Source organism: Pseudomonas sp. FH4, from assembly GCF_000510915.2.
In the GTDB taxonomy this organism is placed as follows: Bacteria; Pseudomonadota; Gammaproteobacteria; order Pseudomonadales; family Pseudomonadaceae; genus Aquipseudomonas; species Aquipseudomonas brenneri.
Map to the genome: position 1 here is coordinate 171,466 of NZ_AOHN01000020.1, position 115,343 is coordinate 286,808.

The 115,343-nt window shown below is 62.2% G+C and carries 96 protein-coding genes and 2 pseudogenes (2 of these 98 only partly in view); 43 read left to right on the forward strand and 55 right to left on the reverse strand.

Going from position 1 to position 115,343, the window contains the following annotated elements; genetic code table 11:
- The 9 genes from H097_RS15910 to H097_RS15950 all read right to left on the reverse strand — a co-directional run.
- Nucleotides 1-225: the 5' portion of an acetyl-CoA C-acetyltransferase gene (locus H097_RS15910; RefSeq protein WP_032860919.1), read on the reverse strand. It extends 1,074 nt beyond the left edge of the window; 225 of the gene's 1,299 nt are visible here — the first part of the coding sequence; the start codon lies at nucleotides 223-225; the stop codon falls past the left edge of the window.
- Nucleotides 222-1,124: a MaoC/PaaZ C-terminal domain-containing protein gene (locus H097_RS15915; protein ID WP_032860922.1), complete on the reverse strand. Its 903-nt coding sequence runs from the start codon at nucleotides 1,122-1,124 to the stop codon at nucleotides 222-224. The genes H097_RS15910 and H097_RS15915 overlap by 4 nt, the downstream gene beginning before the upstream one ends.
- Before the next feature lie 2 nt (nucleotides 1,125-1,126).
- Entirely contained in the window at nucleotides 1,127-2,470 is a 1,344-nt protein-coding gene (locus H097_RS15920; RefSeq protein WP_032860924.1) for a 3-oxoacyl-ACP reductase, read from the reverse strand.
- Nucleotides 2,471-2,552: 82 nt separating this feature from the next.
- A complete protein-coding gene (locus H097_RS15925) occupies nucleotides 2,553-5,078 on the reverse strand; it encodes an acyl-CoA dehydrogenase (protein WP_032860925.1) in 2,526 nt (841 codons plus the stop codon).
- A gap of 292 nt (nucleotides 5,079-5,370) precedes the next feature.
- The gene (locus tag H097_RS15930; protein WP_032860926.1) at nucleotides 5,371-6,816 is read right to left on the reverse strand and encodes an outer membrane protein transport protein; all 1,446 of its coding nucleotides are present in this window, start codon (nucleotides 6,814-6,816) and stop codon (nucleotides 5,371-5,373) included.
- 114 nt (nucleotides 6,817-6,930) lie between these two features.
- Nucleotides 6,931-7,437 carry an alkane oxidation protein activator PraB gene (gene praB, locus H097_RS15935; protein ID WP_032860928.1) on the reverse strand — a complete coding sequence of 169 codons (507 nt, stop codon included), beginning with the start codon at nucleotides 7,435-7,437 and terminating at the stop codon, nucleotides 6,931-6,933.
- A 129-nt stretch (nucleotides 7,438-7,566) separates the two neighbouring features.
- Nucleotides 7,567-8,061 (reverse strand): alkane oxidation protein activator PraA, encoded by a 495-nt coding sequence (gene praA / locus H097_RS15940; protein ID WP_032860929.1) that lies wholly within the window; start codon nucleotides 8,059-8,061, stop codon nucleotides 7,567-7,569.
- A 146-nt stretch (nucleotides 8,062-8,207) separates the two neighbouring features.
- A complete protein-coding gene (locus tag H097_RS15945; protein WP_032860931.1) occupies nucleotides 8,208-9,485 on the reverse strand; it encodes an alkane 1-monooxygenase in 1,278 nt (425 codons plus the stop codon).
- Between the two features lie 326 nt (nucleotides 9,486-9,811).
- On the reverse strand, nucleotides 9,812-10,810 hold the full coding sequence (locus H097_RS15950; RefSeq protein WP_032860932.1) for an alpha/beta hydrolase: 999 nt from the start codon (nucleotides 10,808-10,810) through the stop codon (nucleotides 9,812-9,814).
- Between the two features lie 301 nt (nucleotides 10,811-11,111).
- Here H097_RS15950 and H097_RS15955 point away from each other — a divergent pair, with 301 nt between their 5' ends.
- From H097_RS15955 to H097_RS15965, 3 genes are read left to right on the forward strand one after another with little or no spacing between them, the layout of a single operon-like run.
- The gene (locus H097_RS15955) at nucleotides 11,112-12,668 is read left to right on the forward strand and encodes an NAD(P)/FAD-dependent oxidoreductase (protein ID WP_032860934.1); all 1,557 of its coding nucleotides are present in this window, start codon (nucleotides 11,112-11,114) and stop codon (nucleotides 12,666-12,668) included.
- Nucleotides 12,665-13,561, forward strand: a complete 897-nt coding sequence (locus H097_RS15960) for an SDR family NAD(P)-dependent oxidoreductase (protein WP_032860935.1) — start codon at nucleotides 12,665-12,667, stop codon at nucleotides 13,559-13,561. Before H097_RS15955 ends, H097_RS15960 begins: the two co-directional genes overlap by 4 nt.
- Entirely contained in the window at nucleotides 13,561-14,400 is an 840-nt protein-coding gene (locus H097_RS15965) for a metal-dependent hydrolase (RefSeq protein WP_032860936.1), read from the forward strand. The genes H097_RS15960 and H097_RS15965 overlap by 1 nt, the downstream gene beginning before the upstream one ends.
- A 142-nt stretch (nucleotides 14,401-14,542) precedes the next feature.
- On the opposite strand, the gene hemN is transcribed toward H097_RS15965, so the two are convergent.
- The 3 genes from hemN to H097_RS15980 form a co-directional block, all read right to left on the reverse strand.
- Nucleotides 14,543-15,928, reverse strand: coding sequence for an oxygen-independent coproporphyrinogen III oxidase (gene hemN, locus H097_RS15970; protein WP_032860938.1), 1,386 nt, complete (start codon nucleotides 15,926-15,928; stop codon nucleotides 14,543-14,545).
- Nucleotides 15,915-17,240: a coproporphyrinogen III oxidase gene (locus H097_RS15975; protein WP_032860939.1), complete on the reverse strand. Its 1,326-nt coding sequence runs from the start codon at nucleotides 17,238-17,240 to the stop codon at nucleotides 15,915-15,917. Before H097_RS15975 ends, hemN begins: the two co-directional genes overlap by 14 nt.
- A gap of 82 nt (nucleotides 17,241-17,322) precedes the next feature.
- A complete protein-coding gene (locus H097_RS15980) occupies nucleotides 17,323-17,766 on the reverse strand; it encodes a membrane protein (RefSeq protein ID WP_032860940.1) in 444 nt (147 codons plus the stop codon).
- Nucleotides 17,767-18,094: 328 nt separating this feature from the next.
- Here H097_RS15980 and H097_RS15985 point away from each other — a divergent pair, with 328 nt between their 5' ends.
- A complete protein-coding gene (locus H097_RS15985) occupies nucleotides 18,095-18,700 on the forward strand; it encodes an SCO family protein (protein ID WP_032860942.1) in 606 nt (201 codons plus the stop codon).
- Complete coding sequence (locus H097_RS15990) at nucleotides 18,700-19,170, forward strand: copper chaperone PCu(A)C (RefSeq protein ID WP_032860943.1); 471 nt, start codon at nucleotides 18,700-18,702, stop codon at nucleotides 19,168-19,170. Before H097_RS15985 ends, H097_RS15990 begins: the two co-directional genes overlap by 1 nt.
- Nucleotides 19,171-19,376: 206 nt before the next feature.
- Here the strand turns inward: H097_RS15990 and H097_RS15995 are convergent, their stop codons facing one another.
- Entirely contained in the window at nucleotides 19,377-19,841 is a 465-nt protein-coding gene (locus H097_RS15995) for a GNAT family N-acetyltransferase (RefSeq protein WP_032860944.1), read from the reverse strand.
- A 192-nt stretch (nucleotides 19,842-20,033) separates the two neighbouring features.
- On the opposite strand from H097_RS15995, the gene H097_RS16000 reads away from it, so the two are divergent.
- Nucleotides 20,034-20,366: a hypothetical protein gene (locus H097_RS16000; RefSeq protein ID WP_032860946.1), complete on the forward strand. Its 333-nt coding sequence runs from the start codon at nucleotides 20,034-20,036 to the stop codon at nucleotides 20,364-20,366.
- Here the strand turns inward: H097_RS16000 and H097_RS16005 are convergent.
- A complete protein-coding gene (locus H097_RS16005; RefSeq protein WP_032860948.1) occupies nucleotides 20,359-21,972 on the reverse strand; it encodes a hybrid sensor histidine kinase/response regulator in 1,614 nt (537 codons plus the stop codon). The genes H097_RS16000 and H097_RS16005 overlap by 8 nt on opposite strands.
- A gap of 113 nt (nucleotides 21,973-22,085) precedes the next feature.
- Between H097_RS16005 and H097_RS16010 the strand changes: the two genes are divergently transcribed.
- Both H097_RS16010 and H097_RS16015 read left to right on the forward strand, forming a co-directional pair.
- A complete protein-coding gene (locus H097_RS16010; RefSeq protein WP_032860949.1) occupies nucleotides 22,086-22,688 on the forward strand; it encodes a response regulator transcription factor in 603 nt (200 codons plus the stop codon).
- A 113-nt stretch (nucleotides 22,689-22,801) separates the two neighbouring features.
- The gene (locus H097_RS16015; protein WP_032860950.1) at nucleotides 22,802-23,293 is read left to right on the forward strand and encodes a GNAT family N-acetyltransferase; all 492 of its coding nucleotides are present in this window, start codon (nucleotides 22,802-22,804) and stop codon (nucleotides 23,291-23,293) included.
- Nucleotides 23,294-23,307: 14 nt separating this feature from the next.
- On the opposite strand, the gene H097_RS16020 is transcribed toward H097_RS16015, so the two are convergent.
- Nucleotides 23,308-24,525 carry a YgcG family protein gene (locus H097_RS16020; protein WP_032860951.1) on the reverse strand — a complete coding sequence of 406 codons (1,218 nt, stop codon included), beginning with the start codon at nucleotides 24,523-24,525 and terminating at the stop codon, nucleotides 23,308-23,310.
- 132 nt (nucleotides 24,526-24,657) lie between these two features.
- On the opposite strand from H097_RS16020, the pseudogene H097_RS28800 reads away from it, so the two are divergent.
- From H097_RS28800 to H097_RS16030, 3 genes and pseudogenes are all read left to right on the forward strand, one after another.
- Nucleotides 24,658-24,820, forward strand: a pseudogene (locus tag H097_RS28800) (alpha/beta hydrolase); the annotation flags it as partial.
- Nucleotides 24,821-25,145: 325 nt separating this feature from the next.
- The gene (locus H097_RS16025) at nucleotides 25,146-25,934 is read left to right on the forward strand and encodes a GNAT family N-acyltransferase (protein WP_032860952.1); all 789 of its coding nucleotides are present in this window, start codon (nucleotides 25,146-25,148) and stop codon (nucleotides 25,932-25,934) included.
- A 21-nt stretch (nucleotides 25,935-25,955) separates the two neighbouring features.
- Nucleotides 25,956-27,074, forward strand: coding sequence for an acyl-CoA dehydrogenase family protein (locus H097_RS16030; protein WP_032860953.1), 1,119 nt, complete (start codon nucleotides 25,956-25,958; stop codon nucleotides 27,072-27,074).
- Between the two features lie 46 nt (nucleotides 27,075-27,120).
- Here H097_RS16030 and H097_RS16035 read toward each other — a convergent pair whose 3' ends face one another.
- Nucleotides 27,121-27,504, reverse strand: a complete 384-nt coding sequence (locus H097_RS16035) for a hypothetical protein (RefSeq protein WP_032860954.1) — start codon at nucleotides 27,502-27,504, stop codon at nucleotides 27,121-27,123.
- Nucleotides 27,505-27,637: 133 nt separating this feature from the next.
- Nucleotides 27,638-29,209: a L,D-transpeptidase family protein gene (locus H097_RS16040; RefSeq protein ID WP_032860955.1), complete on the reverse strand. Its 1,572-nt coding sequence runs from the start codon at nucleotides 29,207-29,209 to the stop codon at nucleotides 27,638-27,640.
- Nucleotides 29,210-29,246: 37 nt separating this feature from the next.
- On the opposite strand from H097_RS16040, the gene H097_RS16045 reads away from it, so the two are divergent.
- From H097_RS16045 to H097_RS16055, 3 genes are read left to right on the forward strand one after another with little or no spacing between them, the layout of a single operon-like run.
- Nucleotides 29,247-29,945 carry a murein L,D-transpeptidase catalytic domain family protein gene (locus H097_RS16045; RefSeq protein ID WP_032860956.1) on the forward strand — a complete coding sequence of 233 codons (699 nt, stop codon included), beginning with the start codon at nucleotides 29,247-29,249 and terminating at the stop codon, nucleotides 29,943-29,945.
- Between the two features lie 44 nt (nucleotides 29,946-29,989).
- Nucleotides 29,990-30,739 (forward strand): creatininase family protein, encoded by a 750-nt coding sequence (locus H097_RS16050; protein ID WP_032860957.1) that lies wholly within the window; start codon nucleotides 29,990-29,992, stop codon nucleotides 30,737-30,739.
- 47 nt (nucleotides 30,740-30,786) lie between these two features.
- Nucleotides 30,787-31,062, forward strand: a complete 276-nt coding sequence (locus H097_RS16055; RefSeq protein WP_032860958.1) for a hypothetical protein — start codon at nucleotides 30,787-30,789, stop codon at nucleotides 31,060-31,062.
- On the opposite strand, the gene yfcF is transcribed toward H097_RS16055, so the two are convergent.
- The gene (gene yfcF / locus H097_RS16060) at nucleotides 31,037-31,669 is read right to left on the reverse strand and encodes a glutathione transferase (RefSeq protein WP_032860959.1); all 633 of its coding nucleotides are present in this window, start codon (nucleotides 31,667-31,669) and stop codon (nucleotides 31,037-31,039) included. The genes H097_RS16055 and yfcF overlap by 26 nt on opposite strands.
- Before the next feature lie 212 nt (nucleotides 31,670-31,881).
- Here yfcF and H097_RS16065 point away from each other — a divergent pair, with 212 nt between their 5' ends.
- The gene (locus tag H097_RS16065; protein ID WP_032860960.1) at nucleotides 31,882-33,216 is read left to right on the forward strand and encodes a hypothetical protein; all 1,335 of its coding nucleotides are present in this window, start codon (nucleotides 31,882-31,884) and stop codon (nucleotides 33,214-33,216) included.
- Here the strand turns inward: H097_RS16065 and H097_RS16070 are convergent.
- A complete protein-coding gene (locus H097_RS16070; protein WP_032860961.1) occupies nucleotides 33,191-33,736 on the reverse strand; it encodes a DUF924 family protein in 546 nt (181 codons plus the stop codon). The two genes, H097_RS16065 and H097_RS16070, sit on opposite strands and share 26 nt — an antisense overlap.
- Before the next feature lie 136 nt (nucleotides 33,737-33,872).
- Here H097_RS16070 and H097_RS16075 point away from each other — a divergent pair, with 136 nt between their 5' ends.
- Nucleotides 33,873-35,036, forward strand: coding sequence for a DUF1624 domain-containing protein (locus H097_RS16075; protein WP_032860962.1), 1,164 nt, complete (start codon nucleotides 33,873-33,875; stop codon nucleotides 35,034-35,036).
- Between the two features lie 139 nt (nucleotides 35,037-35,175).
- On the opposite strand, the gene metE is transcribed toward H097_RS16075, so the two are convergent.
- On the reverse strand, nucleotides 35,176-37,464 hold the full coding sequence (gene metE / locus H097_RS16080; RefSeq protein ID WP_032860963.1) for a 5-methyltetrahydropteroyltriglutamate--homocysteine S-methyltransferase: 2,289 nt from the start codon (nucleotides 37,462-37,464) through the stop codon (nucleotides 35,176-35,178).
- Between the two features lie 118 nt (nucleotides 37,465-37,582).
- The gene (locus H097_RS16085; RefSeq protein ID WP_308425959.1) at nucleotides 37,583-38,455 is read right to left on the reverse strand and encodes a M12 family metallopeptidase; all 873 of its coding nucleotides are present in this window, start codon (nucleotides 38,453-38,455) and stop codon (nucleotides 37,583-37,585) included.
- A gap of 202 nt (nucleotides 38,456-38,657) precedes the next feature.
- On the opposite strand from H097_RS16085, the gene H097_RS16090 reads away from it, so the two are divergent.
- From H097_RS16090 to H097_RS16120, 7 genes are all read left to right on the forward strand, one after another.
- Nucleotides 38,658-39,755 (forward strand): carboxynorspermidine decarboxylase, encoded by a 1,098-nt coding sequence (locus H097_RS16090; RefSeq protein WP_032860965.1) that lies wholly within the window; start codon nucleotides 38,658-38,660, stop codon nucleotides 39,753-39,755.
- A 28-nt stretch (nucleotides 39,756-39,783) separates the two neighbouring features.
- On the forward strand, nucleotides 39,784-41,028 hold the full coding sequence (locus H097_RS16095; RefSeq protein ID WP_032860966.1) for a saccharopine dehydrogenase family protein: 1,245 nt from the start codon (nucleotides 39,784-39,786) through the stop codon (nucleotides 41,026-41,028).
- Between the two features lie 211 nt (nucleotides 41,029-41,239).
- Nucleotides 41,240-42,019: a methanethiol S-methyltransferase gene (gene mddA / locus H097_RS16100; RefSeq protein ID WP_050593375.1), complete on the forward strand. Its 780-nt coding sequence runs from the start codon at nucleotides 41,240-41,242 to the stop codon at nucleotides 42,017-42,019.
- Between the two features lie 305 nt (nucleotides 42,020-42,324).
- Nucleotides 42,325-42,675, forward strand: coding sequence for a hypothetical protein (locus H097_RS16105; RefSeq protein ID WP_032860967.1), 351 nt, complete (start codon nucleotides 42,325-42,327; stop codon nucleotides 42,673-42,675).
- 193 nt (nucleotides 42,676-42,868) lie between these two features.
- The gene (locus H097_RS16110; RefSeq protein ID WP_032860969.1) at nucleotides 42,869-43,375 is read left to right on the forward strand and encodes a sigma-70 family RNA polymerase sigma factor; all 507 of its coding nucleotides are present in this window, start codon (nucleotides 42,869-42,871) and stop codon (nucleotides 43,373-43,375) included.
- On the forward strand, nucleotides 43,372-44,331 hold the full coding sequence (locus tag H097_RS16115) for a FecR family protein (RefSeq protein WP_032860971.1): 960 nt from the start codon (nucleotides 43,372-43,374) through the stop codon (nucleotides 44,329-44,331). Before H097_RS16110 ends, H097_RS16115 begins: the two co-directional genes overlap by 4 nt.
- A 101-nt stretch (nucleotides 44,332-44,432) precedes the next feature.
- On the forward strand, nucleotides 44,433-46,877 hold the full coding sequence (locus H097_RS16120) for a TonB-dependent receptor (protein ID WP_032860973.1): 2,445 nt from the start codon (nucleotides 44,433-44,435) through the stop codon (nucleotides 46,875-46,877).
- 135 nt (nucleotides 46,878-47,012) lie between these two features.
- Here the strand turns inward: H097_RS16120 and H097_RS16125 are convergent, their stop codons facing one another.
- Genes H097_RS16125 through H097_RS16135 form a run of 3 tightly spaced genes read right to left on the reverse strand, consistent with a single transcriptional unit; the run spans nucleotide 47,013 to nucleotide 50,252 of the window.
- Nucleotides 47,013-48,488 carry an FGGY-family carbohydrate kinase gene (locus H097_RS16125; RefSeq protein WP_032860975.1) on the reverse strand — a complete coding sequence of 492 codons (1,476 nt, stop codon included), beginning with the start codon at nucleotides 48,486-48,488 and terminating at the stop codon, nucleotides 47,013-47,015.
- Nucleotides 48,489-48,493: 5 nt separating this feature from the next.
- Nucleotides 48,494-49,426, reverse strand: a complete 933-nt coding sequence (locus tag H097_RS16130) for a transketolase C-terminal domain-containing protein (RefSeq protein ID WP_032860976.1) — start codon at nucleotides 49,424-49,426, stop codon at nucleotides 48,494-48,496.
- On the reverse strand, nucleotides 49,416-50,252 hold the full coding sequence (locus H097_RS16135) for a transketolase (protein ID WP_032860978.1): 837 nt from the start codon (nucleotides 50,250-50,252) through the stop codon (nucleotides 49,416-49,418). Before H097_RS16135 ends, H097_RS16130 begins: the two co-directional genes overlap by 11 nt.
- Before the next feature lie 362 nt (nucleotides 50,253-50,614).
- Here H097_RS16135 and H097_RS16140 point away from each other — a divergent pair, with 362 nt between their 5' ends.
- The 7 genes from H097_RS16140 (at nucleotide 50,615) to tal (ending at nucleotide 57,793) form a co-directional block, all read left to right on the forward strand.
- Nucleotides 50,615-51,619 (forward strand): ABC transporter permease, encoded by a 1,005-nt coding sequence (locus H097_RS16140; RefSeq protein WP_032860980.1) that lies wholly within the window; start codon nucleotides 50,615-50,617, stop codon nucleotides 51,617-51,619.
- Between the two features lie 50 nt (nucleotides 51,620-51,669).
- Nucleotides 51,670-52,602 carry a sugar ABC transporter substrate-binding protein gene (locus H097_RS16145; protein WP_032860982.1) on the forward strand — a complete coding sequence of 311 codons (933 nt, stop codon included), beginning with the start codon at nucleotides 51,670-51,672 and terminating at the stop codon, nucleotides 52,600-52,602.
- 15 nt (nucleotides 52,603-52,617) lie between these two features.
- A complete protein-coding gene (locus H097_RS16150; RefSeq protein ID WP_032860984.1) occupies nucleotides 52,618-54,132 on the forward strand; it encodes a sugar ABC transporter ATP-binding protein in 1,515 nt (504 codons plus the stop codon).
- Between the two features lie 92 nt (nucleotides 54,133-54,224).
- Entirely contained in the window at nucleotides 54,225-54,989 is a 765-nt protein-coding gene (locus H097_RS16155; RefSeq protein WP_032860985.1) for an SDR family oxidoreductase, read from the forward strand.
- Between the two features lie 31 nt (nucleotides 54,990-55,020).
- The gene (locus H097_RS16160; protein ID WP_032860986.1) at nucleotides 55,021-55,821 is read left to right on the forward strand and encodes a glucose 1-dehydrogenase; all 801 of its coding nucleotides are present in this window, start codon (nucleotides 55,021-55,023) and stop codon (nucleotides 55,819-55,821) included.
- Between the two features lie 72 nt (nucleotides 55,822-55,893).
- The gene (locus H097_RS16165; RefSeq protein WP_032860987.1) at nucleotides 55,894-56,847 is read left to right on the forward strand and encodes a sugar-binding transcriptional regulator; all 954 of its coding nucleotides are present in this window, start codon (nucleotides 55,894-55,896) and stop codon (nucleotides 56,845-56,847) included.
- A gap of 22 nt (nucleotides 56,848-56,869) precedes the next feature.
- Nucleotides 56,870-57,793, forward strand: coding sequence for a transaldolase (gene tal, locus H097_RS16170; protein ID WP_032860988.1), 924 nt, complete (start codon nucleotides 56,870-56,872; stop codon nucleotides 57,791-57,793).
- A gap of 54 nt (nucleotides 57,794-57,847) precedes the next feature.
- Here tal and H097_RS16175 read toward each other — a convergent pair whose 3' ends face one another.
- Both H097_RS16175 and H097_RS16180 read right to left on the reverse strand, forming a co-directional pair.
- Nucleotides 57,848-59,032: a sugar transporter gene (locus tag H097_RS16175; protein ID WP_032860989.1), complete on the reverse strand. Its 1,185-nt coding sequence runs from the start codon at nucleotides 59,030-59,032 to the stop codon at nucleotides 57,848-57,850.
- Nucleotides 59,033-59,119: 87 nt separating this feature from the next.
- Nucleotides 59,120-60,118: a bile acid:sodium symporter family protein gene (locus H097_RS16180; protein ID WP_032860990.1), complete on the reverse strand. Its 999-nt coding sequence runs from the start codon at nucleotides 60,116-60,118 to the stop codon at nucleotides 59,120-59,122.
- An 84-nt stretch (nucleotides 60,119-60,202) separates the two neighbouring features.
- On the opposite strand from H097_RS16180, the gene H097_RS16185 reads away from it, so the two are divergent.
- Nucleotides 60,203-60,991: a helix-turn-helix transcriptional regulator gene (locus H097_RS16185; RefSeq protein WP_032860992.1), complete on the forward strand. Its 789-nt coding sequence runs from the start codon at nucleotides 60,203-60,205 to the stop codon at nucleotides 60,989-60,991.
- A gap of 22 nt (nucleotides 60,992-61,013) precedes the next feature.
- Here the strand turns inward: H097_RS16185 and H097_RS16190 are convergent, their stop codons facing one another.
- On the reverse strand, nucleotides 61,014-62,042 hold the full coding sequence (locus H097_RS16190) for a LacI family DNA-binding transcriptional regulator (RefSeq protein ID WP_032860993.1): 1,029 nt from the start codon (nucleotides 62,040-62,042) through the stop codon (nucleotides 61,014-61,016).
- A 213-nt stretch (nucleotides 62,043-62,255) separates the two neighbouring features.
- Between H097_RS16190 and H097_RS16195 the strand changes: the two genes are divergently transcribed.
- Both H097_RS16195 and H097_RS16200 read left to right on the forward strand, forming a co-directional pair.
- Nucleotides 62,256-63,587 carry an MFS transporter gene (locus tag H097_RS16195; RefSeq protein ID WP_032860995.1) on the forward strand — a complete coding sequence of 444 codons (1,332 nt, stop codon included), beginning with the start codon at nucleotides 62,256-62,258 and terminating at the stop codon, nucleotides 63,585-63,587.
- Between the two features lie 13 nt (nucleotides 63,588-63,600).
- Nucleotides 63,601-64,956, forward strand: a complete 1,356-nt coding sequence (locus H097_RS16200; protein ID WP_032860996.1) for an amidase — start codon at nucleotides 63,601-63,603, stop codon at nucleotides 64,954-64,956.
- A 135-nt stretch (nucleotides 64,957-65,091) separates the two neighbouring features.
- Here H097_RS16200 and H097_RS16205 read toward each other — a convergent pair whose 3' ends face one another.
- The 7 genes from H097_RS16205 to H097_RS16235 all read right to left on the reverse strand — a co-directional run bounded on the left by H097_RS16205 (nucleotide 65,092) and on the right by H097_RS16235 (nucleotide 71,643).
- Nucleotides 65,092-66,327, reverse strand: a complete 1,236-nt coding sequence (locus H097_RS16205) for a Zn-dependent hydrolase (RefSeq protein WP_032860997.1) — start codon at nucleotides 66,325-66,327, stop codon at nucleotides 65,092-65,094.
- Nucleotides 66,324-66,815 carry an L-2-amino-thiazoline-4-carboxylic acid hydrolase gene (locus H097_RS16210; protein ID WP_032860998.1) on the reverse strand — a complete coding sequence of 164 codons (492 nt, stop codon included), beginning with the start codon at nucleotides 66,813-66,815 and terminating at the stop codon, nucleotides 66,324-66,326. The genes H097_RS16205 and H097_RS16210 overlap by 4 nt, the downstream gene beginning before the upstream one ends.
- A gap of 80 nt (nucleotides 66,816-66,895) precedes the next feature.
- Nucleotides 66,896-68,035, reverse strand: coding sequence for a branched-chain amino acid ABC transporter substrate-binding protein (locus H097_RS16215; protein ID WP_032861000.1), 1,140 nt, complete (start codon nucleotides 68,033-68,035; stop codon nucleotides 66,896-66,898).
- 84 nt (nucleotides 68,036-68,119) lie between these two features.
- Nucleotides 68,120-68,836, reverse strand: coding sequence for an ABC transporter ATP-binding protein (locus H097_RS16220; protein ID WP_029292968.1), 717 nt, complete (start codon nucleotides 68,834-68,836; stop codon nucleotides 68,120-68,122).
- Nucleotides 68,829-69,602 carry an ABC transporter ATP-binding protein gene (locus tag H097_RS16225; RefSeq protein ID WP_032861001.1) on the reverse strand — a complete coding sequence of 258 codons (774 nt, stop codon included), beginning with the start codon at nucleotides 69,600-69,602 and terminating at the stop codon, nucleotides 68,829-68,831. The genes H097_RS16220 and H097_RS16225 overlap by 8 nt, the downstream gene beginning before the upstream one ends.
- Complete coding sequence (locus H097_RS16230; protein WP_032861002.1) at nucleotides 69,599-70,699, reverse strand: ABC transporter ATP-binding protein; 1,101 nt, start codon at nucleotides 70,697-70,699, stop codon at nucleotides 69,599-69,601. The genes H097_RS16225 and H097_RS16230 overlap by 4 nt, the downstream gene beginning before the upstream one ends.
- Nucleotides 70,696-71,643, reverse strand: a complete 948-nt coding sequence (locus tag H097_RS16235) for a branched-chain amino acid ABC transporter permease (RefSeq protein WP_032861004.1) — start codon at nucleotides 71,641-71,643, stop codon at nucleotides 70,696-70,698. The genes H097_RS16230 and H097_RS16235 overlap by 4 nt, the downstream gene beginning before the upstream one ends.
- A 206-nt stretch (nucleotides 71,644-71,849) precedes the next feature.
- Between H097_RS16235 and H097_RS16240 the strand changes: the two genes are divergently transcribed.
- The gene (locus tag H097_RS16240; RefSeq protein ID WP_032861005.1) at nucleotides 71,850-72,752 is read left to right on the forward strand and encodes a LysR substrate-binding domain-containing protein; all 903 of its coding nucleotides are present in this window, start codon (nucleotides 71,850-71,852) and stop codon (nucleotides 72,750-72,752) included.
- 95 nt (nucleotides 72,753-72,847) lie between these two features.
- Entirely contained in the window at nucleotides 72,848-73,276 is a 429-nt protein-coding gene (locus tag H097_RS16245) for a hypothetical protein (protein WP_032861007.1), read from the forward strand.
- A gap of 199 nt (nucleotides 73,277-73,475) precedes the next feature.
- Here H097_RS16245 and H097_RS16250 read toward each other — a convergent pair whose 3' ends face one another.
- From H097_RS16250 to H097_RS16295, 10 genes are all read right to left on the reverse strand, one after another.
- Nucleotides 73,476-74,453, reverse strand: a complete 978-nt coding sequence (locus tag H097_RS16250) for a LysR family transcriptional regulator (protein WP_032861008.1) — start codon at nucleotides 74,451-74,453, stop codon at nucleotides 73,476-73,478.
- Nucleotides 74,454-74,504: 51 nt separating this feature from the next.
- Nucleotides 74,505-75,434 carry a peptidylprolyl isomerase gene (locus H097_RS16255; protein ID WP_032861010.1) on the reverse strand — a complete coding sequence of 310 codons (930 nt, stop codon included), beginning with the start codon at nucleotides 75,432-75,434 and terminating at the stop codon, nucleotides 74,505-74,507.
- Nucleotides 75,431-75,907: a YbjN domain-containing protein gene (locus H097_RS16260; RefSeq protein WP_191982827.1), complete on the reverse strand. Its 477-nt coding sequence runs from the start codon at nucleotides 75,905-75,907 to the stop codon at nucleotides 75,431-75,433. The genes H097_RS16255 and H097_RS16260 overlap by 4 nt, the downstream gene beginning before the upstream one ends.
- Before the next feature lie 21 nt (nucleotides 75,908-75,928).
- Nucleotides 75,929-76,555, reverse strand: a complete 627-nt coding sequence (locus tag H097_RS16265; RefSeq protein ID WP_032861013.1) for a hypothetical protein — start codon at nucleotides 76,553-76,555, stop codon at nucleotides 75,929-75,931.
- Between the two features lie 17 nt (nucleotides 76,556-76,572).
- On the reverse strand, nucleotides 76,573-78,261 hold the full coding sequence (locus tag H097_RS16270; RefSeq protein ID WP_032861015.1) for a putative porin: 1,689 nt from the start codon (nucleotides 78,259-78,261) through the stop codon (nucleotides 76,573-76,575).
- Between the two features lie 40 nt (nucleotides 78,262-78,301).
- Complete coding sequence (locus H097_RS16275) at nucleotides 78,302-79,012, reverse strand: energy transducer TonB (protein ID WP_032861016.1); 711 nt, start codon at nucleotides 79,010-79,012, stop codon at nucleotides 78,302-78,304.
- The gene (locus tag H097_RS16280) at nucleotides 79,009-79,425 is read right to left on the reverse strand and encodes a biopolymer transporter ExbD (RefSeq protein WP_032861017.1); all 417 of its coding nucleotides are present in this window, start codon (nucleotides 79,423-79,425) and stop codon (nucleotides 79,009-79,011) included. The genes H097_RS16275 and H097_RS16280 overlap by 4 nt, the downstream gene beginning before the upstream one ends.
- Nucleotides 79,426-79,436: 11 nt before the next feature.
- Nucleotides 79,437-81,236 carry a MotA/TolQ/ExbB proton channel family protein gene (locus H097_RS16285; RefSeq protein ID WP_032861018.1) on the reverse strand — a complete coding sequence of 600 codons (1,800 nt, stop codon included), beginning with the start codon at nucleotides 81,234-81,236 and terminating at the stop codon, nucleotides 79,437-79,439.
- Nucleotides 81,237-81,261: 25 nt separating this feature from the next.
- Nucleotides 81,262-82,845 carry a ShlB/FhaC/HecB family hemolysin secretion/activation protein gene (locus H097_RS16290; protein ID WP_032861120.1) on the reverse strand — a complete coding sequence of 528 codons (1,584 nt, stop codon included), beginning with the start codon at nucleotides 82,843-82,845 and terminating at the stop codon, nucleotides 81,262-81,264.
- Nucleotides 82,846-82,907: 62 nt separating this feature from the next.
- Nucleotides 82,908-83,510, reverse strand: a complete 603-nt coding sequence (locus tag H097_RS16295; protein ID WP_032861019.1) for a transposase — start codon at nucleotides 83,508-83,510, stop codon at nucleotides 82,908-82,910.
- 136 nt (nucleotides 83,511-83,646) lie between these two features.
- On the opposite strand from H097_RS16295, the pseudogene H097_RS28805 reads away from it, so the two are divergent.
- Nucleotides 83,647-83,733: pseudogene (locus H097_RS28805) on the forward strand (outer membrane lipoprotein carrier protein LolA); the annotation flags it as partial.
- On the opposite strand, the gene H097_RS16300 reads toward H097_RS28805, so the two are convergent.
- Nucleotides 83,729-84,196 (reverse strand): Lrp/AsnC family transcriptional regulator, encoded by a 468-nt coding sequence (locus H097_RS16300; RefSeq protein WP_032861020.1) that lies wholly within the window; start codon nucleotides 84,194-84,196, stop codon nucleotides 83,729-83,731. The pseudogene H097_RS28805 and the gene H097_RS16300 overlap by 5 nt on opposite strands.
- Nucleotides 84,197-84,357: 161 nt before the next feature.
- On the opposite strand from H097_RS16300, the gene H097_RS16305 reads away from it, so the two are divergent.
- The 4 genes from H097_RS16305 to H097_RS16320 all read left to right on the forward strand — a co-directional run bounded on the left by H097_RS16305 (nucleotide 84,358) and on the right by H097_RS16320 (nucleotide 90,485).
- Nucleotides 84,358-86,175, forward strand: a complete 1,818-nt coding sequence (locus H097_RS16305) for a tyrosinase family protein (RefSeq protein ID WP_032861021.1) — start codon at nucleotides 84,358-84,360, stop codon at nucleotides 86,173-86,175.
- Nucleotides 86,172-87,908 carry a hypothetical protein gene (locus H097_RS16310; protein ID WP_032861022.1) on the forward strand — a complete coding sequence of 579 codons (1,737 nt, stop codon included), beginning with the start codon at nucleotides 86,172-86,174 and terminating at the stop codon, nucleotides 87,906-87,908. The genes H097_RS16305 and H097_RS16310 overlap by 4 nt, the downstream gene beginning before the upstream one ends.
- A gap of 157 nt (nucleotides 87,909-88,065) precedes the next feature.
- A complete protein-coding gene (locus tag H097_RS16315; protein ID WP_032861024.1) occupies nucleotides 88,066-89,667 on the forward strand; it encodes a hypothetical protein in 1,602 nt (533 codons plus the stop codon).
- A complete protein-coding gene (locus H097_RS16320) occupies nucleotides 89,664-90,485 on the forward strand; it encodes a hypothetical protein (RefSeq protein ID WP_156356806.1) in 822 nt (273 codons plus the stop codon). Before H097_RS16315 ends, H097_RS16320 begins: the two co-directional genes overlap by 4 nt.
- A 278-nt stretch (nucleotides 90,486-90,763) precedes the next feature.
- Here H097_RS16320 and H097_RS16325 read toward each other — a convergent pair whose 3' ends face one another.
- The 9 genes from H097_RS16325 to gspG all read right to left on the reverse strand — a co-directional run bounded on the left by H097_RS16325 (nucleotide 90,764) and on the right by gspG (nucleotide 113,340).
- Nucleotides 90,764-103,072: a filamentous hemagglutinin family protein gene (locus H097_RS16325; RefSeq protein ID WP_032861025.1), complete on the reverse strand. Its 12,309-nt coding sequence runs from the start codon at nucleotides 103,070-103,072 to the stop codon at nucleotides 90,764-90,766.
- Nucleotides 103,073-103,286: 214 nt separating this feature from the next.
- Nucleotides 103,287-104,477, reverse strand: coding sequence for a substrate-binding domain-containing protein (locus H097_RS16330; RefSeq protein WP_032861026.1), 1,191 nt, complete (start codon nucleotides 104,475-104,477; stop codon nucleotides 103,287-103,289).
- 450 nt (nucleotides 104,478-104,927) lie between these two features.
- Nucleotides 104,928-106,139 carry a type II secretion system inner membrane protein GspF gene (gspF, locus tag H097_RS16335; RefSeq protein WP_032861028.1) on the reverse strand — a complete coding sequence of 404 codons (1,212 nt, stop codon included), beginning with the start codon at nucleotides 106,137-106,139 and terminating at the stop codon, nucleotides 104,928-104,930.
- On the reverse strand, nucleotides 106,139-107,557 hold the full coding sequence (gene gspE, locus H097_RS16340) for a type II secretion system ATPase GspE (protein WP_032861029.1): 1,419 nt from the start codon (nucleotides 107,555-107,557) through the stop codon (nucleotides 106,139-106,141). The genes gspF and gspE overlap by 1 nt, the downstream gene beginning before the upstream one ends.
- A 463-nt stretch (nucleotides 107,558-108,020) precedes the next feature.
- The gene (gspD, locus tag H097_RS16345; RefSeq protein ID WP_032861031.1) at nucleotides 108,021-110,321 is read right to left on the reverse strand and encodes a type II secretion system secretin GspD; all 2,301 of its coding nucleotides are present in this window, start codon (nucleotides 110,319-110,321) and stop codon (nucleotides 108,021-108,023) included.
- Nucleotides 110,318-110,845 (reverse strand): type II secretion system protein GspM, encoded by a 528-nt coding sequence (gene gspM, locus H097_RS16350; RefSeq protein WP_032861032.1) that lies wholly within the window; start codon nucleotides 110,843-110,845, stop codon nucleotides 110,318-110,320. The genes gspD and gspM overlap by 4 nt, the downstream gene beginning before the upstream one ends.
- Nucleotides 110,838-111,950, reverse strand: coding sequence for a type II secretion system protein GspL (gene gspL / locus H097_RS16355; protein ID WP_032861033.1), 1,113 nt, complete (start codon nucleotides 111,948-111,950; stop codon nucleotides 110,838-110,840). Before gspL ends, gspM begins: the two co-directional genes overlap by 8 nt.
- Nucleotides 111,947-112,882 (reverse strand): type II secretion system minor pseudopilin GspK, encoded by a 936-nt coding sequence (gene gspK / locus H097_RS16360; protein WP_156356807.1) that lies wholly within the window; start codon nucleotides 112,880-112,882, stop codon nucleotides 111,947-111,949. Before gspK ends, gspL begins: the two co-directional genes overlap by 4 nt.
- A gap of 8 nt (nucleotides 112,883-112,890) precedes the next feature.
- Nucleotides 112,891-113,340, reverse strand: coding sequence for a type II secretion system major pseudopilin GspG (gspG, locus tag H097_RS16365; RefSeq protein WP_032861034.1), 450 nt, complete (start codon nucleotides 113,338-113,340; stop codon nucleotides 112,891-112,893).
- 148 nt (nucleotides 113,341-113,488) lie between these two features.
- Here gspG and gspI point away from each other — a divergent pair, with 148 nt between their 5' ends.
- Complete coding sequence (gspI, locus tag H097_RS16370; protein ID WP_032861035.1) at nucleotides 113,489-113,881, forward strand: type II secretion system minor pseudopilin GspI; 393 nt, start codon at nucleotides 113,489-113,491, stop codon at nucleotides 113,879-113,881.
- Here the strand turns inward: gspI and H097_RS16375 are convergent.
- The gene (locus tag H097_RS16375; RefSeq protein WP_032861037.1) at nucleotides 113,868-114,299 is read right to left on the reverse strand and encodes a type II secretion system protein N; all 432 of its coding nucleotides are present in this window, start codon (nucleotides 114,297-114,299) and stop codon (nucleotides 113,868-113,870) included. The two genes, gspI and H097_RS16375, sit on opposite strands and share 14 nt — an antisense overlap.
- Before the next feature lie 90 nt (nucleotides 114,300-114,389).
- On the opposite strand from H097_RS16375, the gene gspH reads away from it, so the two are divergent.
- Both gspH and H097_RS16385 read left to right on the forward strand, forming a co-directional pair.
- Nucleotides 114,390-114,851, forward strand: coding sequence for a type II secretion system minor pseudopilin GspH (gspH, locus tag H097_RS16380; protein ID WP_032861038.1), 462 nt, complete (start codon nucleotides 114,390-114,392; stop codon nucleotides 114,849-114,851).
- On the forward strand, nucleotides 114,848-115,343 hold the 5' portion of the coding sequence (locus H097_RS16385; protein WP_032861040.1) for a type II secretion system protein GspJ. Its footprint extends 113 nt past the window's final position; the window shows 496 of its 609 coding nt (coding positions 1-496); the start codon lies at nucleotides 114,848-114,850; its stop codon lies off the right edge, out of view. Before gspH ends, H097_RS16385 begins: the two co-directional genes overlap by 4 nt.

The window sequence follows — 115,343 nt, forward strand, 5'->3', positions numbered from 1 at the left end:
CAGGTTGAAATCCCGCGAGTGCTTGATCACCGCGCCCGCAGCGAACTCGCCCAGGCGCAGGCCGTGGAGGTTGTAGCGGTCCACCAGGCCTTGCAGTGCGGCCACCAGCAAATCCTGGTTGCTGTCGTGGACGTACACCGTGTTGGAGCGGGCAAACGGAATGCGGTTGCCGCCGACAATCGCCACGCGGCGCGTCGGGGCGGGGCTGAAGCTGTAGTCACTCATGGACGACTCTCATCAAAACGTGGATGCCAGATAAACAGGCCACGCATATGGGGTTTGTCCCCGGCCGGGTTGCGCACCTCGAATGCACGGCGGGGGCCGTCTGCCGGGGCATTCCACAGGGCGACCTGACCGGGCAGGAAAATCGGCAACTTGAACTCGCAATGGGCCTCGGCCACGTCCAGCCCGCCTGGCGGTTGTTGGGCGGCCAAGGCGCGGCCCAAGGTCCACATGCCATGGGCGATGGCCCGACGAAAGCCGAACAGGCGCGCACCGATCAGCGAGGTGTGGATCGGATTGAAATCCCCCGATACCTTGGCAAAACGCCGCCCCAGATCCGCCGGCAGCACCCAGCGCTGAGTGCGCCGCAAGCCTTCTTCGGGCAACCCCAGGCTGTCGCCCCAAGGCTCGCCCACCGGGTTGGCGACATCCCGACGCAGGTACAGGCTCTCGCTTTGCCACACCAACTCACCGGCGCTATAGGCATGGGTGGCGATGCTCAAGGCCTGGCCCTTGGCATGGGCCACCCAACGTTCGGCAAACACTTCCAGGCGCAGGGCCTGGCCCTCCTGCAGGCGTCGATGCTGACGAATGCAATTGGCCAGATGCACCATGCCGCTGGCCGGGTAGGGAAAGCTCGGGCGTGTCAGCAGCATCAAGTGCAAGGGGAACGCCAGCACATGGGGATAGGACAACGGCACCCCTTGCTCACGCCGAAAGCCACAGGCCCGGCCATAGGCGGCAATATCATTGGCGATCAACTCCACCGCCGAGCGCACCAGGCGCGCCTTGGGCAAGGTTGGCGCGCCCTCGAGCTTGGGCTTGCGCAGTGCCAACAGGCCATCCAGCAGCAGGCGATTGCGCGACGGAGGCGGGTCGATGATCTGTGTCACGTAGTCCATGCTCAGGCTCCCAACAGGCTTTGGCCGCATACCCGCACCACTTGGCCGTTGACCCCGCCCGAGGCCGGGTGCGCCAGCCAGGCGATGGTTTCGGCGACGTCGATGGGTTGCCCGCCCTGGGACAGGGAGTTCATGCGCCGCCCCGCCTCGCGAATCATCAGCGGGATTTTTGCGGTCATCTGGGTCTCGATAAACCCCGGCGCCACGGCGTTGACCGTGACCTGCCGCGCCGCCGCCACGGGTGCCAGGCCCTGCACCAGGCCAATCACCCCGGCCTTGGACGTGGCGTAGTTGCTCTGCCCCAGGTTGCCGGCGATCCCGGAAATCGACGACACACAGACAATCCGCCCACCCGCATTGAGCCCCTGCCCTTGCAGCAAGGCGTCGCTCAGTTGCAACGGCGCCTGGAGGTTGACCGCCAGCACACTGCGCCAGGCGGCTTCGGTCATCTTGGCAATGGTCTTGTCGCGGGTGATCCCGGCGTTATGCACCACCACATCAAATGCGCCGTGCTCGGCCACATAGGCCTGCAACTGCTGCACCGCATCGGCGGCGGTGATATCCAGCGCCCAGGCATGGCCGCCGACACTGCTGGCCGCCTGCTCCAGGGATGACAATGCTTGCGGCACATCCACGCACACCACCTGTGCGCCATCACGGGCAAGGACCTGGGCGATGGCCAGGCCGATACCGCGGGAGGCGCCGGTGACCAGGGCACGGCGGCCGCTGAAGGGTTTGCCCCAGTCGATACTGGGCGCGCCGTCCACCGATTTTTCCAGGCGCACCACCTGCCCCGAGACATAGGCCGAACGCCGCGACAGGAAAAACCGCAGACTGCTTTCCAGGTCCTGCTCGGCACCCGGCGCGACATAGATCAACTGCACGGTGATCGCCCGGCGCAACTCCTTGGCCAGGGACCGTACCAAACCCTCCAGGGCGCGCTGGGCGATGGCCTGGGGCAAATCCTGACAGTGCTCGGGCGCGGTGCCCAGTACCACCACCCGTGCGTGTTGCCCCAGGCGCCGGGCATTGGCGTGGAAGAATTCGTAGAGTTCGTCCAGTTGCTTGAGGTCGACCACGGCGCTGGCATCGAACACTGCGCCCTGGACCTTGACCGTGGACGGTGCCTTGAGCGTGGCGGCCTGGGCCGGCACGGTGTCGGTAGCCTTGAAGATGCGCCGCACCTCGTCCGCCAGGCGCCCTGCCCCGGCGATGATCACCGGGTTGGCCAGGCCTTGCTGGCCGCTGCGGTGGCGTTGCAGGGGCAAGGGTTGTGGCAAGCCAATGGTCTGGGCCAGGCGACGGCCCCAGGAAGAATTAACAAAAGAGAGGTAGCTGTCGCTCATAAATCGATCCGTTTTCCTGACCTGCAAACCCAATCTCCTGTAGGAGCTGGCAAGCCAGCTCCTACATCGAGCGCGTTGGTCTTTAGTTCACCGTGGCGTTTTCACGCTTTCTGGTGCTGGGCTTGGCCGCTTGCTCCAAGGTTTGCTGGCGCTTTTGCAACGCCTCCAGCAAGCCAAAGTCCTGAGGGAAGTCATCCACCTGGATGCCGTGGTCGGCGTACTCCACATAGCGCGCCAGCAAGGTGTCTTCCTCGCTGGTGATCAAATCCAGGGCCCGGGCCTTGATGCGCCAGGCGGTAAAGGCCGTGGCGCTGATTGGCATCGGATCGAGAGTGCCTTGCTTGACCGCCGCCTTGAGCCGTCCTTCGATCAGCTCTACCTGCGGCAACAAGCGGAACGCCAATTCGCCATAGGCCAGCTTGTCGACTTCCGGGCGTGGAATGTAGGAATTGGCCAGCAAACGGTCACGGCTTTCGCCCGGGGTCTGCACCAGTTCCGCGACCTGGGCCAGCAAGCGATCCGACGGTTTGCGCTGGGGAATGCCGAACGGGAAGCTCAAGCCGCGAATCACCGCCGCAGCAGGCTTCGAGGGGTAGTTGTCGAGCACTTCGGCCAGCGCCTCATGGGCCCGCAACAGTGCATCCTGGGCCGACCAGTGGACCAGCGGCAGGTCCGCCTGGGGCCGGCCATCGTCCTCGAAACGCTTGAGCACGCAGGACAGAATGTAGAGCTGGGACAGGATATCGCCCAGGCGCCCGGTGATGCTTTCCTTGCGCTTGAGCGCCCCGCCCAGCACGCCCATGGAAATATCGGAAATCAACGCCAACACCACCGACAGCCGATTGGCCTGGCGATAGTAGGATGCCAGCGCCGGATCGGTTTTGGCCGGCACGGCAATCAGCCGCCCGCCTGTCAGCGAATGCACCGCCGCACGTACGGTATTGGCCAATACAAAGCTCAGGTGACCGAACATCGCACTGTCGAACGCCAGCAACGCCTTGCGCGGGTCGGTGTTGCGCGCCGCTTCCATCTCGCGCAATACATAGGGGTGGCAACGGATCAGGCCCTGGCCATAGATGATCAGGCAACGGGTCATGATGTTCGCGCCTTCCACCGTGATCGCGATGGGGCTTTGTTGATAGGCACGGGCCAGGAAGTTATTGGGGCCCATGCAGATGCCCTTGCCGGCGACGATGTCCATGCCATCGTTGACGATGATCCGCGCACGCTCAGTGACGTGGTATTTGGCAATCGCCGAAATCACCGAAGGTTTTTCGCCGGCATCCAACGACGCCACCGACACCTTGCGCACCGCGTCGCAGGCATACAGGTGCCCGGCCATGCGCGCCAGGGGCGCCTGCACGCCTTCGAACTTGCCAATCGGCAGGCCGAACTGCTTGCGCATCGCCGCATAGGCCGTGGTACCGCGCACCGCCACCTTGCCCAGGCCAACGTTGGCCGACGGCAGGGAAATCGCCCGCCCGGCCGCCAGGCATTCCATCAACATGCGCCAACCATTACCGACTTGCTCACGGCCGCCGATCACCCACTCCAGGGGGATAAACACGTCCTTGCCCGTGGTCGGACCGTTCTGGAACACCGCATTGAGGGGCCAGTGACGGCGGCCACTGTTCACCCCGGGATGGGATGTGGGAATCAACGCGCAGGTGATACCCAGCGAACCGGGCTGGCCCAGCAGCCCGTCCGGGTCTTCGGCGCGAAAGGCCAGGCCCAGCACCGTGGCGATGGGGCCGAGGGTGATGTAACGCTTGTCCCAGGTCACGCTGAAGCCCAGTACTTCCTGGCCTTCATGCATGCCCTTGCAGACGATGCCCAGGTCAGGAATGGCGCCAGCGTCGGAGCCGGCATAGGGGCTGGTCAGGGCAAAGCATGGGATATCTTCACCACGGGCCAGGCGCGGCAGGTAGTAATTGCGCTGGGCATCGGTGCCGTAATGCAGCAACAGCTCGGCGGGGCCCAGGGAGTTGGGGACCATCACCGAAATCGCCGCCGCCGAGCAACGGGTCGACAGCTTCATCACCACCTGCGAATGGGCGTAGTGGGAGAAGCCCTTGCCGCCGTATTGCTTGGGAATAATCATGCCGAGAAAACCGGAGTCCTTGGTGTACTGCCAGCCTTCAGGCGACAGATCCTGCCAGACCTGGGTGGTTTCCCAGTCGTTGGCCATGTCGCAAAGGGTTTCCACTTCGTTGTCGAGGAACGCCTGCTCTTCGGCGCTCAAGCGTGCCGGAGCGGCTTGCAGCAGGCGCTGCCAGTTGGGTTTGCCGCTGAACAGCTCGGCGTCCCACCACACGGTGCCGGACTCGATAGCGGCGCGCTCAGTGTCGGACATGGCCGGCATGATCGTACGAAACAGACCCAGGGCCTTGCTGGTCAGCAGCGCACGGCGCACAGGCTTGATGCTCAGCAGCAGCGCCGGCAATACCACCAGCAGCGCCGCAACGCTCAGGCCAAACCCTGCGACCCCATTGAACAGATAGCCACCGGCCAACCAGACCAGGCCAGCCCCCAGCCACAAAGTGGCTGCCGCTTGTCGATACGCCAGGGCGATTGCCGCAGCGAGTCCTGCCAATAACCAGATAACCATGGAGATACCTCTACTTGTTCAGGGCGCGGCACGCCTATCAGCAGGTCGGTATGGCCTGCGACTGATCACCACACTACAAACTTGAATGATTAAATTCAAATTTTGTTTTGAAATTTTTATTTAATCATTTCGCGAAAAAATTCGCGGCCGAACGCGTCAGCCGAAATGCTAATAAGGGAAGGAAATCACAAGGGGTCGCGTGGGCGACCCACCGGTGCAGCACCCGGTAAACGCAGTAGAACGATGCGCCGACTACGCGTTTACGCTGGGACTACGCAGATACAACGACAGATCAGAAAGCGTAGGTAGCCGACAGGCTGACCACTTCGCCCTTGGCCTCGGACTTGCCATCGAGCGATGCCGCGCCAAGACGATCAACGTTCTTGGTCTTGAGCTTGACGGTTTCCACAAACTGGCGGGAATACGCGCCGTCGATGCTCAGGCCAGGAATGGCGCGGATGTTGTAGCCAAAGCCCAGGGAGGCGAAGGTGCGATCACCATCCGGGATACGTGGGTCACGGGTGGAGTTGCGGGTTGGGGTCTGGTCGAAGGCCACACCGGCGCGCACGGTAAAGTCATCCGTGAGCTTGTAGTCGCCACCGAACGAATACATCCAGGTGTTCTTGTACTTGTACGGGATCGACACGATGGTGCTGCCATTGGACTTCAAGGTCAGCGCCTCGAAGGATGACCATTGGGTCCAGGTCACGCTGGCGCCCAGGGTCAGGCGGTCAGAGAAGTCGTGCACCCAGTCCAGGGACGCGTTGGCAGGAATATCCAGTTGCGTGGAGGCATTGGCACCGCCCGGATACAGCTTGAGGCCAGGGTAAGCCAGCTCCACCAGGGTTTTACCGTCGACCACAGGAATGGTCATCAGCCCTTCCGAGGTCGGATCGGCGTACATGTTGTACTTGCCCTCCAGCTTGTTCTTGATCTTGGCGTGGTAGTTCAAGCCCAGGGTGTCTTGCGCCGTGGGTTTCCAGGTCATCCCTGCAAACCAGCCCAGAGAGTTGTTGTCGACCTTGACGCGCATCAAGGCGAAGCCCTGGCCAGCGGGGAACGGAATCATCCCGAAGTCCGGCGATTGCGCAGCAGCGGCATACAGGTCGACGTTCTGGCTCACAAAGCCTTTGGTGTGCTGAAGAATCGCACCGCCACCGATGGAAAACTCATCATTGACCTTGAACGACAGGGAGCCGGTCAGGCCAACGGTTTCAATGCGGGTATCCACCGCGAAGTCGCGGCCTTTCCAATCCTCATCCCAAGTTGTACGGGCGCCCATAGGCACCACCTGGCTCAAACCAAAGGCAAAACGATCGTTGATCGGAATCACCATAAAGCCGGTAGGCACCCATGCTTCGAACCCGCCCTGGCCGCCGTTACCGGTGCGCGGGGTCGACGAGACAAGTTCCCCAGTCGCAGGATCCATGACGGTGTTGGACGTCGGATTGCCAGCGTAGTCATACGCCGAGCCTTTGTATTTGATATCGATATTCGCGTAGTTGAGGGTGAACTGCGAAATGGTTTTATCAATGAAAGCCATTGCAGCCGGGTTGTTGTAGGCCGCTGATGGATCGTTCTTGAACATTGAACCGCCACCAAATGCCCGGCCCCAGCCAGCAGTATTCGCAGTTGGCGTCATGAAGCCACCCGCCTGAACGGTTCCTGCCGAGGCGATCAGCCCGCCCAACAATGCCAGGCCTAATAACGCCTGGGCCTGCTGTTTCTTGTTATTCATGCGCCACTCCTTATTATTTTTATTCATCACAACCGGTACAACCGAGCCGCTTTGCCTCAACAGGTGCCTCTAACGAGGCACCTGCTTCTCTCAGGGGTGATCAGCCCTTTGCTCTTATTGCAACTTCAGGGTTGGGGCCTTGACGTTCAGCGACCTGACGAAGCAGTTACCGGACAGCGATTGGCTGCCAGTGGTCGACAGGGTTTTGGTTGCTTCGTCCCACACTACGTTGAGTGGGCCTGGGCCGCAGTTGGACGCTGGGAAGGTGATGGTCCAGCCCACACCAGTCACGGTGCCAGTACCGGTTTGGGTACCCGGGTCAAAGGTGTTTGCAGTCAGTACCCAACCTGGGGAAGGAATGTTCTTCAACGTTGGCAGGCTGCAGAGCACGTTGCCCGAAAGCTGCGCCGAAGTAATGGTGGCCACCCCGCCGGAAACGTTCCCACCGAAGGTCACATTGCAAGTGATATCGCCAGGTGCAGAAGGCGTTTTCACCACGAGAGTGCCCGAGTTAGTGGTAAATGGGCCATCAGGCGTGATCGATGCCGCACTGGCAATCGAAGCCGCACCAAAGCACAGAGCAAACGAACTTACACAAACGAGGGTTTTGAAACTTTTCATTATTTTTCCTCACATGTATGGCGAGTCATTTCGCCGGGGTAATGGCCATGATCGAGAGGTCACGGAGAAACAGCAGAACTTCCCTTTCCAGCCAAATTTCAATTCATTTACCGCTACAAATTCGGGGGTTTACTCGACGACTTTGAACGTCGGCGGCATCTTGATCGACACGGTCTTGATCGTGCAGTCTTCGCCAATCGGCACATTGGCCGCTTCCAATTTGCCGGTGGCGTTATCCCAGGTGCCTTCGGCGGTGGATGGGCCGCACTTGCCGCCCAGGCCAAAGGCGTGCACGTCGACGCTGATCTTCGACATGGAGCCGCTCTTGGTGTCCTTGGCCACGAGGATCCACGGCAAGTTGATGGCTTCGACGCGACTGCACTTGAGGCCACCGTCGAACTCGACCTTGTCGACATTGACGTGCGAGCCATCGGCCGCGACTTTGCCGGCCACCTTGATGATGCAGTCGGCGCTGATCAGCGCGCCCTTGGAAAAGCTGATGGGGCCCTGGGCAGTAAAGGCACTGCCGGCGGGTTCGATACGCGCGGCCTGGGCCTGGTGATAGGCAATAAGACCCAGTGCTGCGAGCAGGATATGAGCAGTGAACTTGGCAGGCGTTTGCATGGTGTACGTCCTTCCCTTGATTTTATTTTTGTCAGGGTCAAACAACTTTCTTGCAACTAAGCAGCACTCGAAACCGGCAAACCGTGGGCGATGAAAACCTGCGCGATACACAGATCCCGAGTGCGCCCTACAACGGTTAAATCACATTAGAAGGTGCTGGTATTACCGTACTTCTCCAGTATCTTCAGGCGTTTGGATGGCTGGATATTGGCCAGGGTGACATCCCCCGAATAGTGCCGCAGTACCCGATGATCCATGCGCCGGCGCCACAAGTAAGGGATGTAGGCCCAGACAATCATGCTGGCGTAGCCATACGGCAGTTGTGGCGATTCATCAAAGTGACGCAGCGACTGATAACTGCGGGTCGGGTTGGCGTGATGATCGGAGTGACGCTGCAACTGGAACAGGAAGATATTGGTGACAATACGGTTACTGTTCCACGAATGGCGCGGCGAACACCGCTCATAGCGACCATTGGGCAACTTCTGGCGTTTAAGCCCGTAGTGCTCGACATAGTTCACCACTTCCAGCAACGAGAAGCCGTAGATACCCTGGATCAACAGGAATGGAATCACCGCCACACCCAGCCAGGCAATCATTGCACCCCACAGCACCACGCTGTACATCCAGGCGCTGAGCACGCCGTTCTTCCAGTGCCAGGCCGGCAGGCCGAGCTTGCGCAGGCGTTCGCGTTCCAGGTTCCAGGCCGAGCGCGCACTGAACCACACCGAGCGCGGCAGGAAGGCCCAGAAGCTCTCCCCCAGCCTGGAGCTGGCCGGATCTTCCGGGGTAGCGACGCGTACGTGATGGCCACGGTTGTGTTCGGTATAGAAGTGCCCGTAGAAGGTCGGCGCCAGGGTGATCTTCGCCAGCACGATCTCCAGCAGGCGCGGCTTGTGCCCCAGTTCATGGGCGGTGTTGATCGCGATCCCGGTGGCGGCGCCGGTGGACATGGCCATACCCAGGTAGGTGAACCAACTGACCTCGCCGTGCAGTTGCACCCGGGCAGTCAGGAAGCTGGCGGTTTGCGCCATCCAGCCCGAAGGGTCCAGGGACGCCGTGAGTTGCAACAACCCGCCGCTGATCATCCAGTCAATGCCGCTGACGGCCATCCAACCGGTCATCACCAGGGAGGAAATCACCAGCAGCACCCCGGTGTAGACAATCCAGCGATAGTACTTCTGCGATTCAAGGCCGCTGACCGCAGATTCCGGCGGGTTGCTGACGTCTTCGCCAAGCAGGCCGTCGATCAGCGGGATCAGGCCGAAAATCACCAGCACACCCACCCACCACAGTTCTTGTACACCGGTGGTGATGGCCAGGGCACCGGACAGCAGCGGGGTTGCCAACGGCATGATGCCGAGCCACCACAGGTGGCGCTTGCCATCGGTCCAGACGTGCGGGGCAGCCAGGGTCTGATTCATGGCAACCTCCGGGCGCACTGCGCGGCAGGGAGTGGGAGCGAAGCAACAGGGGCAGAAAACAGGTTCAGGCAGCAGTGAAAGCCACTTGAAATCAACCATGCGATAAAAGGCGTTTTTTTCATTATTTTATTCGCTCTTAGGCATTTCAAAAATCATTTCAAAATAAATATTGAAATATTTTTTTAAATAAATAGCGCGGAACCGTTAGGTCGTCAACTACTTTTTCGAGGCCTTTTCGACGTGACCGGGCAGTCTCTTTTTCATCCATTCGGTCAGGTGTCTAGGGCAAGCGTTACCGCGTCTCGACCACGCCGCGGGGTTCATGATTATTTACTCGCCAGTGCAAATGGCGGGTGCAGGACAGTGGCGCTTTCCACCGGCTGGCGGCGTTTGGCAACCTGTTGGACCAGTGCGGCCACCCGCTCTGTCGCGGTGATCGGCAGCATATGGCCGCGCCCCTCGACCAACTGCAGCTTCAGCCCCGGCACCTTGTCCGCCAGGGCCTGGCCGTGCTTTCGAAAGTCCAGCACCTTGTCCCGTGAGCCATAGATCAGGCCGATGGGCAGGCGCAACTGCGGGTAGCGCTTGACCATCTCCGGCAGGTACTCGTTGACCAGGCCGATCTCAGTGGAGGCGGCATAGAAGTTGTCGGGGCGCATGCCCAGCATCCCGCCGCCACGGGTGGCGAAGTCGGCCGGTGCCGGGTCGGGAGCGAACACGCCCTTGACCACCGCACCGCTGGTGAGCATGCCGATGGGTATGGTCAGCGTGCGCGACACCCAGCGCCGCAGCCAGGCCGGGCGCACGGCCAGTGACAAAAAGACCAGGGGAAGCATGCGCTGGGGATGGGTCAATGGCGCCACCAGCACCAGCCCGGACACAGCGTGGGGATGGTCCAGGGCCAGGGCCAGGGAAATCGCCCCGCCCAGGGAGTGCCCCAGCACCAAGGGCTGGCCCAGGTCCAGGGTCTGGATAAAGGTCGCCACTTGCCGGGCCTGGCTTTGCAGGTCGGCGCCGGTGCCTTTATGCCGGGTGGAATAGCCTGAACCGGGGCGGTCCAGGGTGATCACCCGAAAGTGCTCGCGCAATTGCGCAGACAAGGCATACGTCAGGTTGCGACTGCTGCCCATCAGGCCGTGGATCATCACCAGCGGCGGGCCCTTGCCCTCGTCTACATAATGAAAGCGCTCGCCATCCACCTCCAGAAAGCGCCCGTTGCTTGGAACAGCCGCTTCGATACGACGCGTCATCCAGGCACTCAAGCCCCACAACGCCGCACTTGCGCCGATAAACACACCCGCAGCGACAACCCATTCGACAGCCATAGCTCGGTCCTCTGCTTCCCTGCTGCTGGCGATCCGACCGGTATTGGTCAAGACCTCAGCCATCGTCCACACCCTGGACTTCAACTACGTGCGCAAAAGGTTCGTCCGTCGGACAAATCGCACATAAAGGACAAGGCTCTAGCGTAGGCGATATTTTCAGGTAGATTATTTAAAATCTTTTTTAAAATAATAAATACAATTTTTCTTTGCAATGGTGTTCTATCTAAAAGCCAAAAACAAAAACAGGAGCACATCCGATGTCAAAACCCGTCAGGCGCCCACAGCCCACGAGGGACACCCTATGAATGCCTCTACCCGCCCGAGCGGCCCGGCAGATTGCGTAGACATCGCCATCATTGGCTCAGGCTTTGCCGGCCTGTGCATGGCGATCAAACTCAAGCAAGCCGGGCTCGACGACTTCTTCATCGCCGAACAGGCCGATTCCCTGGGCGGCACCTGGCGCGACAACCACTACCCGGGCTGCGCCTGTGATGTGCAATCCCACGTCTATTCGTTTTCGTTTGCGCCCAACCCGGACTGGACCCGACAGTTCGCCCCCCAGGCGGAAATCCGCGCCTACCTGGAGCAATGTGCGCAACGCTTTGAATTGGCGCCGTACCTGCGCTTTGGCATGGGTCTTACACGGGCGGTGTTCGATGAGCAACTGCAACGCTGGCAGTTGCAGTTCAGCAATGGCCGCCACGTCAGTGCACGGGTGCTGGTGTCGGGGATGGGCGGTCTGTCACGTCCGGCGCTGCCGGATATTGCGGGGCTGGACAGTTTCAAGGGCAAGCGCTTTCACTCCCAGCAGTGGGACCACGACTATTCATTGAAAGGCAAGCGCGTGGCGGTGATTGGCACCGGCGCCAGTGCCATCCAGTTCGTGCCGCAGATCGCCCCGCAGGTGGCGCACCTGGACCTGTTCCAGCGCACCCCGCCGTGGATCATGCCCAAGCCGGACCGGCCCATTTCACGTGTTGAGCGCTGGGCTTTCAAGCACCTGCCGTTCACCCAGCGCCTGGTGCGCGGGGCCTTCTACTGGGCCCTGGAAGGTCGAGTCGTAGGGTTTGCGCTGCACCCGCGGCTGATGAAAATGGTGCAGAAAATCGCCCTGCGTCATTTGCACAAACAAGTGGCACGCCCTTCCCTGCGCAAGGTGCTGCGGCCGGACTACACCATCGGCTGCAAGCGCGTGCTGATCTCCAATGACTACTACCCGGCGCTGTCACGCAGCAATGTCGAGGTGGTTACCGAGCATGTGCTGCGGATCGAAGCCGACGGCGTCATCACCGCCGATGGTATCAAGCACCCGGCTGACTGCCTGATCTTCGGCACCGGGTTCCAGGCCGCCGATCCCCTGCCCCGCGACTGCATCATCGGGCGCGACGGCGTGGACCTGATGGACACCTGGCGCGATGGCGCCCATGCGTACAAGGGCACCACCGTGCCGGGCTATCCAAACCTGTTCCTGATCGTCGGGCCCAACACCGGGCTGGGCCACAACTCGATGATTCTGATGATCGAGGCGCAAGTCACCTACATCCTCGACGCCCTGCAACAGATGCGCCGCCAGCAAATTGCCACGGTGGACGTCAAGTCAGCGGTGGAAAGCGCCTACAACCTGCACATCCAGGAAAAACTCCAGCGCACCATCTGGAACACCGGCGGCTGTCGCAGTTGGTACCTCGACCCGCGCACCGGCAAAAACACCACGTTGTGGCCCGGTTCGACCTGGCGCTTCAAACAGGTCACCCGCCAGTTCGCCTTGCGCGATTATCACGTCACGCCGTTGGTTAGCGGCACCGCACTGCATCCCCTCGCGCAGCCCCACTCCACCGCAGAAGGAAGCCTGTCATGAAGTCATTCAATGGCCGTGTGGCGGCCATCACCGGGGCCGCGTCAGGCATGGGTCGCTCCTTGGCCCTGGCCCTGGCGCGCGAGGGGTGTCACCTGGCGCTGGCAGACAAGAACCAGGCCGGTTTGCAAGAAACCGTGGAGCTGATCCAGCGCGGCACCCTGGCACCGGTCCGCGTGACCTCCCGGGAGGTGGATGTGTCCGACCGCCAGGCCATGGAGGACTGGGCAGCCAATTGTGCGGCGGAGCACGGCCAGGTCAACCTGATCTTCAACAATGCCGGGGTGGCCTTGTCGAGTACCGTGGAAGGTGTGGACTACGCCGATCTTGAGTGGATCGTCGGCATCAACTTCTGGGGCGTGGTCTACGGCACCAAGGCCTTTCTGCCCTACCTCAAGGCCAGCGGCGACGGGCATGTGGTCAACACCTCCAGCGTGTTCGGCCTGTTCGCCCAACCCGGCATGAGCGGCTACAACGCCACCAAGTTCGCGGTGCGCGGCTTCACCGAATCCTTGCGCCAGGAGTTGGATTTGCAACGCAGCGGGGTCTCGGCCACCTGCGTGCATCCTGGCGGGATCCGTACCGATATCTGCCGCAGCAGCCGGATCGACGCGAACATGACCGGGTTCCTGATCCACAGCGAACAACAGGCCCGCGCCGACTTCGAGAAGCTGTTTATCACTGACGCCGACCAAGCCGCCAAGGTGATCCTGCAAGCCGTGCGCAAGAACAAGCGCCGCGTGCTGATTGGCCGCGATGCCTACGCCCTGGACTTGCTCGCACGCTTTCTGCCGGCGGCCTACCAGGCGCTGGTGGTCTTTGCCAGCCGGCGCATGGCACCGAAAAAGCGCAAGGCCCCGGCGCCCACCCCCATCACTGAACAGGAGTCGCCATAATGCTGCCCATTCGCCGCGACCTGCATTTTGCCCTGCCCGCCGAGCGCATCAAGGACTGGCACGAGCAAGGTCCCTTTATCACGCATTTTTTCAATGCCCTGTCGCTGCTGTTTCCCCAGGGTGAACTGTTCTTCATGGACAGCGTGCGCCACTATCGCCAGCGCATCGACGACCCGGTATTAAAGAAGGAAATCCAGGGATTTATCGGCCAGGAAGCCATGCACAGCCGTGAACATGTGGCCTATAACGATCTGCTGCAAGCCGCCGGGCTGCCGGCCCATCTGCTCGACCGTCGGTTGAAATTCATCCTCGACCTGCAAAAGAAGCACTTGCCGCCGTCCTTCAACCTGGCGGTGACCATTGCCCTGGAGCACTACACCGCGATGCTCGCGGAAATCCTGCTCAGCGATCCCACGCGCTTTGGGGATTCGCTCAAGGGCTACCAGCAGATGTGGTATTGGCACGCGCTTGAGGAAACGGAACACAAGGCCGTGGCCTTCGATGTGTGGAACCGCGTAATCAAGCCAGGGCCCAGGCGCTATTTGCTGCGCACCGGGACCATGCTGTTTACCACGGTGTTTTTCTGGCTGGTGGTGTTTGATTTCCACCTGCGCCTGCTGTTCGCCGACCGCCGCGCGGGTGGGCATCTGAAGGGGTTTTGGCGGATGCTGAAGTTTCTCTACGGCACCAGGGGCGTATTCCCGCGCATGGCCCGGCCGTGGCTGCATTACTTCAAGCCGGGGTTTCATCCATGGGATCACGACAACCGCGCGCGGCTGGAAGGGATCGATAAGCTGGTCGAAGAGATAGAGCGCACCAACGCAGTTGCCGGGGCCTGATCTTATAGGTTTGGCCAAATACCGCTGTAGGAGCGAGCTTGCTCGCGAAGGTCGTCAACGATAACGCGGGTTGCCTGGGTAAACGCGTTGTCGTTAAGTTTTTCGCGAGCAAGCTCGCTCCTACAGTTGGTATTAGCACGGGTCAGACCGTGCGGGAAAACTGGCCCTTCTGCTGCCCGCCCAAGTACGCATCAAACGCCATCGCCACGCTGCGCACCATCAATTGCCCCTGGGGCAGCAGTTGCACGGCATCGTCCTGGATATGCAGCAAACCATCCGCCACTTGCTCATCGAGGCGCGACAGGGCCTGAGCGAAGTACTCGGTAAACTGGATCGCGTGCCCCGCCTCGACCCCGGCAAAGTCAATACGCCCGTGGCACATCAGGCCGTTGATCACGTCGCGACGCAGCACGTCATCCGCGTTCAGGCGGTAGCCGCGCTGCACCGGCAACAAGCCGGCGTCGATACGTGCGTAGTACTGGGACAACTCCTTGACGCTCTGGCTGTAGCTGTCGCCCACCTTGCCGATGGCCGAGACACCGAGCCCGATCAGGTCGCAATCGGCATGGGTCGAGTAGCCCTGGAAATTACGCTGCAAGGTGCCATTGGCCCGGGCCAGGGCCAGTTCATCGTCGGGCAAGGCAAAGTGATCCATGCCGATATACACATAACCGGCCTCGGTCAGCCGGCGAATGGTCAACTCCAGCAATTCCAGCTTGCGCTCCGGCGGTGGCATGTCTTCGGGGCGAATCATGCGCTGGGCACGGATTTGTGTCGGCAGGTGCGCGTAGCTGTAGGCCGCCACGCGGTCGGGACGCAAGGCAATCAGCTTGCCCAGGGTCACGTCGAAACTGGCCACGGTCTGCAACGGCAGGCCATAGATCAGATCTACGCTGATCGACTTGAACCGCGCCTCACGCGCCGCCGAGACCAGTTGCACGATCTGCTCTTCGCTCTGCACACGGTTGACTGCCGCCTGCACATCCGCATCAAAGTCCTGCACGCCAAAACTCAGGCGATTGAAACCCAGCCCGCGCAAGTTGTGGATCCGCTCGACACTGATGGTGCGCGGGTCCACTTCAATGGAAAACTCATGGCGATCACTGGTATCCAGGCTGAACCCTTGGGCCAGGCAGTCCATCAACTCGGCCAGTTGCCCATCGTCCAGGTAGGTCGGCGTACCGCCCCCCAAGTGCAACTGGGTCAGCGGCCGCGCGCGGTCGAACAGCGCCGCCTGCATCTGGATTTCACGCTTGAGGTAGCTCAGGTACTCCACCGCGCGGTGGGTCTTGCGCGTGATGATCTTGTGGCAGCCGCAGTAGTAGCAAAGGCTCTGGCAGAACGGGACGTGGATGTACACCGACAACGCCTTGGGCGCCACCGCGTGGTTGCTGGTCGCGACCGCCTGCTGGTAGTCATCCAGGGCAAAGGCTGAGTGAAACTGCGGCGCAGTCGGGTACGAGGTGTAGCGCGGCCCCGGGCGGTCGTATTTCTGCACCAGGGCCCGGTTGAACTCAAACGCTTTCATGGTCGATGGTCTCATCGTTGGAGCAAGGAGGGACAGCACTGGCGGCCCGGTCAAACAGCGCGCAGAGGGCTTCGACCCGGTGCCGGCCAGCCGGCAGCACACAGAGGAAACGCTCGGACAAGTCGATCAGACCGTCCTGGTGCAGATGCTCCAGCAGCGGCCAGATCGCCGAGAAATAGCGGGGAAAAATCACCCCATAGCGGCGCTCCAGGGCCTGGATATCCAGCTCCAGGTCACAGGCCAGGCGCTCCATGACATGCTGGCGGATCTGGTCGCCCGCCTCGCAGCGCCAGCCGCGGGCGGTGGGCAACAGGTCGCTGTCCAACTGCTGGCGATAGCGCGCCAGGTCGTCGGTGTTTTGCGCATACAGGGTGTCAAGTTGGCTGATGGCGCCCAGGCCAAAGCCGATATGGTCGCAGTAGCCGTGACGGGTAAACCCTTGGCAATTGCGACTCAGGTGCCCGCGCTCCTGGGCCAGTGCCAGGTCATCGTCGGGGCGTACGAACTGGCCCAGGCCAATGTAGTGATAACCGGCGGCTTCCAGGCGCTGGAAGGCGATGCGGCGCATGCCACATTTGTCGACATTCGACGACAGCGCACGCCGTGGCTGCTGCTGGTAGCGCCGTGGGGCCTGGGCATAGTCGAACACTTGCAGGCGGTCCGGCTCCAGGGCGATCAGGCTGGCCAGCTTGGCTTCAAAGCTGTCGCAGGTCTGCCAGGCGTGCCCATAGCCCAGGTCGACATTCACCGAGCGAAAGCCGAAGGTGCGCGCCGCATCGATCAGCGACTGGATCGGCGCCGGGTCCTGATAGCCGGCCACCGATGGCGTGACCTCGGCATTGGCATCCGGCACGCCGATGTTGATGTGGTTGAACCCCATCTCGCGCAGCAGGCCCATGGTCGCCCAGTCGGTATGCAGTGGGTCGAGATCGAGGCTGTAGTCACCCTGGTCGTGCTCAAGAAAGTGCAGGCGACTGCGCAGGTGCGCCATCAAGCGTTGTAGGTCGGCAATCGCCGGTGTGGCGCCGCCCAGATGGAATTGATCCACCGGTTGCCGACCGCCCACATGGCAACCGACCAGGTGGATCTCCTGCTCCAGCGCGCCCAGGTAATCATCGGCCACCAGGCCGGCCGGCCATTGCAGGTTCAGCGCCAGGGGCCGTTGCCGCTGGCGGCTGCTGCGCAAGGCGCGCAGCAGGTCGAGGGAGCCGATGCCCGAGTGAAATCTGCCGATATCCACCTGACCCTGGTCCAGCACGCTTTGGTCACGGCGCAGGCGCCACTCGCGGGCGGGATGAATGACAGTGAGCATGACGGCCTCCGGGTCTGGCTACGGTGGGTCATTGTGCGGTGCGACCGGACAGCGCACCTTGATATGCATCAAGCGCCGGCGATTACCAGGTGATGTAGAACATGCCCTTGGCCAGCAACACAATGGCGACCATATGGCAGAACAGGCTCAGATGGACAAAGCGCAGATAGGCCGCGCTGACCTGCCCACGGCGCATCAACCCCACCGTCAGCAAAAAATGCATCAGCACACTGGCGGCCAGGATCAGCTTGAGGGTCAGCAGCGCACCGAATGCCGAACTCGACGGCGCGGCCAGCACCGGCAGGTAGCGCAGCCAGACCATGCCGATGCCGGCGCCGAACAGCACCAGCAGCACCCACGGCATCAAGGCCCTGGCCCGGCGGCCGATGCCTTGCTCCACCAGCAACATGACGCGGGCCGGCAGTTGCTTGTGCACACTGGCAAGGATCAACACTTCAAAGAACACCGTGCCGATGAAAATCAGCGCTGCGAACAGATGGGCCAGCAGGAACAAAAGATAGAGCATCAGAGCCTCACGGTGGCCGGTCCTTGTACCGTGACTGTGCCCTACAGCGAGCAAGCGCTGCCTTGATGCGGGTCAAGGGCCCTGATAATCGTTGATACATTTGCCCCAAGCCTTGTGCCACGGGCCTTTGCCGATGTCTGCGACAGTGTGCCACAGACGCAATTACCCCCTTGGCTGGTAAGGTGGCCACCGCCCCTGTGGCAGAACGTCGCAGATTATCAAGCGCGATCAAGGTCGGTAGACTACCCAACCTTCCTGTTCACCGCTTTTCAAAGCCTGACTGACCTGTTATGCGCAGCCGTCAGGCGCTTCACGGGACGCCCCTTTCATGAGTACGTTATTCACCCGTCGCAAGGTCCTTACCGGTATGGGCCTGCTGGGCCTGGGCCTGTTGAGCGGCTGCGACACCGGCCCCAAGCTGAACTTCAAGTACGGCAAGGACCTTAGCAACAAGATCATGGGCCGCACGTTCAAGCTCAAGAACACCGCTGGCGAAACCGTGACCCTGACCTCGTTCCGCGGCCTGATGCCGGTGGTGTTCTTCGGTTTCACCCAGTGCCCGGCTGTGTGCCCTACCACCCTGGCACGCATGGCCCAGGCCAAGAAACTGATGGGCCGCGACGGCGAAATCATGCAGGTGATCTTCATCACCCTGGACCCGGAACGCGACACGCCCCAGGTGCTCGACGCCTACGTCAAGGCCTTCGACCCCAGCTTCGAAGCACTCTACGGCACCCCGGAAGAAATCGCCGTGGCCGCCAAGGAGTTCGGGATCTTTTATGAAAAGATCCCCGCCGGCGACACCTATACCCTGTCTCACACCGCCACCAGCTTTGTATTCGACACCCGCAGCAACCTGCGCCTGGGCCTGTCGGCATCGCTTAACGCCAAAGAGTGCGCAGAAGACCTGCTCACCGTCATGGAGGTCTGCTAATGACTGCTGTCCAAACCCTCAAGCGCATCGCCCTCGGTCTTTCCCTGCTGGGCCTCGCCGCCCACGCCAGCGCCCAGGTCCAGATCAGCGACGCCTGGGCCCGCGCCACTGTGCCGGGCCAGCATTCGAGCGGGGCGTTCATGACCCTGACCGCCGACAGCGACAGCAAGTTGCTCAGCGTCAAGTCGCCGGTGGCCAAGGATGTGCAGATTCATGAGATGAGCATGAAGGACGACGTCATGCGCATGGGCCCGGTGGACTCCGTGGCACTGCCGGCCGGCCAGGCGGTGAAGCTCGATCCCGAGGGTTATCACGTGATGCTCATGGGCCTGACGGGCCAGATCAAGGAAGGCGACCAGGTGCCGCTGACCCTGACCGTGGAAAATGCCAAGGGCGAGAAGCAGGACATTCAGGTCCAGGCCCCTGCCCGCAGCCTGGGCAGCGCTGACGGCGAGCACATGCACCACTGATCCGCAGGGGCGCCCAAGATCAAAAGCAGAGCAAAAGCGCGGAGCTGCATCCCCCTGTGGGAGCTGGCTTGCCTGTGATGGCGTCAATAAGGCCGCCGCCGGGTGCCAGGTATTCATCCGTCATCGTTAGCGACCATCGCAGGCAAGCCAGCTCCCACAGGGGATCTTTGCCTGGCACAGGGTTTTGGTCCGCACCACAATAGGGTCTACAGGCGCTTGACCATCGGGATACACGCCAGATCCAGCCCCGTGGGCGAATGATAGATGGACTGTTCGCAGCCTTCGTAACCCCGGCTGCGATAGAACTGTGCGGCATTCAAGGTTGCATCCAGCACCACCTGCGCAATCCCCAACTCCAGCGCCACCTGCTCCAAGTGCTCAAGCATCTGCCCGCCAAACCCGCGCCCGGTAAAACCGGGCAGTACAAACAGTGCACCGACTTCCCGATGGTCCGGGTCGAGCATGCCGGTAGCGACCGGCTCACCGTCGACGCAACCCAGGTAGAACGGCTTGCCCATCAGTGCGCTATAGCCGTCCTCGGCCGCGCCACGGGTCCAGGTCAGCATCTGTTCGGCGGTGTAGGCGCCGATGCATTGGCTGCGGATCGCCTGCAGGCGGATGTCGAAGGCGATGGGGCCGTCGTCGTGAGTGGCGCGTCTGATATGCAGCATTCGAATCTCCCTGAATAAACCTGTTTGCCATGACCTCAAGGTGCCATTAGCACACTTGTGCTAATCGACCCCGCAAGCACCCGGCGCTATATTCCCCGGCAACCCCAATGCTCCCCGCCAGCACGTCGAACCCGCCGTGCAAGGGATCGTTGTGCGTTGAAAAAACCAAAACAACCCCAAGGAAGAAGCGCCATGAAACTGCACTCCCCTGTCACCCGCCTTGCCCTGCTGGGCGCCCTGATGATCGGCGTTGCCGGTTGCAGCAATATCAAGCCCACCGAAGACCATCTCAAGACCCTCTCGGAAACCAACCTCGGCGAGCCGGTCAAGCGTGTTTCCAATGTTCGCAGCGACTCCATGACCACCTATTACATCGCCAGCACCGCGTCCGGCGACTACAACTGCTCCGTGCCCAGCGGTGCCAGCGGCGGGATGTTTGCCGTGGCCAGCTTTGGCTTGATGAAACCCGCCGCCTACTGCCAACCCAAGGGTGCCCGTGGCAACCCGCTGATGCCGTTTAACTGATTGCCGCCTGCTGGCTGAGCGCTCGTAGCGTCCCCCGCAGCTCAGCGGGGCGCACGGGCTTGGAGAGGATCGCGATCTGGCGATCATGCAATGCCGCCTGGATCTTCTCTACGTCGTGTCCGGTGAGGATCAGCGCCGGCACCGCCCAACCGCGTTGCTGGCGCAGGTGGTCGATGCACTCGATACCGGTGGCCTGATTGCCCAGGTCATAGTCGGCGACGATGATGTCGCAATCACTGACCAGGTTGTGCCCTGAGGATTCGGCCTGCACTTCACAGCCCCAGCGTTCCAACAAGGCCTGGGTGGCCAGCAACACGTTGTGGTCATCTTCCACCAGGCACACTTTCAACCCGGTCAGCAGTCCAACCTGGCGCGCGTCGTCGCGAACCAGCATCGGCCGGGATGCTACCGCCAGGGGCAAGCCCTGCAGGCTGACGGAGGTGCCACGGCCAACTCGTGAACGCAACACCACGTCCAGCTCCATCAACTGGCCCAGGCGCTTGACGATGGACAGCCCCAGGCCGACGCCCTCAACGTCCTTGTCCCGCTGTTGACGCACGCGATAGAACTCTTCAAAGACCTTGGGCAGATGTTCTTCGGCAATCCCCCGCCCCTGGTCATGAATGTCTATCACGACCCCGTCGCCGCGCTTGCGCACACCGATCAGCACCGGGTGCTGGCCGCCATATTTAAAGCAATTGGAGAGCACGTTCTGCACCATGGTCGCCAGCAGTGCCGGGTCGACCCTGACCCAATGGGCGCATGGCCGCAAACGCAGCTCCACCCCGGCCCAACGCGCGGCTTCGGCGTTCTGGCGCACCAGGTCGGCGAGCAACTCGCCCAGGTGAACCGCTTGGTATTTGGGCAGCAGCCGGCCGTTGTCCAAGGTGTAGAGATCAAGGATGGAGCGGAACAACTGCGATACGTTGAGCAGCGAACGGTCGATATTGTCGACCAGGCGCCGCTCTTCATCGCCCAGCCGTGCTTCGCGCAGACACGCGGTAAACAGGCCGATGGAGTGAATCGGCTGGCGCAGGTCATGGCTGGCCTGGGCCAGGAAGCGCGACTTTTCCAGGTTGGCGGCGATGGCTTCTTCAGACGCCTTGCGCGTGCGCTCCAGCAACAGGTGGGCGTAGATCGGGATCACCGTGCTGGTGATCATCAGCATCAACACCATAAACGGTTGTGCCTGCCACAGTGGTGTCAGCCGATACACGATCAGCAGCGCCAGCAGCGCCAGGCCCGTGGCAATCGCCAGGTAGCGCGAGCCATAGCGCATGCCGTTGCCGAGGTTGACCCAGACCATCACCGCATACAGCGGCAGCGCCGCCTCCCCGCCCACCACCAGGCCGAACGAGGTGCCAGTGTAGTCGTGGATCATCCCGAAAATCCGCCGTGCCGGGTAATGCCCCGGCCAGCGCGCGATGACCTGGCGCAGCACAATCGAGACCAGCAGGAACAGGCCGATATAGATCATTACCGGCACATAGCGCGCCACCGATTGCCCCGGCAGAAAACCCAGCAGGCCGATGTAAACCAGGGCTATGGCGGCAACCACAATGCGCAGGTTGGCTTGATCCAGTTCGGCGTCTTTCACGAACTTCATGGGCAACGTCCTTGTACGGTCATCGTCATATCTGTGCGCCTGGGAGGCAGGCGCTGAGCAGAGTGTTAAAGTAGCATGCCACAGGACAACCTGGCCCCAGGGAGGAGCACCCCATGACATGCCGGATCATTATCGCCGACGATCACCCGATGTTTCGCGAGGGCATGCTGCGTACCGTGCAACGCCTGCTGCCCGAGGCCTGCGTGGAACAGGCGGGCGACCTGGACACGGTGCTGGAAATGCTCAAGACCGGCGGCGAAGTCGACACGCTGATCCTCGACCTGCGCTTCCCGGGCCTGACCTGCATCAGCCAGTTGGGCGAGCTGCGCCAGCAACTGCGGCGCACTACGTTGATCGTGGTATCGATGGTCGATGACCCGCAGTTGATCGAACAGGTGATGGCGATGGGCGCCGATGGGTTTATCGGCAAAAACATCGCCCCCGAAGAAATCGGCCAGGCCCTGCTCGCCATTCGCCAAGGCGAGGTGCTGGTCAAGTTTGCACCCTCGGGGCTGTTGCCGCTGGACACCAACACCCTGACCGCGCGTCAGCAAGACGTATTGCGGCTGATCGCCCAAGGCAAGACCAACAAGGAAATCGCCAAGGCCCTGGATATTTCACCGTTTACCGTGCGCATCCATGTCTCGGGATTGCTGAGAAGCCTGAACGTACCATCGCGGGCGGCGGCGGCCGTCAAATACAGCGCGTCCTTGTAGGTGCCGACTTGCCGGCATCTACTGTGGGCGGGTTTTATCTATGGGATTTTCGTCAGTACACCTACCCCGCTATCATGCAGCCCCTCGCTCAACCGCCCAGCCCAGGAACCGCCATGCCCACCCTCACCCTACGCAACGCCACCCCGGCAGATGCCGAGCGCTGTTACGAGATCGAAATCAGCGCCTACGAGGGTGATGAAGCCGCGACACTGGAGAAGATCGCCACGCGTATCGCCCTGTACCCGGAAGGTTTCCTGATCCTGGAAGTCGACGGCCAGGTCGCAGGCTTTATCAACGGCGGTTGCGCCCATGACGTGGTGATGTCGGACGAGGCCTTCAAGGAATTGGTAGGGCACTCGGCAGATGCGCCAAATGTGGTGATCATGTCGGTGGTGGTCGACCCGGCGCATCAGGGCAAGGGGTATTCCACGCAATTGATGACGGCATTTGTGCAGCAGATGCGCGAGATGGGCAAGCAAACCATCCACCTGATGTGCAAGCAACAGCATGTGCCGCTGTACACGCGCATGGGCTACCAGTATGTGCAGCCCTCGGCATCAGACCACGGCGGGATGGCGTGGCATGAGATGGTAATGGCGCTCTGAACAGACGCCGGGCTTCACCAGCTCCCCGAGGCCCCACCGCCGCCGCTGGAGCCGCCGCCACCGGAAAACCCACCACCGGAGCTTGAGCTCGAACTGGAGCTGGAGCTTGAGCGATCGCTGGAACTGGAACTGGAGCCCGATCCCCCCGTACCCTGGCCATAGATGAACAGCGCCGCGAACGAGCTGATGGGCAAGGCGAACAACCAGCCTTCAAGCCCCAGCTCCAACAAGTAGCCCGCCGCGCCATACACCCCCAGCACCATCACTGACTGCACGCAGAACCCTAGCGGGCTGTTTTTCCAGGCAGCCTTCATCACCATGAACAGGATCAGGTACAGGCCAAGTACCACCAACCCGGCCATCGGCCATGCCAGCCAGTTGATGAAGGACACTTGCGTCAGGTAGTGATCCACCAGCCCCAGGCCGACGCTGTAGGCAATCAGCCCCAGCACGAAATAAAACACCGCCTTGGCCTGCCACAATGCGCCAAATATAGCCGCGGTGATCGACATGCAAAACGGCAGTGCCAGCATATACAACGGCCAGGCCTTGCCATTGATCGCGGCCAACGCCGTCAGCAGAACGGTCAACACCAGGGCAGCGATCAGGCCCCGTCGCCAATGCAGCTTGCCCGCGGCCAGCAGCACCCCGCCAACAGCGCCGAGGAGCAACGCCAGTAACACCGCAGACTCATCGATCGTCTCCCGGGTGTCGTCCACCGCCGGCAAGTCCTCCCCCTCTACCAGCATGGTCAGGGCATTCACGGCGTGCTGCACACCCGCAGCGTAATTGCCCTGGCGAAACGCCGGGGTCAGCTGTTCCTCGATAATCCGGTGGCTCAACAGGTCCGTGACCACCCCTTCCAGGCCGTAGCCGACTTCAATCCGTACCTTGCGGTCGTCCTTGACCACCAGCAGCAAAATACCGTCGTCGATGCCCTTGCGCCCCAGTTTCCAGGCGCGGAACAGTTGGGTGGTGAACGCGTCAATATCAGCGTCGCCGGTACTTGGCAGTAGCATCACGGCGATCTGCGCGCCCTTGCGCTGTTCGAGGTCCGCAAGCTGGTTGGTCAGACGCTGCTGGGTCGAGGTATCCAGGGTATTGGTCAGGTCGATCACCCGCTGGTTCAATGCCACGTTGACCAGTGCCGGTGGCGCCGTTTGCGCCAAGGCCAGCGCGGTGAACACCATGACCAGCAGGCCCAGGGCCGATTGCCGTAAAAACAGCCGCATACTTTGTTACCTGACGTTTCATCCTGAAGGCAGCGACTTTAACCTATCAACGCTATACCTAGTGACCCCATACGGATGACGCTCTAAATTGACGGCAAAATCTCATGGCAAAATGACTTCACTAGTACTCCCATGGACCTTCGACATCGCAACAACGTCAACGTAATGGGCAATGGCTCCACGACCCTGGTCGTTTTCCCATGGCTTTGACTGCAACCAGGTCATGTGGAATTACCTGCTGCCCTATTTCATCGAGCGTTTTCGCGTGATGCTGTATGACCTGGTAGGCGCCGGCCTGTGCGGACGCGATGGACGGCTTTCTGGTGCCATGGATAGTTATTCATGGCCAATGACCCGTTGCCCGAGCCCCTGGCACAGTTCGGCACCACCGACCGTGTCAAGTACGAACGCGAGCTGCAACAACCAATCGCGACGGGGCCCGCCTCTCGGTCCATAACCATGCGCCGGCCAGGACAGCGAGGTCCACAGACGAGTCCTGTCTTATTCTCAACGCATGTATTTGCGAACACTTCAGACTTTCCTTATGCCGCGGCCAAAAGTGGAACGTTATTATTTCGAGCGCTATCAGACAGGATTAAACAAATCTAAATGGAAGTCGCATGCAATCAATGACACCGTCCAATGAGAGCCATTCAAGCGCAAACTTAAAACATACAAAATTGACCATAAGTCTTGCCAGCACACCGCAAGAAATACGTGAAGCACAACGTCTACGCCATAGAGTTTTCACTAAAACCTTCCAGCTTTCCGAACCTATCAACTCCGGCAGTTTAAATATTGATGAGTTTGATGCCTACTGTGATCACCTGATAGTGCGCGACACTCAGACATCATACGTGGTGGGGACTTATCGCGTGATGAGCCCCACGGCCGCACAACGCATGGGACGTTACTATTGCGAGCAGGAATTTGACCTCAGTCGCCTGAATCACTTACGACCGCGCATGACCGAAGCAGGGCATGCCTGCGTGCACCCGGATTACCGCAGCGGCAGTGTCATCATGCTGTTATGGACGGGGTTGGCCATGTATATGCGACGTGAACGCAGCGATTATTTGGTGGGTTGCGCCAGCGTAAGCCTGGCGGATGGCGGCCACAATGCCGCAGCGTTGTATCACGCCTTGACCGCGCAAAACTTTGCCCCCGGCGAATATCACGTGACCCCGCACAATCCATTTCCCGTGCATGAGCGTGAAAGTGGACATATTCCACAGATGCCTCCGCTGTTAAAGGGTTATTTGCGCAGCGGCGCCTGGGTGTGTGGCGAGCCCGCCTGGGATCCTGATTACAATGCAGCTGATTTCTTTATGTTGTTACCACTGTCGAAGTTGGACAGCCGCTATGCGCGTCATTACCTGAAGACAGATACGCCTGCACACCCCTCCTGAACCTTAAAGAACTTAATCGATATGTTATTACAAGAAGAAAGAAACACTGCCTTCAAATGGATGCCGGAGATGGTGTCTTTTCTTGAAACCGCCTCACTTCTTGATCTTGAGCGTGGTGAGTCTCGGCGCTTAGCCGACCTATTTCGAAAGTTCGGCCAACCCGCGCTCACCATTGGCAAAGAGCTGGGTGGCGCAAGTGCCAGTGCATTGGACATGGCGCAACTGCATACTTGGGTCGGTGCACATTGTCCGTCCCTGGCAATTATGATGACCATGCATCACCACACTGTCGCCGGAATGATGGCCGCCAGGCATTTCTTCCCAGATATCCAGGGATTGTTGGCCATGATCGCTCGCGACAACTTATTAGTTGCCTCAGGCTTTGCCGAAGGGCGCACGAATACGCCTATTTTAGCGTCGACAATGGCCGTTGAAAAAACCCTCGGCGGCTACCTCGTCAACGGCAGCAAGAAACCTTGCACCATGACACATCACTTCGACCTCATCACCTTTGGCGTCAACTGCATGGACCCTCAAGGCCAGCCCCAAATCGGCATAGGCGTAGGATTTGCCGCAGACCCGAGCATCGAGCGGAAAGAGTTCTGGTCCGTACCGCATTTGCAGGCGGCTGACAGCCATGAAGTCATCTTCAATAACTTGATGGTTCCCGAAGCCATGATGTGTTTCAGCGCAGCCGTCGATGATCAACTCGATGAGGCTCAACAAGGAACCGGCAACCATTTGTTCGCCATCTGGTTTCAACTGCTGGCCAGCGCGTCCTACCTGGGAATGGCATCGGCGTTGGCGTCACGTGCATTGACCGGTAAAAAAGGCTCGCAAGAAGATCGAGCCCTGCTGCTCATCGATCTGCAAGGCGCCACAATGGCTTTGCGCGGCCTGGCAGCGTCGATAGACGACAATCGCTTCTTGCGCAGTGATTTGGCGCGAGCACAGGCAACCCGGTTTGCCATACAGGACGCCGTAAACCGCATTAGCACTCGCGCCTTCGAAATCCTGGGAGGCATGGCCTTCATGTCTTCAGAAGAGGTCGCGTATCTGCTGGTTGCCACTCGTTTGTTGGCATTCCACCCGACCTCCAGACTTGCCAGCACCGCGTTTCTGTGTGAACAGCTGAGCTAGGCCGCAGCCTGCCGGAACCGCGCATCCGGCAAGCCTTCGACTGGCCTTATGGGTAACTCAGCGTCACCAGGTAAGCCCCCGACTGCAACGGTTTGCCCGCCGCATCGTTCAAGCGGTATTGCCGGTCGAAGTAACGGCCATCACCCGTCGTTTCGGCCACCAGCGTGACCTTGACCGCCGAGCGATCCGGCGCACTGACCGTACGAACCGGCTCGACGCCATAGACGCCGATGTTGCCCCCAGGTGCAAACATCGGGCAACCCCTCAAGGCCAGTGTCGACCCCGCCCCATCGCCCGCATTGCACGTCGCCTCGACAATGCTGCCACGGAACTGGATAACACCTTGGGCCACGGTCGTGGCCGCCTGGCCACTGCCACTGACGAGCGCAAGAAACAGGCTGATACCAACTGCCAAACGTTGACTGCTCATATTGAACGCTCCTGGGTATGTACCCATCACGTCGGCAAGCATGGTTGGTTTCTTGAGCTTTTCAGAATTATCTGATGGCTATTCTTTCAAGGATGCCAACCGGGTCTCATATTGCGCAGTTTCACGACAGCCCCTACAGGACAGCGCCCAGGGCCTTCAACAGCACACCGTCGCGGCTATAAATATCCGGTGCGTACAGCAACGCACCCTGGCTATCCACCTGCACCGTCCAATAGCCCAGCAACACCGGGACCGGCGTGGCCAGCCGGAACTCATGGGTCACCCCGGTCGCCAGCAATTCCTCGGTCCGCGCCTTTTCCGCCGGGTTCACCAGCAAGTCGCGCAGCACCATCGGTTGCTCCACCCGCACACACCCGGAACTGAACGCCCGCGGTCCCTTGCTGAACAACGGCTGGCTGGGCGTATCGTGCAGGTAGACGGAGAATGGGTTGGGGAAACGCAGGACGATCCTGCCCAACGGGTTGCGCGGGCCGGCGTCCTGGCGCAGGAGGATATTACCCGGGCGCGACCAGTCCACTTGTTCGGGCGACAGGGCGCGACCTTCACTGTCGAGCACTTTGAGGTTCTGCTGGCGCAAGTACTCCGGGTTCAGGCGAATGGCCGGCAACTTGTCCTCGCGCATGATGGTCGGCGGGATCGTCCAGGTGGGGTTGAGGGTCAACCGCGTGATACGCGACTTGAGCAGCGGCGTTTGCCGTTCGGCGCGGCCCACCTGCAAGCGGGTCTGCCACACGGGGACACCGCCCTGGTAGACGCTCAACTGGGCAGCCGCGACGTTGACCAGGATGCCATCAGGCTCCAGGTCCTGGGCCAGCCAGCGAAAACGCTCGAGGTTGACCCGCAGTTGCTCGCGACGCACCGCCGGGCTGACGTTGAGCTCCGCCACCGTGCCCGGGCCGATCACCCCATCGGCTTGCAGCGAATGGCTGGCCTGGAAGCTCTTAACTGCCGTCACCAGGCCGTTGCCGTAGAGATGGGCCGGGCCTGTGGGCAGGCTCGCCAGGTAGCCGCCACTGAGCAGGCGCCGGGCCAGTGCGGGCACCCGGGGGTCTTCGCGGCCGGGGCGCAGCAGCGGGCCGTCGGCAACCACGCCCCACTGCGGCAAGGGTTGCAGGCGTTGCGCGGCGTAGGCCTTGCGCAGGCTGCGGTACAGTTCGGCACCTGGCCTGGCCTGATCGAAGGCTGCCGGCATGTCCGCAAGCCCTGTATTAGCCAGGGCCAGCACAGCGAGGGCCGGGTCCTCGCTCGGTGGCTGGGAGTGCCACAGCGGTTCGTAATGGGACTGTTGCAGACGGCCATAATGCAAGTCATGCAGGGCTTGCAGATAGTGCTGGGTGGTTTCGAAGTCGGTACACAACACATTGGCGCTGGCTACCGCGTCAGGCAGTCGATAGTGCGCCGGGTCCAGGCCGTCGTCGGCCAGCAATAGCAACTGGCCCTGCAATGCCTCTCGGCGCCCGTCCTCTGACCAGAGGCCGACATTGCCTTGTTGCTGGTAAAAAGCCTGCAGCCGCAGTTCGGCAGTGGTATCCAATTGGGTAGCCAAACCGGGGCAAACACTCGACAACTGCGCAAGTGCCAGCTGTACTGGGTTTGACGGCTCGACCGGCACTTCATCGGCTGTTGCGACCAATGGTGCTACGAGCAAGCAAAGGCTCAAGTAACATGCGTGTTTTTTGAACAATGGCTTAGCTCCAATCCACAGCGGAGATGCTAGATAAATGCAGAATTTTTACTGCCGACTCGGCCTGATCGCCGCCACCCTGGCCGCGTTCTGCACGGGTGCCTTCGCAGAGAATGCCAAACCTCATACCTTGTATAGCAGCCTGGCGCGTTCGGCTCCAGAACTCAATCCCACAGTCCTCCAAAGCGCCCTCAATGCGATGCAATGCGCCGTCAATAACGGCCAGGAGCGTTCGCAACGCCTGGCAGTGATCGACTACTCACAACCTTCGACCGCCCGGCGCCTGTGGATTTTCGATCTGCGCAAAAAAAGGCTGGTGCTGCGCGACCTGGTGGCCCACGGGCAAAAATCCGGGGAAAACTTCGCCACCCAATTCTCCAACAACGAAGGTAGCCACCAATCCAGCCTTGGTCTGTTCCGCACTCAGGAAAGCTATCAAGGCACCCACGGCTACTCGCTGCGCATGGACGGCCTGGAACCGGGCTTCAATGACCTGGCCCGCGACCGCGCCATCGTGATCCATGCCGCCGACTACGTAAGCCCCCAGTGGAGCAAGCGTGAAGGCCGGATCGGCCGCAGCCAGGGCTGCCCCGCCGTGCGCCCGCAAGTGGCGCGCCAGGTGGTGGACAAGCTCAAGGATGGGCAGTTCATGTTTTCCTGGTACCCCGACCAACGCTGGCTGAAGTCCTCGGCCTACCTCAATTGCAAGCCGCGCCAGATCGCCAGCGCCGGTTGAGGTAGTATCTGGCAGGCCGAGCCTGACCAGAGAGAGGACCTGAAATGCTTTTGCACCAGTCAACGTGGATCGAGATTGGCCAATTTCTCGACCGCAGCCGCACCGTGGTGATCCCCATCGGTTCCAACGAGCAACATGGCCCCACCGGCCTGTTGGGTACCGATTGGATGTGCCCGGAAATCATTGCCCATCACGCACAAAAAGACGCTGATATCCTGGTCGGCCCGACGTTCAATATCGGCATGGCCCAACATCACCTCGGGTTCCCCGGCACCATTTCCCTGCGCCCATCGACGTTTATCGCCGCGATTGGCGACTGGACCCGCTCCCTGGCGGCCCATGGCTTTGAGAAAATCCTCTTTCTCAATGGCCATGGCGGCAACATCGCCACCATTGAAGCAGCCTTTTCCGAGTTGTACGCCGAGGCCAGCTTTGCCCGCCGCCCCGCCGGCTTCGCCTTGAAGCTGTGCAACTGGTGGGACCTGGAAGGTGTTGGCGAATTGGCGCGCGCGCAGTTCCCGACGGGGCACGGCACCCATGCCACGCCTTCCGAGATCGCGATTACCCAGTGGGCTTACCCGGATGCGATCAAGACGGCAGACTACTCGCCCCGGATCGCACCCGCCGGCCCGATCCGCGAAGCCCAGGACTTCCGGGCCCGCCACCCGGATGGGCGCATGGGCTCCGACCCGGCGCTGGCCACACCTGAGAAAGGCGGTGAACTGGTGGCTCTGGCCGCCAAAGGGCTGGTGTCGGCAGTGGATGCATTCAGCCGTGAAGCCATGCCAGGCTGATAGTTGCGGCACAGGCACACCATAAAATCTATAAGAAGGACCTATCCATGAAACCCCATCAGAAGACTTTTGATCGCATCCGCAACGCCGTCCTGCCGGAGTTTCGCGAGCGCGTCGCCGACTATTTGGTCGAGTACGAAAATATCCTGCAGGACCCAACTACCGATACCGCCCAGGCCTGCGTCGCCGCCCAACAGTTGCGCGGTTATCTGCGCGGCTTGAACACGACCCGGGTGCTCGGTATGGAAGACTGGGAAGACCTCGACCGCCGGGTCGCGCAGCAATGGCCGCTGGGTGCTACAACGCCGGACGTACCTGGTTGACCCAGGCCTGCACCGATGGCCGCTGCCACTGGCGCTGGGCATACGCCACCAACGGCGCGGGCACCGGATCACCGTTGAGGATCAAGCGGTTGAGCATCAAGGCCAGGTCCACATCGACAATCGACCATTGGCCAAAAAGATAGTCATCACCTGCAGCCAGCCAATGCTGCGCCGCTGCAATCAGTTTGTCGGCAGCGGCTTGGGCCGAAGTTGATAACGGGCCGTATTTGACCCCGTAAAACACCACCAGCGTGGAGCGTTCCTGGCGGATCGGCAGCAGGTCGCTACGCAACCACGCCTGAATCTGCCGCGCCCGTGCGCGTTGACGTGGCTCCCGGGGGTACACCGGCACCTGCGGGAACACATCCTCCAGGTACTCGGTAATCGCCGAAGACTCGGACAAAGCAAACCCATCCTGCGCAAGCGTCGGTACCCGCTGGGTCACGGACAGCCCGGCAAAGGCCGGCGCCTGCTGTTCCAGCGCGTCCAGGTCCAGGGTGTGTACCTCGAACGGCAAGCCTTTTTCACGCAGGGTCACAAAGACCGACAGCGCATACGGGCTGGTGAACGGTGCATCCACATACAAGCGCATCGGCAGGTTACTCACGGCGGCATCTCCTTGGGTGAGCAGCCACGCTACGAGATGGACGGCGATAAATACAATGCCGAGTTTCTATGGGGGCATTCCTGGGAGGAATAGCAGTTAAAAGTGCAGGAGCGGCCAATGAATACGGGGCCTTCCGGCAATGGCAATTTAATGGCAAAGCCACCAACCTTGACTATCCTTCGCCGAGGCGACCGCCAGTCAAGGAGAACCCCATGCGCACCTTGCAACCTGCTTACCTACTGGCTACCGCCACCCTGCTGACACTCGGCGGCTGCGCAATCAGCAACCAGGGGGCTATCGACTATCGATACCACCGTCCCGGCACCAACGACGGCACCTTGACGTCCAAGAACATCTACGCCAAGGAGGCGACCCACATCTTCAAGGCCGGCGACCCTATCGCCATCTCGCTCAAGACCGTATTCATCAAGGATCTGACAGAGTTTGCAACGCCATTGCGTCTTTTTCGTGGTGACCCGGCCACCGGGGATGTGGCGCTTGTCGCAAGCACCTGTGAAAGCCCCTGCGACCGCAAACAGGGGGCGGAAGGCATTCGCAGCTCGAAGGTCATCTTCTACTCCAATGATGTGCGGGAAAATCAATTCCTGAACCTCGCCAACCTCAGCAACGTCTACGGCCCGATGACCTACAACGGCAACCCGTTCAAGCTGGATATCTACATCATCGAACTGGATGAGAGCGGCGCCCAAGTACGGCAAATGCTCGGCAGCCTGGCCAGCCTGGGCAAAACCTTTTATCCGCCGGCGCACCCGGCGGCGGGTGTGCTGTCTGCCCTGGCCGACACGTTTATCAAGGATGACCAGGACGACAATGCGTTCACTTATTCCTTTGATCTGGTCGGCATGAAAAAACGCGTGAATTCAAAAAACCCGAAAACCGGCTACCTGGAAAGCGGCGACTACGTGCTGATCCGTACCGAGGATCGCAACACCTCGCCACCGTGGAAGGACTTGACCTTCAACACCTCAACCGGACGTCTGGAAATCGCTGAGTGCGTAGCCGGTAAGATCGACACTGGCGCCTGTGACTATCGCGGCAACTCCTATGTGGTGCTGGAGGTGCGCAAGGCTGAAGACGCGATGGTCAATGACTCCCAGCAACTGGTGTTTTCCGCGCTCAAGAGCCAACTGGATGGCGAAGCCGGCAGCCGGCAGATCACCCCCGAGAGGATCGACATCATCAAGGCCAGCCTGGAAAGCGCCGAAAACCGCAACGACAGCAAAAACTACCTGGCAGATATCCAGGAAAGTGATGCAGACACCCCACGGCGAAGAGCGGCAGCGCTGAACTTTGTCTCCACCTGGTTTGATCCCGCGATCACCGTGACCGCACAAGACAAAGTCACGGTGATCCAACAGGCCAACGAGCTGTTCGGCAGTTGCTTGAGACTGACCTCAGCCCAAGTCATCAAATATCAGGATGAAATAGCGAAACGCAAACTGAGTAACAAAGCCGAGTTCCTGGATGCCCTTGAACTCTGTCGACAACCCAAGGTGGAACCTAGCCCGAGAACCCCCCGCCCATGAGAAACGCCTGCTCTTCATCGCTCGTCACCCGGCCCAACGCCGCATTGCGATGGGGAAAACGGCCGAAGCGCTCGATGATCTCGGCATGTTCCCTGGCCCAGTGATACGTGTTGGCATCCAGTTGCTGGTTCAACGCCAGGGAGCGTTGCTGGTCCTCGGGACTTTCGGAGTGCTCGAAAGGCAAATAGCAAAACGCCCGTAATGCCGGGTCGATCCGTTGGTCCATCCCCGCGTCGACCATACGCCCGGCGTAAGCCCTGGCCAGGGGGTCGGTGGCAAACATATGGGCGGTGCCCCGGAAGGCATTGCGCGGGTACTGATCAAGCAGAATCAATAGCGCCAGTGCGCCTTCGGGCTCGTTCATCCAGTGCTCCAGCTCGCCCCTGGCCGCCTGGAAGTGCGCCTCGTGGAAGCGCGCGCCAAACTCGGCATCAAACTGTTCATCTTTCTTGAACCAGCGCGATGGGCCCGCCGTCGTCCAGAATTGCACGACAGCCTTGATATCAATCGCAACGCTCATAAATGACTCCTGGGTCGTCAAGGTCTGCGCCCTACCCTAGCATCTGCCTGGCCTGATTCCGACTCGGAAATCCACGACTGCCAGTCAATGTTATAAGATAACCACCACTCCCCTTTCCCTCCGGCGACCTTGCACCATGACTGACGCTGTTCCCGCTGCCCGTTCACGCCAACGCCTGTTGTCCATCGACGCCTTACGCGGCCTGGTGATCCTGTTCATGTTGCTCGATCACGTGCGCGAGACATTCCTGCTGCACCGGCAAGTCAGCGATCCGATGAACATCGACACGACGGAGCCGGCGCTGTTTATCAGCCGCACCCTGGCCCACTTGTGTGCGCCGGTGTTTGTGTTGCTGACCGGCCTGTCGGCATATTTGTACGGCGAAAAATACCAGGGCCGTGGTGACGTTTCGGCGTTTCTGTTCAAGCGCGGGCTGTTTCTGGTAGTGCTGGAATTTACCCTGGTGAACTTCGCCTGGACCTTGCAACTGCCGCCCAGCGTCATCTATATGCAGGTGATCTGGGCCATCGGCGTGAGCATGATCGCCCTCGCCGTGCTGGTGTGGTTGCCCCGCCCACTGCTGATCGGCCTGGCGCTGGTGATCATTGGCGGGCATAACCTGCTCGATGGCGTGCATTTCGCAGCGGGTTCGGCGTTGCACATTCCCTGGACGATCCTGCACGAACGCAGTTGGATCGAGGTGGGCGACAGCCTGCGTCTGCGCACGACCTACCCGGTATTGCCGTGGATCGGGGTGATTGCCCTGGGTTACGGCATTGGCCCGTGGTTTGCCGAGGCGATGCCGGCAGCGCGGCGTCAGCGCTACCTGTGGCTGGCAGGTATCAGCGCACTGCTTGGCTTTGTAGTGCTGCGCGCGATCAATGGTTACGGCGAGGCGCCATGGCAGGTGTATGACAGCCCTGTGCAGACGCTGATGAGTTTCTTCAACATCACCAAATACCCACCTTCGCTGCTGTTCCTCGCGCTGACATTGGGTGTGGGGCTATTGCTGTTGCTGGCCTTCGAACGCGCCGGGCAGCGACGCTGGATCGGTACCCTGGCGGTGTTCGGCGCAGTGCCGATGTTCTTCTACTTGCTGCACTTGTATGTGCTGAAAGTGTTGTACGTGATGGGCGTGGCGCTGTTTGGCCTGAACCAGGGGACGTACTTTGGGTTCGACAACGTCGGGGCGGTGTGGCTGGTGGCGCTGCTGTTGCCGCTGGCGCTGTACCTGCCAGTGCGCTGGTTTGCCGGGCTGAAGGCCCGGCGACGGGATATTGCCTGGCTCAAATATTTCTAACCCCAAACATCCAACTGTAGGAGCGAGCTTGCTCGCGATGGCGGCGTGCCAGCCACCAGATGTAGTGGCTGAACCACCGCTTTCGCGAGCAAGCCCGCTCCCACACTGACCGGTCCCACACCAAGCTCGGTGTTTGCCGTTAAGCCAGCTCAGTACGCAGTTGGCGAGCCGCCGCAACCATATGGATCAACGCCGCCTCGGTCTCAGGCCAGCCGCGGGTCTTCAGGCCGCAGTCGGGGTTGACCCACAGCCGTTCGGCAGGAATACGCCGGGCAGCCTTGCGCAACAGGTTGGCCATTTCCGAGACCTCCGGTACCCGTGGCGAGTGGATGTCGTAGACGCCCGGGCCGATGTCATTCGGGTAAGCGAAGGCTTCGAACGCGTCCAACAACTCCATATCCGAACGTGAGGTCTCGATGGTAATCACATCGGCATCCATCGCCGCGATGGACTCGATCACATCGTTGAATTCGCTGTAGCACATATGGGTGTGGATCTGGGTTTCGTCACGCACACCCGAAGCGCACAGGCGAAATACTTCGGTGGCCCAGTCCAGGTAGTGTTGCCACTGGTCCCGGCGCAGGGGCAAACCTTCACGAAACGCCGCTTCATCGATCTGTACGATCTTGATGCCAGCCGCTTCCAGGTCCACCACTTCGTCGCGAATCGCCAGCGCCAGTTGCCGGGCCTGCACTTCGCGGCTCACATCTTCACGGGGGAATGACCACATCAGCATGGTCACCGGGCCGGTCAGCATGCCTTTCATCACCTTGTCGGTCAGGCCTTGTGCGTAGCGGATCCACTCCACGGTCATGGCTTTCGGGCGGCTCAGGTCGCCGAAGATCACCGCCGGTTTCACACAGCGCGAACCGTAGCTCTGCACCCAACCAAAGCGGGTGAACACATAGCCGTCCAGTTGTTCGGCAAAATACTCAACCATGTCGTTACGTTCAGCTTCGCCGTGCACCAGCACGTCCAGGCCGAGGTTTTCCTGCACTTCAACGGCGTGTTTGATCTCACTGTGCATTGCCTCGACATATTCGGCTTCGCTCAACTTGCCAGCCTTGAACGACTGGCGTGCCAGGCGGATCGACGCGGTCTGCGGGAACGAGCCAATGGTGGTGGTCGGGAACAGCGGCAGGTCGAGGCCGGCGCGCTGCTTGGCGATACGCTGGGCAAACAGCGACTGGCGCTGGCTGTCCTTGGTGGTGATGGCGGCAACGCGCGCTTGTACAGCCGGTTTGTGGATACGCGGCGAGGCAGCACGGGCGGCCTGCACGGCACGGCTTTGGGCCAAGGCCGCCAGCACCTTCGCGGCTTCTGGCTGGTTGATGGCCTGGGTCAGCACGGCCACTTCTTCGCACTTCTGCACGGCGAAGGCCAGCCAGCTTTTCAGCTCGGCATCCAGCTTGTCTTCACGCCCCAGGTCCACCGGGCTATGCAGCAACGAGCATGAAGGCGCGACCCACAAGCGATCACCCAGGCGTTCATGGGCATGCTGCAAGGTGGCCAAGGCATTTTCCAGGTCGCAACGCCACACGTTACGCCCGTTGACCACACCCAGGGACAGCACTTTATAGGCCGGCAGACGATCGAGAATCGTCGGGTACTGTTCAGGTGCACGCACCAGGTCAATGTGCAGGCCATCGACCGGCAAGTTGGCCGCCAGGCCGAGGTTCTCTTCCAGGCCGCCAAAGTAAGTGGCGACCAGTTTTTTCAACGGATCACGCTGGATCAGGTTGTAGGCGCGCTCAAACGCATTTTTCCAGTCTTGAGGCAGGTCAAGCACCAGGATCGGCTCATCGATCTGTACCCACTCCACGCCCAGGTCCGCCAGGCGCTGGAAGATCTGGCCGTACAGCGGTAGTAGGCGGTCGAGCAGTTCGAGCTTGTCGAAGTCGCCGCCCTTGGCCTTGCCCAGCCACAGGTAAGTCAACGGCCCGATCACCACCGGCTTGACGGTGTGCCCCAGGTCGCGGGCCTCTTTGACTTCTTCGAACAACTGGTCCCAGCCCAGGTGAAACTGCTGGTCGACGCTGAATTCAGGTACCAGGTAGTGATAGTTGGTGTCGAACCACTTGGTCATTTCCTGGGCATGGGCACCGCCGCAGCAGCTGTCGCTGACACCACGGGCCATGCCGAACAAGGTCTGCAACGTGGCTTTGCCATCAGCCGGGCGGAAACGCTCGGGGATCACGCCGAACATCAGCGAGTGAGTCAGTACCTGGTCGTACCAGGCAAAATCCCCAGCGGGCAGCAGCTCGATGCCCGCCTGTTTCTGCAAGTCCCAGTGGGTCTTGCGCAGCTCACGGCCTACGGCACGCAGGCCGGCTTCGTCCAGCTCGCCCTTCCAAAACGCTTCCTGCGCTTTTTTCAGTTCACGATCGCGTCCAATGCGCGGAAATCCAAGGGAATGAGCGACTGCCATGACAAAAAACTCCAATGTGTTGGGATGGGAGCTATTGTCGGCAGCAGGTCATCGTGAGACAAACTCATTTTATTTTTGATGATCACGAAATTTACTCATGATTGGCGCGCAGTGCTTTTCAAGCAGGCTTGTGAGCCTGACGGAAATCCCACCAACTGAGGGTGGCCGGTTTTTTCCTGACCACAGGTGGGTAGAGCGAGCGAATAAAGTTGATGTCACCCTCAGAGAGCTCGTTGTTATCCGCGATGGCGTTTCCACCATTGAGCAAGGATGAATCAAAACCGTAGTGCATGATGGATTGGCGATCATAATCAGAGGTAACTACATCGTTAACCAAGGGCTCAAAGTTCAACTTCACTTCTTCCGCTCCGCCTTTATCTGCGTAGTCTTTATTAACTTCCAACCAGTCAATATCCAAATCATTGTTCTCGTGCTGATGCTCATGCTGCAACCCCAGAACATGGCCAAATTCATGCTGGATCGTACCGGCGTTAAAAGCATTGAGACCATTCTTGAAACCGATGACCGTTGTAGGTTCTTCGGCTGGCACATCGAGCGCATGGAAACCCACGTACGAATGCCCCCCTGAAATGTCGTTGTTTGCAGCAATCCTGATATCCCCATCGGCGTCGTCTGTGAACTCAAATGTCAGATTGACGTGAGGCGCCCATTTATTAATGTTGGCTTTTGTGAACGTTTCTTGCTCGTTGGTCATACCCATCAGGGAAATTCTTATGACCGAATGTTGTGGCCACAACGCCGAAGTTGATGCTACCCCGCGCTTTTGCCTGGACAGTGCAGAGGCCTCCCGGTTGTCCGTTTGCTCGGCGCTATCGTTGGGTGAATAACTCAGTGGGTAGGCACTTGAGTAAGCGTTCAGGTTAACTGTCACAGTAGTATCCCCAGCAATGATGTATTCCCCAGTACGTCGTACTTCAGCACCATAGGTTCCACAGGTGCTATGACAGCAGTTTACGAGCGTGCACAACACCCAGGATCAGCGCCAGAAGCTGACTCACCGCCGCCAGCAATTGCGCCACCATCGCCGCAAAGCCGGCACCTACAAAAAAGTAACGGGGATGGCGTATCAATGGCCCCAACCTGCAAATTCCGCTGACTAACCTTTCGATCCTGACGAAGTGCGGGCACAATGCCTGTCCTTTTTTGGCAGGCTCCGCCACAGGCTCTGAAAAATGATCAAAACGCCGTATTACCTCATCGACAAACAGAAGCTTCTGGTCAACATGCAGAAGATCGCCTACGTGCGCGAACAGTCCGGCGCCAAGGCGTTGCTGGCACTCAAGTGCTTTGGCACCTGGTCGGTGTTTGACCTGATGCAGCAGTACATGGACGGCACCACGTCCTCGTCGCTGTACGAGCTCAAGCTCGGTCGCCAGAAGTTCGAAGGCGAGACCCATGCCTACAGCGTGGCCTGGGCCGACGATGAAATCGACGAAATGCTCGATAACTGCGACAAGATCATCTTCAACTCCATCGGTCAGTTGCAGCGCTTTGCCCAGAAATCCGAAGGCAAGACCCGCGGCCTGCGCGTCAACCCGCAAGTGAGCAGCTCCGACTACCTGCTGGCCGACCCGGCGCGCCCGTTCAGCCGCCTGGGCGAGTGGGACCCGGTGAAGATCGAAGGCGTGATCGACCAGATCACAGGCTTCATGTTCCACAACAACTGTGAGAACGGTGATTTCGAGCTGTTCGACAAGATGCTGTGCACCATCGAAGAACGCTTCGGCCACCTGCTGCATAAAGTGCAGTGGGTCAGCCTGGGCGGCGGCATCCACTTCACCGGCGAAGGCTATGCCATCGACGCATTCTGCGCACGGCTCAAGGCCTTCGCGCAGACCTACGGCGTACAGGTTTACCTGGAGCCCGGGGAAGCGGCGATCACCAACAGCGCTTCCCTGGAAGTCACCGTGCTCGACACCCTCTACAACGGCAAGAACCTCGCCGTGGTAGACAGCTCCATCGAAGCCCACCTGCTGGACCTGCTGATCTATCGCCTCAACGCCAAACTGGCGCCGAGCGATGGCGAACACACCTACATGGTGTGCGGCAAATCCTGCCTGGCCGGGGACATCTTCGGTGAATACCAATTCGATCGTCCGCTGGCCATCGGCGATCGGCTGTCGTTCATCGACACCGCAGGCTACACCATGGTCAAGAAAAACTGGTTCAACGGCCTGAAAATGCCGTCCATCGTAGTGAAACAACTCGACGGTACAGTCGAAGTGGTTCGTGAATTTGGCTTCGAAGATTACCTGTCCAGCCTGTCCTGAGCTGGCAGATAAAGGAGAGATAAAGCAATTGAAAAAGAACGTTCTTATCATTGGTGCAGGAGGTGTCGCCAAGGTGGTGGCCCACAAGTGCGCGCAGCACAACGACGAACTCGGTCGGATTGCTATCGCGTCGCGCAACATCTCCAAATGCCAGGCCATCATCGCAAGCGTCAAGGCCAAGGGTAGCCTCAAGGTACCCGCCCAGATCCAGGCCTTCGCGCTGAACGCCCTGGACGTGGAAGCGACCAAGGCACTGATCCGCGAAACCGAATCGCAGATCGTCATCAACGTCGGCTCCGCCTTCCTCAACATGTCGGTACTGCGTGCCTGCATCGATACCGGCGTGGCTTACCTGGACACCGCCATCCACGAAGAGCCGGGCAAGGTCTGCGAGACCCCGCCGTGGTACGGCAACTACGAGTGGAACCACCTGGAGGAATGCAAGCAGAAGAACATCACTGCGATCCTCGGTGTGGGTTTTGACCCAGGGGTGGTCAACGCCTATGCGGCGCTGGCACAACAACAGCATTTTGACCGCATTGATTCGATCGACATTCTCGACGTCAATGCCGGCAGCCACGGCAAATATTTCGCCACCAATTTCGACCCGGAAATCAACTTCCGCGAGTTCACCGGACAGGTGTGGAGCTGGCAGGACAGCCAGTGGACCAGCAACACCATGTTCGAAGTCAAACGTACCGACGACCTGCCGGTGGTCGGTTCGCAGAACCTGTACCTGACCGGTCACGATGAAGTGCACTCGTTGTCGAAAAACCTCGACGTGCCCAACGTGCGGTTCTGGATGAGCTTCGGCGAGCACTACATCAATGTGTTCACCGTGCTGAAAAACCTCGGCCTGCTCTCCGAGAAGCCGGTCACCACCGCCGAAGGCCTGGAAGTGGTGCCATTGAAACTGGTCAAGGCCGTGCTGCCTGACCCGTCGTCGCTGGCACCGGGCTATACCGGCAAGACCTGCATCGGCGACCTGGTCAAGGGCACCAAGGATGGCCAGCCGCGTGAGCTGTTCATCTATAACGTGGCCTGCCATGAAGAAGCCTTTGCCGAGACCGACAGCCAGGGCATCTCCTACACCGCCGGCGTACCGCCTGTAGCCGCAGCGCTGCTGGTTGCCCGTGGCGAGTGGGACGTGCAACGCATGGCCAACGTCGAAGAACTGCCAGCCGAGCCGTTCCTCAAGGCGCTGGACGTGATGGGCCTGCCGACCCGTATCAAGGACGAGAAAGGCGACCGCGCCTGGGATGCTATCGCCTGATAGCGTCTTGTTCCTCGGATCACTCCCACGTCCTGTGGGAGTGATCAAAAACCCCTGTAGGGGTTATCGATCCCCAGCCTTTTTTATTCTTTTCTTTGACCAGATACCGTTCTGTACCTAGCCTTGTCCGTTTAGGCGAGAAAGGAAGTCCGCGCACGCTCTCCCACGTGGCCGCCGGTCACGGATACACCATGTACGAAAGGAGTCGTCCATGAACATCGATACAACCACAAACAGCCTGACAGTGCGCCTGGCTGGATTGATTTACAGCGCCTGCTGTTATTTGATATTCCTCCTCACCTTCCTCTACCTGATTGGCTTTATTGGCCGCGTGGTCGTGCCCAAAAACATAGACAATGGCATTGTCATCAACAGCTGGTGGGCCGCGTTGATCAACCTGTCGCTGCTGCTCCTGTTTGCGCTGCAGCACACGGTGATGGCGCGTCAAGGTTTCAAGTCCTGGCTGACCCGATACATTCCCACAGCCGTTGAACGCTCGACCTACGTGCTGCTCAGCAGCCTGGTGTTGATGCTGATGTTCTGGCTCTGGCAACCGATGCCCGTGCCTATATGGACAGTGGAAGCCAGCCTGCTGCGAGTGATAGTGAGCGCAATATTCTGGCTGGGCTGGGGGCTGGTCCTGGTGGCCACGCTACTGATCAGCCATTTCGAGCTGTTTGGCCTCAGGCAGGCCATCGACCGCTACCGAAACGCCGTACCCCGCGCCCATGCCTTCAAGACCCCATGGCTCTACAAGCGGGTACGCCATCCGCTGTACCTGGGTTTTTTGATTGTGTTCTGGGCGACACCGGACATGAGCGCCGGCCGGCTGCTCTTTGCGCTGGGGATGTCGGCCTACCTGTTTATCGGCGCCCACTTTGAGGAACGGGACCTGGTTGCGCTCTTTGGCGAACAGTACCGGTGTTATCAGAAGAGCGTTGGCATGGTACTGCCGAAGTTTGGCCCTGGTATTGGTGGCAAAAAACGCTGAAGGGCCAGACGTTTCCCACACCTGTTTCAGGTTGTCCCTCGGACGGGCGCTGACTAACCTTCCCGACGCCGCTGCCAAATCAGCGGCCGGATTTGACCGTCCGAATCATCGACGAACTGCTTCGCCCAGCACCTATTTCAGGCGTTTTTTTTATGCCTGTTGTATCGTGTCGCGGCGGCTGTGCGCGGGATACCTTAGGGTATGCCGGGTTCCGTTGATTACCGGTCGGTCAACCCGCGTACAGCTGCCACCCCACTCGTTTGACCGCGAACGGTGGCAGCTCCACTTATCGACGGAGCTTCACCATGATCAAACACAGCCCCAATCCCCCACCCAGCTACGATGCCAGCCGGCTTCGTGATGCTGCCTATCGTGCGATCAACCACTATCTACAGCCTGCCTCCCCAGCCCCAACCGCTGCCCCCAGCGACCCGGTGTTAGCGGGATTATTCAGCGTGCGCACTGACTTGGACGCCGAAACCCTGCTGGTCAATGCCGCACAAGACCTGGCCTCGATCAATGTGCTTGCCACTCACCTGGCCTTTGAAGTCGACGGCACCTCCCGCAGCATGGCGCTGGGTATCTGCCGGATGCTCGACGGCGTGCAGATGCTGGTCGACAAGGCACTGGACAGCTGCGCACAACCGCCCCTCTAACACCGTAATGCCGTGTAGGAGCGAGCTTGCTCGCGAAAAACCTGAGAGCGCCGCGCTTACCCCGCCAACACGCGTGATCGGTGACGTCTTTCGCGAGCAAGCTCGCTCCTACAATTACCGATTGTTGCAGCCGTACTCGCACAAAAGGTAGTATTGAGAACGATTCACAATACCACCCTGAGAAAGTCGTCCCGTGCAATCACCTCCAATCCGCAAGCTGGGCTTCTTTTTCAACGACCATCACCGGTGGCTGCTGCAACATATCCAGCATCGCGTGCGTAACCACGCCGACGCCGAAGATACCGCCGCCGATACCTTTTGCCAGATGCTCGCCGCCCGGGTCGACCCCGACAGCATTGAGCAGCCACGGGCCTATCTCTCGACTATCGCCCGCCGGCTGATCTTTGACCGTTATCGCCGCAGCCGCCTGGAAACCGCTTACCTGGAGCGCCTGGCCGCAGCGCCCGAAGCCTTGGCGCCCTCCCCCGAAGACCAGTTGCAACTGATCCAGGCCCTGGTGGCGATCGACCGTGCCCTCGATGGCTTGCCGCTGATCGTCAAGGCCACGTTCCTTTACAGCCAGCTCGACGGCATGAGCTACGTGGCAATTGCGCGCAAGCTGCAATTGTCCGAGCGCACCGTTAGCCGCTACATGAAACAGGCCCTGCGCCAGTGCTACCTGGCCGAGATGGCCCCATGAGCAAGACCCGCCTGGACCCGGTCAGCGAACAGGCCATCGACTGGATGGTGCGCCTGCGCGCCGGTAAACCGGATGCGTTGCTACAGGAGCGTTTCAATGCCTGGCTGGGCATGGACCCCGCCCACGCGCAGGCCTGGACCCGTTTGCAGGAACGCCTGGGCGGATCGTGGAACACCTTGCGCAGCCTCGATAAACGCCTGCCCGGCGAAGCACGCCAGGTGCTATTGCAACCCCAGGGCTCACGCCGTGAAGTGCTGCGCGCCATCGCGGGCCTGGGGCTGCTCGGTGGCGGCCTGTGGCTGGCGGCACGCAGCCCGCTGGGTGACAACCTGCTGGCCGACCTGCACACCGGGCGCGGCCAGCGCCAGACGTTCACTTTGCTCGATGGCAGTGTGTTGAGCCTCAATGCTGGCAGCGCGGTGGACCTGCAATTCAATGAGCACCAGCGCCTGATCATCCTGCGCCAGGGTGAGCTGGTGATTCAGGTGGCAGCCGATCCGCAAAGGCCGTTGCGGGTGCGCACCGCCCAAGGCAGCATCCAAGCGTTGGGCACGCGGTTCCTGGTCACTCAGCAAGCAGATGCCACACGCGTGGTAGTGCTGGAACACTCGGTGCTGGCCACACTGCCCGATGGTACCCAACGCACCGTACAGCAAGGCCAGTCGGTATTGCTTTATGCCGACCGGATCGAGCCGGTGGCGGGCGACCAACGCTACCGTGCCGACTGGCTCGACGGCCACCTCAGCGTACTGGACGACTCCCTGGAACAGGTGGTCAACGCCCTGCGCCCCTATAACCGGGGCTTTGTGCGAGTCGATCCACAGGTTCGCCAATTGCGCGTGCAAGGTGTATTCCCGCTCAACGCCCCCCATCGCGCCCTCGATGCACTGGCTGAAACCCTGCCGATCCGGGTCGATCACTACAGCCCATGGCTGACTCTGATTCGCCCCCGATAACCCGGACCAACGTTTTTTATGCAAATCACTCTTATTTGTGTCCGGTTTTTATTTCTCGGCCCACCTATCTCCTGACACGTCCACACCTTCAGGAGAATGCTGTGCTCAACCCTTGGCCCCATGCCCTTTCTGTCGCCGTTGCCCTGGCAACCCTGGCGAGCCCTGCCCTGGTACAGGCCCAAAGCCTGTCTTTCAATCTGCCGGCCGGCCCGCTGGCCCAAACGCTGAACGCCATTGCCAGCCAGAGCGGGCGGATTGTGTCCCTGGACCCGGTGTTGGTGCAGGGCAAACAGGCCCAGGCGGTGAGTGGCCAGATGCCGGCCGAACAGGCCATGGACCGTGCGCTGGCGGGCAGCGGCTTGCAGTTGCGGGTGACCGGGCAAGGTAATTTCAGCGTCGAGCCTGCCGCCGACAGCGGCGCCGCGCTGCAACTGGGCGTGACGTCCATTGCCGCCCACAGCATCGACCCCACTATCACTGAAGACTCCGGCTCCTACGCCGCACGGGCCGTGACTATCGGCAAGGGCACCCACACCCTCAAGGAAATCCCCCAGTCGATCACGGTGATGACCCGCAAACAAATGGATGACCAGGGCCTGGTCGACCTCAAGGACGCCGTCAACCAGACCACCGGCCTGGTGGGCGTGCAAGGGGTGGGCAAAGGCATGATCATCACCTCCCGAGGCTTCCAGATCGACGACTGGCAATACGACGGCGTGCCGATCCCGCGCAATACCTATGCCCTGGGCAACTGGGCGACCCAGGACCTGATTTTCTTCGACCGCCTGGAAGTGCTGCGCGGCGCCTCCGGCCTGCTGCAGGGCACCGGCAGCCCCGGTGGCGCGATCAACCTGGTGCGCAAGCGCGGGCAAGCGGCACCCACCGTCGCCCTCACCGCCAAGGCCGGCAGTTGGGACCACTACGGCCTGCAACTGGACGCCGGCGGCCCGCTGAACCAGAGCGGCACGGTCCGTGGGCGGATGGTGGCGGATGAAGACCAGAGCGATTCATTCATCGACTACGAATGGAGCAAGACCCACTCGTTGTACGGCGCCCTGGACTTCGACCTGCAGGAAGACACCACCCTGGGCCTGGCCGTCAGCCGCACCAACGCCGAGTCGCGGCCCATGCTGCGCGGCCTGCCACGCTATGCCAGCGGCAAGTCGATCGACCTGTCACGTTCGACCTTCACCGGCTCACGCTGGAACCACTCGCAGATCGACGTCACCACCCTGTATGCCGACCTGGAGCACCGCTTCAACGACGACTGGAAGTTCAAGGTCGGCGCGGTGCGCATGAAGGAAGAAAACACCTCGACCCACCAGCGCGTGCAGACCAACAACGAAGGCATTGAAGCCGACGGCAGCGGCGTGTCATACGCCGACTGGTACACCGATTTCGACGGCACCAAGATCGGCCTGGACACCCACCTCACCGGGCGTTTCGAGGCGCTGTCCATGGCGCAGGAAATTACCCTGGGCGGCAACTACTCCAAGTACACCACCAACGACATCATTGCGCGGACGTTCAACGACAGCGCCGACAACATCTTCGACATCAATAACCATCGCCCCGAAGTCACCTACGAAAGCCTGATGAATACGCCCGGCGGCCGGGCGACGCCGAGCAAGTACGACATCCGCCAGAAAGGCCTGTATGGCAGCTGGCGCGTCAAGCCGATCGATCCGTTGACCCTGGTGCTCGGCGCCCGTGTCAGTTGGTATGACTACAGCTACACCTCCTCGGGCATCACGGCGGTGACCCACGCCACCACCGTCAACAAGCCCAGTACCACTAACGAAACCGGCGAAGTCACGCCCTACGCCGGGATCGTCTACGACCTGAGCCGCGAGTGGGCGGTGTACGCCAGCTATACCGATGTGTTCGAGCCACAGACCCAACGCGACCTCAGTGGCGCGGTGGTCAAGCCGGTGATTGGCAGCAACTACGAAGTCGGCCTCAAGGGCGAATTGCTGGACGGGCGGGTCAATACGTCGCTGGCGTTGTTCCGCTATGACCAGGAAAACCGTGCGATCACCGATTATTCCCTGGGCGAAATCTGCGGCGGCACTTACTGCGCAACGGGTTCTGGCAAGGTCCGCAGCCAGGGCCTTGAAGCCGAGATCAGCGGTGAAGTGCTGAGCGGCCTGCAACTGTTTGCCGGCTATACCTACAACACCACCAAATACCTTGAGGATCGCGACAACAAAGGCCGGGTGTTCAGCCAGTGGACGCCCAAGCATATGTTGCGGGTGTGGAGCGACTACCAGTTCAGCGGCGACTGGAGCAAGGTCAGCGCCGGATTGGGCTTCACCACCCAGAGCCATACCCTGGGGTATGAATACACCTATGACGTGGCGGGCTACACGGTCTGGAATGCCCGACTGGCTTACCAGATGACCCCAGAAGTGGGGTTGGCAGTCAATGCCAACAACCTGTTCGACAAGACCTACTACGCATCCGGGTACAACCAGTTGAATGGCAACAACTTCTACGGTGACCCGCGCAATGTGATGTTCAGCGTCAAATACACCCCGCAGTTCTGACACGCTCTCTAGCGCCTGTGCCGCCGTCATCGCAGCCTCGCTGAAGTTCGACAGCTCCCACAGGGATTGGTGGCAGGTCCGGGATTTTGGCCGCGACATGGATCAAGTGTGGGAGCTGGTTGCGATTGCGCTGGGTCAAGACAGCGTGCGTTGCAGCGCCTTTTTCCAGGCGCTGTAGTGCGCCTCCATCGATGCTCCGTTGTCCGGCTCAAACCGCTCGCGCTGGCGCTCCAATTGCGCCAGTGCCTGGTCGTCGGCCCATACTCCCAGCGCCTTGCCCGCCAGATGAGCTGCGCCCAGAGCCGAGACTTCCGGTGACAGGCTGCGCACCACCGGGCATTGCAACAGGTTGGCAAGGAACTGCATCAGCCAGCGATTGCGCGTGACGCCACCGTCGACCCACAACTCCTTCAGTGGGCTGCCGATGTCTTGCGCCATGGCATCAAATACATCGCGGATCTGATAACCGATGGACTCCAGCGCCGCCCGCAGGATATGCGCCCCGCACGTCGCCTCCGTCAGCCCGCAGATCAACCCTCGCGCGTCAGCTTGCCAATGCGGTGCGCCCAGCCCCGATAACGCCGGGACAAAGTACACACCACCGTTATCCGGCAGTTGCGCCGCCTGTTCGGTCAACTGGTCCAGGGACTCCCCCGCCACCAGCCGCGAGGCCCACTGCACGGCCGCGCCAGTGTGGACGATATTGCCCTCCATCGCGTAAGTCGCTGCCACGCCGTCGTGCCAGGCCAGGGTGGTGGACAAGCCGTGGGTCGAGGCCAGCGGCCCGCTCATGGGGGTCATTAACGAAGAACCGGTGCCCAGGGTGGCCTTGACCAGCCCCGGCACAAAACCGCCCTGCCCGTAGAGTGCGGCGTGGGAGTCGCCAATCATCGACATCACCGGGATACCCGCCGGCAGTCGACCAAAGGCTACCGTCTGGGCAAAAAAACCGGCGCTGGCCTGGATCGTCGGCAGTGCCGCCAGCGGGATGGCAAACAAGGCCAGCAGCTCTTCGTCCCAACGGCAGGTGTGCAGGTTGAACAGTTGGGTGCGTGCAGCATTGGAGTAGTCGGTGGCAAATACCTGGCCGCCACTGAGCTTGTACAACAGCCAACTGTCGACGGTACCCAGGCAGATTTCGCCAGTCGCCGCACGGGCATGGCCATTTTCCAGGTGGTCGAGAATCCAGCGCATTTTCCCCGCAGAAAACATCGGGTCCAGCGCCAGCCCGGTCTTCTCCAGGATGCTCGCTTCATGCCCCTGGGCGTGCAACTGCGCGCACAACGGCGTCGAACGCCGGCATTGCCAACTGATGCACGGCGACAGTAACTCACCACTATTGCGATCCCAGGCCACCACCGATTCGCGCTGGTTACTGATAGCCATGGCGGTGATCGGCCGGTCAACCTGGGCCAGGCATTGATCAATCGCCGCCAGGGTACTCTCCCAGATCTGTTGCGGGTCCTGCTCGGAAAAACCGTCCTGGGGATGGCTCAGGCTCAAGGGCCGCGAGCCCCGGGCAATCACCTGCCCCAGCTCGTTGACCAGCACCGCCTTGGCATTGCTGGTGCCCTCGTCAATCGCCAGGATCAGTGGAGTCGTTTCGTTCATGGGCATCACCGCAACCGAGTGGCAGCCGCCACAATCCCAGCCGCGTCGATGCAATGCAAGGCGCGTGTCGGTTCGCGGGCGCCGGCGGCGGCGTACTCACCATCCCCAATGCCCAGGCGAATCAATGGCACGCCCAGCCCGGCCTCGGCCAGCACTTCGGCCACCAGGCTGCCGACGCCGCCGTTGATATTGTGTTCTTCCACGCTGATCACCCCACGCGTGCCACTGAGCACATTGAGCAAGACATCGCGCTGCAACGGCCGGATCGAGGACAGGTTGATCACCTGGGCCTCAATCCCCTGCTCGGCCAAACGTGCCGCCGCGTCCACCGCCTCATGCACCACTGACCCCAAGGCGACAATGCTCAGGTCCGCGCCCTGGCGCAACACATCGACCTGCCCCGGTACAAAACGGTATTGCGCACCATGCACATCGGGCAGCGCCTTGCCGTCCAGACGGATATACACCGGGCCCTGGTAACGCAGAGCGTAATCAACAATTTGCCGGCACTCGATGGCGTCGGCCGGAGCAAATATCTGCACATTGCCAAAGCCGCGCATCACCGAAATATCGTCCAGGCTGTGATGGGTGCTGGCCAGCGGGCCGTAGCTGGTGCCGGCATTGAGGCCGAACATCTTTACATTGGCCTGGTTGTAGCAGACATCCACCTTGATCTGCTCATTGGCCCGCGAGATCAGAAATGGCGCCGCATTGCAGGTGGCCGCAATCTTACCTCCCAGCGCCAGCCCGGCAGCGACGCTGACCAGCGACTGCTCGGCAATCCCGACATTGATCACGCGCTCGGGAAAACGCTGCATGAAGGGGCCGATCTTCGCCGTGGAGGTCGAGTCGCTGACCACAGGGACTACATCGAGGCCGGCATCCACCGCCGCCATGAAAGCCTCAACCATGACGCTCGCCAAATGTTCACTCGCCATGACTCAACTCCTCCAGTGCTGCGTTGATTTCATCACCCTTGGGCACGCGGTGGTGCCATTCGGGACGGGCTTCGATAAACGACACGCCCTTGCCCTTGATGGTGTGGGCGATCAGCACCTGCGGCGCGCCATGGCGGGTTTGCATGCGTTCCAGGGAGTCGATCAGTTGCGCCACGTCGTTACCGTCGCACTCGCTGACGCTAAAGCCGAAGGCGGCCCATTTCACGTCCAGCGGGTCCAGCGGCATGATCTCGGCGGTCAGCCCGGCCAGTTGCAGCTTGTTCTTGTCGACGATCACAAACAGGTTGTCGAGGCCATACTTGGCCGCCGCCATCGCCGCTTCCCAGTTCGAACCTTCGGCCAGCTCACCGTCGCCGGTCAGCACATAGATGCGCTTTGGGCTGCCGGACATTTTCGCCGCCAGCGCCAGGCCCACAGCCACGGGCAAGCCATGGCCGAGGGCGCCGGTATTGAGTTCGATGCCTGGGGTTTTCTGGCGCACAGGGTGGCCCGGCAGGTGGGAGTTGAAATGCTGATAGGTCCCCAGCCATTGCTCTGGAATGTAGCCAGCCTGGGCCAGGCAGCAATACAAGCCACCGACGCCGTGGCCTTTGCTCTGGATGTAGATATCGCGCTCGGGATCTTCAGTACGCTCCGGGCCTGCGTTGAGGATGCGAAAGTACAAGGTGGCAAGGATGTCGGTTTCCGAGAGATCGGCACCGGTATGGCCGCCCGCTGGCGAGTCGGCGTTCAGGCGGATGATATTGCGCCGGATCAGGCGAGCCTGTTCCTTTATTTGCAGGGCGTCGTACTGGAAGGCATTCATGCAGCGGCTCCTGTGGGGCTGACCACGCGAGGTGAAAGTGTCCAAGGCTGCCTTTTGAATATTTATTCAGCCATGACAATATATTTCTATTTAGGCGCCGTTCACGCGTCGGGTCAAGGGGCCGACTGGCTGAAAATCAAATAAATCGCTAAAAAAACCCTCGGACAGACGGTGAAAACCCCGCTGCAATCGCTCTGGTTCAAGGCTTACAGGGAGGTCTTGGCAGGTTGTACAAGCCCTCGAAGAAAATTAAAGCGCTTGACTTTACCCCCGTGGCACCGGAATCTGAATTAACAGTCAGGCATGCATATATATTCAGATAGCCATGACGACCTCCAAAAAAAATAAATCAGGAGAACCACGTGGACGCCAAAGCCTCGGTCCATCAGGCTGACCTCAAGCCCACCCGCCGCCCTCGGCTGGTCAAACTACTGCCCAGTAATATCGGCGGCCCGCTGATTGGCCTGGCCTTGCTGGTGCTGGTTTTCTCCTTCAGTTCCGAATTCTTCTTCTCCTTGCGCAATGGCCTGAACATTCTTGATCAGGTTACGGTGTTGGGCATCCTCGCCATTGGCATGACCGCCGTGATCGTCATCGGCGGTATCGACCTCTCGGTGGGTTCGGTACTGGCGTTCTCGATGATGATGCTCGGCTGGTTGTATCAGGATCAGGCCGTGCCGCTGGGCTTTGCCATCCCGATCTCGATTGCCACGGGCATGCTCGCCGGGCTGGTGTCCGGCGCATTGATCACCTACGCCAAGCTACCGCCATTCATTGCCACGCTGACCATGATGTCGGTGGCTCGCGGGCTGGCCAACATCCTCACGCAAGGGCGGCAGATCGTCGGCTACCCGGAATGGTTTACCAACCTGGCGACCGTGCGCCATTTCGGCTTCCTCTCGGCCACCGTCGGGTTGTTCCTGGTGATGCTGGTAGTGGCCTGGGTGTTCCTGCGCTTTCGCGCCGGGGGCCGTAACCTCTATGCGATTGGCGGCAGCCCGGAAGTCGCGCGCCTGTCGGGGATCAAGGTGCGGGCGATTACCTTGTGGGTGTACGCCGTCAGCGGCGCCTTGGCCGGGATCGCCGCCGTGACCATGGCCGCCCGCCTCGACTCCTCGCAACCCAGCGCCGGCCTGACCCTGGAACTGGACGCCATCGCCGCCGTGGTGATTGGCGGAGCCAGCCTCAGCGGCGGCGTCGGCAGTGTCGGTGGCACCCTGGTGGGTGTGCTGATCATCGGCGTGCTGCGCAACGGCCTCAACCTGCTGGGGGTTTCCCCGTTCATTCAACAAGTGGTGATTGGTGTGGTGATTGCGCTGGCCGTGACCATCGACACCCTGCGCCGCCGTTCCAGTACCGCCCGTTAAACCTGTCCGCCAGTTGACACCCTCCAACAATAAAACCAGGAGTCACCGACATGTTCATCACCAAGAAACTGCTGCTTGCCACTGCCTTTGCCGCCGCGACACTGGGCAGCGTCGGCACCACCTGGGCCAAGGACCTGACCATCGGCCTGGCCGTGGCCAATCTGCAAGCCGACTTCTTCAACCAGATCAAACAATCGGTGGAAGCCGAGGGCAAGGCCAAGGGGATCAAGGTGATCACCGTCGATGCCCAGGGCAACTCCTCGACCCAGGTCAGCCAGATTGAAGACCTGATCACCCGCCAGATCGACGTGCTCATCTACATCCCCGCCGGTGCCACGGCTGCCGGTGTGCCGGTCAAAGCCGCCAAGGCTGCGGGTATCCCGGTGATCGCCGTGGACCGCAATGCACCTGACGCACCGGGCGATACCTTTATTGCCAGCGACAGCGTGGCCGGGGCCAAGGCGCTCGCCGAGTACGTGGGCAAAGTCACCGAGGGCAAGGGCCGCATTGCGATCCTCCAGGGCCAGTTGGGTACGACCCCGGAAAACGATCGGGCCAAGGGTTTTGCCGAAGGTCTCAAAGCGTTCCCCGAACTCACAGTGGTCGCCGAACAGCCGGCCGAATGGGCCCAGGACAAAGGCTTCGCCGTGGCCCAGGACCTGCTCCAGCGCGACCCGAACATCACCGTATTCTTCGGGCGGGCCGATGCCATGGCACTGGGCGCCGCGCAGGCGGTAAAAGTCGGCAATCTCGACCATAAGGTGGTCGTGGTGGGGTTTGACGGCGATGTCGCCGGTCTCAAGGCCGTGCAAAACGGTGTACTCAACGCAACCATGACCCAACAGACGCAAAAAATGGGACGCCTGGCCGTGGCCTCGGCGATCGACCTCAAGGCCGGCAAGGCGGTGCCCAAGGAGCAACTGCTGGAAACCGTGTTGACCACCAAGGACAACGTCGCGCCTTTCCTGCAACAACACCCTTGAGCCCTGGAGTTCGCCATGCAAGCCGCACTGGATAACCGTCATCCCCAACCGGACGCCGTACTGTGCCTGCGCGATATCGGCAAGGCCTACGGTCCGGTGCAGGTGCTGTCGCAGATCAATGTCGATATCCGTCCCGGCGAAGTGCTGGCCTTGCTGGGCGAGAACGGCGCCGGCAAGTCCACCTTGTCGTCGATCATTGCCGGTGTGGTGCAACCCGATGCTGGCGGCTCGATGACCTGGCAGGGCCAGCCCTATGCGCCCGCCTCCCCCGGCGCGGCGCTGGGGGTTGGCATCGGCCTGATCCACCAGGAAATCCGCCTGCTGGCGCAACTGTCGATTGCCGAGAATATCTTTGTCGGCCGCCTGCCCATGCGTTTTGGTCGGGTGGACCGTGAATACATCGAAGCCCAGGCGCAGATTCAGTTGCAACGCCTGGGCCTGAATGTCCCGGCATCCCGCAAGGTCGAAGGCTTGAGCGTCGCCGCCCAGCAACTGGTGGAGATCGCCAAGGCCCTGACCCTCAAGGCGCGGCTGCTGATCCTCGATGAACCAACGGCGGCCCTAGGCGGTGAGGAAACCGAGTTGCTGTTCCAGCAGGTCGAACGGCTCAAGGCCGAAGGCGTTTCGTTCATTTACATCAGCCATCGCCTGGAAGAAATCGCACGCATCGCCGACCGCATCCTGGTGCTGCGCGATGGCCGGCAGATTGCCTTGCACGCCAGCGCCCAGGTGCCGGTGCGCGAGCTGGTCGAGCAAATGGTCGGGCGCAGCCTGGAGCGGATCTTCCCGACCCTGCATGCGCCAAAGGAACACGTGATGTTGCAGGTCAAGGACCTCAGTTGCCGCGAGTTCGCCTTGCACGGTATTGATTTCAGCGTGCGGGCCGGTGAGGTGTTCGGGATCGCCGGGGTGGTTGGCGCCGGGCGTACCGAGCTGGTGCGCGCTATCGCCGGCGCCGCCGAAGATATCCAGGGCCACTTGCAACTGGACGGCCAGGTTCGCCGCCTGCGCACCCCCTGCGAAGCGATCCAGGCCGGCGTGGTATTGGTACCCGAAGATCGCAAGCAGCAAGGGGTGGTGGTCGAGCATCGCATCGAGGACAACCTGGTGTATGGCAATACCGACCTGCTGGATAAAAGCGGTTGGGTCATCCCCAGTCGCCTGCGCGAATTTGCCCAGACGGCAGTAGCGCGCCTCGGCGTCAAAGGTGCGCCGCAGCAGCGGATTTCCAGCCTGTCGGGCGGCAACCAGCAGAAAGTGATCATCGCCAAATGGCTGGCGCGCAACCCCAAGGTGTTCATTCTCGATGAGCCGACCCGTGGCATCGACGTCGGCGCGCGGGCGGCGATCTATGAAGTCATCGCGGACCTGGCGGCCAAGGGCATGGCGGTGATTGTGGTCAGTTCCGACCTGGATGAAGTGCTGGGCTTGTCCCATCGAGTGATGGTGATGAGCCGCGGGCGGCAGATGGGGATATTGGCGCGTGGTGAAGCAACCCCCGTCTCGGTGATGGAGATGGCCACCGCCTGAACAACGCTGCCCCTTGTAGGAGCTGGCTTGCCAGCTCCCACATTTTGATCTCCATTGTTCTCACAAATACACACTGACTCGGAGTCCCCCCCATGCAACTGTTCAGTCTCAAAGGCCAAGTTGCCTTCGTCACCGGTGCCGGCAGTGGCATCGGCCAGGCCATCGCGGTCGGCCTGGCTGAAGCCGGTGCCGATGTGGCCTGTTTCGACCTGCCCGGCAGCCCCGGTATGCGCAGCACCATCGAACGCATCGAGGCCCTTGGCCGTCGCGGCCTGGCCCTGGCTGGCACGGTCACCCGCCGTGATGAGCTGGACGCCGCTGTCGCCCGCACCGAGAAAGCCCTCGGCGAGTTGAGTGTGGCCGTCAACTGTGCCGGCATTGCCAATGCCCAGGCGGCCGAAGACCTGGAGCTGGAACGCTGGAAAACCACCCTGGATATCAACCTCACGGGGATCTTCCTCAGTTGCCAGGCCCAGGCCGCCGTGATGCTGCCACGAGGCAAGGGTGCCATCGTCAATATCGCCTCGATGTCCGGCAGCATCGTCAACCGCGGCCTGCTGCAAGCCCACTACAACACCTCCAAGGCCGGGGTGATTCACCTGAGCAAAAGCCTGGCGATGGAATGGGCCGACAAGGGCCTGCGGGTCAACTGCATCAGCCCCGGCTACACCGCCACGCCGATGAATTCGCGCCCTGAGGTCGCCGACCAGGTGAAGATTTTCGAACAGACCACCCCCATGGGCCGCATGGCCAGCGTGGAAGAAATGGTCGGCCCGGCGATTTTCCTGGTCAGCCAGGCATCGTCTTTCTGCACCGGTGTCGACCTGTTGGTCGATGGCGGTTTTGTCTGCTGGTAAGCCTTTGAAAAACAACCGTGGAGCCCGTGACATGTCGCAACGATTCAGCGGTAAAACCATCGTGATCACCGGCGCCTGCCGTGGCATCGGCGCCGGCATTGCCGAGCGCTTTGCCCAGGAAGGCGCCAACCTGGTGCTGGCCTCCAATGACCTGGAGCGCGTGACCTTCACCGCCGAGCAACTGGCCCGCGAATACACGGTCGAGGCCCTGGCAATGGCCATCGATGTCACCTGCGAAAGCGATATCGAAAAGCTCTATCACGATGCCCATGCACGCTTTGGCAGCATCGACGTGTCAGTGCAGAACGCCGGCATCATCACCATCGACCACTACGACAAAATGCCCCGCAACGATTTCGACAAGGTGCTGCAAGTCAACACCACCGGGGTCTGGCTGGGTTGCCGGGAAGCGGCCAAGTACATGGTCAAGCAAGGCAGCGGGCGGTTGATCAACACCTCTTCCGGCCAGGGCCGCCAGGGTTTTATCTACACCCCGCACTACGCCGCGAGCAAAATGGGGGTGATCGGCATCACCCAAAGCCTGGCGCTGGAACTGGCGCGGCACAACATTACGGTCAACGCGTTCTGCCCTGGCATCATCGAAAGCGAGATGTGGGACTACAACGACCGCGTGTGGGGCGAAATCCTCAGCACCGACGAAAAGCGCTACGCCAAGGGCGAGTTGATGGCCGAATGGGTCAAGAACATCCCGTTGCGCCGCGCCGGCAAGCCTTCGGACGTCGCCGGCCTGGTGGCCTTCCTGGCCTCGGATGACGCCGCTTACCTGACCGGCCAGGCAATCAATATCGACGGTGGGCTGATCATGTCGTAACGAGCGGCGCCGGTTTGGTATCCTCACCGGCATTGTTGTTGTGCCCCTCACGATAAGGAACCTGAGGCCTTCATGAGCCAGATCGAAGAACAGCGCCTGATCACCAAGATCGCCAGCCTCTATTACGAGGAAGGGCTCAAGCAATCCGAGATTTCCGAACAGCTCGACTTGTCCCAGTCCTTTATCAGCCGCGCCCTGCGCCGGGCGCTGCAGGAAGGCGTGGTAAAAATCAGCGTAATGCGCCTGCAAGGCCTGCACCTGGAGCTGGAAAGCCAGTTGCAGCGCCGCTATGGCGTGCGCCGGGTAATCGTGGTCGAAGCCACGGAACCGGGCAACGATGAGAGCATCAAGCAAGCCATCGGCTCGGCCGCCGCACACTACCTGGAAACCAGCCTGTCGCCCCAGGACCATATCGGCATCTCATCGTGGAGCAGCACCATCCGTGCCATGGTTGGCCATCTGCATGTGCAGCCCGGCAAGCAAGGCGCCGAGGAAGTGGTGCAACTGCTCGGCGGCGTCGGCAACAAAGGCGCGTTCGAGGCCACCCTGCTGACCCAGCGCCTGGCCACCCTGCTCAACTGCCCGGCGTTCCTGCTGCCCTCGCAAAGCATCGAGCAATCGGTGGAGAGCAAGCAGCGCATCATCGAGATGGAAGAGGTCAAGGAAGTCCTCAACCGCTTCGACAGCATCACCCTGGCGATTGTCGGCATCGGTGACCTGGAACCCTCGCAACTGCTGCGCAACAGCGGCAACTACTACACCGAAGACATGCTGCGCCTGCTGGCCGAGCGTGGCGCAGTGGGCGATATCTGCCTGCGTTACTTCGACGCCGAAGGCCGCCCGGTACTGGAAGAGGATGAAGAATTCGTCGTGTCCGTCGCCCTGCCCAAGTTGCGCGCGATCCAACGCGTGCTGGGCCTGGCAGGCGGGCTGAACAAGGTCCAGGCGATTCGTGGCGCGCTCAAGGGCGGCTATCTGGACGTACTGGTCACCGACCTGGAAACCGCCCAGGCCCTCAACACCTAACCTTTAAGGAGATTGCCCGCCCATGACCTCGAAACTCGAACAACTCAAGCAATTCACGACCGTGGTCTGCGACACCGGCGACCTTGACGCCATCTCCCGCCTACGCCCGGTGGACGCCACCACCAACCCGTCGCTGCTGCTCAAGGCCGCCGCCATCCCGGACTACGCCGACCTGCTGCGCAGCGCCGTCGCCCAGGCCAAGGGTGATGTGGGCCTGGCGTGCGACCAGTTCGCGGTGTCGGTGGGCTGCGGCATTCTCAAGGTGATTCCGGGGCGTATCTCCACCGAAGTCGATGCGCGCCTGTCCTTCGATGAAGAGGCGCTGTGGGCCAAGGCCAACCAATTGATCGCTCTCTACGACCAGGCTGGCGTGGGGCGTGACCGGGTGCTGATCAAGCTGGCCTCGACCTGGGAAGGTATCCGCACTGCCGAGCGCCTGGAAAAAGCCGGGATCCAGACCAACCTGACCCTGCTGTTCTCCTTCGCCCAGGCCCAGGCCTGTGCTGACGCCGGGGTGTTTTTGATTTCGCCGTTCGTGGGTCGCATTTACGATTGGTACCGCAAGAGCACCGGCCTGGACTACACCGGCGCTGAGGACCCAGGCGTGCAGTCGGTGACGCGCATCTACAACTACTACAAGGCCAACGACATCCAGACCGTGGTCATGGGCGCCAGCTTCCGTACCCTGAGCCAGATCGAACAACTGGCCGGCTGCGACCGCCTGACCATCAGCCCCGACCTGCTGCAACAACTGGATGCCGACCAGGGGCCGCTGCAGCGCAAATTGCAGCCGGGCGTAGCCGGTGAGCCGCGTCAGCACCTAAGCGAAGCGCAATTTCGCTGGGCGTCCAATGAAGATGCGATGGCGACCGAAAAACTGGCCGAGGGCATTCGCCAGTTTGCGCGGGATCAGGAGAAGCTGGAGGCCGTGTTGGCAGGGCTATAAACGTCTCCCGGGTATGAGCCGGCTTGCCGGCTCATACCGCAAACGTCGTTTGCCTTATTCGCTTGATCCACCCTGCCCAAACCGATAAATCGACAGGCAATACAGCCCCAACGCCGCCACCGCCAGCAAGCCCCCCGCTGCGCCAATCCAGGCAAAGCCGAAGTGCCCGCCAACCCAACTACCCAGCAACGCCCCGCCCCCAATGCCGATGTTGTAGATCCCGGAGAACATCGCCATCGCCACATCCGTGGCATCCGGCGCCAGCACCAGGACCTTCGATTGCAAGGCCAAGCCAAAGGCCATGATCGCCATGCCCCAGAACACGCTCAACACCACCAGGTACGAGACATCGCCGCTCAGTGGCAAGAGCAGCCCCAGGCACAGCGCCAGCACCGATACGGCCACCAGCAGAAAACGGTAGGGATTGAAACGGTGCAGCACACTGAACAGCAACGAGCCAATGATCCCCGCCCCGCCAAACACCAGCAGCACCAGGGTCACCGCATTGCCTCCCAGGCCAGCGACGCCTTCGACAAAAGGCTCGATGTAGCTGTAGGCAGTGAATTGGGCAGTGACCACCATTGCGGTCAAGATATACAACGCCACCAGCGCCGGGCGCTTGAACAGCATCGGCAGGCTGCGCAGCGAGCCGGAGTTCTGGCTCGGCAACAGCGGCAAGGTGCGCGCCAGCCAGAACACCAGGGCGGCGGCAAAGCCGGCGATCACAATGAATGTGGTGCGCCAGCCCATGGCTTCACCCAGCAGGCGGCCCAAGGGAATCCCCAGGACCATCGCCAACGAGGTGCCTGTGGCCAACAAGCCCAGCGCCTGCACCTGCTTGCCCGGCGGCGCCAGGCGCACTGCCAGGGAGGCGGTGATCGACCAGAACAGCGCATGGGACAAGGCAATGCCGATACGGCTGACCATCAACAAGCCAAAGCTGGTGGCCACGCTGGAAAGGATATGGCTGGCGATAAACATGCCGAACAACACGATCAGCAGCTTGCGCCGCTCAACGTTACGGGTCAGCAACATCACCGGCAGCGACGTCAATGACACCACCCACGCATAAATCGTGAGCATCAGGCCGACCTTGGCGATGGGCATGTCGAAGCTCGCGCCGATGGCGCTGAGCAGGCCGACCGGGACAAATTCCGTGGTGTTGAATACAAAGGCGGCCAACGCCAGGGCGATGACCGGTTGCCAGTTGGCTTGAGGTGTTGCGGCGCAAGTGCTCATCGACGGGTCGTTTTACTCTGTTACGCGCCGATCCTGACGGCCCGATGCCAGCCCTTGAGCGGCGCGCAAAAATAGTAACACGATGGTTCAGGGATCGACTTGCGCCATGATCTCGGGAATGGTTTCCAGGCGGTTGGCATAGCGCTGGGCCAGTACCGCGCAAACCATCAATTGAATCTGATGAAACAGCATCAACGGCAGGATCAACACGCCTATGGTGCTGCCGGCGAACAACACCTGGGCCATCGGCACCCCGGTGGCCAGGCTTTTCTTCGAACCGCAGAACAGGATGGTGATGCGGTCTTCCTGATTAAAACCAAACGCTTTACCCAATAGCGCGGACGCTGCCAGCACCAGCGCCAGCAAGATGCAGCACGCCACCACCAGGCCGCCCAATTCCCATAGCGGGATCTGGTGCCAGATACCTTCGGTAACCGCTTCGCTGAAAGCGCCGTAGACCACCAGCAGGATCGAACCCTGATCGACGAACTTCAGCCAATTTTTATTGCGCCCCACCCACTCGCCGATCCAGCGCCGGGCGATCTGCCCGGCAATGAATGGCAGCAGCAGTTGCACGCTGATCTTGAGAATGGCATCCAGGGTAGAGCCGCCATCACCGTGTACGTTGAGCAGCAGAGTCACCAGCAACGGTGTGAGGAAAATCCCGAACAGGCTGGACGCCGCCGCACTGCAGATCGCCGCCGGGATATTGCCCCGCGCCAGCGAAGTAAAGGCAATCGCCGACTGCACCGTGGCCGGCAACGCACACAAATAGAGCATGCCCATGTACAAGTCTTTGCCGATCATCGGCGCCAACAGCGGCTTGAGCGCCAGACCCAGCAGCGGAAACAGCACGAAGGTCAGGCTGAACACCAGCAGGTGCAAACGCCAGTGCCCGGCCCCGGCGACGATGGCCTGGCGCGACAGTTTGGCGCCATGCAGGAAGAACAACAGCGCGATCGCCAGGTTGGTCACCCAGCCAAAGGCCACAGCGGTCTGGCCGCTGGCTGGCAGCAAGGAGGCGAGAACCACCGTGGCAATCAAGGTCAGGGTGAAATTGTCGGGTAAAAACCGGGGGCGGGTCATGGGCTGTTCTTCCGGGGGTTGCCAGGGCGTTGTGCCGACTCTAACGTAACGACCTATTACCGACTAACGCCAATGAGCCAGTAAATGCCGCCTAAAGGACATGCAAAGGCCGTTCGCCGCACCATCCCCGGGCTCTCCAGCCTGCCGCGCCCGGTGTATGGCCGCACCGAATCCCTGCCCAACCGCGCCCTGACCCGCCGCCATAGCCATCCGTGGGTGCAGTTGTCCTATGCAATCAGCGGGGTGCTGGAGATCCAGACCAGCGCCGGGCGCTTTATCGCTCCGCCGCAACGGGCCGTGTGGATCCCGGCGGGGATGGCGCACCGCGTGTTCAGTTCGCCCCATACCGAAATGCGCAGCTTGTACCTGGACTGTAGCGTGACGACCTGGGCGGCCGAGCGCTGCCAGGTATTGGCGGTGAGCGACCTGTTGCGCGAACTGATCCGGCGTTTCAGCGAACTGCCGGTGGAATATGCCGAGGATGGCCCGGACGGCCGCCTGGCGCAGGTGCTGCTGGACCAATTGGCCGCCGCACCGCAGGTCGACTTGATGCTGCCGCTGCCTGTGGACAGCCGGTTGCGGCAGATCTATCGCAGCTTGAGCCTGCACCCGGAACAGGCGACCACGTTGGGGCAGTGGAGCCAGAAGTTGGGCATCAGCGAGAAAACCTTGAGCCGGTTGTTCTTGAGCGATACCGGCCTGACATTTCGCGCCTGGCGCCAACGGTTGCGATTGCTCGGCGCCCTGCCCGACCTGGAGCGCGGGGAACGGGTGACGGATGTGGCGCTGGGGTGTGGGTATGAGTCGGTTTCGGCGTTTATTGCGGCATTTCGCCAGCAGTTTGATGCGACGCCAGGGGAGTTTTTTCGCTGATCTCTGGCCCGCTCCCACACCTTCAGCGCAACACCGAAGAACTCGCCCGCACCTGCAACTGCGGCGTCAGCATGATCGATTCGACAGCCTCACCCTGGATGCGCTTGAGCAACAGCTCAACCGCATGTCGGCCCATCTCGGCCAACGGCAGGCGCACGCTGGTCAGTGGCACCATCAATTCATTGGCCAGCGGTATGTCGTTGAAACCCACCACGGCAATGTCCTTGCCCGGCATCAAGCCCTTGTCACGTGCGGCCCCCATCAAGCCGATGGCCAGGAAGTCATTGACCGCAAAAAACGCCTGGGGCCGTGGGCTCAGGCCCAACAGATACTCGCCCTGGCGGTGCCCGGTCAGGCTGTCGAAAGGACCATTGAGCGTCCACTCCGGGCGTAGCGTGATGCCTTGCTCGCGGTAATAGCGGGTAAACCCGCGTGTGCGATCAGCTCCGGTCGAGGCATGCCGCTCACCCGCCAGAATGGCCACCTCGCGACAGCCCAACCGGTACAAGTGCTCGGCCGCCAACCAGCCGCCCAGTTCATCGTCACTGCACGCAGCCAGATGCCCGGCAATCTGGCGACTGACTAGCACGTAGGGAATGTGTTTGCGCGTCAGAAGGTCGAGCAGCGGCTGGCTTTCGCCCACATGTGAATCACCGACGATCAGCCCCGCCACCGAGCGGCGCAAGGCGTGTTCGGCACGTGCCATCTGGCGTGTTTGCTGGTCGTCGGTATTGGAGACGAAGGTCAGGTAGCCGGCCTGTTCGGCGGCACTGTCAATGCTGTCATAAATAGTCGCCATCACCAGATCGGTGAGCCTTGGCATGAGCACACAGATTTCCTGGCTTTTGCGCAACTTCAGGCTCGATGCCTGGGTGTTCGGCCGATAGTCCAGCTCTGTGGCCAATGCACGAATACGCGCCACCACGTCGGCCGACGCCGCACGCTCTACCCCCGCCGGGTCGCCATTGAGTACCCGGGACACGGTGGAAACATGCACGCCAAGTGCGGTCGCCATGGACTTCAAGGTGGCTGGGCGAGATGGGCTCGACATGGTTGAGAGGCTTCCAGCAGTCGGTTATTTAGCGCGCAGAGTCTACCCGAACAGGCGTGTCGCAACCGCAGATAAATCTTTGCCCAAACGTTTGACTAAAATTTTCTGCCGCCTTACATTTCGCCAACCCAAACGTTTGGGCAACACAATAAAAATACGCCGGACGCGGCCGACTTTTTGACTTCTGCCATCATTTTGAAGAGTCAGATCCCTATGAATAGCCTTGCTATCCCGTCTTTCCGCTATCAGATTTTCTTCCTGATCATGCTGATGGCCCTGCTCAACTACATTGACCGCGGCGCGATTGCCTATGCGTCGGCGAGCATTCTTCCCGAGTATGGTTTCGACAAAGCCGACTGGGGCAATGTGCTGGGTTACTTCGGTTACGGCTACATTCTTGGGGCACTGGTCGGTGGCATCCTGGCCGACCGCTTTGGTGCCAAGCGCATCTGGCTGATCGCCGGCGCCACGTGGTCGATCTTCGAAATTGCCACGGCCTTTGCCGGCGATTTCGGGCTGGCGTTCCTGGGCGGCTCGGCCATGGCCGGTTTTGCCACGATCCGCGTGATGTTCGGGTTTGCCGAAGGTCCGGCGTACTCGGTGATCAACAAGAGCGTGGCCAACTGGGCCACGCCCAAAGAGCGCGGTTTCGTCGTCTCGGTCGGGCTTTTGAGCACCCCGTTGGGTGCGCTGTTGACCGCGCCCGTGGCTGTGGGCCTGCAAACCCTGACCGGTAGCTGGCGCAGCATGTTTGTGGTGCTGGGTGTGGTCAGTCTGTTGCTGCTGATCTTTTTCATGACCCGCTTCACCAACACCCCGGATGAAAACCCGCGCGTGTCCAAGGCGGAACTCGACTTCCTGCGCAAAGAGCGCGCCGAAGCCGCCAATGCATCAACGCCCACCACCAGCGTGGCGCCGATCTGGCACTTCTTCAAGAACAAGGACCTGCTGCTCAACGCCGTCGGTTACTTCTCGTTTGTATACGTGACCTTCCTGCTGCTGACCTGGACCCCCAAATACCTGCAGGACGAGTTCCACTACAACCTGTCGTCGCTGTGGTACATGGGCATGATCCCCTGGACCGGCGCCTGCTTCACCGTGCTGTTGGGCGGCAAGATTTCGGACCTGCTGCTGCGCCGCACCGGCAACCTGAAAGTCGCCCGCAGTTGGCTGGCCGCGACCTGCCTGCTGCTGACAACCCTGTGTTTCATCATGGTTTCCCAGGCCCAGACCGTCTGGGGTGTGATTGCCCTGATGACGCTGGCCAACGCGCTCAACGCGCTGCCCAACTCCGTCTACTGGGCCGTGGTGATCGACACTGCGCCCTCCAATCGGGTTGGCGCCTACAGCGGCATGACGCATTTCATCGCCAACACCGCTTCGTTCATCGCCCCAATGCTCACTGGCTACCTGACCGTTCGTTACGGCTACTCATCGATGTTCGTAGCCGCCGCCGTGGCCACGGCGCTGGGCATGAGCGCCATGCTGATGGTGCGCCCAGGTGGGCGCCAGCAAGCCCCGTCCTCTATACCCGCCGTTGTTTGATGGAGTTGCTTATATGAGCCTGGTGAAGCCTACCCACACTGGATACTTTTTTGGCCTGTCGATCGTCACGCTGGCCGAGCGCCTGCGTGCCGGCAACGTGACCAGTGTCGAGCTGACGCAAGCCGCCCTGGACAGCATCGAACGCTTGAATCCGCTATTGAATGCGTTCGTCAGCGTCGATGCACCCGTCGCACTGGCCCAGGCGCGCAAGGCCGATGCGCTGTTGGCCCAAGGCCAGGACCTGGGCCCGCTGCACGGCATACCGGTAGCGGTCAAAGACAACATCGACACGTTTGACTATGTCACCACCTATGGCTCAGCGCATTTCGACGGCTTCCAGCCGGACCACGATGCGCTGTGCGTGCAACGCGTACGCGAGGCTGGAGCCGTGATTATCGGCAAGACCTTGACCCACGAGTTCGCCTACGGCCCGACCGGCGACCGCTCGCTGCAAGGGGCTGCACGCAACCCGTGGGATGCCCGTTGCATCACCGGCGGCTCCAGCGCCGGCAGTGCCGCGGCGGTGGCCAGCGGCATGGTGCCGCTGGCGCTGGGTACAGACACCGGCGGTTCGATCCGGATTCCGTCGGCATTGTGCGGCACGGTCGGCTTCAAGCCCTCGTTTGCCTGCGTGCCGGTAGAAGGCGTGTTCCCACTGTCCTCCAGCCTCGACCACGTAGGCCCCATCGCCAACCACGTTGAAGATGCACGCCTGCTGTTCGAAGTGTTGGCAGGCCGCGCTTGTGCGCCGGCTGCCAATGCGCAACCACTGCGGGTGGGCTGGATCACCAGTGGCAGCTTCGGCCCGGTCGACGCCGAGGTGAATCGACAGGTTTATCAGGCGGCGCAGCAGTTGTTCGGCGACGCGCTGCAGGAGACTGACGAACTGCAAACAATGGCGGCCGGCATGAAGGACACCTTGCAGACACTGCAACGTGCCGAAGCCTTTGAGGTGCATGCCGAGCGCATGCGCGATGCGCCGCACATGTTTGACCCTGAGGTACGCGAACGCCTTGAGGTGTCGCGCGAAGTCAAAGGCTGGCAATACATTCGCGCACAGGCCAGCCAGGCGCAGTACAAAGCGGCGATGGCACATTTGTTCGAACGTTATGACTTGCTGGTCTCACCCAGCGTGCCGATTACCGCCACCGAGGTTAATGCGCGCGAAGTCCGGGTAGGCGAACAGGACATTGATGTGCGCGCCGCCGTGCTCAGCCATACCAGTGCCTGGAACCTCATCGGACTGCCCTCGATCAGCCTGCCGGTGGGGCACGTGAGGGGCATGCCGGTGGGGTTGCAGGTGATTGGCGCGGCGGGCGAGGATGATCGCTTGTTGCAGGTGATGAGCAGGCTGTTTGTGCGCGGCTAAGGTTTTTTGGGGGGATCCTGCCCCCTGTGGGAGCGGGCTTGCTCGCGAAGACGTCGGCCCAGCAAACATTGATATTGACTGACCCACTGCTTTCGCGAGCAAGCCCGCTCCCACATTTTGGGGCGGGTACCCCCATCACTCGCGCGACGAAGCCAGAATCGCCTGCAACAGCACATCCGCCCCGGCTGTCGACCAATGCGGGTGGATCTCTTCCGCCTCGTTATGGCTCAAGCCATCCACACAGGGCACAAAGATCATCGCCGTCGGCGCGACCTTGTTCAGGTAGCAGGCATCATGCCCTGCCCCGGAAATCATCCGCCGATGGCTATAACCCAAGGCCTCGGCCGAGGCCCGCACCACTTCCACGCAGTCACTGTCGAAGGCAATCGGCGCGTACTGGAAGATCTGCTTGACGCTGGCCTGCAAGCCAATCTCTTCAGCAATCCGGGCCACCGCCTCATGCAGTTGCTGGTCCTGCACACCCAGCACCGCTTCATCGGGGTGGCGGAACTCGACACTGAAGAACACCCGCCCCGGCACCACATTGCGCGAGTTGGGAAAGATATTGGCCATGCCCACCGTCGCACGCCCTTCGGCGCCTTGGGCCAGGCCGATCTGGTTGACCGCTTCCACCACCCGGGCAAAGCCCAGCAGTGCATCCAGGCGGTGATCCATGGGCGTGGTGCCGGCATGGGCACTGCGCCCGCTCAGTTCGACTTCATACCAGCGCTGGCCCTGGGCGCCGGTAACGACGCCGATGGTCAGGTCCTGGGCTTCGAGGATCGGGCCCTGTTCGATATGCAGTTCATACGCCGCATGCACCGCCTGGCCACCCACCGGGTGCGCGCCGGCGTAGCCGATCTGCTGCAACGCCTGGCCGATGGTCACGCCGGCCTTGTCTTCGCGGGACAAGCCGTATTCCAGGTCAAACACCCCGGCATACACCCCCGAGGAAATCATCGCCGGAGCAAAACGCGAGCCTTCTTCGTTGGTCCAGTTGACCACCTCGATCGGCCGGTCGGTCTCGATGCCCAGGTCGTTCAAGGTGCGCAGCACTTCCAGGCCGGCAAGCACGCCGTAGATGCCATCGAACTTGCCGCCGGCTGGCTGCGAGTCGCCATGGGAGCCGGTCAGTACCGGGGCCAGGTGGTCATGGCGGCCAGCGCGGCGGGCGAAGATATTGCCCATGGCGTCCACACGAATGCTACAGCCGGCCGCTGTGCACCAGGCCACGAACAGGTCACGCCCGCGCCGGTCCTCGTCGGTCAGGGCCAGGCGCGACACGCCACCCTTGGGCGTGCCACCGATCTGCGCCATTTCCATCAGCGAGTCCCACAAGCGCTCGCCGTTGACCCGCGCCAGGGCGCTCACGAGCGTGGCCCCTGGGGCTTGGCGTGGTAGCGGAAGTCACAGCTTGGCGCGCCGCCCATGATGGTCTGGGTGCGCGTCAATTCAATATTCGGGTTGTAGCCGACGATAAACAGCTCGTCGCGGTTGCACGACAACAGGTGGCCGATCTCGCCCAGGCCCATTTCGTGGTACATCTCGGCATAGCGGCAGCGCTTGACGTCATAGTCGTAATGCTCGGCGTCGCTGGCGATGATCTCGACTTTCAGCGCATCGTCCTTTTCCCACAGCACTTGCAGCTCAACGAAACTCTTGAGGTCGGCGCCCTGCTCTTCCTGGGCGGCAAAGTGCTTGCCCGCCTGGATCGCGGCGTTGCCCACCGCTTCGCCAATCACCGCTGCGGCAAAGGCCTTGCCCTGCTCGCGCACGAGGATTTCGTAGATCGGCTTGATGATCTCGGCTTCGATGCGCCGGCGGGCCAGGATGCCCAGTTCACCTTCCAGTTTGCTCATGGTGTGCCTCATTCAAATGGCTGCGAAGATCCAATGTGGGAGCTCCCTTATAAGAAACTCCTACATTGAAATTCAGCGCGTTACTTTTTACCGCCAGCCACGCTCACCGGTTGCCATTGATTGGCCTTGACCTGGTAAACGGTGAACGACGGGTTCTGCAGGTTGCCCTGGGCATCAAACGCGATGGTCCCGGTCACGCCTGGATAGCTGATGGCGCGCAGTACCGGCAGGTACTTCTGCGGATCGGTGGAGTTGGCCTGTTCAATCGCGGCGATCAACACGCCAACGCCGTCATAGGCGAAGGGTGCGTGCAGCTCGATATTGCTCTTGAAGCGCGCCTTGTAGGCCTCTTCAAACGCCTGGCCACCCGGCATCTGTGCCACGGCCAGGCCCGGTTCCAGGGCGATCACGCCCTCGCCTTCGTTCTGTGCCAGTTGCAGGAAGGTCTGGCTGACAAAGCCGCCAGCCCCCATCAAGGGTGCCTTGATCCCCAACTGCTTGATGCGCCGGGCCAGCGGTGCAGCCTGGGAGTCGACACCACCAAAGAAGATCAGGTCCGGGTTTTGCCCGCGGATGTTGGTCAGCACCGCACTGAAGTCGATGGTTTTGTCGTCCACGTACTCACGCGCAACCACCTTGGCGCCACCGGCCTCGATGGATTTGACGAACTGGTCCGCCAGGCCCTGGCCGAATGCGGTGCGGTCGTCGATCACGGCGATGCGCTGCGCCTTGAGGGTCTTGAGCGCGTAGTCACCGGCTACCTGGCCGCCGTCATCGTCGTGGCCCATGATCCGGAAGCTGGTGTCGAAACCTTGCTGGGTATAGGCGTGACCGGTAGCCACCGGTGCGACCTGGGCAATCCCGGCGTCATGGTAGACCCGCGCCGCAGGAATGCTGGTGCCGGTGTTCCAGTGGCCGACCACGCCAACCACGCCCTCGTCCACCAGGCGCTGGGCCACGGTGACGGCGGTGCGCGGGTCGGACTGGTCATCCTCGGAAACCAGTTTGTAGGTCACGGCCTCGCCATTGATTTTCGGGTGCTTGGCGTTGGCCTGGTCAATGGCCAGTTGCGCGCCGTTCTCCAGGTCCTTGCCGATCCGCGCCGACGGGCCGGTCAAGGGGCCGGCCAGGCCGATCAGTACCGTCTGGTCGGCCTGGGCCACGCCGCTCAGGGCCAGGCTCAACAACAGTACACGTTTGAAGGGGGCAGTCTTGTTCATGCTTTTTTCCTGTTTCTCATCAGGCCCTCATGGCCTGTGGGGTGGGCGAAACACGCCGGGCGTCCGGTGGCGTTTGTATTTAGGTTATTCACCGAGGTAAGCACTGCGCACCTCGGGGTGGTCGAGCAATTGGTCGCTGGCACCGCTGAGGCTGATGCGCCCGGTATCCATCACATAGGCGCGGTCAGTCACTTGCAGCGCAAGGCGCGCATTCTGCTCCACCAGCAGCAGGGTCATGCCCTGGCGGCACACATCATCGATCACCTGGAACAGCTTTTCGACCATGATCGGCGCCAGGCCCATGGACGGTTCATCGAGCACCAGCAGCCGTGGCTTGGACAGCAACGCACGGGCCAGGGCGAGCATCTGCTGCTCGCCACCGGAGAGCAGGCCGGCCGACTGCTGCAAGCGCTCTTCCAGGCGCGGAAAGTGTTCGAACAGCTGGCGGATTTCCAGGTTGACCTGCTGTGGGTCGCGGCGCAGGAACGCGCCGGCCTGGAGGTTTTCCAGCACGCTCATGCGCGCAAAAATGCCACGCCCTTCCGGCACCATGGCGATGCCCAGGGTCAGGCGCTCATGGGGCGCCAGGTTCAGGATCGAGCGCCCGGCAAAACGGATCTGCCCCGCAGCGGCCGGCAGCAGACCGGTAAGGGCCTTGAGGCTGGAGCTTTTGCCCGCGCCATTGGCGCCGATCAACGTGACCCGCTCGCCTTCATCAATATGCAGATCCAGGGACTTGACCGCCTCGATGGCGCCGTAGCGCACCTTCAGGCCGGCAATCTGCAACAACGCTTCAGACATGGGCGCCGGCTCCCAGGTAGGCCTGGATCACTTGCGGGTGGCGACGCACTTCGGCAGGCGCCCCCACGGCGATCACGCGTCCGTAGTCCAGCACGCTGATGCGGTCACACACGCCCATCACCAGCTTCACGTCGTGTTCAATCAGCAACAGGGTATGACCGTCATCGCGGATTTTTTCCAGCAGGCTGCGCAGTTGCACTTTCTCACTGGCATTCATCCCCGCAGCCGGCTCGTCGAGGGCCAGCAGGCGCGGCTCGGTAGCCAGGGCGCGGGCAATTTCCAGGCGTCGCTGGTGGCCGTAGGACAGGCTGTCGGCGCGGTAGTTGGCAAACCCGGCCAGGCCGACATAGGCCAGCAGGCGGTGGGCATGGGCGCGGGTCTGTGCTTCTTCCTCGCGCCCGCGCGAATGCCCGCTCAAGGCTGCCCAGACGCCGTTATGGGTGCGCACGTGGCGCCCGACCATGACGTTTTCCAGGGCGCTCATGGCGTTGAACAGGCGGATATTCTGGAACGTGCGGGCGATGCCGGCGCGGGCCACCTGGTGCACCGCCGTGGGCTGGTACTCCTGGCCGTCGAGTTGAAAGCGCCCGGAGTCCGGGGTGTACAGCCCCGTCATCACATTAAAGAAGGTGGTCTTGCCGGCGCCATTGGGCCCGATCAGGCCGTAGATTTCCCCGGCCTCGATGCTCAAGCTCACGTCATCGAGCGCGGCCACGCCGCCAAACTGTTTATTGACCTTCTCGATCTGCAATAACGGATGGTTCAAGGTGCACCTCCTGTGCGGCTCGGCCAAAGGCCGGCGGGTCGATACAGCATCGCCAGAATCAGCGCCAGGCCGTAGAACAGCTGACGGATAATTTCCGGGTCCACCAGCACCTGGCCAAACAGCGCCTGCTGCAAGGGGCCCATGCTGGCGCGCAACGCTTCGGGTAGGGCGGCGAGCAACACACAGCCCAGAATCACCCCGGGGATATGCCCCATACCACCGAGCACCACCATGGCCAGCACGGCGATGGACTCGTTGAGGGTGAAGGATTCCGGTGAAACAAAGCCCTGGAACGAGGCAAACAGCGCCCCGCTGATACCGCCGAACGCTGCGCCAATGGCAAACGCCAACAGCTTCAGGCGCAAGGTATTGAGGCCCATGGCCTGGGCCGCCTCTTCGTCCTCGCGGATCGCCATCCATGCGCGGCCGATACGCGAGCGCTCAAGGCGGATGCAGGCAAACAGGATCAGCACTACCAGTGCGGCGAACAGGTAGTAATAGAGGTAGACCGAGGGCAGGCGCAGGCCGAACAGCTCCTGGGTGCGCCCCAGGTTGACGCCCAGCAGTGTCACCGGGTCGACCTGGGCGATGCCCTTGGGCCCATTGGTGAGATTCACCGGGCGGTCCAGGTTGCGCAGCAGGATGCGGATGATCTCGCCAAAACCCAGGGTGACGATGGCCAGGTAGTCGCCGCGCAGGCGCAGGGTCGGGGCGCCGAGAATCACCCCGAACCCGGCCGCCAGCAGCGCCGCCAGCGGCAGGATCAGCCAGATCGAGGTGTGCATGCCCTCCGGCAGCAACGCCAGCAAGGCCGGGAACTGTTGCAACAAATGGGGCGACGAGAGCAAGGCCGCCAGGTAGGCACCCACCGCATAGAAGGCGATAAAGCCCATGTCCAGCAGGCCGGCATAACCCACCACGATGTTCAGGCCCAGGGCCAACATGATGTACAGCAGGGCAAAGTCCAGGGTGCGCACCCAGGTATTGCCGCCGGCATGCCCGACAATCCACGGGGCCAATACCAGGGCCAGGGCGAACAGCAACAGGCCCAGGCTGGCGCGTTTGCTCGAAGGGCTCACAGCGGTTGCCAGGCTCATGCGCGAGTCGCCAGTCGTTCGCCCAACAACCCCTGGGGCCGGAACACCAGCACCGCGATCAACACGATAAAGGCGAACACGTCCTGATAGTTGCTACCGAACACGCCGTTGGTGGCGGCACCGAGGTAGCCGGTGCCCAGGGCTTCGATCAGCCCCAGCAGCAGGCCGCCGAGCATGGCGCCCTTGAGGTTGCCGATGCCGCCCAGCACCGCCGCGGTAAACGCCTTGATGCCGGGCAGGAAGCCCATATAGAAATGCGCGCTGCCATAGTTGCTGGCCATCATGATGCCCGCCAGCGCGGCCAGGGCGCCGCCGATGGCGAAGGTCATGACGATGATGCGGTTGGGATTGATCCCCATCAGGCTCGCCACTTGCGGGTTCTCGGCCACGGCGCGCATGGCCCGGCCAAAACGCGTGCGCTCCACCAGCAGCAACAGCCCGACCATCAGGCTCAACGCCACGCCAATGGTGGTCAGCGCAGTGGCATTGGTCACGGCGGCATGGGTGGCATCGCCAGCCAGCACTTCGATGGGGGCAAGGGGCAGCAGCTGCGGGAACATCTGCGGGTTACGGGTCCAGACCAGCATGGCCACGGTCTGCAACAACAGCGACACGCCGATACCACTGATCAACGGCGCCAGGCGCGGCGCGTTACGCAAGCGCCGATAAGCCACGCGCTCAATCACCACCGCCAGCACCGCACAGAAGGCCATGGCGATCATCGCCGCGGCCAGCAGCAACAGCACCGGCGGCATATCCGGGAAGGCCGCCTGCAGCACACGGATCACCGACAGGCCCACCAGCGCACCGATCATCAACACATCGCCGTGGGCAAAGTTGATGATCCGCAAAATGCCGTAGACCATGGTGTAACCCAAGGCCACTAGCGCGTAGAGACTGCCCGACAGCAAGCCGTTAAGCAGTTGCTGGATAAACGCATCCATGAGAACCATCAACTCCATACACAAAAACATCGGTGCCAGGGCGCACCGACTAAAAGCCCGAGCGCGGAACACTAGTTATTTATTCTGTTTTTATCAAATATCTGAAAGGAATATGTTTATACCAAATAAAAAACGCCCTATTTACGGCGTTTATTCCATACAAAAGCCGCTTTATTTATCTTTTTACTTAGTATTTAATTCAATACATGAATAATTTAGAACAATTAGCCAACGATCCACCGTTGCGTGCCGTGCGCACCTTCGAGGCCTTTGCCCGCCATGGCGGGGTGAATGCCGCCGCCCGCGAACTGGGGGTGTCGCCCTCGGCTGTCAGCCATCAGCTGCACTTGCTGGAAAGCTTCCTGCAACAGCCGCTGACCCTGCGCCAGGGCCGCAACCTGGGGCTGACCGAAGAAGGCCGCGAGTACTACCGGGCGATTCGCTCGGCTTTCGCGGTATTGCGCAGCGCCACCGAACATGTGCGGGAAAAAAGCGCGACGCGCCAGGTCACCATCAGCCTGATTCCGATGTTCGCGACCAACCTGTTCATCCCGTGCCTGCCACAATTTCTCAGTGCCAACCCGGCGCTGGACATCAACATCACCTACGCCAACCACCGCAGCTACCCCAGCGATGCCGCCGACCTGTCGATCCGCTTCGGCACCGGGCACTGGCCGGGTTATCACAGCGAGCCACTGATCAGCGGCGCAGTCACGCCGTTTTGCAGCCGCCAATTCCTCCAGCGCCACGGTCCTATCGCCACACCGCAGGCGCTCAGCGAACTGCCACTGCTGCACGACGAAGAACGCGGCACCTGGGGGCAATGGTTCGATGTCGCCGAGGCCAGTCACAGCAACACGCACAATGGTCTGTTGTTGGAGGACGGCCAGTTGACCCTGATCGCCACCCTCACTGGCCTTGGCTGCTCGCTGCTGCGTGCGCCGTTGGTGGCGCCCTTGGTGGCCAGCGGTGAGCTGGTGCAATTGTTTGATGTGCCGGTCGATGACGGTCGCCAGTATTACCTGTGTCGCCGGGCCAACAGTGAGCTGTCGAGCGAGGGCAATAACCTGTACGACTGGATCAAGGGCCACCTGGGCCACAGCCCCTGACAGTGAGCGGGCAAGTCTTGGCGACTGCCCACGCTGTCGGCTGGTATGATGCCGCGCTTTGAAAAACCAGCCGTAGACCTGCGAGGAAATGCACCGTGAGTAACGACGCAAAAATGACCGGCGACCTGTTCGAAGTGGACAAGCGCCTGTCGCTCAAGCCCGTGGTGGACTTCAATAGCTACCTGCTGGCCGCCTTTGGTGATGGCCCTTGCACTTGCGTGCGCTGCGTTGCCAGCGCAGGTGACGAGAAAGGCTACGAGTATCAGCACACCTTCAACTTCCAGGGCCACACCGCCCACCGCCGCTTTGCGTTGACCGCTGGCAGCGATGTGTTGCAGATGCTGAAAAAAGCCTGGCTGTCATACACCAAGGCCGAGCTGCCTGGCAGTGGTGACTTGGCGCTGGAGACGGTGAAGGAATTTGTCGAGCCGCAGTTGCACAAGCGTTTGCTGCCGTTGTTGCTGGCCAGCGGGTTGGTCAAGGATGGCGAGGGTGGGTTGCAGCTTCAGGCTGTGGCGGCCTGATAGGCAACCGGATCATTACAGCAAATGCATAACCCTGTAGGAGCGAGCTTGCTCGCGAAGAACTTGAAAGCACCGCGTTTACCTAGCAAACACGCGTTATCGTTGACGTCCTTCGCGAGCAAGCTCGCTCCTACAGAAAGCAGAATCCGCTTAACTGACTGGCATTAGGGCTTGCCCGCTCCCACAGGGATGGCTCTGCTCAGCCAAACCACTCCCGCCGTTCCTCGAACGTGTTGACCACCATCGCCACAATCATCTGCACCTCCTGCGGATGCGCCGCCCCTGCATTGACCGCCATCCATACCTGGCGCTGCATGTCCTGGGCAAACAACCCCGGCAGCGCCATTAACCCCCGGTCAAAGCAACTCATGTAGCGCGGCAATAACCCGATGCAGGCGCTGCAGCGGATCATCTCCAGCATCAGCGGATACGCCTGCACCTGCACCACACCCGCCAATCGCTGCTCCACCACGTGGTTCCACGGCGCCAAGGCCTCGACCAACCCATCGGGCTGCCATTGCACCAACATGTAGTCCGCCAAGTCATCCACACTGTCCGGCCGCGCGGCCAGGCGTGAGTAGCGCTTGGCGATATGTGGCACGTAATCCAGGCAAGCCAGCACCTGCGGTGGGTGGGTCGCAAAACCCGGGCCGGGCTGCGGCGAGTCGACACCCGCCAGCCACAGCACCACGTCGGCCTCCACCGCCTGCAATGCCTGCGGGCTGTCGATGGAGACAATCTCCAGGCGCACACTGGCGTTGCGACGCAGCAGGGAGATCAGGTCGCGCCCGAGGATGTCGTGCAGGATGGTTTCGGCCACCGCCAAGCGAATCAAGGGTTGCTCCTGCACAGGCAAGCGCCGTTCGTTGGCCAGGGTCACCAGGCGCGCCTGCAATTGCAGGCCATCACGACTCAGGGCCAGGACGTTGCCCTGGTAGCTGAACAGTGAACGGCGCATCTGCTCTTCCAATAGCGCCAGGCGTTTGCGCAGCAGTGTGGCCTTGATGTTCAGGCTGCGCGCCGCCTGCATGAAGCAACCGCAACGGGCGCTGATCAGGAAGTAGCGCGCCACCTCCGGGTCGATGCCGGCGGCCAGGGCCAGCCAGGCTTCCCGGGGTTCGCCGGGCGCGCGGTAGGGCATCATGCCCTGGGGTGCAGCGGGCTCTAGATAGTCCATGGGGAACTCCCTGTCTTGATTGGGTCTGTGCATCCATGCGTGCAGCCGTTTTTATTCCAATACCTTGTTCAATTGCGCACCGTCGATGCTCAAGGTGGCGGTGTTGAGCATGCCTTCCAGGTAAGCCTTGGCGATCTGCTCCTGGCGCTGGGCCCGCAGGGCCTCGGTCAGGCGTGGACGCAGTTCATCGAGGCTGGCAGTACGCGCCGGTTGTTGCTCGGTCAACTTAAGCACATGGAACCCCGCTGCGCTTTGCACAGCCTGCGATACAGCGCCCGGCTTGAGTTGCGCCACCACACTACGTACCTCCGGCACCAGTTGCTGCAAGGGTTGCAGCCCCGAATCAGCGCCACGCCCGGCGCTGCCCGGTTCTTGGGAATACTGGCTGGCCAACCCGGCAAACTCCGCCGGTGCGGCCTGGGCCCGACGGCTCAGTTCCTGGGCCTGACGCCGTACGGCCTCGGTACTTTGCGGGTCATCCACCGCGAGGAAGATCTGGCTGACCCGGTACAACGGCGGCGTCATCCACTGCGCCTTGCCGCTGTCGTAGGCCAGTTGCAATTCAGCAGCGCTGGGGTAGTCGGCCGGTACCTGGCTGACCGACAACAGGTAGTCGCGAAACACGATCTGCTCGGTGGCAGCGCGAGTCTGTTGTTCCACTTGCGGACGCTGGCGCCAGCCCTGGGCATCGGCCTGTTCGAGCACCGCTTTTTGCGCCAGGCGCGAGCGGATCCAGGTTTCCAGGGCGCCACGATTGGCGCGCAATTGCTCGCGCGACTCGGCCGGTAAGGTGGCCAGCAACGCTTGCAGTTCCGACACGGCCACCTGCTGATTGCCCAGGCGCGCCACCGCCGGGCCGTCCGCAACGCTCACCGGGGCTGGCGGCTGGGCCGCGACCGGGTCGCTGCCCGAGCGCAGGCCCAACCCGACCGCCACCACCAACAGGGCCAGCGCACCCACCACCAGGGTTGGTTTTTTCACAGCACCGGCGCCTCTTCACGGGTTTCAACGCCTGGAGCGTCCTGGGACTGGAGCTGCGCGGCAGTCTGGCTGTACTCACGCAGGTAGACGATAAATTCCTGCAACAGCCGGTCCCACAATTCCAATTGGCTGCGCAGATACAGGGCACCGACGCCCGCCACCACCACGTCCATTTCCATCAGCAGGAATTCACCCTGCACCGACAACCGGGCAAAGCGTCGCGAGGTGTTCCACACCTGGGTCAAGCCTTCGGGTAGCTCACCCTGGGCCCGCAGCGCGCAGCTGTAGGTGAAGTCCACGTAGGCGCCCTGCTCTGGCGCCGGATTACCGAAACGCACGGCAAAACCGATGCCCTGGCTGGCGCTGAGCAACTGCACGATGCCGTTCTGTTCGCTCTGGTTGACTCGGTAGCCGGCCTCTTGCAGCAACTCGGTGAGGCTCTGGGTGGTCACGCTGCTCATCAATTCGCTCATGTTCATCTCTTCCTTGGTTGATCAGTGATTGAGCGCCGCCTGGGGCGCATCAAAGCGGCTGTTGTACAGGCCGTCGCCAAACCCCTGGGCCAGTTCCTCGAACTTGACCCGCGCGCCGCTGGCGAACGGTTGGCGGATGCTCATGACCTCGGCCACGTCGATTTTTTCGTAGGCCGCGAGCAACTCCTGGGCCACGCCGTACATCTGTTGATTCTTGGCTGAACATTGCTGCACTTGTGTGTCACGTTCGCTCAATTGCGCCTGCAGGCGTGCGCGCTCGGTTTCTTTGCCACGGGCCAGCACCAGCAGTTCCTCGTAGGCTTTCTTGAACTTGCCGGTCTGCTCGGCACTCGCCGCCACTTGCGCCTGGGCCTGGCTGTGCAGGCTCTGCTGCTGGCCGGCCAACTGCTCGGCGACGCCGCGCGCCTTGTCCAAATCGGCGCTCAATTGCTTGATCTGCACCTGGGCCTGCCTGGCCTGGTTTTCGGCGGCAATCCGTGCGGCAGCGGCCTGGGCCTGCTCGCTTTGCAGCGCTTGTAATTGCGCGGTGGTGCTGCGCAACTGAGTGCGCAGGCGCTCCTCCATGCCTTCAGCCGAGGCGCCAGTGGCGACCAGGGCCAGGACCAGCCCGCAAATTCGCATGTTCATGGGTTTCTCCCGACGCGTCAGAAGCGCGTATTCAGTTCCAGTTGCATCACGTCGACTTCAAACGGCGCGCCATACACTTCTGATGCGCTCAACCAACGGGCGCTGGCGTAGATGTTCTTGTCGATACCGTAGTTGCCGCCAATGAAATAGCCCTTGGCGTTGGTGCCACCGAGGTGGAACGACGAGTCGTTGAAACCGTCCGGCAAGGCATCTGGCTGGATGTACTTGTAGCCGGCCAACAGGTTCCAGTCGCCGGCCTTTTTCATCTCCAGCGCGCTGCCGAGGGTGAACTGCACCATCAGCGCATTGCCGCCACTTTCAAACTGGCCCTTGCTGTTGATGTTGTTGACGATCTCGCCTTCGCTGCGCTTGAGCATTTCGCCCTTGTCGTAGGCCAGGTTGTGAATGAAGTTGGCCTGGCTGCGCAGCTTGAAGTCTTGCGGCAGCTCGCTGTCCCACACCAGGTTCAGGTCCAGGACATCGAACTTGGAGGCCAGGCCCACGTACTGTGGCTGCGGGGTCAGGCCCGGAGTCGCCGGGTTGGCGTTGATATTGCGCAGCAGGAAGACGCTGTTGCCCTTTTGCATAAAGGCCACGCGCGAACCGTCGGTGTCGCAACCCGGCGCACCGGCCCACGGCGAGCAAGGGCTGGAGCGCTGACCTTCGATGTCGTCGAAGCGGTAATAGGCCAACGCGCCCTTGAGGCTGTTGCTGCGGTTGATCTTCCAGTTGGCGCCGATCTGCCCGCCGAACAGCCATTTGGTGTCGCTGTCTTCCTTGTCGAAACCGTTGCTGCTGGCCGTGTCGGAGGTGTACTCCACCGGGAACGCGCCGATCGTGCCGAACAGGCCCCACTCGTTGTTGAGGCTGTGGTTGAAGATCGCCGCCACACCGTCGAAGTTGAGGTCGTTGGAGTACATCATGTCGGTGGAATAGAACGGGTTGGCGATCCGCCCGCCGGTCAGGGTCAGGTCCTGGGTGGCCTTCCAGGTCAGGTAGCCCTGGTCGAGCCAGATGTCTTTCTTGCCAAAGCCGCCACCCAGGGTCTGGGTGGTGGACACCGGGTTGTTGTCGGAGCCGGTGCCGATGCGGATACCGGCAGTCCACTCGGGCGAAATGATTGCCTTCATGCCCAGGCGCGCGCGCAGGCGGAACAGGTTCTCGCGGTCCTCGCGGGTGTTGAGCAACGGCGGCAGGCGGGTGTTGGTGTCTTTATTGACGTCGTAGGGACCGTTCTCGTTGAGTTTGGCGTAGTCGACGATTTCGTTGCTGTTATTGCCCGAGAAAAACCGCGATTCATCGCGCAGGCGAATGTCACCGTCAAAGCTGATGCGCGATACCCAATCCGGGAAAGTGTTGGGCTGCGCCCAATTCTCTTGCTTGGCGGTGGCCATGACTTCGGCCTTGACCTGGTCGCGGATCTGATCACGCACCGCCGCCGGCACATACTGCACCCGCACATCCCCGGGTGCCGCCGCAGGCCCGGCGGCCACTGCCGTCTGGCGCGCCTGCACTGCCTCTTTCTCGGCCTGGGCGATCAGCCCATCGGCCTGTTCCTGCTTGAGCACGCCTTGCTGCACCAGCAGGCGGATCAGGTTGATCGTGGCGTTTTCCGAGGGCGCGACCGGGGCGGCCGTTGCCTGGCCAACCAGGGTCGCGATGACCATGCCGACCGCCAGGGTCAATCGATTCACGTGGGAAATCATCTGCACACAACTCCTGTAGAAAACTGCAAAAAAGGTTCACTCACTCCGGGCGTCGGCCCTTGAGGGACAGGCGCACCGGCAAGGTCAGGGAGGCCGGTGTGCGTTCTTTCAAACGAGGCGTGGCCCGCAGCGCCGCCAGCACCTGGGCATCGGTGTCGGCATCGCCGCTGGACTGGGCCAGCTCCACCCGCGTCACCTCGCCATCGCCGCTCAACCACAAGTCGGCCTGCACCGCATAGGCCTTCTTGCGCAACTGCGGGTCTTCACGCAGCAGGCGCTGGAACACCCCGGCCAGGTACTGCTTGAACGTTCCCGTGCCCAGGCCGCCCGCGCCTGACCCAGCCATGCCGCCACCCTTGCCGGCGCCAACGTTGAAACCGTCGTTACCGGCCTGGGCATCGCCGTCGATCTGCATCGGGTTGGCCAAGTCGTCGGCGGGACTGGGCGGTGCCTGCTCTTCGGGCTTGACCTCTTGCGGCGCAGGGGTTGGCTCGGGTTCGGGGATTTTTTCCTCGACCTGGGGCTCGGGCTCCTTGGGCGGTTCCGGCGGCGGTGGCGGTGGTGGTGGTGGCGGCAGCGGGATAATCATCGGTACCTTGGGCGCTTCGCGGCGCACGCCACTCATGTCATTGGCCCACTGCCACAAAAACCACGCGGCCACGGCGCCCACCAGCAGGCCCGCGCCCCACTTCAGCGGGCGCAGCGGCGACTTTTTCACGGGCGTGGGCGGGATTGGCACTTGTGCGGTCATGACGGTTTTCCGGTGACCAGGCCAACCTGGGACAGCTCCAGGCGGCGCAACAGATCGAGCACCTCAATGACCTTCTGGTACTGCACCGTGGCGTCGCCGCGCACAATCACCGGGAACTCGGGGTTCAGGGCCTTCTCGATGCGCAGGCGCTCTTCCAGTTCACCCAGGGTCACCGGGTAAGCGTCGAGGAATACCTGGCCGCCGTCGTTGACCGAGATCGCCTTGGTCTTGGCCTCGGACAACGACACCGAGGCGCTGGCCTTGGGCAAGTGGATCTGGATCCCCGAGACCTGGGCCGTGGCCGTGAGGATAAACATCACCAGCACCACCATCAGCACGTCCACCAGGGGCGTGATGTTGATGCTGTCGACGGCGTCTTCTTCATCATCGTGGGAGGCATTCACAGAAGCCATGCGGGTTCTCCTCAGGCCGGTACGTGGGCGGGCTGGACGCGCCGATGCGCGGCCTCGCTGGACTGGCTCTCGCCGTGCATCTCCGCCAGGCGAGTGATGAACTCATCGACGAACACGCGCATGTCGGCGCTGACTTCCTTGTTGCGCGTGATCAGGCGGTTGTAGCCAAACAGCGCGGGGATCGCGACGAACAGGCCCATGGCCGTGGCCAGCAAGGCGGCGGCCATGCCCGGGGCGATCGCATTGATGTTGACGTCACCGGCCATGGCCGTGCCGAGGAACACCACCATGATCCCCAGGACCGTGCCGAGCAGGCCGATGTATGGGCCGCCGGCGATAGCGTTGGACAAGGTCGAGAGCTTGGCGCTGAGTTGCTGGTTTTCCCGGGTGCGCACGCCGTCCATGGAGCAACGGATAGCTTCGATGGTGGCCGCCGACACCGAACTGGTGTCGGCGCCCTGGGCGCGGCGGGTGCGGATTTCCTGGACTGCAACGCGGTACAGGCGCCAGAGCGACGAGTGGGTCAGGCGCTCGGCCAGGAGCTGGTCGTCGTAATACATTTCCAGGCGGGTGCCGATCTGCGCGAACTGCTCGCGGAATACCTCGTTGGCACTGCTGACGCGACTGACCATGCGGTTCTTGCGGATCATGATGACCCACGACTGGAACATCATCGCCACCAGCACCAGGATGATCACCCAGGCATCGATCGGCACGGCCTTGAGCAAAAAGCCCAGGCTGCCGAAACCGAAGCCGGACTGTTCTTCGTCCACGCCATAGGCCAGCAGTTTCGACTCGGAACCCTGGGCACTGGCATCGGCCAGCAACACCCCCGCCGCACGCGCCACCTTGGACAGGCGCAGTTCATCCATCGCCCCGGTAAATGGCAGCAAGCCGCTGGTGGATTGCGGCAGGTCGGCGCCGATGGCCAGTTGTGAGTTGAACGCCGGCATCGCCTGCGCCAGGTTCGCGGTTTCACGGCCGTTGACGTACAGCGTCACGCTATTGCCGGCGGCGGTGAACGCCAGGTGTTGCCATTGGCCGGGGTTCAGCGGCTGGGTCGACACCGCGCGCTGGCCGTCGATCTCGATAAACGGCGTGCCCTGGTTCAAGCCCAGCAGCAGGTTGGCGGTGCCTTCGCGCCGGGCCAGCACCACTTGCTCACCGCCGGCCTGATCCAGGCGCAGCCAGGCGCTGAAGGTAAAGGCACCGTTGGCGGTGTGCTGCAACGATGGGCTGGCCGGCAACAGCAAGGGCTGGCCGCTGAACTGCAAGGCCCGCCCGATCACGCCGTCGATGCTCGCGCCGGTGGCGTTCAGCGCGGTGTTGCCATAAGCCGTGGTGTCACGGGCCGGGGTGCCGTTGGCGCCATCGAAATGGTAAAGCGCGGTGTAGCTCGGATCGAACGTCAATTGGCCGTTGCCGGTCGCCGGGGCCTTCTCGTTGCCGTAGTACATCCACAGGTCCTGGCGCTGGCCGCCTTCGACCTTGGGCATGTCGACCCAGATCAGTGCCATGCCCATCAGTGGGTCAAAGCTTTCGATCTGGTGGTTGAACACGGTCTTGTCATCGACGCTGACAAAGCGCAGGTCGGCGCCGTCTTCCTTGACCCCGTCGAAGGTGAAGTTGCCGGTGTGCAGGCGCACCAGCAACGCGGTGCGGCCCAGCGCCTGATTGATCGCGGCACCTTGGGGGGTGGTGTCCACCGAAATCTGCTTGCGGTAATGCCAGTCGTCCTGCCACCAGGCATGGGCGGTGGCCGGGAGCGCGAAGCCCAGGCAGATCAACAGGCTCAGAAATAGGCGTTGCATGTGAAGGGTTCTCCGGAAAAAAGGGTCAGAAAGTCGCCTGCACACTGAAGTGCAGTCGCGAGTCCTGTTTCTGGGTGTTTGGTCCATCGAGCAGCGGGTAGCCCCAATCCAGGCTGCCGGACAACCACTTGCTCAAACTGGCGCGGGTACCGAGGCCGACGCTGGCCAGGCTGTATTCGTCTTCCTGCTCGGGCAACGGGTCGTGCAGGCGCAGGCGCGCACCTTCGGCAAAGGCGTAGAAACGCCATTCCTGTACATAGCTGCCGAGGAACTTGGCCAGGGACGGCGTGCGCAGTTCCTGGGAGAGCAAGTAGCCCTCATCCCCGGTGCGCTCGGCGGCCAGGTAGCCACGGATCGAGGTGGCACCGCCGGCGGAGTACTGCTCGTTGGACACCAGCGGCCCGGAGGCCAGTTGGAAGGCGGTCTTGGTCGCCGACTGCCAGTCGCCGGTGAAGGTGTAGGTGTAATTCAGGTCGCCCTTGAGCACGGCAAAACTGGGGCTGGCCTGGTCGCGCTTGTACTGGAACTCTTCGGCGTCGCTGCCGTAGCCAAAAAACGCACGGGTGCCGACCACCAGGTTCAGGCCCAGGCCCAGTTGCGCCTGCTCGGTGTAGCGGTAGCCGTTGTAGCCGAAGGTCAATGGCGCGTACTTCAGCGGGATCTGGTCGCGACTGCCGCCAAACTGCATCTGCTCGTCGAAGTCCTTGAAGTCCACTCCCACCGACAACGAATTGGCCCAACTGCCCGTGGCCGGCAGGTTGTAGATCGCCGAGACGCCGTAGGAGTGGCCCTTGCCCAACACGTTGCTGCCGCCAATCGTGGCGATATTGCTGTCGGACTGGTAACCGGAGAACTGCAAGGTCCAACGCTCGTTGAGCGGTGCGCTGTAGGAACCCGACCAGACCTTGGCGTTTTCACTGTCCTGGGGCGCCGTGAAAAAGGTCAGGGACACGCTGTGCCCCAGTTGCCAGAGGTTGTCGTAACCCAGGGTCGCGACGCTGCGCAGTTTCTCGGTGTCGGCGCTGTAGTCGTTGTTCAAGCCGAGGCTGGCGTGCCAGGGATTCTGGTCTTCGACCTGCAGGTCCACATCCATGGTGCCGGGGCGCTGGCCCTCACGCACCAACGGCGTGACCTGGCGCCCTGCCCCGCGATTCAAGCCCGCCAGTTGAGTCTGTACAGTGGCGAAATCCGGCACTGCACCCTCCTTCAGTGCTGGCACCTCTTCGCGGATTTCCACCGGCGAATAGTGCTTGGCCCCCACCACTCGCACACGACCGACCTTGGTCTCGCTGACTTGCAGGTAGACGATGCCGTCATCGACCTTCTGCTCGGGCAATTCGACAAACACCGACTGATAACCACGTGCCTGGTAGATCTTCTGCAGGGCATCGCGGGCACCCTCGATGTCGACCAGGGTCTTTTGCGGGCCGAGGAACGGGTACACCGCCTCCTCGATGGCCCGGGCGTCGAGCACGGTATTGCCGCGCACGAAGTACTCATTGACGTCCACCCGGCGCACCGCGGCCTCTTCCTCAGCCCACACCGGCGGCGCCAGCGCCCCCAGCGTCAGGCAACACAGTGCCAACGTTGATTTGAACAGATGCGTCACACCGCCCCCTGGATTACTGAAGTTATTGGCCTTCACTGTTGTTGGCACAGCGTTTGGCCTGCTCAATTGCTGGATGTCGAGGTATTGGCATGCCGTGCCAGCCAGGTGTGCAGCAGCGCGAAGTTCAAGGAGAACTCCGGCATGTGCAGCAAGGCGCCACAGAACACTTCACCGATGATTTTCTGGATCAACTGCACTGCCCGTGGGTTGCCCAGGAGCGTGGCGATATCGCGTTGCAGGATGTGGATGCCCCAGACCCGTTGGGTCAGGTCCAGGCCGACGAACCAGCGAAACAGCAGGTTGTAGTTGAGCTGCTCATGCAGTTGCTGTTCGCTGGGTACCGAATAGAGCAGTTGCAGCAACAGGATCTGCAACACCGTACGCGGGGCGATGAGCATGCCGGGTTCGGCATTCAGGGCCTGGAGCAAGTCGCGGTGCTGGTCGAGCACCTCGTCGATCTGCGGGCGCAGCAACACCAGGGAGTGACCGGCGGGTATGTAGCTGGACACTTCTTTCAAGGCGCCCTGCCAGTCCTCCTGGGACACGATCCAGACCCAGGGCGCGCCATAGCGATAGACCGAAACCGGCTTCTTGCGCGCGGCTTCGACGATCTTTGACAGGCGCTGGTCGAGCTCCTGCATGCCTACTTTCGAGTAGCGTTCCATAGTTCCCATCCGCCCCACTCCTGGCCTGTTTCGCGTGCTTGAGCGCGTTACATAGGCAAGACGGGGGGACGGGGGAGCTACCGAACTTTTGTCACAAAAGCTTCACTCTTTGACGCCCCACTGTGTAGGAGCCGGCTTGCCGGCGAAGGTCGTCAACGATAATGCGGGGGGCCTGACGGAACGTGGTGATCTTGCGTTTTTCGCGAGCAAGCTCGCTCCTACAGATGCTGCACGCCCTGCAACGGCAGCTCATAAGACTTCTTCACCGTGCGCACCACCAACGTCGATGAATACGTGCGAATCGGAATATCCCGGTACGTGTCGAGAAACCGATAGATGTATTCGGTGTACTCCGTGGCATCGCGAAACTTGGCCACCATCACAAAGTCAAACTCCCCGGTCATCAGGTAACAGTCCTGGATCTCCGGGTGACTGGCCAGGATGTGCTGCATCTTGCGATCAATGTCGTTGCTGTCCTTGTCGAGCTTGATCAAAAAGAACGCGGTGACCTGGATCCCCAGCTTTTTTTCATCCAGCACCGCGACTTTCGCCTTGATGATTCCTGCACTCTCCAACCGCCGGATGCGCCGGTAACAACTGGTCGAGGACAGCCCCACGCTGTCGCTGAGCAGGTCCAGGCTCTGGGTGCAATCCTTCTGCAATTTGCCGAGAATTTTCAAATCCATGGCGTCTGTCATTATTTCCACTTCTTCCTTGAGAAAACTGCAATGAATCCGCCGTAACCGCCGACCAATTTGCACAAATCACTGCACAGTGGCCCGTTACTATCAAATCCAGCTTAGCAGCCCCGGCAGATCCAGCATGGGGGCTGCATGAGAGGGATCCTATGATAGTCGCCAAACCGACATGGACCGCTGATATCCAAGGGCTTTTCACCGCGCCTTACTGGATACCACCCGCAGATCGCGCCATCGTCGCAGGCTCGTGGGTACGCTGCATGAACGCCTACGACGTGTTCCTCGAAGACCCCGATTCGGTCAAGACCTGGTCAGAAACCATCTACCAGCACCTGGCGTCGCGCAATATGCCGCTGACCCTGGATGACCGGCAGTTCTGGCCCATCGATGCCCTGGAAACCTTCCGCCTGTGGGTCAACCAGGGCTGGCGCCTGAACAGCTTTTCGCCGTTCGACATCGCCGAGCGCATCCCGCCTCCAGACCTGCCGCACCCGGTCAAGCGCGTGCGCCAGGACATCCGCGCGTTGAGCCAGGCACAACTGGACCTGTACCGCGCGCGGCTCGACGACGTGATGCAGATAGGCAACCCGGACAGCGGCTCACCCTGGCAGCGCTACGCCTATATCCACACCAACTGGTGCCTGCATTACCAGGAGGCCTTTGCCCTGTGGCATCGCGCCTACCTGCTGTACCTGGAGGCATTGATCGACTGCCCGATCCCGTACTGGGACTGGATGGCCGAGGACGCCAGTGTCGATGGCAGCCCTCAGGCCGGCCTGCCCCAGGCCTTTCTCGATGAAACCTATGTACACCCGCACAGCGGTGAAGTGCGGCGCAACCCGTTGCGCTATGCAGCGGCCAAGGACGGTCGCTCGAAAGTCTGTGCCTCGGGCAACGTCGAGGGCGTGGACTGCCGGTTCGTGCAACGCAATCCGCTGTTCTATACCCAGGGTGACCAGCAGCGCCTCAAACGCACCCAACTGTATGGGATGAGCCGGATTTTCCAGCAGCAGGTGGTCGACGCCCTGACGTTCAAGACCTTCAGCCAGCCCCAGGGCGTGCCGGGGTATCCCTGGGCCAATATCACCGTGTTTGATCCACCGCAAAAAGACGAGTTGTACCCCAACCGCACGCTGAACTTCGATGGCCTCTACGAACAACCCCACGACAACTATCACGGCTGGATCGGTGGTGATATGGCCGACAACGCCTACACCGCGTTTGACCCGGTGTTCTGCTCCTACCACGCCAATATCGACCGCGTGCTGGAACTCTGGATCCGCGCCAACCCGGCGGCGCAGTACACCACCCAGTGCCTGCTCCAGCCGTTTGCCGGCAGCCAGGCCGAGACGGTGACCTTCACCAGTGCCGATGCCTGGCGCTATACCACCCTGGGCGATATGGCCCAGGACAGCCGGCATATCGGCTATGACTACGGCACGCCAGTGGCGCCGCCGTTTGGAGCACACCGCGCCAGCGCGAAAGCCTGCTGCCCGCACAGTGCCGCGCCTGTCCAGGAGCAGGTGCAGGCCAGCGGCCCGTGGGTGGTGTTCGACCATGTGCGCTGCACCCACGACACCTACCTGATCGACGTCTTCCTCAACCAGCCCGACGCCACGCCACAGCAAGTCAACGCCGATAACCCGCACTACGTCGGGCGCTTCAGTCGCATTGGCATGGGGCTGGTGGATGACAAGGGTCGCTGCATCACCCACGGCGTGTGCCGCGCGCTGAATGCCGCGCGCAGTGCCACGGCATTGCACCTTGGCCCCACGCACGCCGTGCAGTTGAGCCTGCTGGTCACCCATCTCGATAGTGGCCGGGTATTGGCGCCGCAAGAGTACGCGCCGCTGCCTGGCTTTATCGCCCAACTGGTGTGGGACGACCCGCGCCAGACCGTTGCCGACCCTCCCCCGAGTGCCGGTTGCTGTGCAGCTACCCCCACACCCCATGGAGATCTGACATGAGCACGCCCTTCAAGCAATTCACCTCCCCCGCTGGGCAAGCGCCAAAGGACTACAACAAGCTGGGCCTGGAAAACCAGTTGCCGCAATTTGAAACCGACTGGAACAACGACGTCACCGGCTGGACCGAAGCCGCGATCATCGGTAACCCGTGGTCGGGCCTGTATGACGCACCCCGCTCGGGCTACTACAACCCGCTGGTCGAGGGTTATGGCCCCGACACTCCGCCTGCGATCACCTGGCAGCCCTTCCCCAACCGGCTGTGGACCTTTTTCTACAACAACGGCACGGCGGTGATCCCGCAACTGGGCGGCAAGGCCATGACCCTGCAACAAGTCATGGAACTGACCGATAACGGCCAGATCACCATCAACGACACCCTGTACAGCCTGTACGACCCGGACAAGAAGGGCACCCTGCTGCAACTGCCGGTAACCCGCTGCCCGAGCATCGACTGGCAGGGTAAATACAAAGACTTCTCGCCCTCGGGGCCACGCGGCTGGCTGGACGAATACTGCGAATGGTCGATTGTGCGCGATGCCAATGGCGACATGCGCAAGATCACCTTCACCAGCGAAAACCCGGCGTATTTCCTGGCGATGTGGCGCATCGATCCGAATGCCGTGCTGGGGCTGTATCGCGACTACATCGACCCGGCCGTACAACTGGAAGACCTGTACCTGCGCTATACCGCCGACTGCCCGACCGGCAAGGCCGGCGACCCGGTGATCGACCCTACCACGGGCCAGCCCGCCTACGACACCGTCAACAAGTGGAACGCCGGCACCGCCTGCACCCCCGGCCAGTTCGGCGGCGCGATGCACCTGACTTCCGGCCCCAACACCCTCAGCGCCGAGGTGTACCTGGCAGCAGCGGCCACGATCATGCGCCCCCTGAGCAGCAGCCAGAGCCCGCAATCGTTGATCTGCTGCGCGCAATACGGGCAGAACTATCGCAACTCCGACCCGCATATCGGCTTTGCGGCCAACGGCGTGGCCGTCGAAAACCGGATTTCCCTGACCAACCCCATCGCCCTGTACCTGCAACAGCCCACCAACTTCTCGGCGTGGAAAGGCCCGCAGGGCCAGGATGTCAGCCAGTACTGGCGCATTACCCGAGGCACCGCCAAATCAGCGGTCAACGGCTCTGACCAGATTCTGCAGGCGGTGTTTGAAGTACCGGCCAGCGCAGGATTTTCGATCAATGACATCACCATCAACGGCCAGGCTGTCGACTACGTGTGGGTGATTGCCCAGCAGTTGCTGGTGGGCCTGAGTGTGACCGCCACGCCGATCAGCAGCACGCCGCCGTCGTCGCCTTGTGTGCAGGACCGGGTCAATGGCTTGCAACCCTGGCCGGTGCAATTGCTGCCGCTGGACCTGTTCTACGGCCAGTCGCCCACCGACCTCCCGGCCTGGCTCGCCCAAGGCACCAGCAACCCGTTTGCCCTGGTGGTACAAGGCGCCGACCTCAAGACCACCGCCGCCACCGCGCGGATCCAGTTCAGCAACCCCGGGGTCACGGCGCAGGTCACGCAATTTCTGCCCGATGCCTCGGCGATTCCCGGGCAGACCAATTCGGGTGGGACCCAGGGTTACATCATGACCATCACCGTCGCGCCAAACGCTGCGCCAGGGTTGGTGACGGTGCGCGCGCTCAACCCAGGCGAGGCGGATAACGTCAGCGCGGCGGACCATCCGTGGGAGTCCGGGCTGGCGTTGGTGCCGTCCACCTAAGGGCAAACACCGCCCCCTGTAGGAGCTGGCTTGCCAGCGAAAATCCTCAACGATAACGCGGGGTACCTGGTGCCCAACGGTGTTCTCAGGTTTTTCGCCGGCAAGCCGGCTCCTACAGGACCGTTATCAGCTTCACCTTCATGCAAGGAGCGCGATCATGCACAAGTTCCGCTTGAGCAAACTGCTGCTGGTCAGCACGCTGCTGTCCCTGTTTTTCCTGCCCTCGGCCCAGGCATCGGATGCCGACACCTGCGTCCAGCAGCAGTTGGTGTTCGATCCCAACAGCGGCGGTTTTCTACCCGTCAACAATTTCAACACCACCGGCCAGAGCTTTATGAACTGCTTTGGCTGGCAGCTGTTTATTGCCCTGAACTGGCCAGTGGATCCCGGGTGGCCAGCCAATGCGGCCCTCGCGGGCGAGCCGAACCGCAAGATCACCATGGCGCAATTTGGCGTGCCCCAGGCCGCAGGGCAACCCATGGCCACCGCACCGGTGTGGGCCAGCTACAAAGACGCCAACGATATCTTCCTGCCCGGCGCCCGACCGCCCACAGGCTGGGGCGTACAGACACTGGTGCCGTCCAATTGCAGCAGTGAGGGCAGCCTCAAAGCCTTGTCGGTAGGGGCGCGCAAGTTCATGAACGCCACCTCGGAAAGCGCAATCAATGCCCGGCATCGCTTTCACTTGTCCAGCGGCACCCTGGCCACCCTTCCTGACCCGATCATGGAAGCGGACGGCGGCTGGCTGACCGATCAGACCGGCAACCTGGTGTATTTCGAACGCAAGGTAGGCAAGGCCGAATTCAACTACATCGTCAACAACCAGTTGTATGACGCCGCCCAGCAACTGGCCGTGGCGCAGAACGTCGACGGCCAGCACCCGGCCGGCTTGTCGCTGCCCGCTGGCGAGGAGCTGCGTTCGATGCCCAAGACCCCGCTGCCCCAGGACCAACTCGGAGCACTGGAGCTCAAGGCCGCCTGGCGGATTCTCACCGGCCAGCCCCAGCTCTACGGGCGCTACCTGACCACCGTCGCCTGGCTCAAGGACCCCGCCACCCTGCAATGCAACCAGCAGGTAGTGGGCCTGGTGGGCCTGCATATCATCAACAAGACCCAAAGCTCACCGAACTTCATCTGGACCACCTTCGAACAGGTCGACAATGTGCCCGAACCCGACCAAGTGCCCGCACAGCAGCCGCCGGCTGAAGGTTTCACCTTCAACAACCCCGACTGCACAGGTGGCCCGGACGTGTGCACGCCCAACGTGGCGCGCATCCAATGCCAGCAGCACAACCCGGATCGCCAATGCACCGAACCCTACCCACGGGACCAGCCGGTACAGACCACCCGGGTCAACCCCGTACCCTCGCAAATGCAAGCGCTCAACGCCGCAGTCCAGGCCAGCTTCGCCCAGCAGACCCAGGGCCAGTCAGTGTTCCAGTACTACAAATTGATCAACGTGCTGTGGATCACCTCACCGACGCCGCCAAACATCCCGGAGCCGGGGCCCAAAGCGACGGTACCGCTGTCGTACGGCGCCTTCATCAGCCAGGACAACGTGCCGGTGGCCAACACCACCATGGAGACTTACGTGCAGGGCAAGGAATGCAACGTGTGCCATCAGAACGCGACGATCGCCGGCAGTACCACCCTGGCCTCGGACTTCTCGTTCCTGTTCAACAATGCCGACTCGGCTACGCAAAATGGCCTGATCAAACGTGTACAGGCTTTCGAAACCCTCAAGGACGTCCAACCATGAAACGCTCACTTGCCACCCTGCTGCTCACCCTGCTGACAGTCCTCAGCCCCCACGCCCTCGCCCACTCGGCTCACGAACTGCACGCCGTGAGCAACGGCGCCGATGCCGATGCACCGGGCAACCACGGCATGTTCATGGTCGGTTCGCAGACCTTGTTCCTGGTGCATATGCCGATGTTCACCACGGAAAAACACATGTACCAGATCGTCCTGCAGGCCAGCCTGCCGGCTGACGTGATGACCCAGTACCAGGCGCTGCGCGCGGCCAATCCGAGCAAGCCGTATAACCTGATCAACGTCGATAACGACACGTTCACCTTGCCGCAACTCAAGTCCGGTGAAGTGACCTCGTTCAAGGCGACGATCTATGACGGTTACTCCAATGACGGCGGCGGCACACCAGGGCCGGTGCTGTTTGACAACGTGCCGGTGACGGTCGAGTCGGTGGTGATTTACCGGCCGTTCAACCTGGGCATCGACCGGCCCAAACAGCTGGTGTACACCTTGTTTGGCCGGGGCAAGGAGGCGCACCTGACCCACTACATCGCCCAGGATCCGGACTTCCAGGAGATCATTACCCTGCCTGGGCCGCCAGCGCCGTTTTCGGCGGCGCAACTGGTGTCTACGGTGGATTTGAACTTCACCACCGTGCAGTCGCTGCCGATTGTCTGCCAGTCACCGCTCAAACCTGGGGTCTATCCGACCTTGCTCGAAGGCCGGGCGGATGCGCCAGTGGCGTTGGACCTGGGGCCGGCGGCGCAGCGGGTCTGGTATTCGACGGGGAATTTGTTGAACAAGACGGATCCTTGTCAGCGTTAGGCGAGGCGGCCGGACAGCCGACCTGATCGTCGAATCGTGCGCGTACCCCTGTGGGAGCGGGCTTGCTCGCGAATGCGGTGGACTAGCTAACGCTTGCGGTGACTGATACACCGCATTCGCGAGCAAGCCCGCTCCCACAGGTAAGCAGTTGCGCACTTTGCTTTTGCTCTGCTTTTGATCTTAGGCGACCCGTTCAACCACACTGGCCGCAGGCAGGTATTGTGCAGTGGATGCCGGGGTAGCCGTGGTTACCGCAGCACCGGATATGCACACTCTCCCTACAAACTAATCTGCCCCCGCTCCTCATCCGTCAACCGCGCCTTGGCCTGTTCACTCAAAGGCCCCGCCCCCAACACCTGCACCGGGCTGTGCGGGTCATACGCCGGCGCCCTGCGTGCCTCTTCCTGCCCCCGCTGCACCGGCTCCGCGCCGAACCCCAGCACCTCCACCGTCACAATCGACGCCCGGCCCTGGCGCGCCGCTGCCTGTTGGTTGCGGGCCGCGTCTTCGGCCGCCTGAGACGCTGCCGCCCCCGCCGCACTGGCCGAGCTCATCGCCCCGGTATTGACCGCCGCCGACACCGGTACCCCCGACGATTTGCCCTGGGTCTGGATATTCGCCGCGTTGACCACCCGCAACGCGGCAATGTTGATATTGCCCGACACACGGATCCCCGCCTCACCCGCATCAATGGTGCCCAATGGCGCAATCAGGTCGATATCCCCCGCCGGCACTTCCGGGATCGGGTTGAGGGTGGCGATGCCCGCCCCGGTACTCGGCACCGACGGCGACAGGCTGACATTGCCCCAGTTGTCGTACACCCGCCGTGGCGGGGTGTAGACCACGGTGGTCTTGGACCCCCGCCCGGCGTTGATATCGCCCGCAGCGGACCAGCCCATGATCGAGCCGCCAAAGGTGGTCATGATCCGGCTCTGGCCCAACAGGATGCTGCCCAGGGAATACAGCTGGATATCGCCCGCGCCCTGGGTGATGACCCCAGCCGTCGACGGCGGCGCAGCGCCCTCGATACCGAAGGTCTGGCCACCGCCCGGCGTGAGCATCTGGATCGAACCACCGAAGTTGGTGTGCACCCCCGCGCCGCCAAACAGTGTGATATCGCCCTTGTAGGCAATGGTATTACCGGCCACGTCCTTGTCCGGGAACAACCCGGCAATCGCCGCCCGACCGCGCACATAGCTGCCCTCGCGTACGCCGCCCGCCTGGTTGTACTCGCGGCCGGCAGCCTTGAGTTCAGCGAAGTACACCTCACGGGCAAACACTCGCTGCTGCTCCGCTGGCAGCGCCGCGTAGTAGGCCCTGGCCTGCTGGCTGTCACCGACAAAGCCGAAACGCCCGGCCAGCCAGTCCAGCAGTTCACGCTCGTAGGTCTTGGCAACCTTGCCGCCCAGCAGCGTCAAGGGTTCGCCCGTTTGCAACTGGCTCTCAGGGTTCAGGTAAGCCTCGACAAAACGTCGGTAGTCCGGGCCGTTGGGGCCGGCTCCGGCTTGCATGACGATACTCGCGCCGGCACGGCTATCACCCGCTGCCACAGCGCCAAGGCTGTTGACGCTGACCTTGTCCTCCATGAGGATGTTGCGCCCGGCCATCAACTCCAGCGTACCGGGCCCCGCCGCATTGAAGCTGCTATAGAGAATGTCGCGCCCGGCACTGACGATGGAGATATCAGTCAGGCCGTTATGCACAAACAGGTTGGCGTCGAAAGCATATTCACCGGTCGCCGATTCGCCACCGCTGGCGCCACCCAGACGCGTGCCGCTGCTGACGATGTCACGCCCGGCCAGCATCCATACCGGACCTGCGCCTTCATAAAACGTTTGCCCCACACGCGGGTCACCGGCACTGGTGATGGTCAGGGCACGCCCACTGTTGACGCCCAGCAGGTCGCCGCTCAGCGCATAAAAGCGCGCAGGGTCCAGGGTATCGCCCCACAACGTGCTGGCCGTGTTGGCACCGAAGGTGAACAGCGGGGAAAGCCCCAGGCGCGCAATATTGCTATCACCGCTAAGGTTGCCGCTGCCCGCGATCGGCAGGGAATTGGCAAAGCCCAGGAACGCCGGGTTGAGGATCGTTGCCAGGCTGTCCGGCGCGGCGCTGGAGCGACTGACGGTCAGGTCGCCGCCATAGATAGAATCCCCGGCCAGCAACTGCAATTGGCCGTTGGCCGATGGCGCCAGTACCAGCGCCACAAGCGCTGGCATCGAGCCGGGGTTCGCAGTCGCCGCACGCCCGTAATACAGGCTGCCACTGGCGGCCACCGCACGTAATGTGGCGGGATAGACCGCCGCCATGTCTGTTTCCAGGGTCTGGGTCAGCGGTGTCAGGTTGCCGCCGGCAGAGAACAGGTCCACTGCCGTGTTGCGGGTCCACAGGCTGAACCAGCTTTGCCCGACGCCGTTGACCCCATTGTTTACGTAGGCCAGGGCATTTGTCTGGGCGACGCGCCCTGGATCGGCCACATCCTGCAACACCAGATCCCCACGGGTGGCCAGGTTGAAGGTGGCATCACCGGGCAACAGGCTCAAGCCACCGGCCGCCGAGGCCGATGTGGCGCGCAGTGGGTCATAGGCGCGGACTTCACTGGGGCTCTGGTCGATAGCCCGGCTGCCATACCGCAAGGTCAGGCTGCCCAGGGCACCGCCGGTCAACTGCACATTCCCGCGCAGGTTCACCAGCGCGCCATTGAGGTGATCCAGAGCGATCTGACTGCCTGGATTCACCGCGCCGCCGACCCGCAGGTTCAAGTCGCCACCGCCGGTCAATTGCAGGCTGCCATCAGCCGCTACGCGCCCGCTGCTGCCCACCGCCAACACCACCCCTTGGCTGCGCAAGTTCACCGCTTGAGGCACATAACCGGCAGCCAACGGCCGGATGATCCCGGCATCGCCGCCCACCTCGATATTCAGGTTGCCCCCGCCCAACGTGCCGAAGCCGGTGAAGCCCAGCATCTGGTCGGCGCCTCCCGCCTGGGCCAGGTTGGTGGCGTAGGAGCCAAAGTTGATCCACCAGGCAGTGGCTTGCGCCTCAGGGCCACTCAAGCCATTGCCCTGGCGCCACAACCAGTTGCCGACATTCGCCGAGTCCTGGCCACGATCGCTCCTGACCGGGCGTCCCGAGACACTGAGTGACGGGCTGGTGATGTTACCGGTCAGGTTCCCGCCCACTTTCAACAACAGGTTGCCACCCGCCTGCGGGTACCAGGCGCGGTACACACTGTCGGCGCCGCCGTTGACCAGTTTCTCGTTGCCGCCCACGCTATTGCCCAACACCTTGCCATTTTCGCCCAGTGTCCGCGGCAGGTTGTAGGGGTCGTTGGCCGAGGTGCCCGTGGAAGAACTGCCAGCGGTGTAGACCCCGTACAGCGATTCCATGCTCAGGTTGCCAGCCGCCAGCAGGTCCAGGTCGGCTGCGCCAGTGCGGATCACACTGAAACGGCTGCTGCCCCCCGCCACCAGGCTGTAGGCATCACCGCCGGATTCACAGGAACCGGGGTAGTCAGTACACGTTCCGAGGTTGCCGGCGCTCACGGGTTTGCCGACCATGCTGGTGTCGCCGTAATTGTCGATGGAGCCCTGCTCGGTCCACACCAGCACACCCTCGGCGAACATGCCGAAATGGCTGTCGGCCAGGCGCAGGTTGCCGGTCGACGGATACGGCTGCAGCAGCCGACTGTCAGCCGCCTGGGTGTCAGCCCCGGCCACCAGGCGGATCGACCACGCCTGGGAGCCTTCCGTCAGCATCGGCGCAACGCCCCAGTTCTTGCCCTGACGCCCCGCCTCCTCGACGCGTAATTTCACCGACTTCACACCGCCCGACAACTTGACATCAGTGCCTGCCGGCAGCAGTGCGCCACGGGGCAGTGCCTTGCTGCCATTAAGGGTCACGAATGCCGTACTGCCCAGGCGCCCGGGCAATGGCACGCCCTTGGGCCAGATAAACGCCCGCACGCTGGTGTTGCTGGTCAGCAGGGTGCCAGCCCCCAGTACAGTGCCGCTCGCCAGGGTCTGGCTCTGGCTCAGCAGCGTCCCCGCAGCAAACAGCTCCTTGCCGGATGCATCCAGTATCGCTGCCGCCAGCACCGTACCCGCAGGCAGTACCAGAGGCTGACTGAGGGTCACCGGTACCGGCAGCCGTGTACCGTTCGCCAGGCTCAGGGCCTTGATCGACACATCGAAGTTGAGCACCGCACCCGCCGGAAACTTCGTGCCGTCAGCCAGGGTCACGCCCGTACCCGGCACCACTTGGGTGCCGCCGGTGTAATCGATACCGGGGCGCAGTACCCAGCCGTTGTCATCGTCGGTCGGCGGTGGCGGCGCAAAGCCGTCGGTGATGCTGCCGTAGATATTCAGGTCGCCGCCGGCGCGCAGGGTCAGGCGACCCACTTCGCCGGAGCCGTAGATATCCGCGTTTTTTTGGGTATGCGGGTTGAGGCTGGCGTAACGATAACCGGAGAGGTCGAGATCGCCCTGCACCACCAGATCGCCCTGGGGCGTCTTGCTGACAATCTCCACACCCGGGCGCAGATGGAAAGCGTCGGCATAGGTGGCGTTGTTCAAGCCTGCCAGTTTGTTCTGCAGCAGGTCGTTGTTCTTCAGGGCAGCGTTGATGAACAACACACTCAAGGCATGCTTGGCGTCGAGGTACTTCTGGTCGATCACCTGGTACGGGCGCCCGCTGGCCGTGGCATCGGTCTTGGTCAGCGCATCGTCGTAGCTGATCATGCCGTTGAGCGCAATCGAGCGCGCACCCTGGATATCCAGGCGGCCACGGGCATCGATGGCAATGTCATTGCTGCCCAAGCGCGGCGCATTGAGTTCCAGGGTGCCACGGCTGCGACCATCATTGCCCGCCGCCTCGGTAGCGTGGCGCAGGTCAATGCGTACGCCATCGGCGAGGGTCAACTGGCCCTGGCCCGAACCGAGCACCACCGTGGCGCGGTTCGGCGCATCGATGATCTGGCCATGGCTGTCCACCCGCAGTTGGCTGCCATGGGCGTCGAGCACGGCGCTGCCGTCCAGGGCCAGGCCTTTTTTGGCCAGCAGGTTGATGCTGCCCACCCGCTCGCCACTGGCATCCACCCGCCCGGTAACGCGCAGGCTGCCATTGTCCAGCGAGACACTGACGCTGTTGGCCTTGACGTCATTGCCGATGCTCAGGTCGCCCTGCTTGAGCTGGAAGCTGCGCGCGCCAAATACCTGGCCCTGGTTGAGCCGCTGGTTGAGAGCAGCAAACTGCTCGTCCAGGGTACCGCGAGTGCCCAGGCGCTGGGCCTGGATCTCAACCGCACCGGCCAGGTACGGCACCAGGGTGCCGCCGGCATCGTAGTCACCGCTGCTGCCCGCCAAGAGCTTGCCCGCCAGGTCAACCACGCCGCCGGCTTCACCCACCGCCACCGCCCGCAGCTTTCCCGCCTGGTTGTGCTGGGCCGACAGGTCAATGGTCGAGCCTGCGGCCTGCAGCACATTGCCCTCGCGGCTTTGCAACGAGACCTCGCCACCCGCGCCGTATTTAGTCAGATCGTTGAAGACGATGGCGCGCCCGGCCACATCAATCAGTGCGTCATCGCTCAAGACCACGTCGCCACGCGCATCGAGGGTGACCTTGCCGCTGGGCAACACCACCGCACTGGCCAGGCGGATGCTGTCGCCCTGCAACGCCAGCTCGCCGCCCTGGCCTTCGGCCTTGCCACGCACACCCTTTGATGCCGCGATATCCAGTACGCCACCGGCGGTGATGCGGTTGACCGATCCCGCCTCACCGGTCAGCAACGGCGCCAGGATGTTCAAGTTGCCGCCCGTGTAGGCAAACCCTTTGATGGGGTCGTAAGCACCCTGGCGCTGATAGACCGACAGGCTGCCCTTGTGGTTGGCGGTAATGCGCTCGCTGGCCTTGAGGTTGACGTCGGCAAACCCCAACGCGAGGCGGTCGAAGCGCTGGGTGGTGCTCGGTTGGGCAAAATCGCCATAACCCAATTCGATGCGCTCGGCACTGATATCCAGGCGCCCGCTACCACTGCCGGCCCCGCCCGCGATTGCCGCGCCGGCAGGTGTTTGCGCGCCGAGCCAGATCAGGTTGGCGGTGTGAATGCTCGCCACATCACTGGCACTGCCGGCCCCATAGATCGCCGGGGTGGCGAGCATCAGGTTGCTCAGCAACGATTTGCCGGTCACTGCGTCATACGTATCGAGGGTGCTGGAGCCATAGAAGTTGAAGCTGTCGCGGGCCGAGAGTTGCAGGGTTTCCAGGGCCGGCGCGCCGAATTGCGTGTCGCCACGCAACAGGCGATTCAGCACATCCTGGGTCAGGGTCATGCCGGCCGGCAGGCGATTGCCGGCCGCCGCCTCGGCCAACGCTTGCGGGCTGCCGACGTTGATGCTGGCCAACCCCAGGTTGAGATGACGGGTGCCGTAGCGCACCTCATCCCCCATCTGCAACGTCTTGTCGGTCAGGGCGACGATACTGCCGTCTGAATACAGGGCAGTCTGGCCATCGCAGGGCGCGCTGTTGCACACCCCCAGATTGATGCCGCCACTGGCGGCACCGCCCGCCTGTACGGCGTTGACCACGTTGAGCAAGCCGTTGGAGACCGCCAGCATATTCGCGACCTGGTAGACAAAACCGTCGCGTGCGTCATAACTGGCCTTGCCCCGGCCAATCGTATTGATCGAGGCGCCCTGCTCCATGACGATCTCGCCGGTGGTACTCACCAGGAACACTTCCGGTGCAGCCAGGTTCGCCCCTTCACGCAAGGTGATAGAGCCGCTGTTGGCACCGACCACATTGATGTAGTTGCCGCTCTGGCCATACGAAACCTGGGGCATCCCACCCATCATCAGGCGTGCCGCGCCCAGGGCGTTGAGGCTGTCCGCCGCCACGGTGACGCCCCCGAATCCATCAGTGGCCGCCTTGCCTGGCGCCACCACCTCCATCCCACCGGTCCCCATGTTCATCACGGCAACCGTGCCGGCATAACCGTCAGTTGCCGCCTCGAAGCGGCCGATACCGGCGAAGGAAAAGGCGTCTGCCCCGCCACCGGGGTTCAACGCCAGTTTCAAGGTCTTGGCATCCACCGGCAGCAACGCCCGTGGCACGCCGAGTTTGGCGGCATCGGCCACGGCGAACTGGGCATAACCGGTTTCGTTGTACTGGGAGTAACGGCGCAGGGTGTCGGCCGAAGTCAGGATCAACTGGCTGGCCACACGGTTGCTGATCCCGGTATTGACGATGGACAGGCGCCCGGCAGCCGACCATGAACCATTGCGCAGTGCCTGTGGCACGTCTTCGGTCCCGCGCCCCGCCAGGCCGTTGATTTCCACACGGAAAGCCCCCGGCATCAAGGCGTAGGTGGAGGGCATCAGGGTATAGGTCCCCGCAGCCAGTCCCGGTACGCCAGCGTCCAGGGTGATTTGCTGGCCGATCAACGGGTCTACCGCGCCGCCCTCCGGTGCCACCGGGGCATAACCCGGCTGCCCCCCAGGCACGATGGCGTAGACCGGGTTGCTGCCCAGGCCCGGCAGGACAAAGCCGCCGTTGGTGCCGATCTGCATCAGCGGGTTGTAGCGCGCATCGGTGGAACCGCCGCGTCCGGAAATAAACCCGGCGCCGAGCAATTCGCCGCCACCGGACAGGTCCAGCGTGGCCTCTGGCAGCACCGCCACCGATTGACCGCCAAGAATCACCCCCACATTGAGGTCGCCATTGAGGTTCGCAATCGCCCCCTGGCCAAGGAACGACACGGTCTTACCGTTGTACTGGTAGACCTGGCCATCCACCGTGCCACCGTAGGGCAACACCAGGCCCTTGCCGCTCACCGAAGTCAGGCTACCGGGCAGCAGCTCGACTTTTTGGGTGCCCAGGATGCCGACTTCGATCAGCCCCAGGGGGGCGCGCACGACCCCGCCCTGCTGGATGGTCGGGCCGCCCAGTTGCAGGCGACCGAAGGCCGAGTAAGGGACAGCGCCTGCCTCGTTGCCGGTACGGGCGATGGTCAGGGTGCGCGTCGGGTCGTAGCCGGCAACCCCGTCCACGTAGCCAGCCAGCACCCGTGCCCCGACTTCGGTCGCCGGGTACAACTGCGCGGCCCGCAGGGTCATGTCGCCCCGGGTCATGAGCTGGGTACTGATGCCCAGGGCGATTGCATCCGCGCTGGCCCCGGCGAGGAAACGCAGGTCACCCTGGCTGCTCAGTTGCACATCATCGAAACCACGCCGTTCGACACTCACCTGGCTATTGTCGGCCTGAGTCAGGCTGCTCTTGTTGCCGAACAACACATTGCCGCGTACCTCCAGCAGATTGGCGTTGGCGTTGAACACCGCCTCGGTGGCGCGTTGCGACATGGCGCTGGTCAACACCGGATGCAGGTATTGGTCCTTGGCTTCCAAGGGCGCAAGGATGCCCGCCAACAGCAGGTGAGGTGCCGACAGGTTGACCCGGGCATCTGGCGCAGCATTCTCACTCAGGCCGAGGGCGCCGCTGTACAGGCGCAGGCTCTGGCCCATCTGCAGCGATAGATCACCGTCAACACTCAGCAGGCCATTGCTCAGCAATGCCAGGTTGTCAAAGCCACCGGCGCTGACCTGATCCACGCCCAGGCGAGCATGCCCATATTCCAGCTCGACAGCCGCAGCCTGGGCAGTGCCCGCCAGGGTGCTGTCCTGCCGGGTCTGGCTGAGCACCAGCTCCCGTGGCTTGAGCACCCGGTCGGAGACCGCATTCTTGATGTAGTAAGGGCTTTCCAGGGCCAGGGCCAGGCTCCCGCCCGATGCACCGGCACCGCCGGCCTGGGCCACAAGACTGCCGTCCAGGTACAGGCCATTGTTGGAGGCCACACTGATGCTGCCGCCATTGCTGGCCACCTGCACCCGGCCCCGACCCGGCAGATCCAGGCCCGCCTGGGCACCGGACGCATCCAGGCGCGCGCCATCGCGTACCACCACAAACACATCACTGGCCTTGGCAATGCCGGTGGCGAGGTCAAGCTCGCCGCCAAGGCTGATCGTGCCGCCATTGCGCACCAGGCCATAGCTGCGGCCACGACTGTCCACGGCACTCACCGCCCGCGCGGCCACATCAATCAGCGCCTGCTCGCCAACCCAGATCGAACGCCCGTGACCCGCGGCATTCACCGCCTCGGAACTGGCCACGTTCAGGCCTCTCAGGCTGACGCTGCCGCCCCAGGCGTTGAGCGTGCCATTGAGGGTCAGTTGGCCGACGCTGCGCAGGTTGATCGCCTGGCCCGGGTCGACCGTGATGACCGCCCCCTGGCCCACGCTCAGCGCCGTGGTTGCCAATTGCGCAGCGGTGGAGTCCTGATGCCCAGCCGTCAGGCTCACGCTGGCGCCGCGACGCTGGCTCAGCACGCTGTTGAGCGCATCCTGTTGATACACCGGGGGTGTCCACAGCGCCATCAGGCTGGCCGGATCACTGCCGCTCGGCACCGTTTGCACCTGCTCGCCAACACGGTAGACCGGCATGTTGACCGCGACCTGAGTGCCGTCAGCGACGATCAACCCTTCATTGCCAGTGATGTCATACGCCGAGAACCCTTTGTTGAAAAAGTCTCCCGCCAGTTGCAGGGTGCCCGCGTCTGGAGTGCTTGCCTCACCGATCAGCACCTTGTGCGATTGCAACGCCAGGGTGCCGCCACCGCTGACACCGTAACCACGAATCTCACCGCCCAACACCAGCGCCCCCAGCGCGCCCAACGTCACGCTGCCGCCCTTGCCCCCGCTGACCTTGCCATCCTGGCCAGCAGTCGCGCCCGAAGACACCTGCACCAGGCTCCCCGCCCCCAGGCTCACATCGCCGGTGCTGCGCAGCGACACCTTGCCGCCATTGGCGTAAGCCACGCCACCGATGATGGACGGCTGCAGAGCCAGGTTGTTCCAGCGCCCGGAGGCATCCAGCACCGCCCCGGAGGCCACAGCGACTTGCCCGATCCCCGCCAGAATCACATCTTCAACGCCATTCTGCCGATTGAGGTTGACCTGACTCAGTACGTTGCCGGCATTGATGCTGCCGCCGTGGGCCGTCAGGTTGGCGTTGACCGCCACCTGCGGCGCATACAGGGTGATATCGCCACCGTCCGCCACCGACAACGCGCCATTGACCGTGATCTGCTGTTTGGCACCCACCTTGATCGCGCCCAACTGGAAGCCGTTGAGCTGCTCGCTGTCGAGCACCAGCCTGCCCTGGCGCCCGGCCGACAGCGCGGCGCTCAGGTCCAGGCTGTCGGCGATGGCTGGCGCGCCACTCTCGATCACTACCTGCTCCATGCCCGGCGTCAGGGCGTAACGCAGGGTACCCGTGCTTTTGTTGAAGATCGGCGTGTACTGGCCAATGATCAGTTGCGCACGCTGGGCCTGAGCCTTTTGCGACTGCTGGTAACCGTCAAGGTTGATGTTCGGTGCCAGGGTCTGGCGATCGCCCTGGAACACATCACTGATCAGTTGGCCTTCAAGCACCGCACTGCGCGTACCCACCACCAGCTTGCCGGCATCGCGGCCCACGGTGTAACCCGCCTCAAAGCGACGCTGTGGGGCGATCAACGGGTTGTAATAGAGATCGGTCCGACCCCAGCGCTCACTGGTGTCTTCAAAGCCTTTGTAAAGCCCGCTGTAGAGAATATCGCCCGGTGCTTTCGACAGCTCGTACAAGCGCCCGTCCGGCCCCTTGAGCCAGGTTTGCTGGACATAACCGGCCTGGACATCCACGGTGCCGCCCGACAGATTGATCTGCGCGCCCTGCTGGGTCACGACGTCACGGCCAGTAAACGTCACGGTACCGCCCTGGGCCATCCACTCGCCCACCGCGTGCCCTTGCGTGCCCAGATAGCCACCGACTTCCAGCAGGCCGCCAGCGGTGTACCAGCGATCCGTTGCGTAGCCGTTGGTACCCGCCGGCACAAACACCAATTCGCGCAGGTCGACCCACACATCGTTGTTGATCAACTGCCCGCCATCGCGGTTGACCGGTGCATCACGTTGCTCGTTGCCCTGCACGTTGATCTTGATGTTGTTGGCTTGCATCGCCACCTTGACGCCGATGGCGCCGGACACGTCGATCATCGCACCGTCGCGCACCAGGCTGCGCTGGCCGGCGCTGACCGCGACCTGGCCACCGGTGGCAAGGGTAATCGAGCCCTTCTGGAAGTCCACGGTGCCGCCGCTGACAATCTCGATGCGCGACTGATCGGTACGGTCGGCCACACTGCCCAGGTTATTGAACTGCCCGCTGATCAAGGGGTTCGCCAGCCCGTCAAGATTGACCAGGCCATTGTCGCGCTGGCTGTTGAGTGCGGTGGAGCCGCTGCTGTCGAGCAGGATCGCGGTGGTGCTGCCTTCGCCAAGACTGACGCTGCCGGTGGTGTCAGTGGACGAATTGAGCAGGTGAAGGGTGCCACGCGTGTCCACCGACGTGCTGGCCAGAGCGACACCGTTTTGCTGCACGGCGTGGCCGGTCAGGGTGATGTCGCCGGTTGCGGCCATGATCAGGCCGCTGTTGGTCACGCTGCCCGCGCTGCTGCCGGCCTTGAGGCTGCTGGCGACTTCATTGCCGCGTGTGGTGGAACGTGCATTGCCGGTGGTGCCCACGCCTTTGCGGATATAAAAACTGTCGCCGGCGGCCAGGGTCGTCTGGCCCTTGGCGGTGATGAGGGTCCCGGCGTTTTCCACTTCCGAGCCCAACAACAAGGCATAGCCACCGGCATCGGTGGACGTGGCCGCATCATGGGTCTGGATCAGCGCGCCCCGCTGCACCTGGACCTTGCCCGCCGCATCGGTGAACGTTGGCTGGGTGCCGTTGGCGTCGACGTAGAGCCCGCGCTGGGTGAATTGCTCATCGCTGATATTCGCTGCGGCCGCCACCAGGTTGCGCACATTGACCTGGCTGCTGCCGCTGAACACCACGCCATTGCGGTTGATGATCATCACAGTGCCAGCGCCCTTGATCTGGCCCTGGATTTCACTGGGGCGCGCGTTGGGGTCATTGACGCGGTTGAGCAAGGCCCAGTTGGACTGCTGCTGGAAGTCGACAGTGGTGTTGCGCCCGACGTTAAAGGTCTCCCAATTGAGGATGGCCTTGTCGGCGGTCTGCTCGATGCTCACCGTGGTCTGGCCACCGGCTTGGCTTTGGGTCGGGCCCTTGGCGTTGATCCAACCCTGGGTGAGGCTGTTGTCTACCTGCAAGCCGCCCTTGCCCAGGCCATCGGGAATCGTCGAGACCTGCCCCAACGCTGCCTGGCGCCCCGCCGCCTGCGCGGCCTGCTGGGCGGCAATCGCCGCAACGCTGTTGTTGAGCGTGCTCAGTGAGCGCTGCATCTGCTGGTTGACCCGCGCCTGCTGGGACAACGGCGGCGGCATCCCCGGCACCTGCGCCCCCGGACGCGCCGCCGTGGCCGCCTGGGACGCGCCCTTGGCCGCAAACCAGCCGGAGCTGAACGCCGTGGCCCCCTGGGCACTGCCCGCCACCAGCAACAAGGCAATGGCATGGGCCAACGGCTTGAGGCGCAAGACTGTCTGGCCGTGCGGGCCGCGGGCATTCAGGTTAACCGGTGGTTTGCAGCGGACCATCTGGAATCATCCTTGTGTGTTGAGATGCACATCACGTATGGGAGTTAGGCGGTTGGCGAGGGACGGGACTGAACTTCTGTCATGCAAAATTCATCTAGCGCCCACCGCCCTCGGCAACGGCTACCGGGGCCGGTGTTGGCGGGTAGGCAAATAAAAAATCAGCAACGGCACAGGCCGTTGCTGATCAGGTGTCGCAGGTCGATGAACGCTGGGGTTACAGCGGACGACCGATACCGTTGCAGACGTCGGTCTTGCCGATGCTCAGGGAGTTGCCGGCGGTCAGGAAGCTGCTGCGGATCGCGCTTTTCCAGGAGTCTGGCAGTGGCACGAAACGGTTGGCGCGGATGGCGTCATCGTTGTTGACGGTCTCGCCGTAGTGCTGGGCAAAGAAGTCACGCACCTGGTTGGACTGGTCGCCGTTGATATAGCACTGGCTGAAGATCAGGTTGGTGAAGCCCAGGATCGGGTAGCCCGACGTTGGGTAAGGCACCACACCGGCTACGCCGCTTTTACCGAATACAGGTACCCACTTGTCCGGGTTGGAGCGATCAGCCACGGCAGGTACCGACACGTCATCAATCGCAGCGGAAACGTTATCCGGCGCTGGCGATACACCTGCAGTGTTGCTGGCCACGTCCTTGCCAACGCGAGCGACCTTGGTAGCGTCGTCCAGGCCTTCCAGGGTAGTGGCGGCGTAGTCAGGGCTCATGTAGGTGATACGGCCTTCAGCGACCGTCGTATCGTTCAAGGCATTCATCACACCTTGGCTGCCGGCGGCAGAAACGGCACCGGCCGGCAGGCCACCGCTGTAGCTGTTGGCAAAGGTGGTGGTAACGGCGAAGCTGCCGGTTTCAGCGCACTGGGCGTTGAGGAAGCGCGTGAACAGTTCGGTGGTGCCGCTGCTTTCGCTGCGGTAAACCACGGTGATTGCACCGCTACGGCCAGCGCCAGTGATCTGGCTCCAGTCAGTGAGACGACCCGAGAACACACCGCACAGCTCGTTGACGCTCAGGTCAACGGCGTTGGCACCGCTCTTGCGAAAAGGAATGGCAACCGAAGTGGCTACCGAAGGCACCTGGATCAGCTTGCCCCAGCCTGGTTGCTTGGCCGATGCGTAGGTCGACAACTCAGTGGCATTGAGCTTGGAATCGCTGCCCGCCCAGTGCACGTTCTTGGTGGTCACGCCAGGTACGAGCTTGTCGTACTTGTTTTCCAGGAATGCCGCTTTGCCGTTGCCGCTGCCGACACCGATGTACGCGGCGAAACCGGCAGTCAGTACGCCGGGGGTCTGGTACAGCGGCTGTGGCAGGGTTGCGCCGCCGCCGTTGATATCAGCAAATGCTGCCTGGGCCGAGCACAGGGCCGCGAGGGTCATGGATGCCGCGAGAACATTGCGCTTAAACATGAAGAAGCTCCTTTCGTCGTGTTCATACGTTGAGGTAGATGGCTCTTGCATGACGCCATGGCACTCGGTTCACACGCCTTGATCCAGAGGGCTTGCCGGGCGAGGCCATGGACACGAAGTTCGCAGTTTCCGATGACAGATGTAGGAAAAAACCTCGGGAGGAACAGCTTGATTTTTAAAAAGATTCTCGGGTGTTTTGGCAATGATTCTGGCTTTTAACGGGCTGAGTGACAGCAAGGTTGCAGGGGTTGTTTCGAGGCGTGGGCTGGAAGGAACACCGGCTGTGTGCCGTGGGTTAAAAAATGACGAAATGAGGAACCCGAGGTTAGGTGATCCAAATGTAGGAGCTGGCTTGCCTGCGATACAGGCAACTCGGTTTTTCAGTCACACCCAGGTGATGCTATCGCAGGCAAGCCAGCTCCTACATTTGGGCAATGGTGTCAGTCGGATTCAAGTGACCAGTTGGTTGATCTCGATGATCGGCAACAGCACCGCCATCACGATCACCAGCACCACCGCGCCCATCACCACGATCATCAACGGCTCCAGCAAGGCCGTCATGCCCATGGCCCGCCGTTCGATATCCCGTGACAGGGTTTGCGCCGCGCGCTCCAGCATGGGCGGCAGGGAGCCGGTTTTTTCACCGCTGGCGATCAGGTGGATCAACACGGGGGGGAAGACCTTTTCCACCGCCAGTGCCGGCGCCAGGTTGACCCCCTCGCGCACCTTGGCCGTGGCATCACTGACGCTCTGGCTCAGGCGGTCGTTGGACAGGGTCTGGCGCGCGGCTTCCAGGGCACGCAGCAACGGCACCCCGGCGCCACCGAGGATCGCCAGGGTCGAGGCAAAGCGCGCAGTGTTGAGCCCCAGCACAAACCGCCCGATCAGCGGCAGGCGCAATACCCGGCTGTGCCAGTTCAAGCGCGCCACGGGGTTGCGCAGGTACAGGCGCCAACACCAGAAACCACCCACCAGGGCGGCAAAACACAGCGCGCCCCAGGCGCGGATAAAGTCACTGGCATTGAGCATCGCCAGGGTCAGCCCCGGCAGGTCCTGGCGCGCCTGGGAAAAGGCACTGACCACCTGCGGCACCACGTAGCTCAACAAGAAGATGACGATGCCAATCGACACCAGGCCCACCACGCCCGGATAGATAAACGCGGTAAGAATCTTGCCGCGCAGGTTGTTGCGTTCCTCGATGTAGTCGGCCAGGCGCTCCATGACCTGGGCCAGGTCGCCAGACTCCTCCCCCGCCGCAATCAACGCCCGGTAGATCGACGGGAAATCCCGTGGCCGTGCGGCCAATGCATCGGCCAGGCGCATGCCACTGCGCACATCGGCGCGCACCGCGCTGAGGGTCTGGGCGATGTGTTTTTTTTCCGCCTGCTCGACCGTGGCACTCAGCGCCGCCTCCAGGGGCAGGCTGGCACCGAGCAGGCTGGCAAGTTGGCGGGTGGCCCACGCCAGGTCGTTGTCCGACAGCTTGGCACTGAACAGGCTGCTGCTGCCCACTGCGTTGGCGCTGCCTTCGACCTGCACCAGCAACGCGGTCAGGCCCCGGCTGCGCAGGCTGGCAAAGGCTGCGCCCTGGCTCTCGGCCTCCAGGTGCCCGGTTTCCAGCTTGCCGCTGGCATCACAGGCTTCATAGCGATAGCGATTCATCAGGCGTCCCGTGTTACGCGCAGGATTTCTTGCGGCGAAGTGGCGCCGCTGCGGACCCAGCGCTCGCCGTCTTCACGCATGCTGAACATCCCGGCCTCGCGGGCGGCGATGCGTATTTCCTGCTCGCCGGCGCCCTGGTGGATCAGCCCACGCACCGCATCATCGACGCAGAACAGTTCATGGATACCGGTACGGCCGCTGTAGCCGACCTGGTTGCACTGGTCACACCCCACCGGGCGCCAGGTGCCGGGCGCCGCCGGGTCCGGCTGCTTGCAGTGCGGGCACAGGCGCCGCACCAGGCGCTGGGCCAACACGCCAAGCAGCGACGAGGCCAGCAGGAACGGCTCCACCCCCATGTCGATCAGGCGATTGACCGCCGACACCGCATCGTTGGTGTGCAGCGTGGCCAGCACCAGATGGCCGGTGAGCGAGGCCTGGACGGCGATCTGCGCGGTCTCCAGGTCACGGATTTCACCAATCATGATGATGTCCGGGTCCTGGCGCAGAATCGCGCGCAGGGCCAGGGCGAAGGTCATGTCGATCTTGGCGTTGACCTGGATCTGGCTGATCCCCGGCAGGTCGTATTCCACCGGGTCTTCCACGGTGAGGATATTGCTGGTACTGGCGTCCAGCCGCGCCAGGGCCGCGTAGAGGCTAGTGGTCTTGCCGCTGCCGGTGGGCCCGGTGACCAGCACGATGCCATGGGGCTGGCGGATCAGGCCATCGAGACGCGCCAACAGTTGCGGGTCCATGCCGAGCGTTTCCAGTTGCAGGCGCCCGGCCTGTTTATCCAGCAGGCGCATCACCACCCGCTCGCCATGGCCGGTAGGCACCGTCGACACGCGGATATCAATCGGCCGCCCGGCGACCCGCAGGGCGATACGACCGTCCTGGGGCAGGCGTTTTTCGGCGATGTCGAGCTGAGCCATGATCTTGATTCGCGACACCAGCGCGCCATGCAGGGCTTTGCGCGGCGACACCACATCGCGCAGGGTGCCGTCGACGCGGTAGCGCACCACCGAGTGGGTTTCGAAGGGCTCAATATGAATGTCACTGGCTTCGTCGCGGGCGGCCTGGGTCAGCAAGGCGTTGATCATGCGAATCACCGGAGCGCCGTCCTGGGTATCGAGCAGGTCGGTGATTTCGGGGATGTCTTGCATCAGGCGGTCGAGGTCGACTTCGTTTTCGGCCGCACCGACCACCGCTGCAGCACTGCCGGTGTCGGCGTAGGCGCTGGCCAGCAGGCCGTCGAGTTCATCGTCGCGTACGTGTTCGATGGGGGCCTGGCCGAATTGGCGATAGACTTCGCTGATCGACCAGCCGGGAGTCGAGGGGCAGATGGTCAGGCGCGGGCCGCTGGGGGTGGGGTGCAGGAGAATGCGTTGGGATTTGGCCCAGGCGTAGGGGAGCAGGCTCATGGTGTTTGAGCCCTTTGATTGGGGACATATCCGTTATTTTTGTGATGCCAACTGGTGGTTTCGCTCTTACAGCGAGTCACCTTGGAAAAGCCCCAAAGTAACCAAAAGGCTCTTGCCCCACCACTCGCTGCCTCGCCCAGGCTCGGAACGGGGCGCTCAAGATCAAAAGTACCAGCAACCTCCTGTGGGAGCTGTCGAGCCCTAGCGAGGCTGCGATAGCGGTGGGTCAGGCGACATGGATGTTGATCATGCCGCCGCCATCGCAGCCTCGCTAGGGCTCGACAGCTCCCACATTTTGAATGGGGTGTCTCTGGACTGGCTGCATTGACTGGGGGGGCGTTTGCCAAAAGTGACCCGCTGTAAGAGCGGAACCCTAAGTAGCCGTTACCACAGGGATGGATATGTACCCCCACAACACAATTGCCGCCACTGCAGGCAAGCCAGCCCCTACAGGTGATACAACTCACGGCTGTGTACTCCCACGAACCGGCACCGCCCCCGGAATCGCCTTCTCCACCGCCGGCAACTGCGGCGCCTGCACATCCGGCAGCGCCCAGCTGTGCTGCGGCTGCAACCCACCCTGGGCACGGCGCATAAAGTCATAGCGATTAAGCGTAATACTGCGCCCCGCGCCACTGTCGCGAATGATGTAGGGCCGCAAGAACACCATCAGGTTGGTCTTGTTCACACTGCGCGACTCATTGCGAAACAGCGCGCCCAGCCCCGGGATGTCCGATAGCCACGGCACCGCGTCGTTGCTCTGGGTATAGCCATCCTGCAACAACCCGCCCAGCACCATGATCTGTCCATCATCGAGCAAGATGCTGGTATCGATCGCCCGCTTGTTGGTCACCGTCCCCGCCTCCACCGACGCGCGGGCGTCGACGCTGCTGACTTCCTGGTAGATATCCAGCTTCACCGTGCCGCCCTCGGAGATCTGTGGCCGCACGTTCAGCTTGAGGCCTACTTCTTCACGCTGCACGGTCTGGAACGGGTTGTTGCTGGTGCCACCGCCACCGGTCACGTAGCTGCCGGTGACGAAGGGAATGGTCTGGCCGACGAAGATACTCGCCGCTTCGTTGTCCAGGGTCAGCAGGTTGGGCGTGGACAACACATTGGTCCCGCCCTTGCTCTTCAACGCCCGCGCCAGGACCTTGAGGTCCAGCACCCGGCCGATCCCTGGAATATCCACCGTGCCGTCCACCAGGCCGATGTTCAGGCCCTTGGGCAACACGTCGATACTGGTCTTGCTGGTGGGGGTGCCGTTGATTCCGCTGCCGCCCAGGTTGACCCCGCCAAAACCACCCTTGCCACCCAGGTTGCCGGCCTGCCACTGCACGCCGAATTCGCTGGCATCGTCTTCGTTGACTTCGACGATCAGGCTTTCGATCACCACCTGGGCGCGGCGCTGGTCGAGCATGTCGATCACTTCACGCAGGTTGCGGTACAGCGGGTCGGGCGCGGAAATCAGCAGGGTGTTGGTGGTCGCATCGGCCTGGATCGTCACGCCGCCGGCACTGAAAGCGGTGTTCTGCTCGCTGGTGGTATTGCTCGCACCTGTGCTGTCCTTTGCATAACCACTGGGCTGGACACCGCTACCGGTCGGCGCGCCACTGCTGTTCTGGGGGCTGCCCTGACTGGTAGTGCCTGCCCCGCCCATTGCACTCAACTTAGTGCGGGCCTCGTCACTCACGCCACTTTCGCTTTCACCGGTGAGCATGCCGCGCAGGGATTGCGCCAGCTTGCCGGCCTGGGCGTTGCGCAGGTACACCACGTGCATATTGCTGGGGTTGCTCTGGGCATTGTCGAGTTTGTAGATCAGGTTGCGCGCCAGTTCCGTACGCTCGGGGCTGCCGGCGCGGATGATGATCGAGTTGGAGCGCGGGTCGCCGACCACGGCGATCTTCTGGGTCTGGTCGTTGCCCTGGGTTTCCAGCAACTCGGCGACCATCGCCGCGATATCGACGGCAATGCCGTTTTGCACCGGCACCACGTCGGTGTCGATGGCGCTCGGGGTGTCGATGCCGTCGATGATCTGTGCCACCCGCGCGAGATTTTCCGCATAGTCGGTAATGACGATGCTGTTGTTGCCGGGGTAGGCATTGATCGGATTGTTTGGCGAAACAATGGGCCGCAATACCGGGATCAGGTTCACCGCGTTTTCGTATTGCAGGCGGAAGGTGCGGGTCTGCATGCCATTGCCACTGGGGCTGGCGGCATTGTAGATCGGCCCGCCCAGCAGCTTGGCATCGGCTTCCGGGACCACCTGGGCCACACCGCCGACGTCCACCACGCTGAAGCCCTGCATGCGCAGCGCCGCCAGCAGCATGTCATAGGCCTGATGCGCCGGGACCTGGCCTTCGCTGACCAGGGTCAGGTTGCCCTTGACCCGTGGATCCACCAGGAACTGCTGGCCGGTGGCGCGGGACAAGGCGCGCACCACCGCCTGGATGTCGGCTTCGACAAAGTTCAATTGCACCGGCTGGTCGCCCAGCGGGTTGCGCACTTTGGCCGGGGCGGCGGCATGGCCACGGGCGCGTTGGGTCACCGGGTGTTGGACCCGTGGCTGAGGGGTGATTTCACGCTGGCGCTCGGGTATCGGCACACCGTTGCGCCGGGTATCGGCCAGGGGCTGGCCGAGTTCGCTGTCCACCAGCAATGGCGCAGGTGTCGGCGACTGGGTGTTGCTACAGGCACTGAGCGCCAGCAACAGCAGCGGCGCTACCTGGCGAAACGGCGCCGAAAGGGCGAATGACCACTTCATGAAGCTTCCTTAGCGCCAGGCGCCTGATCCATGCGAACGGTCCCGGACAATCTGCCGGCCGGGTTTTCAGCGGTGTCGCCAACACGCTGCAAGCGCGCTTGGGACACCTCCAGGGAAAGTGCGCGTGGGCTCGCCAGCAACCATCCGACCACGGCATCCGCTGGCGCGTCGGTAAAGGTCAGGCGCCAGCCGTTGGAGTCCACGACCTGCAATTGATAACGGCCTTCAAGTCCGGCAGCGTCGAGGGCCTGGCGCAAGGCACCTTCGCGGTCTTGCCCGGCGCGCGCGCCGGCACTGGCGCCCTGCAACAGCGCCTGCAAGGTGGCAGCCTGGGTACGCAGCTTGGGGGTTTCGGCTTGCCAGTAGTCGATCTGCTGCAAGGGTGGTTCAATCAACAGCAACCACACCAGCAGGCCCGCCAACACTGCCCCGCCGCCGCCCAGCAGGCGTTTTTCGCGCAGCGCCAGGGCGCTCCAGAACGTTTGGAACTGCGCGCGCAGGCGTTGATAGCTGAGCTTACTCATTGGCGTCTTCCGGGCTGTCGAGCGGCCCAAGGGTCCAGCCGTGATCATCACGGGTGGCGGTGAAACCGGCCTGGGCCAGCGCCGCCTGCCAATCACCTGCGGCCGTCGGGTTGCGACTGTCGGGCAACAATTGCAGGTGCAAACGGCCTTGTTCAAAAGCCAGGGCCTGGACGCTGCCAACCATAAACGGCAGGTGGCTGCCCGCCAATTGCACCAGGCTGCTGAAACGCTGGCCGGGGTCGGCGCCGGCGCCTTGCGCGGCGGCCAATTGCTGGCGGGCCTGTTGCAGCGGATTGAGGATGACCGGCAATTGCGGGAAGGCCTGCTTGACCTGGGCGATCATCTGCGCCTTGAGCTGTTGCCCTTCGCCTACCTGGCGCGCGGCGTACAGGTTCAGGCCCAGGGTCCAGACCGCCACGGCCAATGCGCTGAGCCCCAGTGCCCGCCCCCAACCTCCGTTGCTGGGGCGTTTGAGGCGCCCGTGCAAGCCCCAGCCCGGCACCACACCCTGCCAGCGCTGGGCCGTGTGCTCATCGATCTGATGCAGTTGCGCGCCACCGTTCAATAGCGCCTCCAGGGCTCGCGCGCCCAGGGGATGCAAGGCGCTCTGGTGCAGGCTCTGGCGCAGCAGCAGATGCCCCTCGACGCAGGCCACGCTCAAGCCTCCCGCCGGCGGTACGGGCAAGGCATAGGGCGCCGGGTACAGGCCACGCAGGCTGATATGCACCTGGGCCAGGACCCGGTTCAGTTGTTCCAGGCCCGCCTTTGGCAGCCACCCCACTTGCACTTGCCCGTTGCTCTCCCGGGGGCCATGGACCACCTGCACCTGTGCCACCGGGCCGAGGATCAGCGCCTGGGCTGCACAGGTCACAGCTGCCGTCACCTTGGCCGCCGTCAATGGCGGCAGTTCCAGGCTGGTCAGCAAACTGTCCCAAGGGTGCAGGAAGCACTGGGCTGCCAGGGTCTTGCGCGGTAGTGCCAACTGCCCAAGGCTGGCCTGCCCTTGCCGGCTGACCTGCCCGGTGCGGTCCAGCCAGGCATAGTGCACCAGGCTCTCGGCACTCAGTTGGTCCAGCGGCGGCAAGGCAATCCGCAAGCGCGTCATGCGCCCACCCGCCACCAGATCACCTGGGGTTGCCGGTCTTCGGGGCGATACAACAGCGCTTGCGCGGCAACCCGGCGCTGCTCGCGACGCGCGCGGCCGTGCCAGCGGAACCACTCGCTGGTGATCCCCACCTGCACCGAATCCACCACCAGGTGGGGCATGCGCAGGCGGTTGACAAAATCGCCCCGGTTGATAAACCAGCGCCCGCTGTCCCGCTCGGCCACCAATCCCTGGGCCTGGGGCAGGCTGAGCCCGGGCACCACCGCACTGAGCACTTCGGCGCTGGCAGTGTTGCCATTGACCCAGGTATTGCCGGGCAGCACGCTGACATACGCCGCCAGGCGTTGCAGCACACGCGGTTCAAGGCCGTCGATACCGGCGAGGTCATCCAGGCTGCGCAGCATCGGGGCCTTGGCCGGCAGCAGGGTCTGGGCGGCCTCGGGTGAAGTGCTGCGCAGGCTGCTCACCTCACTTTCGCCCGCACGCTGCGCATACGAAGCAAGCACCCGTTGGCTGATGCGCTGGCCGACGCCAGGGTCGATGCCAAGCAACTGGCAGAGGCGCTGGAAACTCTGCAATTGCGCAGCATCGGGCTGCTGCTGGCGGACCAGGTTGCGCAGGTTGAACTTGCCCTGTTCGTCATCCAGGCGCCCCTCGACCGCCCCGGCAAAGGGGCGCGCCCAGGGCTGATCGAGGCGGGTCAGCACGTCTTTACGCCGCGCATCCCACAACTGTTGTCGACTGGCTTGCAGCGCACCCTGCAACAGCCAACTGCCCTGGACCCGCTGTTGTTCGGCCTCAAGGCTACGGGTAAACACGCTTTGGCGGGTGAGCATGGCCCCGGCGAGCACCGCCACCACGGCGGCAATCAGCAACGCGCTGATAATCGCCATGCCATGCTGCTTCGCCGCACTGGGCAAATGCCTGTTCATGGCGCGCCTTATAACTGCCAGGAGCCGATATCGGCATTCACGCCGTCGCCATCCGGTTGGCCGTCGGCCCCGAGGGAAAACACATCGACTTCACCATTGGCGCCAGGGTTGAGGTAGTGATACGGGCGGCCCCACGGGTCGTTGGGCAAACGTTCGAGGTAGGCGCGCCAGTTGCTGCTCTTCGCATCGGCCGGGCGCTCGACCAGGACCTTGAGACCCTGGGTCATGTTCGGATAGGTGCCGTGGTCCAGGCGGTAGAGTTTGAGCGCCTGCATCAAGCCACCGATATCTTGCCTGGCGGCTGTGGCCCGCGCCTGATCCGGGCGGTCAAGCACCTTGGGCACCACCATGGCAGCGAGAATCCCGAGAATGACCACCACCACCATGATCTCGATCAGGGTGAAGCCACGCTGGCCCCGAGGGCCTCGCGGGGTGGATGTGACGTGCGCGATATCCATCTCGACATTCCTTGGCTTGAGTGCTTTTCGTCGCGCAGTGTTGCAAGCCAACATGTCAGGCGTATTGAAAATCCTCGGGAGCTTTGGTCGCCAATCGGTCAAGTGCAGCGGCTAGTCTGCGGGCCTGTTTCCCGGCATTGAGCACGTCATGCGTGGTCGTCAGAAGAACCAAGGTTTCACCCTGATCGAGGTGCTGGTGGCCCTGGCGATTATTGCCGTGGCCATGGCGGCGGCTGTGCGGGTGGCGGGGTTGATGACCCAGGGCAATGGCCTGTTGCGCGACAAATCCATCGCCATGCTGGCGGCCCAGAGTCGCCTGGCCCAACTGCGCCTGGAGGGGCGCGCAAGCCCCGGACGCAAGACGTTTGAGTGTGATCAGGGGCGCTTGAAGCTGCGCTGTGAACAGGTGGTGGCGGGCGATGGTTCCCTATTGAAGGTCAGCGTGCAGGTGCTGGATGCCACACGCGAGGCGCCGCCCCTGGCACGCCTGGAAACCCGGGTGGACCGCGCGCCTGCGTTGCAACAGGTCAAGGTCGAGTGAGCCTGGGCAAGGCTGGCGCCTCGGGCAGTTTATCGAGATTGACCCGGACCTTTTCGGTGCCCCGCTCGATCACCACCCCATCGCCCTCGATGGCCGCCAGGCGTACGCCGGGGCTGAGGCGCTCACCGGCGAGAAAGCTGCGTGGCGGTCCTTCGTTGAGGCTGAGGATTGCCACTGCACCCTGGGCGCCGGCCAGCACCCCGGACACCTTGACCTGTAGCGCCGCCGGCACATCGGCAAACCATTGCAGCGCCGGGCTGTCACTGCGCGCCGCCAACGCCTGGGGTGCAATCGGCGGGGTATGGGACTGCGCGGACGTCAGCAGCAGCGGCGTCCATGTAGCAACCCCGGCCAGCGTAGCCAGCAAGGCCAGGGCCTGGACGCCGTGGGCGGCAGATAAGCGATCGATGAATGCCATGGGCGGGACCTCCTGTTTGTCCATCCCGACAGCCTACAGGGCAAATCTCACGGTTTTATTTCAGTGGTTGATCCGGTTGAGGGCACACGCATGACGGATCGCAGGCAACGAGGTTTCACCTTGATCGAGTTGATGGTGGTGCTGGTGATCATTGGCATCGCCAGCGCTGCCATCAGCCTGAGCATCAAGCCGGACCCCTTGCACCTGTTGCGCAAGGACGCCGAGCGCCTGGCTCAGGTGTTGCAAATCGCCCAGGCCGAAGCCCGCGCCGATGGCCGTGCGATCACTTGGCGCGCGGATGCCAACGGCTACCGCTTGAGCCGCAGCCGCGACGATGGCCCAGGGCTGGAGGACTTCAAGGGCGATCCACAACTGCGCCCACGGACCTGGGACACCACGCCGCTGCAGGTGCGCATCGAACCCCGGCAAACCCTGGTGCTGAATGCCGAATGGATCAACCCGCCGCTGCAGGTGCTGCTGTCGGACGGGCAGCACAGCCTCAGCCTGCAACGTGATGCAACCGGCGCCCTGCGCGTGGTGAGCCCGCCATGAACCGTAACCAGCAAGGCTTTACCCTGATCGAGGTGATGGTAGCGATCATGCTGATGGCGGTGGTCAGCCTGATTGCCTGGCGCGGCCTGGACAGCGTGACCCGCGCCGACGCCCACTTGCAGGCGAGTACCGAACAGACCCAGGCGCTGCTGCGTGCCCTGAACCAGTTGCAACTGGACGTCAGCCTGCGCGCCGGGGTGGAACTGGCACCGCCACCCACCGCCGACCAGCCCCCCGCTGCGGACGCTTTGCCGGCGGTGACTGTGCGCAGTTCCGACAGCAAGGGGTTTCGACTGGAGCTGATCCGCAGCGCGCCCCCCCCCGGCGATGGTCTGCAACGGGTGCGATGGTGGCTCAAGGGCGACACCTTGTACCGCGCTGCGGCACCGGCACGGGATCGCTATCCGCTACCGGCCCCCAAGGAGGCGGTGGCGGTGTTGAGCCAGGTCAGCGACCTGCAAGTACGGGTCTGGGATAACGACAAGGGCTGGC

Excerpts from the sequence above, each read along its gene's own strand:
- H097_RS16250 (WP_032861008.1), bottom strand. The coding sequence starts at position 74,453 with ATGGACTATCTAGAGCCCGCTGCACCCCAGGGCATGATGCCCTACCGC.
- H097_RS16150 (WP_032860984.1), top strand. The coding sequence starts at position 52,618 with ATGCAAGCCGCACTGGATAACCGTCATCCCCAACCGGACGCCGTACTG.
- H097_RS16180 (WP_032860990.1), bottom strand. The coding sequence starts at position 60,118 with ATGACCCGCCCCCGGTTTTTACCCGACAATTTCACCCTGACCTTGATT.
- H097_RS16055 (WP_032860958.1), top strand. The coding sequence starts at position 30,787 with ATGAAACCCCATCAGAAGACTTTTGATCGCATCCGCAACGCCGTCCTG.
- H097_RS16185 (WP_032860992.1), top strand. The coding sequence starts at position 60,203 with ATGCCGCCTAAAGGACATGCAAAGGCCGTTCGCCGCACCATCCCCGGG.
- H097_RS15985 (WP_032860942.1), top strand. The coding sequence starts at position 18,095 with ATGAGTACGTTATTCACCCGTCGCAAGGTCCTTACCGGTATGGGCCTG.
- hemN (WP_032860938.1), bottom strand. The coding sequence starts at position 15,928 with ATGAAAGCGTTTGAGTTCAACCGGGCCCTGGTGCAGAAATACGACCGC.
- H097_RS15975 (WP_032860939.1), bottom strand. The coding sequence starts at position 17,240 with ATGCTCACTGTCATTCATCCCGCCCGCGAGTGGCGCCTGCGCCGTGAC.
- H097_RS16135 (WP_032860978.1), bottom strand. The coding sequence starts at position 50,252 with ATGAATGCCTTCCAGTACGACGCCCTGCAAATAAAGGAACAGGCTCGC.
- H097_RS16270 (WP_032861015.1), bottom strand. The coding sequence starts at position 78,261 with ATGATTTCCCACGTGAATCGATTGACCCTGGCGGTCGGCATGGTCATC.
- H097_RS16030 (WP_032860953.1), top strand. The coding sequence starts at position 25,956 with ATGTTATTACAAGAAGAAAGAAACACTGCCTTCAAATGGATGCCGGAG.
- H097_RS16090 (WP_032860965.1), top strand. The coding sequence starts at position 38,658 with ATGATCAAAACGCCGTATTACCTCATCGACAAACAGAAGCTTCTGGTC.
- H097_RS15925 (WP_032860925.1), bottom strand. The coding sequence starts at position 5,078 with ATGGTTATCTGGTTATTGGCAGGACTCGCTGCGGCAATCGCCCTGGCG.
- H097_RS16115 (WP_032860971.1), top strand. The coding sequence starts at position 43,372 with ATGAGCAAGACCCGCCTGGACCCGGTCAGCGAACAGGCCATCGACTGG.
- H097_RS16265 (WP_032861013.1), bottom strand. The coding sequence starts at position 76,555 with ATGAACATGCGAATTTGCGGGCTGGTCCTGGCCCTGGTCGCCACTGGC.
- H097_RS15945 (WP_032860931.1), bottom strand. The coding sequence starts at position 9,485 with ATGAATCAGACCCTGGCTGCCCCGCACGTCTGGACCGATGGCAAGCGC.
- H097_RS16025 (WP_032860952.1), top strand. The coding sequence starts at position 25,146 with ATGCAATCAATGACACCGTCCAATGAGAGCCATTCAAGCGCAAACTTA.
- H097_RS16240 (WP_032861005.1), top strand. The coding sequence starts at position 71,850 with ATGAATAATTTAGAACAATTAGCCAACGATCCACCGTTGCGTGCCGTG.
- H097_RS16190 (WP_032860993.1), bottom strand. The coding sequence starts at position 62,042 with ATGTCGAGCCCATCTCGCCCAGCCACCTTGAAGTCCATGGCGACCGCA.
- H097_RS16230 (WP_032861002.1), bottom strand. The coding sequence starts at position 70,699 with ATGAGCCTGGCAACCGCTGTGAGCCCTTCGAGCAAACGCGCCAGCCTG.
- H097_RS16035 (WP_032860954.1), bottom strand. The coding sequence starts at position 27,504 with ATGAGCAGTCAACGTTTGGCAGTTGGTATCAGCCTGTTTCTTGCGCTC.
- H097_RS16155 (WP_032860985.1), top strand. The coding sequence starts at position 54,225 with ATGCAACTGTTCAGTCTCAAAGGCCAAGTTGCCTTCGTCACCGGTGCC.
- mddA (WP_050593375.1), top strand. The coding sequence starts at position 41,240 with ATGAACATCGATACAACCACAAACAGCCTGACAGTGCGCCTGGCTGGA.
- H097_RS16075 (WP_032860962.1), top strand. The coding sequence starts at position 33,873 with ATGACTGACGCTGTTCCCGCTGCCCGTTCACGCCAACGCCTGTTGTCC.
- H097_RS16305 (WP_032861021.1), top strand. The coding sequence starts at position 84,358 with ATGATAGTCGCCAAACCGACATGGACCGCTGATATCCAAGGGCTTTTC.
- gspI (WP_032861035.1), top strand. The coding sequence starts at position 113,489 with ATGCGTGGTCGTCAGAAGAACCAAGGTTTCACCCTGATCGAGGTGCTG.
- H097_RS16235 (WP_032861004.1), bottom strand. The coding sequence starts at position 71,643 with ATGGATGCGTTTATCCAGCAACTGCTTAACGGCTTGCTGTCGGGCAGT.
- H097_RS16000 (WP_032860946.1), top strand. The coding sequence starts at position 20,034 with ATGAAACTGCACTCCCCTGTCACCCGCCTTGCCCTGCTGGGCGCCCTG.
- praA (WP_032860929.1), bottom strand. The coding sequence starts at position 8,061 with ATGCAAACGCCTGCCAAGTTCACTGCTCATATCCTGCTCGCAGCACTG.
- H097_RS15915 (WP_032860922.1), bottom strand. The coding sequence starts at position 1,124 with ATGGACTACGTGACACAGATCATCGACCCGCCTCCGTCGCGCAATCGC.
- H097_RS16045 (WP_032860956.1), top strand. The coding sequence starts at position 29,247 with ATGCAGAATTTTTACTGCCGACTCGGCCTGATCGCCGCCACCCTGGCC.
- H097_RS16005 (WP_032860948.1), bottom strand. The coding sequence starts at position 21,972 with ATGAAGTTCGTGAAAGACGCCGAACTGGATCAAGCCAACCTGCGCATT.
- H097_RS15960 (WP_032860935.1), top strand. The coding sequence starts at position 12,665 with ATGAAGTCATTCAATGGCCGTGTGGCGGCCATCACCGGGGCCGCGTCA.
- H097_RS16065 (WP_032860960.1), top strand. The coding sequence starts at position 31,882 with ATGCGCACCTTGCAACCTGCTTACCTACTGGCTACCGCCACCCTGCTG.
- H097_RS16320 (WP_156356806.1), top strand. The coding sequence starts at position 89,664 with ATGAAACGCTCACTTGCCACCCTGCTGCTCACCCTGCTGACAGTCCTC.
- gspF (WP_032861028.1), bottom strand. The coding sequence starts at position 106,139 with ATGAATCGCTATCGCTATGAAGCCTGTGATGCCAGCGGCAAGCTGGAA.
- H097_RS15980 (WP_032860940.1), bottom strand. The coding sequence starts at position 17,766 with ATGCTCTATCTTTTGTTCCTGCTGGCCCATCTGTTCGCAGCGCTGATT.
- gspH (WP_032861038.1), top strand. The coding sequence starts at position 114,390 with ATGACGGATCGCAGGCAACGAGGTTTCACCTTGATCGAGTTGATGGTG.
- H097_RS15965 (WP_032860936.1), top strand. The coding sequence starts at position 13,561 with ATGCTGCCCATTCGCCGCGACCTGCATTTTGCCCTGCCCGCCGAGCGC.
- gspM (WP_032861032.1), bottom strand. The coding sequence starts at position 110,845 with ATGAGTAAGCTCAGCTATCAACGCCTGCGCGCGCAGTTCCAAACGTTC.
- H097_RS16145 (WP_032860982.1), top strand. The coding sequence starts at position 51,670 with ATGTTCATCACCAAGAAACTGCTGCTTGCCACTGCCTTTGCCGCCGCG.
- H097_RS15950 (WP_032860932.1), bottom strand. The coding sequence starts at position 10,810 with ATGGCTGTCGAATGGGTTGTCGCTGCGGGTGTGTTTATCGGCGCAAGT.
- H097_RS16280 (WP_032861017.1), bottom strand. The coding sequence starts at position 79,425 with ATGGCTTCTGTGAATGCCTCCCACGATGATGAAGAAGACGCCGTCGAC.
- H097_RS16215 (WP_032861000.1), bottom strand. The coding sequence starts at position 68,035 with ATGAACAAGACTGCCCCCTTCAAACGTGTACTGTTGTTGAGCCTGGCC.
- H097_RS16165 (WP_032860987.1), top strand. The coding sequence starts at position 55,894 with ATGAGCCAGATCGAAGAACAGCGCCTGATCACCAAGATCGCCAGCCTC.
- H097_RS16015 (WP_032860950.1), top strand. The coding sequence starts at position 22,802 with ATGCCCACCCTCACCCTACGCAACGCCACCCCGGCAGATGCCGAGCGC.
- H097_RS16105 (WP_032860967.1), top strand. The coding sequence starts at position 42,325 with ATGATCAAACACAGCCCCAATCCCCCACCCAGCTACGATGCCAGCCGG.
- H097_RS16310 (WP_032861022.1), top strand. The coding sequence starts at position 86,172 with ATGAGCACGCCCTTCAAGCAATTCACCTCCCCCGCTGGGCAAGCGCCA.
- H097_RS16260 (WP_191982827.1), bottom strand. The coding sequence starts at position 75,907 with ATGAGCGAATTGATGAGCAGCGTGACCACCCAGAGCCTCACCGAGTTG.
- H097_RS16220 (WP_029292968.1), bottom strand. The coding sequence starts at position 68,836 with ATGTCTGAAGCGTTGTTGCAGATTGCCGGCCTGAAGGTGCGCTACGGC.
- H097_RS16195 (WP_032860995.1), top strand. The coding sequence starts at position 62,256 with ATGAATAGCCTTGCTATCCCGTCTTTCCGCTATCAGATTTTCTTCCTG.
- H097_RS16010 (WP_032860949.1), top strand. The coding sequence starts at position 22,086 with ATGACATGCCGGATCATTATCGCCGACGATCACCCGATGTTTCGCGAG.
- H097_RS16375 (WP_032861037.1), bottom strand. The coding sequence starts at position 114,299 with ATGGCATTCATCGATCGCTTATCTGCCGCCCACGGCGTCCAGGCCCTG.
- H097_RS16200 (WP_032860996.1), top strand. The coding sequence starts at position 63,601 with ATGAGCCTGGTGAAGCCTACCCACACTGGATACTTTTTTGGCCTGTCG.
- H097_RS15995 (WP_032860944.1), bottom strand. The coding sequence starts at position 19,841 with ATGCTGCATATCAGACGCGCCACTCACGACGACGGCCCCATCGCCTTC.
- H097_RS16315 (WP_032861024.1), top strand. The coding sequence starts at position 88,066 with ATGCACAAGTTCCGCTTGAGCAAACTGCTGCTGGTCAGCACGCTGCTG.
- H097_RS16275 (WP_032861016.1), bottom strand. The coding sequence starts at position 79,012 with ATGACCGCACAAGTGCCAATCCCGCCCACGCCCGTGAAAAAGTCGCCG.
- gspK (WP_156356807.1), bottom strand. The coding sequence starts at position 112,882 with ATGAACAGGCATTTGCCCAGTGCGGCGAAGCAGCATGGCATGGCGATT.
- gspE (WP_032861029.1), bottom strand. The coding sequence starts at position 107,557 with ATGAGCCTGCTCCCCTACGCCTGGGCCAAATCCCAACGCATTCTCCTG.
- H097_RS16160 (WP_032860986.1), top strand. The coding sequence starts at position 55,021 with ATGTCGCAACGATTCAGCGGTAAAACCATCGTGATCACCGGCGCCTGC.
- metE (WP_032860963.1), bottom strand. The coding sequence starts at position 37,464 with ATGGCAGTCGCTCATTCCCTTGGATTTCCGCGCATTGGACGCGATCGT.
- H097_RS16330 (WP_032861026.1), bottom strand. The coding sequence starts at position 104,477 with ATGTTTAAGCGCAATGTTCTCGCGGCATCCATGACCCTCGCGGCCCTG.
- H097_RS15990 (WP_032860943.1), top strand. The coding sequence starts at position 18,700 with ATGACTGCTGTCCAAACCCTCAAGCGCATCGCCCTCGGTCTTTCCCTG.
- H097_RS15955 (WP_032860934.1), top strand. The coding sequence starts at position 11,112 with ATGAATGCCTCTACCCGCCCGAGCGGCCCGGCAGATTGCGTAGACATC.
- H097_RS15930 (WP_032860926.1), bottom strand. The coding sequence starts at position 6,816 with ATGAATAACAAGAAACAGCAGGCCCAGGCGTTATTAGGCCTGGCATTG.
- H097_RS16175 (WP_032860989.1), bottom strand. The coding sequence starts at position 59,032 with ATGAGCACTTGCGCCGCAACACCTCAAGCCAACTGGCAACCGGTCATC.
- H097_RS16300 (WP_032861020.1), bottom strand. The coding sequence starts at position 84,196 with ATGGATTTGAAAATTCTCGGCAAATTGCAGAAGGATTGCACCCAGAGC.
- gspD (WP_032861031.1), bottom strand. The coding sequence starts at position 110,321 with ATGAAGTGGTCATTCGCCCTTTCGGCGCCGTTTCGCCAGGTAGCGCCG.
- H097_RS16210 (WP_032860998.1), bottom strand. The coding sequence starts at position 66,815 with ATGAGCAAACTGGAAGGTGAACTGGGCATCCTGGCCCGCCGGCGCATC.
- H097_RS16125 (WP_032860975.1), bottom strand. The coding sequence starts at position 48,488 with ATGAACGAAACGACTCCACTGATCCTGGCGATTGACGAGGGCACCAGC.
- H097_RS16070 (WP_032860961.1), bottom strand. The coding sequence starts at position 33,736 with ATGAGCGTTGCGATTGATATCAAGGCTGTCGTGCAATTCTGGACGACG.
- tal (WP_032860988.1), top strand. The coding sequence starts at position 56,870 with ATGACCTCGAAACTCGAACAACTCAAGCAATTCACGACCGTGGTCTGC.
- H097_RS16285 (WP_032861018.1), bottom strand. The coding sequence starts at position 81,236 with ATGCAACGCCTATTTCTGAGCCTGTTGATCTGCCTGGGCTTCGCGCTC.
- H097_RS16020 (WP_032860951.1), bottom strand. The coding sequence starts at position 24,525 with ATGCGGCTGTTTTTACGGCAATCGGCCCTGGGCCTGCTGGTCATGGTG.
- H097_RS16130 (WP_032860976.1), bottom strand. The coding sequence starts at position 49,426 with ATGGCGAGTGAACATTTGGCGAGCGTCATGGTTGAGGCTTTCATGGCG.
- gspG (WP_032861034.1), bottom strand. The coding sequence starts at position 113,340 with ATGGATATCGCGCACGTCACATCCACCCCGCGAGGCCCTCGGGGCCAG.
- H097_RS16295 (WP_032861019.1), bottom strand. The coding sequence starts at position 83,510 with ATGGAACGCTACTCGAAAGTAGGCATGCAGGAGCTCGACCAGCGCCTG.
- H097_RS15920 (WP_032860924.1), bottom strand. The coding sequence starts at position 2,470 with ATGAGCGACAGCTACCTCTCTTTTGTTAATTCTTCCTGGGGCCGTCGC.
- gspL (WP_032861033.1), bottom strand. The coding sequence starts at position 111,950 with ATGACGCGCTTGCGGATTGCCTTGCCGCCGCTGGACCAACTGAGTGCC.
- praB (WP_032860928.1), bottom strand. The coding sequence starts at position 7,437 with ATGAAAAGTTTCAAAACCCTCGTTTGTGTAAGTTCGTTTGCTCTGTGC.
- H097_RS16325 (WP_032861025.1), bottom strand. The coding sequence starts at position 103,072 with ATGGTCCGCTGCAAACCACCGGTTAACCTGAATGCCCGCGGCCCGCAC.
- H097_RS16050 (WP_032860957.1), top strand. The coding sequence starts at position 29,990 with ATGCTTTTGCACCAGTCAACGTGGATCGAGATTGGCCAATTTCTCGAC.